Source organism: Sphingobium limneticum, assembly GCF_008710155.1.
In the GTDB taxonomy this organism is placed as follows: domain Bacteria; phylum Pseudomonadota; class Alphaproteobacteria; order Sphingomonadales; family Sphingomonadaceae; genus Sphingobium; species Sphingobium limneticum.
This window is the reverse complement of sequence record NZ_VYPZ01000002.1, coordinates 280,821-390,811: the sequence shown is the minus strand read 5'-3', so window position 1 is coordinate 390,811 and position 109,991 is coordinate 280,821. Positions and strand designations below refer to the sequence as shown.

General features: G+C 63.9%; 119 protein-coding genes, 3 tRNA genes and 1 CRISPR repeat array (2 of these 123 cut by a window edge). Of the genes, 49 read left to right on the top strand and 73 right to left on the bottom strand.

Features of this window, described 5'->3' with window-relative positions:
• From F4U94_RS04465 to F4U94_RS04435, 7 genes are all read left to right on the top strand, one after another.
• Positions 1-89: the 3' end of an amidohydrolase family protein gene (locus tag F4U94_RS04465; RefSeq protein WP_120251685.1), read on the top strand. The gene continues 1,951 nt to the left of window position 1, outside the view; only the last 89 of its 2,040 coding nucleotides appear in the window; its start codon lies off the left edge, out of view; the stop codon is at positions 87-89.
• Between the two features lie 116 nt (positions 90-205).
• On the top strand, positions 206-385 hold the full coding sequence (locus F4U94_RS04460; RefSeq protein WP_120251686.1) for a hypothetical protein: 180 nt from the start codon (positions 206-208) through the stop codon (positions 383-385).
• Positions 386-451: 66 nt separating this feature from the next.
• Positions 452-1,045, top strand: coding sequence for a nitroreductase family protein (locus F4U94_RS04455; protein WP_120251687.1), 594 nt, complete (start codon positions 452-454; stop codon positions 1,043-1,045).
• A 108-nt stretch (positions 1,046-1,153) separates the two neighbouring features.
• Entirely contained in the window at positions 1,154-1,744 is a 591-nt protein-coding gene (locus F4U94_RS04450; RefSeq protein ID WP_232015785.1) for a LuxR C-terminal-related transcriptional regulator, read from the top strand.
• 19 nt (positions 1,745-1,763) lie between these two features.
• Positions 1,764-2,438, top strand: a complete 675-nt coding sequence (locus F4U94_RS04445; protein ID WP_120251688.1) for a DUF969 domain-containing protein — start codon at positions 1,764-1,766, stop codon at positions 2,436-2,438.
• On the top strand, positions 2,438-3,373 hold the full coding sequence (locus tag F4U94_RS04440) for a DUF979 domain-containing protein (protein ID WP_120252294.1): 936 nt from the start codon (positions 2,438-2,440) through the stop codon (positions 3,371-3,373). The genes F4U94_RS04445 and F4U94_RS04440 overlap by 1 nt, the downstream gene beginning before the upstream one ends.
• A complete protein-coding gene (locus tag F4U94_RS04435) occupies positions 3,370-4,359 on the top strand; it encodes a DUF2891 domain-containing protein (RefSeq protein ID WP_120251689.1) in 990 nt (329 codons plus the stop codon). The genes F4U94_RS04440 and F4U94_RS04435 overlap by 4 nt, the downstream gene beginning before the upstream one ends.
• Before the next feature lie 4 nt (positions 4,360-4,363).
• Here F4U94_RS04435 and F4U94_RS04430 read toward each other — a convergent pair whose 3' ends face one another.
• The 6 genes from F4U94_RS04430 to F4U94_RS04405 form a co-directional block, all read right to left on the bottom strand.
• Positions 4,364-5,086, bottom strand: coding sequence for a winged helix-turn-helix domain-containing protein (locus F4U94_RS04430; protein ID WP_120251690.1), 723 nt, complete (start codon positions 5,084-5,086; stop codon positions 4,364-4,366).
• A 90-nt stretch (positions 5,087-5,176) separates the two neighbouring features.
• Positions 5,177-6,016: a 2,3,4,5-tetrahydropyridine-2,6-dicarboxylate N-succinyltransferase gene (gene dapD, locus F4U94_RS04425; RefSeq protein WP_120251691.1), complete on the bottom strand. Its 840-nt coding sequence runs from the start codon at positions 6,014-6,016 to the stop codon at positions 5,177-5,179.
• Complete coding sequence (locus F4U94_RS04420) at positions 6,013-6,684, bottom strand: pyrimidine 5'-nucleotidase (protein WP_120251692.1); 672 nt, start codon at positions 6,682-6,684, stop codon at positions 6,013-6,015. Before F4U94_RS04420 ends, dapD begins: the two co-directional genes overlap by 4 nt.
• 41 nt (positions 6,685-6,725) lie before the next feature.
• Entirely contained in the window at positions 6,726-7,214 is a 489-nt protein-coding gene (locus F4U94_RS04415; RefSeq protein ID WP_120251693.1) for a DUF3617 domain-containing protein, read from the bottom strand.
• 102 nt (positions 7,215-7,316) lie between these two features.
• Complete coding sequence (locus F4U94_RS04410; RefSeq protein ID WP_120252295.1) at positions 7,317-8,189, bottom strand: LOG family protein; 873 nt, start codon at positions 8,187-8,189, stop codon at positions 7,317-7,319.
• Between the two features lie 144 nt (positions 8,190-8,333).
• Positions 8,334-9,023, bottom strand: a complete 690-nt coding sequence (locus F4U94_RS04405) for an extensin family protein (protein ID WP_120252296.1) — start codon at positions 9,021-9,023, stop codon at positions 8,334-8,336.
• Positions 9,024-9,183: 160 nt separating this feature from the next.
• On the opposite strand from F4U94_RS04405, the gene F4U94_RS04400 reads away from it, so the two are divergent.
• From F4U94_RS04400 to F4U94_RS04375, 6 genes are all read left to right on the top strand, one after another.
• Positions 9,184-10,347 (top strand): phosphoserine transaminase, encoded by a 1,164-nt coding sequence (locus F4U94_RS04400; protein WP_120251694.1) that lies wholly within the window; start codon positions 9,184-9,186, stop codon positions 10,345-10,347.
• Positions 10,348-10,475: 128 nt separating this feature from the next.
• Entirely contained in the window at positions 10,476-12,056 is a 1,581-nt protein-coding gene (gene serA, locus F4U94_RS04395; protein ID WP_120251695.1) for a phosphoglycerate dehydrogenase, read from the top strand.
• A gap of 192 nt (positions 12,057-12,248) precedes the next feature.
• A complete protein-coding gene (locus F4U94_RS04390; protein ID WP_120251696.1) occupies positions 12,249-13,379 on the top strand; it encodes an ATP phosphoribosyltransferase regulatory subunit in 1,131 nt (376 codons plus the stop codon).
• 135 nt (positions 13,380-13,514) lie between these two features.
• Complete coding sequence (locus F4U94_RS04385; RefSeq protein ID WP_120251697.1) at positions 13,515-14,804, top strand: adenylosuccinate synthase; 1,290 nt, start codon at positions 13,515-13,517, stop codon at positions 14,802-14,804.
• A 133-nt stretch (positions 14,805-14,937) separates the two neighbouring features.
• Positions 14,938-15,120, top strand: a complete 183-nt coding sequence (locus F4U94_RS04380; RefSeq protein WP_120251698.1) for a hypothetical protein — start codon at positions 14,938-14,940, stop codon at positions 15,118-15,120.
• A gap of 61 nt (positions 15,121-15,181) precedes the next feature.
• Positions 15,182-15,751, top strand: a complete 570-nt coding sequence (locus tag F4U94_RS04375) for an NADPH-dependent FMN reductase (protein WP_120251699.1) — start codon at positions 15,182-15,184, stop codon at positions 15,749-15,751.
• Here the strand turns inward: F4U94_RS04375 and F4U94_RS04370 are convergent.
• Both F4U94_RS04370 and F4U94_RS04365 read right to left on the bottom strand, forming a co-directional pair.
• Positions 15,714-16,340 (bottom strand): Pr6Pr family membrane protein, encoded by a 627-nt coding sequence (locus F4U94_RS04370; RefSeq protein WP_232015786.1) that lies wholly within the window; start codon positions 16,338-16,340, stop codon positions 15,714-15,716. The two genes, F4U94_RS04375 and F4U94_RS04370, sit on opposite strands and share 38 nt — an antisense overlap.
• Positions 16,337-17,650: a dicarboxylate/amino acid:cation symporter gene (locus F4U94_RS04365; RefSeq protein ID WP_120251701.1), complete on the bottom strand. Its 1,314-nt coding sequence runs from the start codon at positions 17,648-17,650 to the stop codon at positions 16,337-16,339. The genes F4U94_RS04370 and F4U94_RS04365 overlap by 4 nt, the downstream gene beginning before the upstream one ends.
• A 169-nt stretch (positions 17,651-17,819) precedes the next feature.
• Between F4U94_RS04365 and F4U94_RS04360 the strand changes: the two genes are divergently transcribed.
• The gene (locus F4U94_RS04360; protein ID WP_120251702.1) at positions 17,820-18,704 is read left to right on the top strand and encodes a bestrophin family protein; all 885 of its coding nucleotides are present in this window, start codon (positions 17,820-17,822) and stop codon (positions 18,702-18,704) included.
• A gap of 66 nt (positions 18,705-18,770) precedes the next feature.
• Here F4U94_RS04360 and F4U94_RS04355 read toward each other — a convergent pair whose 3' ends face one another.
• The 3 genes from F4U94_RS04355 to F4U94_RS04345 form a co-directional block, all read right to left on the bottom strand.
• Positions 18,771-20,102, bottom strand: a complete 1,332-nt coding sequence (locus tag F4U94_RS04355; RefSeq protein WP_120252297.1) for a dicarboxylate/amino acid:cation symporter — start codon at positions 20,100-20,102, stop codon at positions 18,771-18,773.
• Between the two features lie 168 nt (positions 20,103-20,270).
• The gene (pdxH, locus tag F4U94_RS04350; RefSeq protein WP_150411845.1) at positions 20,271-20,846 is read right to left on the bottom strand and encodes a pyridoxamine 5'-phosphate oxidase; all 576 of its coding nucleotides are present in this window, start codon (positions 20,844-20,846) and stop codon (positions 20,271-20,273) included.
• A 113-nt stretch (positions 20,847-20,959) separates the two neighbouring features.
• Positions 20,960-22,318 carry a hypothetical protein gene (locus tag F4U94_RS04345; protein ID WP_120251703.1) on the bottom strand — a complete coding sequence of 453 codons (1,359 nt, stop codon included), beginning with the start codon at positions 22,316-22,318 and terminating at the stop codon, positions 20,960-20,962.
• 181 nt (positions 22,319-22,499) lie between these two features.
• On the opposite strand from F4U94_RS04345, the gene F4U94_RS04340 reads away from it, so the two are divergent.
• The 6 genes from F4U94_RS04340 (at position 22,500) to F4U94_RS04315 (ending at position 27,923) form a co-directional block, all read left to right on the top strand.
• Complete coding sequence (locus F4U94_RS04340; RefSeq protein ID WP_120251704.1) at positions 22,500-23,417, top strand: DnaJ C-terminal domain-containing protein; 918 nt, start codon at positions 22,500-22,502, stop codon at positions 23,415-23,417.
• A 17-nt stretch (positions 23,418-23,434) separates the two neighbouring features.
• Positions 23,435-24,400, top strand: coding sequence for a YihY/virulence factor BrkB family protein (locus tag F4U94_RS04335; protein WP_172598809.1), 966 nt, complete (start codon positions 23,435-23,437; stop codon positions 24,398-24,400).
• Complete coding sequence (gene fabI / locus F4U94_RS04330; protein ID WP_120251705.1) at positions 24,397-25,203, top strand: enoyl-ACP reductase FabI; 807 nt, start codon at positions 24,397-24,399, stop codon at positions 25,201-25,203. Before F4U94_RS04335 ends, fabI begins: the two co-directional genes overlap by 4 nt.
• A gap of 71 nt (positions 25,204-25,274) precedes the next feature.
• Positions 25,275-25,700, top strand: a complete 426-nt coding sequence (locus F4U94_RS04325) for an endonuclease domain-containing protein (RefSeq protein WP_282957465.1) — start codon at positions 25,275-25,277, stop codon at positions 25,698-25,700.
• Complete coding sequence (gene aroC / locus F4U94_RS04320) at positions 25,697-26,791, top strand: chorismate synthase (protein WP_120251706.1); 1,095 nt, start codon at positions 25,697-25,699, stop codon at positions 26,789-26,791. Before F4U94_RS04325 ends, aroC begins: the two co-directional genes overlap by 4 nt.
• Before the next feature lie 346 nt (positions 26,792-27,137).
• Entirely contained in the window at positions 27,138-27,923 is a 786-nt protein-coding gene (locus F4U94_RS04315; protein ID WP_120252299.1) for a PhzF family phenazine biosynthesis protein, read from the top strand.
• A 66-nt stretch (positions 27,924-27,989) separates the two neighbouring features.
• On the opposite strand, the gene F4U94_RS04310 is transcribed toward F4U94_RS04315, so the two are convergent.
• Complete coding sequence (locus tag F4U94_RS04310) at positions 27,990-29,114, bottom strand: serine hydrolase domain-containing protein (RefSeq protein WP_120251707.1); 1,125 nt, start codon at positions 29,112-29,114, stop codon at positions 27,990-27,992.
• Between the two features lie 36 nt (positions 29,115-29,150).
• Here F4U94_RS04310 and F4U94_RS04305 point away from each other — a divergent pair, with 36 nt between their 5' ends.
• From F4U94_RS04305 to F4U94_RS04295, 3 genes are all read left to right on the top strand, one after another.
• Complete coding sequence (locus F4U94_RS04305; RefSeq protein WP_120251708.1) at positions 29,151-29,471, top strand: hypothetical protein; 321 nt, start codon at positions 29,151-29,153, stop codon at positions 29,469-29,471.
• Between the two features lie 351 nt (positions 29,472-29,822).
• Positions 29,823-31,598 carry a DNA helicase RecQ gene (gene recQ, locus F4U94_RS04300; RefSeq protein ID WP_120251709.1) on the top strand — a complete coding sequence of 592 codons (1,776 nt, stop codon included), beginning with the start codon at positions 29,823-29,825 and terminating at the stop codon, positions 31,596-31,598.
• 58 nt (positions 31,599-31,656) lie between these two features.
• Positions 31,657-32,085, top strand: a complete 429-nt coding sequence (locus F4U94_RS04295) for a protein tyrosine phosphatase family protein (RefSeq protein WP_120251710.1) — start codon at positions 31,657-31,659, stop codon at positions 32,083-32,085.
• A 277-nt stretch (positions 32,086-32,362) separates the two neighbouring features.
• On the opposite strand, the gene F4U94_RS04290 is transcribed toward F4U94_RS04295, so the two are convergent.
• From F4U94_RS04290 to F4U94_RS24295, 4 genes are read right to left on the bottom strand one after another with little or no spacing between them, the layout of a single operon-like run.
• Positions 32,363-32,923, bottom strand: coding sequence for an LptA/OstA family protein (locus tag F4U94_RS04290; protein WP_120251711.1), 561 nt, complete (start codon positions 32,921-32,923; stop codon positions 32,363-32,365).
• Positions 32,923-33,570 carry an LPS export ABC transporter periplasmic protein LptC gene (locus F4U94_RS04285; RefSeq protein WP_120251712.1) on the bottom strand — a complete coding sequence of 216 codons (648 nt, stop codon included), beginning with the start codon at positions 33,568-33,570 and terminating at the stop codon, positions 32,923-32,925. The genes F4U94_RS04290 and F4U94_RS04285 overlap by 1 nt, the downstream gene beginning before the upstream one ends.
• Before the next feature lie 15 nt (positions 33,571-33,585).
• Positions 33,586-34,203, bottom strand: coding sequence for a ribonuclease D (locus F4U94_RS04280; protein WP_120251713.1), 618 nt, complete (start codon positions 34,201-34,203; stop codon positions 33,586-33,588).
• Positions 34,204-34,213: 10 nt separating this feature from the next.
• Positions 34,214-34,357, bottom strand: coding sequence for a hypothetical protein (locus F4U94_RS24295; protein ID WP_170271904.1), 144 nt, complete (start codon positions 34,355-34,357; stop codon positions 34,214-34,216).
• 125 nt (positions 34,358-34,482) lie between these two features.
• Here F4U94_RS24295 and F4U94_RS25320 point away from each other — a divergent pair, with 125 nt between their 5' ends.
• The 3 genes from F4U94_RS25320 (at position 34,483) to F4U94_RS04265 (ending at position 37,913) form a co-directional block, all read left to right on the top strand.
• Positions 34,483-35,316: a cold-shock protein gene (locus F4U94_RS25320; protein ID WP_120251714.1), complete on the top strand. Its 834-nt coding sequence runs from the start codon at positions 34,483-34,485 to the stop codon at positions 35,314-35,316.
• A gap of 676 nt (positions 35,317-35,992) precedes the next feature.
• Entirely contained in the window at positions 35,993-36,859 is an 867-nt protein-coding gene (gene lgt / locus F4U94_RS04270; protein ID WP_120251715.1) for a prolipoprotein diacylglyceryl transferase, read from the top strand.
• A 1-nt stretch (position 36,860) separates the two neighbouring features.
• Positions 36,861-37,913: a class I SAM-dependent methyltransferase gene (locus F4U94_RS04265; RefSeq protein ID WP_120251716.1), complete on the top strand. Its 1,053-nt coding sequence runs from the start codon at positions 36,861-36,863 to the stop codon at positions 37,911-37,913.
• 49 nt (positions 37,914-37,962) lie between these two features.
• On the opposite strand, the gene gmk is transcribed toward F4U94_RS04265, so the two are convergent.
• The 8 genes from gmk to F4U94_RS24290 all read right to left on the bottom strand — a co-directional run bounded on the left by gmk (position 37,963) and on the right by F4U94_RS24290 (position 45,893).
• Positions 37,963-38,628 carry a guanylate kinase gene (gmk, locus tag F4U94_RS04260; protein WP_120251717.1) on the bottom strand — a complete coding sequence of 222 codons (666 nt, stop codon included), beginning with the start codon at positions 38,626-38,628 and terminating at the stop codon, positions 37,963-37,965.
• A gap of 52 nt (positions 38,629-38,680) precedes the next feature.
• Positions 38,681-39,052 carry a hypothetical protein gene (locus F4U94_RS04255; protein WP_120251718.1) on the bottom strand — a complete coding sequence of 124 codons (372 nt, stop codon included), beginning with the start codon at positions 39,050-39,052 and terminating at the stop codon, positions 38,681-38,683.
• Positions 39,053-39,101: 49 nt separating this feature from the next.
• Entirely contained in the window at positions 39,102-40,487 is a 1,386-nt protein-coding gene (gene fumC, locus F4U94_RS04250; protein ID WP_120251719.1) for a class II fumarate hydratase, read from the bottom strand.
• A gap of 87 nt (positions 40,488-40,574) precedes the next feature.
• Complete coding sequence (locus F4U94_RS04245) at positions 40,575-41,096, bottom strand: sterol desaturase family protein (RefSeq protein WP_120252300.1); 522 nt, start codon at positions 41,094-41,096, stop codon at positions 40,575-40,577.
• Between the two features lie 249 nt (positions 41,097-41,345).
• A complete protein-coding gene (locus F4U94_RS04240; protein WP_120251720.1) occupies positions 41,346-42,107 on the bottom strand; it encodes a TorF family putative porin in 762 nt (253 codons plus the stop codon).
• 315 nt (positions 42,108-42,422) lie between these two features.
• Positions 42,423-43,643 carry a cystathionine beta-lyase gene (gene metC / locus F4U94_RS04235; protein WP_232015788.1) on the bottom strand — a complete coding sequence of 407 codons (1,221 nt, stop codon included), beginning with the start codon at positions 43,641-43,643 and terminating at the stop codon, positions 42,423-42,425.
• Complete coding sequence (locus F4U94_RS04230) at positions 43,640-44,485, bottom strand: sulfurtransferase (RefSeq protein ID WP_120251722.1); 846 nt, start codon at positions 44,483-44,485, stop codon at positions 43,640-43,642. Before F4U94_RS04230 ends, metC begins: the two co-directional genes overlap by 4 nt.
• Before the next feature lie 91 nt (positions 44,486-44,576).
• Positions 44,577-45,893, bottom strand: coding sequence for a hypothetical protein (locus tag F4U94_RS24290; protein ID WP_170271903.1), 1,317 nt, complete (start codon positions 45,891-45,893; stop codon positions 44,577-44,579).
• An 88-nt stretch (positions 45,894-45,981) separates the two neighbouring features.
• Here F4U94_RS24290 and queF point away from each other — a divergent pair, with 88 nt between their 5' ends.
• The 3 genes from queF to F4U94_RS04205 all read left to right on the top strand — a co-directional run bounded on the left by queF (position 45,982) and on the right by F4U94_RS04205 (position 49,842).
• Positions 45,982-46,443 carry a preQ(1) synthase gene (queF, locus tag F4U94_RS04215; protein WP_120251725.1) on the top strand — a complete coding sequence of 154 codons (462 nt, stop codon included), beginning with the start codon at positions 45,982-45,984 and terminating at the stop codon, positions 46,441-46,443.
• A gap of 287 nt (positions 46,444-46,730) precedes the next feature.
• Positions 46,731-49,385 carry a M1 family metallopeptidase gene (locus F4U94_RS04210; protein ID WP_120251726.1) on the top strand — a complete coding sequence of 885 codons (2,655 nt, stop codon included), beginning with the start codon at positions 46,731-46,733 and terminating at the stop codon, positions 49,383-49,385.
• A 49-nt stretch (positions 49,386-49,434) separates the two neighbouring features.
• Positions 49,435-49,842 carry an NUDIX hydrolase gene (locus F4U94_RS04205; RefSeq protein WP_346266166.1) on the top strand — a complete coding sequence of 136 codons (408 nt, stop codon included), beginning with the start codon at positions 49,435-49,437 and terminating at the stop codon, positions 49,840-49,842.
• Here F4U94_RS04205 and F4U94_RS04200 read toward each other — a convergent pair whose 3' ends face one another.
• On the bottom strand, positions 49,843-51,162 hold the full coding sequence (locus F4U94_RS04200; RefSeq protein ID WP_120251727.1) for an acetyl-CoA hydrolase/transferase family protein: 1,320 nt from the start codon (positions 51,160-51,162) through the stop codon (positions 49,843-49,845). It lies immediately after the preceding gene.
• A 71-nt stretch (positions 51,163-51,233) separates the two neighbouring features.
• Positions 51,234-52,310, bottom strand: coding sequence for a phytase (locus F4U94_RS04195; RefSeq protein WP_120252302.1), 1,077 nt, complete (start codon positions 52,308-52,310; stop codon positions 51,234-51,236).
• 180 nt (positions 52,311-52,490) lie between these two features.
• Here F4U94_RS04195 and F4U94_RS04190 point away from each other — a divergent pair, with 180 nt between their 5' ends.
• On the top strand, positions 52,491-55,259 hold the full coding sequence (locus F4U94_RS04190) for a TonB-dependent receptor (RefSeq protein ID WP_120251728.1): 2,769 nt from the start codon (positions 52,491-52,493) through the stop codon (positions 55,257-55,259).
• 66 nt (positions 55,260-55,325) lie between these two features.
• Here F4U94_RS04190 and F4U94_RS04185 read toward each other — a convergent pair whose 3' ends face one another.
• From F4U94_RS04185 to hspQ, 4 genes are all read right to left on the bottom strand, one after another.
• A complete protein-coding gene (locus F4U94_RS04185) occupies positions 55,326-55,493 on the bottom strand; it encodes a DUF3606 domain-containing protein (protein WP_120251729.1) in 168 nt (55 codons plus the stop codon).
• Positions 55,494-55,720: 227 nt separating this feature from the next.
• Entirely contained in the window at positions 55,721-57,661 is a 1,941-nt protein-coding gene (locus F4U94_RS04180; protein ID WP_120252303.1) for an OPT family oligopeptide transporter, read from the bottom strand.
• Between the two features lie 121 nt (positions 57,662-57,782).
• The gene (locus F4U94_RS04175) at positions 57,783-58,568 is read right to left on the bottom strand and encodes a GDSL-type esterase/lipase family protein (RefSeq protein ID WP_120251730.1); all 786 of its coding nucleotides are present in this window, start codon (positions 58,566-58,568) and stop codon (positions 57,783-57,785) included.
• On the bottom strand, positions 58,525-58,896 hold the full coding sequence (gene hspQ / locus F4U94_RS04170; RefSeq protein WP_120251731.1) for a heat shock protein HspQ: 372 nt from the start codon (positions 58,894-58,896) through the stop codon (positions 58,525-58,527). The genes F4U94_RS04175 and hspQ overlap by 44 nt, the downstream gene beginning before the upstream one ends.
• A gap of 136 nt (positions 58,897-59,032) precedes the next feature.
• Between hspQ and F4U94_RS04165 the strand changes: the two genes are divergently transcribed.
• Positions 59,033-59,122 (top strand) — tRNA-Ser (locus tag F4U94_RS04165).
• Positions 59,123-59,191: 69 nt separating this feature from the next.
• Here the strand turns inward: F4U94_RS04165 and F4U94_RS04160 are convergent.
• Positions 59,192-60,073, bottom strand: a complete 882-nt coding sequence (locus tag F4U94_RS04160; RefSeq protein WP_120251732.1) for a peptidylprolyl isomerase — start codon at positions 60,071-60,073, stop codon at positions 59,192-59,194.
• A 102-nt stretch (positions 60,074-60,175) separates the two neighbouring features.
• Here F4U94_RS04160 and F4U94_RS04155 point away from each other — a divergent pair.
• Positions 60,176-60,266 (top strand) — tRNA-Ser (locus tag F4U94_RS04155).
• 4 nt (positions 60,267-60,270) lie between these two features.
• Positions 60,271-61,165: a CRISPR direct-repeat array (repeat unit 36 nt; unit sequence GTTGCCGCTGGACCGCGATCTCTGAGCGGCTATGAT).
• 72 nt (positions 61,166-61,237) lie between these two features.
• Here F4U94_RS04155 and cas2 read toward each other — a convergent pair.
• From cas2 to cas9, 3 genes are read right to left on the bottom strand one after another with little or no spacing between them, the layout of a single operon-like run.
• Positions 61,238-61,576, bottom strand: coding sequence for a CRISPR-associated endonuclease Cas2 (gene cas2, locus F4U94_RS04150; RefSeq protein ID WP_120251733.1), 339 nt, complete (start codon positions 61,574-61,576; stop codon positions 61,238-61,240).
• Positions 61,573-62,496: a type II CRISPR-associated endonuclease Cas1 gene (gene cas1 / locus F4U94_RS04145; protein WP_120251734.1), complete on the bottom strand. Its 924-nt coding sequence runs from the start codon at positions 62,494-62,496 to the stop codon at positions 61,573-61,575. The genes cas2 and cas1 overlap by 4 nt, the downstream gene beginning before the upstream one ends.
• Positions 62,497-62,518: 22 nt before the next feature.
• Positions 62,519-65,818 carry a type II CRISPR RNA-guided endonuclease Cas9 gene (gene cas9, locus F4U94_RS04140; protein ID WP_120251735.1) on the bottom strand — a complete coding sequence of 1,100 codons (3,300 nt, stop codon included), beginning with the start codon at positions 65,816-65,818 and terminating at the stop codon, positions 62,519-62,521.
• Positions 65,819-66,222: 404 nt separating this feature from the next.
• On the opposite strand from cas9, the gene F4U94_RS04135 reads away from it, so the two are divergent.
• Positions 66,223-67,386, top strand: coding sequence for a sensor domain-containing diguanylate cyclase (locus tag F4U94_RS04135; RefSeq protein ID WP_120252304.1), 1,164 nt, complete (start codon positions 66,223-66,225; stop codon positions 67,384-67,386).
• Positions 67,387-67,396: 10 nt separating this feature from the next.
• On the opposite strand, the gene F4U94_RS04130 is transcribed toward F4U94_RS04135, so the two are convergent.
• Entirely contained in the window at positions 67,397-67,693 is a 297-nt protein-coding gene (locus F4U94_RS04130) for a hypothetical protein (protein ID WP_120251736.1), read from the bottom strand.
• Between the two features lie 187 nt (positions 67,694-67,880).
• Positions 67,881-68,366, bottom strand: a complete 486-nt coding sequence (locus tag F4U94_RS04125) for an Lrp/AsnC family transcriptional regulator (RefSeq protein ID WP_120251737.1) — start codon at positions 68,364-68,366, stop codon at positions 67,881-67,883.
• Positions 68,367-68,459: 93 nt separating this feature from the next.
• Here F4U94_RS04125 and F4U94_RS04120 point away from each other — a divergent pair, with 93 nt between their 5' ends.
• The 8 genes from F4U94_RS04120 (at position 68,460) to F4U94_RS04085 (ending at position 74,454) form a co-directional block, all read left to right on the top strand.
• Positions 68,460-69,419 (top strand): DMT family transporter, encoded by a 960-nt coding sequence (locus F4U94_RS04120; protein WP_120252305.1) that lies wholly within the window; start codon positions 68,460-68,462, stop codon positions 69,417-69,419.
• A gap of 125 nt (positions 69,420-69,544) precedes the next feature.
• Positions 69,545-69,931 carry a fluoride efflux transporter CrcB gene (gene crcB, locus F4U94_RS04115; RefSeq protein ID WP_120251738.1) on the top strand — a complete coding sequence of 129 codons (387 nt, stop codon included), beginning with the start codon at positions 69,545-69,547 and terminating at the stop codon, positions 69,929-69,931.
• Positions 69,928-71,328 (top strand): RluA family pseudouridine synthase, encoded by a 1,401-nt coding sequence (locus tag F4U94_RS04110; protein WP_120251739.1) that lies wholly within the window; start codon positions 69,928-69,930, stop codon positions 71,326-71,328. Before crcB ends, F4U94_RS04110 begins: the two co-directional genes overlap by 4 nt.
• 14 nt (positions 71,329-71,342) lie before the next feature.
• On the top strand, positions 71,343-71,960 hold the full coding sequence (locus F4U94_RS04105; protein WP_120251740.1) for an FMN-binding negative transcriptional regulator: 618 nt from the start codon (positions 71,343-71,345) through the stop codon (positions 71,958-71,960).
• Positions 71,961-71,970: 10 nt separating this feature from the next.
• Positions 71,971-72,630 (top strand): HAD-IA family hydrolase, encoded by a 660-nt coding sequence (locus F4U94_RS04100; RefSeq protein WP_120251741.1) that lies wholly within the window; start codon positions 71,971-71,973, stop codon positions 72,628-72,630.
• Positions 72,627-72,884 (top strand): hypothetical protein, encoded by a 258-nt coding sequence (locus F4U94_RS04095; RefSeq protein WP_120251742.1) that lies wholly within the window; start codon positions 72,627-72,629, stop codon positions 72,882-72,884. The genes F4U94_RS04100 and F4U94_RS04095 overlap by 4 nt, the downstream gene beginning before the upstream one ends.
• Positions 72,881-73,576, top strand: coding sequence for an ATP12 family chaperone protein (locus F4U94_RS04090; RefSeq protein WP_120251743.1), 696 nt, complete (start codon positions 72,881-72,883; stop codon positions 73,574-73,576). Before F4U94_RS04095 ends, F4U94_RS04090 begins: the two co-directional genes overlap by 4 nt.
• 143 nt (positions 73,577-73,719) lie before the next feature.
• A complete protein-coding gene (locus F4U94_RS04085; protein WP_120252306.1) occupies positions 73,720-74,454 on the top strand; it encodes a hypothetical protein in 735 nt (244 codons plus the stop codon).
• A 168-nt stretch (positions 74,455-74,622) separates the two neighbouring features.
• Here F4U94_RS04085 and F4U94_RS04080 read toward each other — a convergent pair whose 3' ends face one another.
• The 3 genes from F4U94_RS04080 to F4U94_RS04070 are packed head-to-tail and all read right to left on the bottom strand — an operon-like array spanning position 74,623 to position 77,119.
• Positions 74,623-75,300, bottom strand: coding sequence for a murein L,D-transpeptidase catalytic domain family protein (locus F4U94_RS04080; protein WP_120251744.1), 678 nt, complete (start codon positions 75,298-75,300; stop codon positions 74,623-74,625).
• A 52-nt stretch (positions 75,301-75,352) separates the two neighbouring features.
• Positions 75,353-75,667 carry a hypothetical protein gene (locus F4U94_RS04075; protein ID WP_120251745.1) on the bottom strand — a complete coding sequence of 105 codons (315 nt, stop codon included), beginning with the start codon at positions 75,665-75,667 and terminating at the stop codon, positions 75,353-75,355.
• Positions 75,668-75,670: 3 nt separating this feature from the next.
• Positions 75,671-77,119 carry a L,D-transpeptidase family protein gene (locus tag F4U94_RS04070; protein WP_427772267.1) on the bottom strand — a complete coding sequence of 483 codons (1,449 nt, stop codon included), beginning with the start codon at positions 77,117-77,119 and terminating at the stop codon, positions 75,671-75,673.
• A gap of 57 nt (positions 77,120-77,176) precedes the next feature.
• Between F4U94_RS04070 and F4U94_RS04065 the strand changes: the two genes are divergently transcribed.
• Positions 77,177-78,070, top strand: coding sequence for a histone deacetylase family protein (locus F4U94_RS04065; protein WP_150411842.1), 894 nt, complete (start codon positions 77,177-77,179; stop codon positions 78,068-78,070).
• A 113-nt stretch (positions 78,071-78,183) separates the two neighbouring features.
• Here the strand turns inward: F4U94_RS04065 and F4U94_RS04060 are convergent, their stop codons facing one another.
• The 8 genes from F4U94_RS04060 to hisB form a co-directional block, all read right to left on the bottom strand.
• Entirely contained in the window at positions 78,184-78,765 is a 582-nt protein-coding gene (locus F4U94_RS04060) for a hypothetical protein (RefSeq protein WP_120251747.1), read from the bottom strand.
• Positions 78,766-78,838: 73 nt separating this feature from the next.
• A complete protein-coding gene (locus F4U94_RS04055; protein WP_120251748.1) occupies positions 78,839-79,159 on the bottom strand; it encodes a phosphoribosyl-ATP diphosphatase in 321 nt (106 codons plus the stop codon).
• 40 nt (positions 79,160-79,199) lie between these two features.
• Positions 79,200-79,481 carry a PEP-CTERM sorting domain-containing protein gene (locus F4U94_RS04050; RefSeq protein ID WP_120251749.1) on the bottom strand — a complete coding sequence of 94 codons (282 nt, stop codon included), beginning with the start codon at positions 79,479-79,481 and terminating at the stop codon, positions 79,200-79,202.
• Positions 79,482-79,656: 175 nt separating this feature from the next.
• Positions 79,657-80,421, bottom strand: a complete 765-nt coding sequence (gene hisF, locus F4U94_RS04045) for an imidazole glycerol phosphate synthase subunit HisF (protein ID WP_120251750.1) — start codon at positions 80,419-80,421, stop codon at positions 79,657-79,659.
• 110 nt (positions 80,422-80,531) lie between these two features.
• The gene (gene hisA / locus F4U94_RS04040) at positions 80,532-81,269 is read right to left on the bottom strand and encodes a 1-(5-phosphoribosyl)-5-[(5-phosphoribosylamino)methylideneamino]imidazole-4-carboxamide isomerase (RefSeq protein ID WP_120251751.1); all 738 of its coding nucleotides are present in this window, start codon (positions 81,267-81,269) and stop codon (positions 80,532-80,534) included.
• Between the two features lie 96 nt (positions 81,270-81,365).
• Positions 81,366-81,980, bottom strand: a complete 615-nt coding sequence (gene hisH / locus F4U94_RS04035; protein WP_120251752.1) for an imidazole glycerol phosphate synthase subunit HisH — start codon at positions 81,978-81,980, stop codon at positions 81,366-81,368.
• Complete coding sequence (locus tag F4U94_RS04030) at positions 81,977-82,267, bottom strand: YciI family protein (protein ID WP_120251753.1); 291 nt, start codon at positions 82,265-82,267, stop codon at positions 81,977-81,979. Before F4U94_RS04030 ends, hisH begins: the two co-directional genes overlap by 4 nt.
• Before the next feature lie 21 nt (positions 82,268-82,288).
• Positions 82,289-82,876 carry an imidazoleglycerol-phosphate dehydratase HisB gene (gene hisB / locus F4U94_RS04025; protein ID WP_093018637.1) on the bottom strand — a complete coding sequence of 196 codons (588 nt, stop codon included), beginning with the start codon at positions 82,874-82,876 and terminating at the stop codon, positions 82,289-82,291.
• 85 nt (positions 82,877-82,961) lie between these two features.
• Between hisB and F4U94_RS04020 the strand changes: the two genes are divergently transcribed.
• Positions 82,962-83,438 carry an SspB family protein gene (locus F4U94_RS04020; protein ID WP_120251754.1) on the top strand — a complete coding sequence of 159 codons (477 nt, stop codon included), beginning with the start codon at positions 82,962-82,964 and terminating at the stop codon, positions 83,436-83,438.
• A gap of 56 nt (positions 83,439-83,494) precedes the next feature.
• On the opposite strand, the gene F4U94_RS04015 is transcribed toward F4U94_RS04020, so the two are convergent.
• A complete protein-coding gene (locus F4U94_RS04015) occupies positions 83,495-84,382 on the bottom strand; it encodes a bestrophin family protein (RefSeq protein ID WP_120251755.1) in 888 nt (295 codons plus the stop codon).
• 12 nt (positions 84,383-84,394) lie between these two features.
• A complete protein-coding gene (locus F4U94_RS04010; protein WP_120252308.1) occupies positions 84,395-84,631 on the bottom strand; it encodes a hypothetical protein in 237 nt (78 codons plus the stop codon).
• Positions 84,632-84,855: 224 nt separating this feature from the next.
• On the opposite strand from F4U94_RS04010, the gene F4U94_RS04005 reads away from it, so the two are divergent.
• Positions 84,856-85,752 (top strand): LysR family transcriptional regulator, encoded by an 897-nt coding sequence (locus tag F4U94_RS04005; protein WP_120251756.1) that lies wholly within the window; start codon positions 84,856-84,858, stop codon positions 85,750-85,752.
• Between the two features lie 146 nt (positions 85,753-85,898).
• Here the strand turns inward: F4U94_RS04005 and F4U94_RS04000 are convergent, their stop codons facing one another.
• Positions 85,899-87,302, bottom strand: a complete 1,404-nt coding sequence (locus F4U94_RS04000; protein ID WP_120251757.1) for a helix-turn-helix domain-containing protein — start codon at positions 87,300-87,302, stop codon at positions 85,899-85,901.
• Between the two features lie 140 nt (positions 87,303-87,442).
• Between F4U94_RS04000 and F4U94_RS24285 the strand changes: the two genes are divergently transcribed.
• A complete protein-coding gene (locus F4U94_RS24285) occupies positions 87,443-87,619 on the top strand; it encodes a hypothetical protein (protein ID WP_170267472.1) in 177 nt (58 codons plus the stop codon).
• Between the two features lie 46 nt (positions 87,620-87,665).
• Here F4U94_RS24285 and F4U94_RS03995 read toward each other — a convergent pair whose 3' ends face one another.
• The 4 genes from F4U94_RS03995 to F4U94_RS03980 all read right to left on the bottom strand — a co-directional run bounded on the left by F4U94_RS03995 (position 87,666) and on the right by F4U94_RS03980 (position 93,325).
• Positions 87,666-88,664, bottom strand: coding sequence for an inorganic phosphate transporter (locus F4U94_RS03995; protein WP_120251758.1), 999 nt, complete (start codon positions 88,662-88,664; stop codon positions 87,666-87,668).
• A 160-nt stretch (positions 88,665-88,824) separates the two neighbouring features.
• A complete protein-coding gene (locus tag F4U94_RS03990; RefSeq protein WP_120251759.1) occupies positions 88,825-89,940 on the bottom strand; it encodes a DUF47 family protein in 1,116 nt (371 codons plus the stop codon).
• A 140-nt stretch (positions 89,941-90,080) separates the two neighbouring features.
• Entirely contained in the window at positions 90,081-92,228 is a 2,148-nt protein-coding gene (locus F4U94_RS03985) for a TonB-dependent receptor (RefSeq protein WP_120252309.1), read from the bottom strand.
• A gap of 116 nt (positions 92,229-92,344) precedes the next feature.
• Positions 92,345-93,325 (bottom strand): LysR family transcriptional regulator, encoded by a 981-nt coding sequence (locus F4U94_RS03980; protein ID WP_120252310.1) that lies wholly within the window; start codon positions 93,323-93,325, stop codon positions 92,345-92,347.
• Between the two features lie 110 nt (positions 93,326-93,435).
• On the opposite strand from F4U94_RS03980, the gene F4U94_RS03975 reads away from it, so the two are divergent.
• Together F4U94_RS03975 and F4U94_RS03970 are read left to right on the top strand one after the other, a co-directional pair.
• Positions 93,436-93,509: transfer RNA gene (locus F4U94_RS03975), tRNA-Gly, on the top strand.
• Positions 93,510-93,642: 133 nt separating this feature from the next.
• Complete coding sequence (locus tag F4U94_RS03970; protein WP_120251806.1) at positions 93,643-93,969, top strand: hypothetical protein; 327 nt, start codon at positions 93,643-93,645, stop codon at positions 93,967-93,969.
• On the opposite strand, the gene F4U94_RS03965 is transcribed toward F4U94_RS03970, so the two are convergent.
• Positions 93,966-94,199 carry a helix-turn-helix domain-containing protein gene (locus tag F4U94_RS03965; protein WP_197716413.1) on the bottom strand — a complete coding sequence of 78 codons (234 nt, stop codon included), beginning with the start codon at positions 94,197-94,199 and terminating at the stop codon, positions 93,966-93,968. The two genes, F4U94_RS03970 and F4U94_RS03965, sit on opposite strands and share 4 nt — an antisense overlap.
• A gap of 147 nt (positions 94,200-94,346) precedes the next feature.
• Between F4U94_RS03965 and F4U94_RS03960 the strand changes: the two genes are divergently transcribed.
• On the top strand, positions 94,347-95,702 hold the full coding sequence (locus tag F4U94_RS03960) for a hypothetical protein (RefSeq protein WP_145986253.1): 1,356 nt from the start codon (positions 94,347-94,349) through the stop codon (positions 95,700-95,702).
• A gap of 194 nt (positions 95,703-95,896) precedes the next feature.
• Here the strand turns inward: F4U94_RS03960 and F4U94_RS03955 are convergent, their stop codons facing one another.
• The 7 genes from F4U94_RS03955 to F4U94_RS03925 form a co-directional block, all read right to left on the bottom strand.
• Positions 95,897-96,052, bottom strand: coding sequence for a helix-turn-helix domain-containing protein (locus F4U94_RS03955; protein ID WP_170271902.1), 156 nt, complete (start codon positions 96,050-96,052; stop codon positions 95,897-95,899).
• Between the two features lie 418 nt (positions 96,053-96,470).
• Positions 96,471-98,957, bottom strand: coding sequence for a hypothetical protein (locus F4U94_RS03950; RefSeq protein WP_120251810.1), 2,487 nt, complete (start codon positions 98,955-98,957; stop codon positions 96,471-96,473).
• Entirely contained in the window at positions 98,954-100,675 is a 1,722-nt protein-coding gene (locus F4U94_RS03945; protein ID WP_170271901.1) for a lytic transglycosylase domain-containing protein, read from the bottom strand. The genes F4U94_RS03950 and F4U94_RS03945 overlap by 4 nt, the downstream gene beginning before the upstream one ends.
• 1 nt (position 100,676) lies before the next feature.
• Complete coding sequence (locus F4U94_RS03940) at positions 100,677-102,773, bottom strand: hypothetical protein (protein ID WP_120251812.1); 2,097 nt, start codon at positions 102,771-102,773, stop codon at positions 100,677-100,679.
• Positions 102,773-103,336, bottom strand: a complete 564-nt coding sequence (locus tag F4U94_RS03935) for a virion core protein, T7 gp14 family (protein WP_232015792.1) — start codon at positions 103,334-103,336, stop codon at positions 102,773-102,775. Before F4U94_RS03935 ends, F4U94_RS03940 begins: the two co-directional genes overlap by 1 nt.
• Positions 103,324-103,617 (bottom strand): hypothetical protein, encoded by a 294-nt coding sequence (locus F4U94_RS03930; RefSeq protein ID WP_120251813.1) that lies wholly within the window; start codon positions 103,615-103,617, stop codon positions 103,324-103,326. The genes F4U94_RS03935 and F4U94_RS03930 overlap by 13 nt, the downstream gene beginning before the upstream one ends.
• A complete protein-coding gene (locus F4U94_RS03925; RefSeq protein ID WP_120251814.1) occupies positions 103,614-104,291 on the bottom strand; it encodes a hypothetical protein in 678 nt (225 codons plus the stop codon). The genes F4U94_RS03930 and F4U94_RS03925 overlap by 4 nt, the downstream gene beginning before the upstream one ends.
• A 90-nt stretch (positions 104,292-104,381) precedes the next feature.
• On the opposite strand from F4U94_RS03925, the gene F4U94_RS03920 reads away from it, so the two are divergent.
• Positions 104,382-104,906 (top strand): zinc finger-like domain-containing protein, encoded by a 525-nt coding sequence (locus F4U94_RS03920; RefSeq protein WP_120251815.1) that lies wholly within the window; start codon positions 104,382-104,384, stop codon positions 104,904-104,906.
• Here F4U94_RS03920 and F4U94_RS25530 read toward each other — a convergent pair.
• From F4U94_RS25530 to F4U94_RS03865, 11 genes are all read right to left on the bottom strand, one after another.
• Positions 104,889-105,056: an HGGxSTG domain-containing protein gene (locus F4U94_RS25530; protein ID WP_409994487.1), complete on the bottom strand. Its 168-nt coding sequence runs from the start codon at positions 105,054-105,056 to the stop codon at positions 104,889-104,891. The two genes, F4U94_RS03920 and F4U94_RS25530, sit on opposite strands and share 18 nt — an antisense overlap.
• A complete protein-coding gene (locus tag F4U94_RS03915) occupies positions 105,037-105,381 on the bottom strand; it encodes a hypothetical protein (protein WP_120251816.1) in 345 nt (114 codons plus the stop codon). Before F4U94_RS03915 ends, F4U94_RS25530 begins: the two co-directional genes overlap by 20 nt.
• Positions 105,382-105,384: 3 nt before the next feature.
• Positions 105,385-105,909, bottom strand: coding sequence for a terminase small subunit-like protein (locus tag F4U94_RS03910; RefSeq protein ID WP_120251817.1), 525 nt, complete (start codon positions 105,907-105,909; stop codon positions 105,385-105,387).
• Positions 105,909-106,118: a hypothetical protein gene (locus F4U94_RS03905; RefSeq protein ID WP_145202799.1), complete on the bottom strand. Its 210-nt coding sequence runs from the start codon at positions 106,116-106,118 to the stop codon at positions 105,909-105,911. Before F4U94_RS03905 ends, F4U94_RS03910 begins: the two co-directional genes overlap by 1 nt.
• Complete coding sequence (locus F4U94_RS03900; RefSeq protein WP_170271900.1) at positions 106,115-106,888, bottom strand: phage antirepressor; 774 nt, start codon at positions 106,886-106,888, stop codon at positions 106,115-106,117. The genes F4U94_RS03905 and F4U94_RS03900 overlap by 4 nt, the downstream gene beginning before the upstream one ends.
• Positions 106,881-107,393 (bottom strand): hypothetical protein, encoded by a 513-nt coding sequence (locus F4U94_RS03895; RefSeq protein WP_120251820.1) that lies wholly within the window; start codon positions 107,391-107,393, stop codon positions 106,881-106,883. Before F4U94_RS03895 ends, F4U94_RS03900 begins: the two co-directional genes overlap by 8 nt.
• Positions 107,390-108,166, bottom strand: a complete 777-nt coding sequence (locus tag F4U94_RS03890) for a helix-turn-helix domain-containing protein (protein ID WP_120251821.1) — start codon at positions 108,164-108,166, stop codon at positions 107,390-107,392. The genes F4U94_RS03895 and F4U94_RS03890 overlap by 4 nt, the downstream gene beginning before the upstream one ends.
• A 184-nt stretch (positions 108,167-108,350) precedes the next feature.
• Complete coding sequence (locus tag F4U94_RS03880; RefSeq protein WP_145202793.1) at positions 108,351-108,587, bottom strand: hypothetical protein; 237 nt, start codon at positions 108,585-108,587, stop codon at positions 108,351-108,353.
• A gap of 123 nt (positions 108,588-108,710) precedes the next feature.
• Entirely contained in the window at positions 108,711-108,926 is a 216-nt protein-coding gene (locus F4U94_RS25525; protein WP_120251824.1) for a helix-turn-helix transcriptional regulator, read from the bottom strand.
• The gene (locus tag F4U94_RS25520; protein ID WP_120251825.1) at positions 108,926-109,123 is read right to left on the bottom strand and encodes a helix-turn-helix transcriptional regulator; all 198 of its coding nucleotides are present in this window, start codon (positions 109,121-109,123) and stop codon (positions 108,926-108,928) included. The genes F4U94_RS25525 and F4U94_RS25520 overlap by 1 nt, the downstream gene beginning before the upstream one ends.
• 156 nt (positions 109,124-109,279) lie before the next feature.
• Positions 109,280-109,991 carry the 3' portion of a tyrosine-type recombinase/integrase gene (locus tag F4U94_RS03865; protein ID WP_170271899.1) on the bottom strand. The gene runs 644 nt beyond the window's last position, so 712 of the gene's 1,356 nt are visible here — the last part of the coding sequence; its start codon lies off the right edge, out of view — the gene reads right to left on this strand; its stop codon occupies positions 109,280-109,282.

Here is a 109,991-nt window from a genome sequence, read left to right as displayed (position 1 = left end):
GTCAGGTCGATACCGTCTTCCTCGACGGCTATCGGCTGGACGGCGATGCCCTGCGGCGCGCGAGTGGCCTGTCCGGCATGCCGAAATAAGCGATGGGGGCGGCCGACCCGCCCCCAAATTTTTCTGTCGCGCGGTCCAGCATTGCTTGCAGGACGATTCTCTATAGCATCAGTAGATAAGTCGCATGAGTCGGCGCGGAGTATCTATGCAGGATGGGCAGGAGCAGGATGGGGCCGATGGCCTGTTCGGGCGGTGGCGGGCGCGACTGGCGCAGGCGCTGCTTCGCGAACCTTCGGTCGTGCTGATCGACCGGGACGCCGATGCCCTGTTGGACCTGCCTGATTCTCGCGAATTGGCTGCGCCGGCGCGCGAAACGGTCAACTGACCCCTTCGCATATGCGCATGATCGCCTACATTGGCGGTCCTTCCTTCGTTTTTTCCAGGAGATAGCATGGCCACCAATCCCCGCGCCTCCACGCGCGCCGTCGACAGCCTGTTCCTCGATCGCTGGTCGCCCCGTGCGTTCGACAGCTCCGCCATCCCGCAGGCGGATCTGGACACTATTTTCGACGCCGCGCGCTGGGCGCCATCGGCCTTCAACTATCAGCCCTGGCGTTTCCTCTACGCCCATCGCGACGATGCCGACTGGCAGCGCTTCCTGGAATTGCTGCTGCCCTTCAATCAGGGCTGGGTGAAGAATGCCGGCGCGATCGTCTTCATTCTGTCCGACACGCTGATGGCTGCGCCCGGATCGGAAGATTATAAGCCGTCGCACAGCCACAGCTTCGATGCGGGTGCCGCCTGGGCACTGCTGGCGTTGCAGGCGACGCGGCTTGGCTATCACACCCATGGCATGACCGGCCTGGATTTCGACAAGGCGCGGGCTGAACTGGCCGTGCCGGAGCGTTTCCGGATCGAGGCGGCGGTCGCGATCGGGCGTCAGGGCGACAAATCGGTCCTGCCCGAAGCGCTTCAGGCGCGCGAAGAACCGAGCGATCGCAAGCCGATCGAAAGCTTCGCCCATCAGGGCAATTTTGCCGGCTGACCTTTTGAAATCATTCCCTTGCCTTGCGGTCGGGGGGTGAATTGGGCACCATGACGGGGGGCAGCGCGCTGGCGTTGCCCCCGTTTTCCTGTCGAGTGCCTGTTTTTCATGTCCCTGCCCGCAATGACCGTCGCCATGATTGCCGACAGCGCCGTCGCGGCCGTCGTCACCAATCCGCGCCTGCCCGACAATCCGATCGTCGCCTGCAACGACGCCTTCGTCGCGCTGACCGGCTATGCGCAGGATGAGGTGATCGGGCGCAATTGCCGTTTCCTGTCGGGTGCGGATACCGAGGGTGCCGCGATCGACACGATCCGCGGCGCGCTGAAGGCGCAGCGGCCGGTGCTGGTCGAACTGTTCAACTATCGCAAGGATGGGACGGGCTTTCGCAACGCGGTGATGATCGCGCCGATCTTCGGCGCCGATGGTGCGCTCGACTGGTATCTGGGGTCGCAGGTGGCGGTCGAGGATGCAGGCGTGCCGCGCAGGGATGAGGCCACGGCGCTGATCGCGACGCTCACCGATCGTCAGCGCGCCGTGCTGACCGGCATGGCGGAGGGGCAGCTCAACAAGCAGATCGCCTTTGACCTGGGCCTTACCGAACGGACGGTGAAGATGCACCGCGCCGCGATGCTGCGGGCGCTGGGCGCGCGCACGGCGGCCGACGCCATTCGCCTGGCCATCGAAGCGGGGCTGTGAGCATGAAGCGGAGGCGCGGCTGATGGTTCTGCTCGGCATCGCCATCATCGTGGCGGGCTTCCTGCTGCGCTTCCATCCGTTGCTGGTGATCCTGGCTTCCGCGATCGTCACGGGCCTTGCGGCGGGGCTGGACCCGCTGGCGATCCTCGCCGCCTTCGGCAAGGCGTTCAACGATGCCCGTTATGTCAGCATCATCTGGATCGTGCTGCCGGTCGTCGGCCTGCTGGAAGCGAACGGGTTGCAGGAGCGGGCGCGCGGCCTGATCGCGAAGATGCGCGGGGCGACGGTCGGTCGTTTCCTGACCTTCTATCTGATCCTGCGGCAGATGCTGGCCGCCGTCGGCCTGACCTCCGTTGCCGGCCATCCCCAGACGGTCCGCCCGCTGGTCGCGCCGATTGCCGAAGCGGCGGCCGAGCGTCAGGCGGGCGATCTGGACGATGCGGAGCGCGAGGAGATCAAGGCCTGGGCAGCGGCGACCGACAATATCGGACTTTTCTTCGGCGAAGATATCTTCCTCGCCATCGGCTCCATCCTGCTGATCAAGGGACTGCTGGAACAATATGGCATCGATCTGGAGCCGTTGCAGCTGTCGGTCTGGGCGATCCCGACCGCGATCGCGGCGCTGCTGATCCACGGATTCCGCCTGTGGCGGCTGGACAGGCGGCTGACGCGTCGGCGCGCGGAGGGGCAGTGATGATCACGCTGCACTGGGTCTATGCGCTGGCCGGCGCGGTGTTTGCCGCCTTCGCCCTGCTGGGCGCGCGCGATCGGGATAATCCCCGTCGCTGGACGACCGCCGCCTTCTGGGCCTTGCTCGCGACCTCCATGTGGGCGGGCGACAGGCTGGGCGATCTTGGCAATGGCGTGCTGGTGCTGGGATTGATCGCACTTGGCGCGCTGGGCCTTGGCCGGGGCGATGGCGTGGTGCCGCCGGAGCAGCGGCAGGCGCGCGCTGATCGCTTCGGCAATCGCCTCTTCGTTATCGCGCTCGTCATCCCGGTGACGGCGCTAGCCGGCACCTTCCTGTTCAAGGCCGCGCCGGACTGGTTCGATGCCAAGCAGGCGACGCTGATCGCGCTGGCGCTGGGGGTGCTGATCGCGATGACGGCCGGATGCCTGTGGCTGCGCGCCGGGGCGCTGGTGCCGTTGCAGCAGGGGCGGCGGCTGATGGACTGTATCGGCTGGGCGGCGATCCTGCCGCAGATGCTGGCCAGCCTGGGTGCGGTCTTCGCGCTGGCCGGCGTGGGCGATGTGGTGGGCGGTATCGTGCAACAGGCGATCCCGCAGGGCAGCCTGCTTGGCGCGGTGATCGCCTATGCCCTCGGCATGGCGCTCTTCACCATGATCATGGGCAATGCCTTTGCCGCCTTCCCGGTAATGACGGCGGCGATCGGCGTGCCCTTGCTCATCCGCACCTATCATGGCGATCCGGCGGTGGTGTGCGCCATCGGCATGCTGGCGGGCTTCTGCGGCACGCTGATGACCCCCATGGCCGCCAATTTCAACCTCGTCCCCGCCGCCCTGCTCGAACTCAAGGACAAGCATGGCGTGATCAAGCGGCAGGTCGGCACCGCACTGCCGCTGCTGATCGTCAACATCGCTCTTATCTACTGGCTGGCCTTTCGATGACGCTTCTGACGCAAGAGATTGGCGAAAATTTCGCCACGCTGACCCTGTCGCATCTGGGGCGGCAATATCCCTACAAGATGGACCTGGTGATGGCCGGGCCGCAGGATGCCCGGCCGCCGCAGGACCATCATCCGATCTTCCACGGCAGTTTCGACTGGCATAGCTGCGTCCATGGCTGGTGGCAGGTGATGCGCCTGAAGCGCCTTTTCCCGACGCTGGCGCAGGGGGATGCGATCCGGGCGCGGGGCGACGCAATGCTGGTGCCGGACAAGGTGGCGGGCGAACTGGCCTATCTGCATCGGCCGCTCAGCACCGGGTTCGAACGGCCCTATGGCTGGGCCTGGGCGCTGGCGCTGCATCAGGAACTGGCGTTGCATGACGCGCCCTGGGCCGATGCCTTCGCGCCGCTGGCCGACGCGTTCGCAGAGCGCTTCCATGCTTTCCTGCCCAAATTGACCTATCCGCTGCGCGTCGGCACCCATTTCAACATCGCCTTCGCGCTGATCCTGACGCTGGGTTGGGCGGAGGCGCGCGATCCCGCGCTGGTGGCGCTGATCCGCGACAGGGCGATCGGCTGGTTCGGGCAGGACCGCGCCTGTCAGGCGTGGGAGCCGGGCGGCGACGAATTTCTCTCGCCCGCCTTGTGCGAGGCGCTGCTGATGAGCCGTCTGCTGGATCGCGCGGACTTTGCCGACTGGTTCCACGCCTTCCTGCCGCATCTGTCGGCGGGCGAACCGGTGACGCTGTTCACGCCCGCCACCGTATCGGATCGCAGCGATGGCAAGATCGCGCATCTCGACGGCCTGAACCTCAGCCGCGCCTGGTGCTGGCGCGGGATCGCCGCCGCACTAGGGACCGGCGATCCGGTCGCCGATCTGGCGGAGCGGGCCGCGCGCGTCCATATCGATGCCAGCCTGCCCCATGTCGCGGGCGACTATATGGGCGAACATTGGCTCGCCACCTTCGCCCTGCTGGCGCTGGAATGATCGCTTAGTGGGTGACGCTGTGGACGAACATATAGCCTTCGTTGCGGATCGTGCGGATGACCGGGCCTTTAAGGCCGCAGGCCGACAGCTTTCGCCGCAACCGGCATAGCTGCACGTCGATCGAGCGATCATAATGGTCGCTGGTCGCGCCATAGACGCGGTCGAGCAGGCGGGTGCGGTCCAGCACCTGGCGCGGATGTTCGATGAAGGCCCGCAGCAGTTGAAATTCGCCGTCCGACAGGGCGACGGCCATGCCGACCGGGTTGAACAGCTGCCCGGTGGTCATGTCCACGCGCCAGCCCTCGAACGATGCGACGCTGCGGGCGGCGGGTGCCTGCACTTCCCGCGCCGATCCCGCGCGGCCGCGCAGGGCGGCCCGGATGCGGGCAAGCAGTTCGCGCGGATTGGCCGGTTTGCTCAGGCAATCTTCGGCGCCCATTTCCAGCGCGGCGATCCGGTCCGCATCGCCACAGGCGGCGCTGTGGACGATCACCGGCAGGCGGCGCTCGATCGCCAGTTCGCGCAGCAGCGCGGTGCCCTGACCCGGCGCGACGGTGGGGTCGAGCACCACCAGCGCATAATCCTCTTGCTCCAGCCGCTCGCGCATCTGGAGGGCAGAGGCGGCGCCGGTGACATGCAGGCCGTAGCGGGCGAAATTATCGGCCAACTGGCCGATCTGGGTGGCGTCATCGTCAACGATGAGCAGGCGATTGGGCAGGACCGTCATATCCGCAAGGACGCTGCCGCCGGCCCAGAACCGTCTCGTCCGTGCGATAGTGTCAGCGAGGTGGCGCCAGGCCACCCCGCCGGACTGCGATCAATCGCGCAGCAGCTCGTTGATGCCGGTCTTCGACCGCGTCTGCGCGTCCACGCGCTTGACGATCACGGCGCAATAGAGGCTGGGGCCGGGCGTGCCGTCGGGCAGGGGCTTGCCGGGCAGCGAACCGGGGACGACGACCGAATAGGGCGGGACTTCGCCGATGAAGACTTCGCCGGTGGCGCGATCGACGATCTTGGTCGACATGCCGATGAACACGCCCATCGACAGGACCGAACCCTTGCCGATGCGCACGCCTTCCACGACTTCGGACCGGGCGCCGATGAAGCAGTCATCCTCGATGATGACGGGGTCGGCCTGCAGCGGTTCCAGCACGCCGCCGATGCCGACGCCGCCCGACAGATGGACATTCTTGCCGATCTGGGCGCAGCTGCCGACCGTCACCCAGGTGTCGACCATCGTGCCTTCATCGACGAACGCGCCGATATTGACGAAGCTGGGCATCAGGATGACGTTCTTGGCGATGTGGCTGCCGGCGCGGGCGAAGCTGCCCGGCACGGCGCGGAAACCGGCGGCGCGGAAGGCGGCCTCGTCCCAGCCGGCGAACTTGCTCGGCACCTTGTCCCACCAATGGCCCGCGCCCGGCCCATTGTCGATCAGCACATTGTCGTTCAGGCGGAAGCTGAGCAGCACGGCCTTCTTCGCCCACTGGTTGACCTGCCAGCCGGCTTCGGTCGGCTGCGCCACGCGCAGTTCGCCCTTGTCGAGCAGGGCCAGCGCCTGATTGACGGCCGACCGCACATCGCCCTGCGTCTGGAGATTGACGTTGGCGCGGTCTTCCCATGCGGCGTCGATGGTGGTGATCAGGTCTTGGCTCATGCTGCTTCCCCAATGATTTTCGCCAGAAATGGCGTCAGATGGTCGGTTTCATAATCGATGAAATCGGGATGATGGTCGTGATTGCCCGCTTCGGAGCCATTATTGACCCAGATGGTGGTCATGCCGATCGCCTTGGCGGGCTTGAGGTTGCGGGCCATATCCTCGAAAAAGGCGGCGCGGGTCGGATCGATGGCATGGACCCGGCACAATTCCGCATAGCCCGATGGATCGGGCTTGGGGATATATTGGCAGGCATGGATGTCGTGGATCAGCTCGAACGCCTGCGCCAGGCCCAGCTTTTCCAGCACACGGCCGGCATAGGCGGCGTCGCCATTGGTGAAGATCAGGCGGCGGCCGGGCAGGGCGGCGATATGGGCGTTCAACGCCGCATCCACTTCCAGCCGGTCCATCGAGATATCGTGGACATAGTCCAGGAATGCGTGCGGTTCGATGCCATGATGGTGCATCAGGCCCGACAGCGTCGTGCCCTGCTCCATGAAATAGCGCTTCTGCGTCTGCCGCGCGATCACCGGGTCGCAGCCAAGCAACCCCTGGATATACTCGCCCATCTTCACGTCGATCAGCGCGAACAGGTCCGCCTTCGCCGGATAGAGCGTATTGTCCAGATCGAAGATCCAGGTGTCGACATGGGCGAGGTCACCGAGCATGGCCGCGCCCTAAAGCGGTCAGCGGTTCAGGGCAAGTCCGCTCACTTGGGGCAATCGCCCAGCCGCCGATAGTCGTGGCGCCATGTCGCGGCGGGCACCTTGCCGGGCACGGCGGGGGTCTTGACCGACACGACCCAATGTTCTTCCCGCCCGCTGCGCACGATCTCGCCGGGCATGCTGGCGGCCGGGGCCGTGACGCCCAGTTCGGGGATACGGATCGCCGGGCAGTTCAGGGTGAAGCTCGCCTTGCTGAACGAATCGAACCCCACGCTGATCGGACATATTTGTTCGCTCGGCCCGGCCGCGAGCGATTCCCGGATCATCGCCTGCAATTGCGCGGCGGAAATGCAGGCGCGTTCCTGCCGGTCGGGTGCTGCCGGGTTTTTGGGGATGGTGGTGAAGCTGTGCGTCCACAGGCCCGGCTTCACATCGCGCAATATCGTCAGTTTCGACAGGTCGCTGGAACCGGGCGCCGCCGCGATCAACCCGCAGGCCATGGCCGATAATATAGCGCGCTTGGTCCAGTTCATGCCATCTCCTCTGATCTTCTGAAGATCAGGGATGGCACGGACAGGTGACGTCGCCAAAGTCATGGCGTGCCGCCCGTCCGTTTTTCGGCTCGGCTGGTCGGATCAGCCGGCGGCCTGACTGTCTTGATAGAATGCCTGCACCGCGTCCCACGCCTCTTGCGCGCTTTCGACCCAGGTCAGAAGATTGAGGTCGCTGTGCGAAATCACGCCTTCGTCCGCCAGCGCCTCGAAATCGATGACGCGGGTCCAGAAATCCTTGCCGAACAGCAGGATCGGGATCGGCTTCATCTTGCCGGTCTGGATCAGCGTCAGCAGCTCGAACATTTCGTCGAACGTGCCGAACCCACCGGGGAAGACGGCGAGCGCGCGGGCGCGCAGCAGGAAGTGCATCTTGCGCAGCGCGAAATAGTGGAACTGGAAACTCAGCTCCGGCGTGACATAGGGGTTGGGCGCCTGCTCATGCGGCAGGACGATGTTCATGCCGATGGTGGTCTGGCCGACATCCTGCGCGCCCCGATTGGCCGCTTCCATGATCGACGGGCCACCGCCCGAGCAGACCACGAAGTGGCGGCCGCCCTCCGCATTGACGGGATATTGGGCCGAAATCCGTGCCAGCTTGCGCGCTTCGTCATAATAGCGGGCCTTGGCGCCCAGATTTTCGGCGATGCGCTTCTGTTCGGGCGTGGTTGCCGCGTCGATCCGCGCCTGCACCTGATCGGGCTCGGGGATGCGCGCGGAGCCATAGAAAACGAAGGTCGATTCGATCTGCGCCTCGTCCATCAGCAATTGCGGTTTCAGCAGTTCCAGCTGGAACCGCACCGGGCGCAGATCGTCACGCAGCAGGAATTCGGTATCCTGATAGGCCAGCTTATAGGCGGCGCTCTGCGTCTGGGGGGTGCCAAGCTGTTTCTTGGCGTCATGGGCCTCTTCGCGGGCCGGGCGGAATTTGCGTTCTTCGATTTCTTTTTTCGTCATTTGCACCAACTTAGTGTCGGGCGGTGACAAAACCAAGTCTGGATTGGCGGGAAATTGATAGGAACGCCCCGTCATTGCGAGCGCAGCGAAGCAATCCATGTGGTGCGATAGATTGCTTCGCTGCGCTCGCAATGACGAAATGAATTAGCGGCAAAACCCTCCACGCCCGCCCATGTCGAAATGGAAATGGTCGCGATGGGCCGCATTATAGTCGGGGCTGAGCACGGTGTTGAACCGCTTGCAGGCGCTGGCGTGGACGATTTTCAGGAACTGGCGCGTTTGGCGGTCGCCGTCCCAATCCTTTTGGATACTGATTCGCCGGCCGTCGGACAGGACGAAGGCGGATACGTCGATCGCGTTGCTGTGCGCATGTTCGGACAGCTTGCCGCTGCCCGCGATCGGGCGGCAATTATAGGTGCCGAACGTCTCGATCTTCTCGATCTCCGCGCCGAAGATGACGCGCGCGGCGGGTTGTACGCCAAACTTCGCCCAGGCCGCGAAATTGGCGGCGAGGTTGCAGGTGATCGCGCCGATGCCGGTCGTCGGCACGCCGATGTCGATCAGTTTGACGCTGTTTACCGCGCTGCATCCGCCGCCGAAATTCCGGTCGGGAAGGGGGGTGAAGGCCACCGCCTGCGACTGGAGTTTGGCGAAACATTGCCGCGTTTCCATGGCGGGTTGCGCCGGCGCGCGGACGGGCGGCGGCGGTTTGGGCGCGCTTGCCACGCGCCCGCGCGGGACCAGATCGCCGCTACAGGCGCTCAGCATGATCGCACAGGCGACGGCCAGAGCCGCGCCGCGCAGAAGTCCAGTTTCTGTCACCCGCTCTTCCATGAATCGGATGTTTACCATCCCGAATCTTTACGAAAGTTAACCGGCGATGCGGCTCGTCGCATTTCGACAAACGGCTTGACTCTTTTTTCGGCGACATTAGTGCGGCCGACGGGCCACGCGGTCCCAACGCCGCGCAGCTCTCTGTAAGGAGAAGCATTACATGACTGATTTGACTGCCGTCGACGCCACCATTGCGCCTGCTGTAAAGCCCGCCAGCCGTCCGGCCCGCCCCTTTTTCTCTTCCGGTCCCTGCGCCAAGCCTCCGGGCTGGGATGCCGCCAAGCTGGCCACTGAGTCGCTCGGCCGTTCGCACCGCGCCAAGATCGGCAAGACCCGTCTTGCTTACAGCATCGACCTGATGCGTGAGCTGCTGAACCTGCCCGACACCCACCGCATCGGCATCGTCCCCGGTTCCGACACCGGCGCGTTCGAAATGGCGATGTGGACCATGCTGGGCGCGCGTCCGGTGACGACGCTGGCCTGGGAAAGCTTCGGCGAAGGCTGGGTGACGGACGCTGCCAAGCAGCTCAAGCTCGACCCCACCGTCATCCGCGCCGACTATGGCCAGCTGCCCGACCTTTCGACGGTAGATTTCAGCACCGACGTGCTGTTCACCTGGAACGGCACCACGTCGGGCGTGCGCGTGCCGAACGCCGACTGGATTCCGGCCGACCGCGAAGGCCTGACCTTCGCCGACGCGACCAGCGCGGTGTTCGCCTATGACATCGACTGGGCGAAGATCGACGTCGCCACCTTCTCCTGGCAGAAGGTGCTGGGCGGTGAGGGTGGCCATGGCGTGCTGATCCTCGGCCCGCGCGCCGTCGAACGCCTCGAAACCCACACCCCCGCCTGGCCGCTGCCCAAGGTGTTTCGCCTGATGGCGAAGGGCAAGCTGGCCGAAGGCGTGTTCAAGGGCGAAACCATCAACACGCCGTCCATGCTTGCCGTGGAAGACGCGATCTTCGCGCTGGAATGGGGCAAGTCGCTGGGCGGTTCGGCCGGCCTGATCGCGCGCAGCGATGCCAATGCGGCTGCGCTGGGCAAGATCGTCGCGGAGCGGGATTGGCTCGGCCATCTCGCCGTCGATGAGGCGTCGCGGTCGAAGACCAGCGTCTGCCTGACCGTCGAAGGCGCCGACGAAGCCTTTATCAAGGCCTTCGCCGCCCTTCTCGAAAAGGAAGGCGCCGCCTATGACGTCGCGGGCTATCGCGATGCCCCGGCCGGCCTGCGCATCTGGTGCGGCGCGACCGTCGAAACGGCGGATATCGAAGCGCTCGGTCCCTGGCTCGACTGGGCCTATGCGACCGTGAAGGCTGCCGCTTAACTCTCATAATTGTCGTCATTCCCGCGAAAGCGGGAATCCATCTCCGGCCCTATCGACAGGTGCAATGTCGAGAGATGGATCCCCGCCTTCGCGGGGATGACGGGACTATTTTGCAAAGGATAAAATCCATGCCCAAAGTTCTTATCAGCGACAAGATGGACCCCCGCGCCGCCGCAATCTTCAAGGAACGCGGCGTCGAAGTCGACGTCATCACCGGCAAGACCCCCGAAGAACTGATCGCCATCATCGGCGACTATGATGGCCTCGCTATCCGTTCGTCCACCAAGGTGACAAAGGAAATCCTGGACGCCGCGACCAACCTCAAGGTCATCGGCCGCGCCGGCATCGGCGTCGACAATGTCGACATTCCCTATGCCTCGTCCAAGGGCGTGATCGTGATGAACACGCCGTTCGGCAACTCCATCACCACTGCCGAACATGCCATCGCGCTGATGTTCGCGCTCGCCCGCCAGCTGCCCGAGGCAAACGCTCAGACGCAGCAGGGCCTGTGGCCCAAGAACGGCTTCATGGGCGTGGAAGTCACCGGCAAGACGCTGGGCCTGATCGGCGCGGGCAATATCGGTTCGATCGTCGCGACCCGCGCGCTGGGCCTCAAGATGAAGGTCGTCGCTTTCGATCCGTTCCTGACGCCGGAACGCGCCATCGAAATGGGCGTGGAAAAGGCTGATCTGGACACGCTGCTGGCCAAGGCCGACTTCATCACGCTGCACACGCCGCTGACCGACCAGACCCGCAACATCCTGAGCCGCGAAAATCTGGCCAAGACCAAGAAGGGCGTGCGCATCATCAACTGCGCGCGTGGTGGCCTGATCGACGAAGCGGCGCTGAAGGACGCGCTGGATTCGGGCCAGGTCGCGGGCGCCGCGCTCGACGTGTTCCAGACCGAACCAGCCAAGGAATCGCCGCTGTTCGGCACCCCCAACTTCATCTGCACCCCGCATCTGGGTGCATCGACCGACGAAGCGCAGGTCAATGTCGCGCTTCAGGTCGCCGATCAGCTGTCCGACTATCTGCTGGACGGTGGCATCACCAACGCGCTGAACGTGCCCAGCCTGTCGGCCGAGGAAGCGCCCAAGCTCAAGCCCTATATGGCGCTGGCGGAAAAGCTGGGCAGCCTGATCGGTCAGCTGGAAGGCGACCAGATCAGCGGCGTCGCCGTCGAAGTGGAAGGCCATGCCGCCGAACTGAACCAGAAGCCCATCACCGCCGCCGTTCTCGCCGGTCTGATGCGCGTCTATTCGGACACGGTGAACATGGTCAACGCGCCCTTCCTGGCGAAGGAACGCGGCCTGGACGTGCGCGAAGTGCGCCATGACCGCGAAGGCGATTATCAGACCATGGTGCGCGTCACCGTGACCACCGAAAGCGGCGAGCGTTCGGTCGCCGGCACGCTGTTCGGTCATGCTCAGCCGCGTCTGGTCGAACTGTTCGGCATCAAGGTGGAAGCCGATCTGGACGGCACGATGCTCTACATCGTCAACCAGGACGCGCCCGGCTTCATCGGTCGCCTGGGGAGCAAGCTGGGCGGATCGGACGTCAATATCGGCACCTTCCATCTGGGCCGTCGAAACCAGGGTGGCGAAGCCGTGCTGCTGCTGTCGGTGGACGGCACCGTCACCGAACCGCTGCGCTGGGAAATCTGCAACCTCACCGGCGTGAAGCAGGTGAAGCTGCTGCGTTTCGCGTAACAGCTTAGAAATTCCGTTCGTGCTGAGTAGGGGCTGAGCCTGTCGAAGTCCCGTATCGAAGCATCCTTCGATACGGGACTTCGACTTCGCGCAGTGCCTGTCCTGAGCGCCTGCCTTGGCAGGCAGTCGAAGGGGCTGCTCGGGACGAACGGAGGCTGGATAATATAGCATTATCCGCTAAAGGCCTGTCCCATGACCATGATCCCGCCAAGCCTCCTGCCGGAGGGCCTCTCCGATCGCTTGCCGCCGCAGGCCGAAGCCTCCGCGCGTCTGGCGCGCCGCGTGCTCGATACGGTTGCGACCCATGGCTATGAACGGGTGATGCCGCCGCTCGCGGAGTTTGAGGATACGCTGACGCAGCGTTTGAAGTCGATGCGCGCGCAGGATCTGGTCCGCACCGTCGATCCTGTGTCGCAGCGCAGCCTGGCCTTCCGCCCGGACATGACGGCGCAGGTCGGCCGTATCGCCGCCACCCGTCTGGCGACCGCGCCTCGCCCGCTGCGCCTGTCCTATGCCGGCCCGGTGATTCGCCAGAAAGCCAGCCAGTTGCGCCCCGAACGCGAGAAATTGCAGCTCGGCGCCGAACTCATCGGCAGCGACAGTGCCGCAGCTGCCGTCGAGATCGTCAATATCGCGATCGAGGCGTTGCAGGCCGCCGGCGTCACCGGCATCACCATCGACTTCACCCTGCCCGACCTGATCGACGCGCTGGCCGCCGGGCCGTTGCCGCTCGCCCCCAATGAGATCGAAGCGGTGCGCGCCGAACTGGATGCCAAGGATGCCGGCGCGCTGGTGGCGATCAGCCCCGCCGCTGCCGCTTATCTGCCACTTATCGAAGCGACCGGCCCGTTCCACGCCGCAATGGAGCGGTTGGAGGCGTTGAGCGCGCAACTGGGCGGCGCGATCGACAGCCGCATCGCGGGCCTGCGCGCCATCGCCAAGCCGATCGGCTGGGACATCACCCTGACGCTCGATCCGACCGAACGGCATGGCTTTGAATTTCAGAACTGGTTCGGCTTCTCCATCTTTGCCGAGGGCTTCATCGGCGAAATCGGTCGCGGCGGCAGCTATGCCATCGCCCGTGCCGATGGGGCGGACGAGCCGGCCATGGGCTTTTCCCTCTATCCCGATCCGTTGATCGACGCCGGGTTCGGCGGCGAAGCGCCCAAGCGCCTGTTCCTGCCGCTCGGCCATGACGCGGCGCGTGCGGCAGAGTTGCGAGCCGAAGGCTGGCACACGGTCGCGGCCCTGTCGGAAGGCGAAGATGGCGCCGCCCAGCGTTGCTCGCACTGGCTGGATGGCGCAAAGCCCAGCGCCTATTGACTTGACTTCATCGGGGCAGCGCGGCTAACCCGCGCCCCGCATCAAGGGCGCACCATGCGCCCGATTATCCCACCGGCATGCCGAGTCCCGTCGAAGGGCATGGCCGGTCCGCGCGGCGGGCGGAGGACTGTATCTGTGGCAAATGTGACCGTGATCGGCGCTCAATGGGGCGACGAAGGCAAGGGCAAGATCGTCGACTGGCTGTCGGAACGCGCCGATGTCGTCGCCCGCTTTCAGGGCGGCCATAATGCCGGCCACACGCTGGTCGTGGGCGAAAAAGTCTATAAGCTTTCGTTGCTGCCGTCGGGCATCGTGCGCGGTACCCTGTCGGTCATCGGCAATGGCGTGGTGCTGGACCCGTGGCACTTCCGCGATGAAGTCGCCAAGCTGGCCGGGCAGGGCGTGGAAATCACGCCGGAAAACCTCCAGATCGCCGAAACCTGCCCGCTGATCCTGCCGTTCCACCGCGACCTTGACGGCCTGCGCGAAGACGCGAGCGGAGCCGGCAAGATCGGCACCACCCGTCGCGGCATCGGCCCGGCCTATGAGGATAAGGTCGGCCGCCGCGCGATCCGCGTGTGCGACCTGGCGCATCTGGACGATCTCGACCTTCAGATCGATCGCCTGACCGCCCATCACGACGCGCTTCGTGCCGGTTTCGGCGAAGCGCCGATCGACCGCGTTCAGCTGATGGCGGACCTGACCGAAATCGCGGCCTTCATCCTGCCCTTCGTCAAGCCCGTCTGGCTGACGCTGAACAAGGCGAAGGCAGCCGGCCAGCGCATCCTGTTCGAAGGGGCGCAGGGCACGCTGCTCGATATCGACCATGGCACCTATCCGTTCGTCACCTCGTCGAACACGGTGGCGGGTACGGCGGCGAGCGGCACCGGCCTTGGCCCCAACGCCGCCGGTTTCGTGCTGGGCATCGTGAAGGCCTATACCACGCGCGTCGGCTCCGGCCCGTTCCCGACCGAACTGGACGACGCCACCGGCCAGCGGCTGGGCGAGCGCGGTCATGAATTCGGCACCGTCACCGGCCGCAAGCGCCGTTGCGGCTGGTTCGACGCGGTGCTGGTGCGCCAGTCGGTCGCCGTGTCGGGCGTGACCGGCATTGCGCTCACCAAGCTGGACGTGCTGGACGGGTTCGAGACTCTCAAAATCTGCGTCGGCTATCGCATCGGCGACCAGACGTTCGATTACCTGCCCGCCCATGCGCAGGACCAGGCGAAGGCCGAGCCGATCTACGAGGATATCGAAGGCTGGCAGGATACGACGGCGGGCGCCCGCAGCTGGGCCGAATTGCCCGCGCAGGCGATCAAATATATCCGCCGTATCGAAGAGCTGATCGGTTGCCCGGTCACGCTCGTGTCCACGTCGCCGGAACGCGACGACACCATCCTCGTCCGCGACCCCTTCGCGGATTGATTTTTTGGGTTTCAGCTGAGCTGAAACCGATCGGTACCGGCCCGCTCCCCCACCCGGCCACCCAACGGCAGTATCATATGGGTGGCCGGGTGGGGGAGCGGGCCGGTGCGGTTCTCTCGACAAAGGAAATCCGATGGCAGGCGATCGTTTCGAGCGGCACAAGCAGCCCTGGACTCAGGATGAGATCCAGAAGCTGCATACGCTTGCCAAGAAGGGCATGGCGCTCAAGGCGATCGCCAAGGCGCTGACCCGCAGCGAAGAATCGACCAAGGCCCGCGCCAAGGAAGACGGGCTGAACATCGCCAAGCTGCGGTAAGAGTGGACGTTGCCGGGCGCCGGTGCGACAAGCCGTTCCATCACAACAGGAAAGGCTTCGCATGGCGCTCGACATCCTCGTTCTCTACGGTTCCTATCGGCGCGGCCGGCTCGGCATTCGGCTGGCCGACTATCTGATCCGGGGTTTCGAAGGACTGGGCCACAAGGCGGAACTGATCGACGCAAAGGCGATCGACCTGCCCATGCTCGATCTGCGCTACAGCGACTATCCGGCTGGGCAAGCGCCCGCCGCCATGGCGCAACTGGCCGATCGCCTGTCCACTGCCGATGCCTTCGTTTTCGTGGCTGGCGAATATAATCGGGGGATGCAGCCGGGCCTTAAAAATCTGGTCGATCATTATCTCAAGGAATTTGATCGCCGCCCTGCTGCCATCGCCAGTTACTCGGCGGGCCGCTTTGCCGGCGTCAACAGCCATGCCGACTGGACGGTAACGCTGTCGGCCATGGGGATGGCGATCGTGCCGGAGCGGCTGAGCGTCGGCCAGATCGGCCAGACGCTGAACGAGCAGGCGCAACCGCAGGGCGAAGGTGGCGCGGCGCTGGAGCGCGGTTTTGCCGGTTTTGCGAAAAACCTTATCTGGTGGGGCGAAGCCGCGAAGGCCGCGCGCTGAACCGCCTGTCGATCCAGACCAGCACATAACCCGCCAGCACGAAGCCGATCGCGATCAGCAGCGCGTTGATCGCGACCTGCCCCCATCCCAGCTTCGCGACATTGATGAAGGGATAGGCATAAGCTCGCTCCATCATGCCGCGGATCAGGGCATAGGGCAGATAGGCCGCCGGAAATATCGCCCAGATCCACGGATCGCGGCGGTTCAGCCGCCCCTTGCGGGCAAAGGCGATCCACCAGAGCGGCGCCAGCAGCGGCGTCACCTTGTGCAGCAGCGTGTCGGCCAGCAACGCCCCACCGCTGAGCGACAGGAGGCCGCGCAGCAGCAGGCCGTAGATGATGCCGACCAGCAGGATCGCCAGCACCGTGCCGCCCACGCGCCGAGGCGACACATGCCGCCCCAATGCGAACGGCCCGAATGTGATGACGACCAATATATTGGCCCAGATGGTGAAGAAGCGCAGTATCGTCCACAGCGTTTCGCCGACCGATCCCGTTTGCGTCAGCGTGGCGTCGAACTGGACGCAAAGGCCCGTCGATGCGGTCAGCGCGACGATGGCTGCCCCGATCCGCGCCATAGCTCCCTTCATGCCCGCGCTTCCTCCCGCCCGTCATCCTCGCCTGCGGAGATCACCGTAGCAGCGACCAGATCGCCCGTCACGTTGAGCGCGGTGCGGCACATGTCGAGGAAACGATCGACGCCCAGCACCAGCCCGATGCCTTCGGGCGGCACGCCGACCATGCCCAATATCATCGCCACCACCGGCAGCGATCCGGCCGGCACGCCCGCCGTCCCCACGCCACCCAATATGCACACCGCCATCACCATCAACTGCTGGCCGAGCGACAAATCCACGCCGAAAAACTGCGCCAGGAAGATGACGGTAATGCCTTCGAACATCGCCGTGCCATTCTGGTTGGCGGTCGCGCCGATGGTCAGGACGAAGCGGGCTATGCGGCGGGGCAGGTGCAGCTTGTCCTCTGCCACGCGGATGGCGGTGGGCAGGGTGGCGTTTGAGGAGGCGGTGGCAAAGGCCATGACGCTGGCCTCCTGCACCGCCGCGAAGAAGCGCAGCGGCGATCGGCGCGCGACAAAGGCGATCAGCAGCGAATAGACGCCGAACATCTGGAGCGCCAAGGCCAGCAACACCACGCCGACATAGGCGGACAGGCGGATGAGCAGATCCCATCCGAACTGCGCGGCAAGGTTGAACATGAAACAGGCGATGGCGATCGGCGCCAGCCGGATGACGAGGCCCATCAGCCGCATCGTCACTTCGAACAGGCCCTCCATCGCGTTCAGCAACAGTTTGGACTGGTCCGTCTGCACCATCACCAGCCCGATGCCGAAGAAGAGGGCGAAGACCATCACCGCCAATATGTCGTTGCCGGCCATGGCGGCGATGATGTTGTCGGGGATGATGGCCAGCACCGCCTCCACCCCGGTCGGCGTGTCGCCGCCCCGATTGAGGATCGCCTTCGCCCCTTGCCCGGCATCGGCCAGCAATGCCTGCGCCTGTGCAGGATCGACCCCGGCGCCCGGCCGCAACAGGTTGACCAGAACCAGGCTCAGCACCACCGCGATGCCCGACACGACCAGCGTGTAGACCAGGGTGCGCAAGCCCACCCTGCGCAGCGAGCGCAATTCGCCCATTTCGGCAATGCCCACGATCAGCGCCGACACCAGCAGCGGTATGACCAGCATGAACAGCAGCCGCAGGAAAACCTGCCCGATCGGCCCGGTGACATAGGTGGTGACAGTATCGACCCAGCGCGCGTCGGGCGCCGCCATATAGACGATCAGGCCCGCGATCAGCCCGGTCAGGAAGCCGCCCAGCATCTGCCACTGGAGCGACAGGGCCGCTTTCTTCTCGCCGGCGTCGGCTGCGTCGCTGGTCATGCCTGCCTCCTGTCGACCCGCCTCCCGCTGGCCCATATCCTGTGGATTGTTGTGTAACGACCTGCATCTGTGCAGGTTGCAGTCGCAGCAATGTTTCGTTTCGCTATGGCATCAAGGGAGCATTTCCGGGCCATTAGGCGTTGCGCCGGTTCATGATCAGGAGTTTTGCATGATAGTCGATGCCGTCCCCAGCATGCGCCGGATCGCATCCGAAATATGGAAGCCGTTGACGGCGCTGTTCATATGGGACTGCGCCGTGACGATCGCTTATTATGTCCTGCCCTTCAAGGCGCCCTCGCTGCCGCTGACCATCTTCGGTTCGGCGCTGGCGCTGTTCCTGGGCTTCCGGTCGAACAGCAGTTATCAGCGCTGGTGGGAAGGACGCATCCTGTGGGGGGCGATGATCAACGCCTCGCGCAGCCTGTCGCGCGCCACGCGCAACTTCCTGCCCGATCCGGAGGCCAAGGATCTCAAGCGCGAGATCGTCAAGCGCCAGATCGCCTATGTGAACGCGCTGCGCTGCCAGTTGCGGCGTCAGCCGATCGGCGAGGATGTGACCGGCCTGCTGCGCGAAGAGGATAAGGGCAAGGCTCTGGCCCGCGCCAATCCGGCCAACGGCCTGCTCGACAGCACCGGCCGCCGGATCGACATGGCGCGGCGCGAAGGCTGGATCGACACCATCCAGCAGAGCCAGATGGAAGCCGTACTGGTCGATATCGCCAATGCGCAGGGCGGCATGGAGCGGTTGAAGAACACGCCCTTGCCCTATCAATATCGCTTCATCCCCACCGCCTTCACCCATCTCTTCTGCATCCTGCTGCCGATCGGGCTGGTCGAATCGCTGGGCTTCGCGACCCCGCTCGGTTCGACGGTGGCGGGCTTCATGTTCATGTCGGTGCTGCGGATCGGCGACGATCTGACCGATCCTTTTGCCGACAGCGTCCATGACGTGCCGCTGACCGCCATGTGTCGCACGATCGAGATCGACCTGCTGCAATCCATCGGCGACCCGGCGCCAGACCCGATCACACCGGTGCGCGGCATTCTCTGGTAGAATGGAAAAGGCCTCCGTTCGCTGGGAACGGAGGCCTTTTTCACATCATCGAAGGCAGGGCCTGCCTCAACCCTTGCGGTCGCCGTCCACCATGTCGGGCGCCAGTTCCAGGCCCGCGCGGCCATGGGCGGCGCCATGCGCCGGCGCCTTGGGATGCGCGACGTCGATCGGTTCCTCGACCTCCAGCATGCCTTCCCATTTGGTGATGACCGACGTGGCGATGGCGTTGCCCAGCACGTTGGTCGCGGTGCGGCCCATGTCCATGAAATGATCGACCGCCAGGATGAAGGCGATACCCTCGACCGGCAGGTCGAACTGGCCCAGCGTCGCGGCGACGACGACCAGCGACGCGCGCGGCACGGCGGCGATGCCCTTGCTGGTCACCATCAGCACCAGCAAAATGGTGATCTGCGTCGCGATCGGCAGGTCGATGCCATAGGCCTGCGCGATGAAGATCGTCGCGAAGGTCGAATACATCATCGACCCATCGAGGTTGAACGAATAGCCCAGCGGCAGCACGAAGCTGTAGATGCGGCGCGGGATGCCGAACCGGTCGAGCTGCTCGAGCATCTTGGGATAGGCCGCTTCGGACGAGGCGGTGGAAAAAGCGATCAGGATCGGTTCGCGCACATAGCGGATCAGCTTGAACATCCGCTTGCCCAGGAAAATCGCGCCCGCGCAGAACAGCAGCACCCACAGGCACATCAGCGCGATGTAGAATTCGCCCACCAACGCGCCATAGGTCTTCAGCACGCCCAGGCCCTGCACCGTCACGGACGAGGCGAGCGCACCGAACACCGCGAAAGGCGCGACGCGCATCACATAGCCCGTCACCTGCAACATCAGTTCGACCATCGCCTCGATCAGGGTGATGATCGGCTTGGCCTTGTCGCCGATGGCGGTGAGCGCGACGCCCACGAACAGGGAGAAGACGACGATTTGCAGGATCTGGTTGTCCGCCATCGCCCCGATCATGGAGGTCGGGAAGACGTGCAGGATGAAGTCGCGGAAATTGAGCGCTTCGGTATTCACGCCCGCATCCGCGCCGGACCGGACCAGGTTGAGGCCGTCGCCCGGCGCGAAGAAATTGACGAAGATCAGGCCCAGGGTCAGCGAGATCAGGCTGGCGATGATGAACCAGGCGAGCGCGCGCCCGCCGATCCGCCCCAGCGCCGCGCTATCGCCCATATGGGCGATGCCCGCGACCAGCGTGGAAAAGACCAGCGGTGCGATGATCATCTTGATGAGGTGGAGAAAGATGTCGGCCAGCAGGTGGAAATAACCCGCCACATCCTTCGCCAGCGTCGCATCGCCGCCGATCATCTGATTGGCCACAAAGCCCGTTATCACCCCCAGGACCATGCCGATGAGGATGAAGGCCGTCAGTCTGTTTCGCATCAAATTCCTCTGGAGGCCCGAGAACGCGCCCCGTTTCATTATCCGTCTGTCAGGCCGACACCTAACAGGCGCATGGGGTGCCCGCAATCGGGGCCGCATCCACGCACATAGGACAAGACGAAGCAGGCGCGCCTTTCCACCCCCGCTTCCATGGCCCGCGTCAGGATATCAGGGGTAGAGCAGCCCCTGCGACCAGTCGCTTCCGGTCCGTTCGAACAGGCGACGCTCATGCAGCCGATGTTCGCGATCCTGCCAGAACTCGATCCGCTCGGGCGTCAGGCGAAAGCCCGACCAGTGCGGCGGACGCGGCACCGGGGCGCCGTCGAATCGGGCGCTGACCGCGTCGAACCGGTCCATGAAGGTGGCGCGGTCGGGCAGGGGGCGGGACTGGTCGGATGCCCAGGCGCCCAGCTGGCTGTCGCGGCTGCGCGTTGCGAAATAGGCGTCGGCGGTGGCATCGTCGACCGGGCCGACCGATCCTTCGATCCGGATCTGGCGGCGCAGCGACTTCCAGTGGAACAGCAGCGCGGCATGCGGATTGTCCAGCAGCTCGCCGGCCTTGCGCCCCTCGAAATTGGTGTAGAAGACGAAACCGTCCGGGCCATGCCCCTTGAGCAGCACCATGCGGACGGACGGCCGCCCGCGCGCATCGGCGGTGGCCAGCGCCATGGCATTGCTGTCGTTGAGTTCGGTGTCGCGCGCCTGCGCGTACCAGTCGTCGAAAAGGGCGAAGGGATCGGTCATGCCCGACCTGTAGGGCTGTGGCGTCTTCCTGTCGATAAGCGCCTGTTCTTAACGGCCTGCCGATGAAGGCTATATCCGGGACGGCTGCACCCGCCCCGGCTATGCTGTTTAGATCAGAAGCGGAAGCCCAGACCCGCCGACCAGCTGCTATAATCCTTAGCCTTGGTCAGGCCCAGGTTCAGGCGGATGAGGTCGCGGGCATTGCGCGCCGATTCCTCACGCCCACGCAGGCCCAGCGACAGGCCGAATTCGTGGAACTTGTTGAAATACAGGTCGTCGCCCGCATAGTTGGTGAAGGTATAGCTGGCGCGCATCGACGTATTGCGGCCCAGGCCCCGGAATTTGAGCGGCAGATCATAGGCCAGCCCGTTGCGGAACGCCCAGTTCTTCAGGCCCGGATTGATGTTGTAGCCGGCAAAGCCGGTACCCAGCGTCTGGGTATAGCCCACCATATTGCCGATGACGATGCGGCCACGACCGACATTGCCGACCACGAAGCGGCTGGCGACCGTGGTGGACAGCATATGGCCCAGCGATCCGATCTGGTCGGACGCGGTGATGCCATAGCCCACGCGCGGTTCCAGCGACCAACGCTGCGCGATCACGGGCACTTCCACCCCGACGCCGAACTGGGCGGTGACGGCGCGCGCGCCGTTCACTTCGGAATAGCTGACCGGCGAATCGATTTTCAGCAGTGCGCGGCCACCTTCGCCCAGGCGGAAGCTGCGGGCGACGCGCGCGTCGATCCGCTTGATGTCGTACCGGCCGCCATTGGACGAACCCCAGCCATAATTGGCGCCGACGATCCACGGGTCGCCTGCGGTATTGCTGCCGCCGCTTGCCGCATCCTGTTCGATCGCCGAATCGCCCGACGACAGATCCATGCTGGCGCGGACCAGCGATCCCTGTACCGACCCCGGATTGCCCGCCAGCGGATCGATCGGCGACGTACGCGCCAGCGCGCGCAGCATGGCGCGGACCAGCCGTTCGGCGTCCGGCCCGTCGATATCGTCCAGATAGCTGTCGAACTGCGCATAGGCTTCGTCGCGGGTCCGGCCGGTAAAGACGCTGGTATAGCGCTCGCCCGCCTCATCCAGCGCGGGGATGCGGATGGTGAAGCTGGTGCTGTTGGCGGCGTAGGCGCCCTGGATCAGAAGGCCACGGAAATCCATGACGCCGGACACCGCTGCCCGGTCATTGTACAGCGACACGCCGTTGCGGACATAGCGTTCGCGCAGCCGGACCGGGTCCATGAATTCATAGCTGCGCGATGCGATGTTCAGCCCATAGGTATCATAGAGCGGCACGCCGCCTGCGGTGGTCAGCTGGACGCTGATCCGGAACAGGCTGGACAGATGATCGATGTCCGCCTGGGTCGGTGGCGTGACCGTGGTCTGCGCCCCGGCCGCACCGGCAATGACCATCCCCATGGCCGCCGTCGCACCCAGCAAAATTCCCCTGTAAAAACGCATAAGTCGGATTCCCCCCAAAGATGTCCGGAGCCGCAGCCCCCGGCCGGCCTTTAGGAAAAGGCGGAATTCGGCGCATACCCTGTTCGGGTTATGCGGCGCCCCGAATGATCGGCAGCTTGAATGTCGGGGCCGCATCGTCCACATAGTCGCCAAGTGATGCTTTTGTGCAACAGGTAAGAAAATGGCCGATCCCTATTCCCTATTGGGTGTGACCCGCAGCGCGACCGAGGCGGAAATCAAGTCCGCCTATCGCAAGCTCGCCAAGGAGCTGCATCCGGACAAGAACAAGGACAACCCAAAGGCGGCGGACAAATTCTCCGCCGTGACCAACGCCTATGACCTGCTGTCCGACAAGGACAAGCGCGCCCGGTTCGACCGCGGCGAAATCGACGGCGAAGGCAATCCCGCCGCGCCCTTCGGCTTTGGCGGCGGCGGCGGTGGGCGGGGTCCGTCCGGCGGCGGCTTCGAATCCGGCGGCGCGGATTTCGGCGATATCTTCGAAGGCCTGTTCGGCGGCGCCGGTCGCCGCGCGGGTGGCGGCTTTGGCGGTGGCGGTTTCGGCCGGCAGGCGCCGCCGCAAAAGGGCGCCAATGTCGCCTATCGCCTGGCCGTCCAGTTCGTCGATGCCGCGACCCTGGCGCCGCAACGCATCACCTTGCAGGACGGCAAGACGATCGACCTCAAACTGTCCGCCGGCGTCGAGACGGGCACGCAGATGCGCCTGTCCGGCAAGGGGCAGGCCGGCCCCGGCGGCGCGGGCGACGCGATCGTCACGGTCGAGGTGAAATCGCATCCCTTCTTCCGGCGGGACGGCGACAATGTGCTGCTCGACCTGCCCATCACCTTGGATGAGGCGGTGAAGGGCGGCAAGGTCAAGGTGCCGACCGTCGATGGCCCGGTGATGCTGGGCGTGACGGCGGGCGCGACCTCCGGCAAGACGCTGCGCCTGCGCGGGCGGGGCTTTACCGGCAAGGATGGCCAGCGCGGCGACCAGTTGGTCACGCTCCAGATCGACGTGCCGGCGGATGATCCAGCGATCCAGGCGCTGGTCGAAAGCTGGCAGGACCAGCGGGCCGTGCGCGCCCATCTGGGCGTCTGATGCGTTAGGCGGCGCAGATGCCGATGCCTTCGCCCCTGTCGCCCGAGCAACGCCGTGAAATGGCGCAGGAGGCGCGCGCCCGTTTCCATCGGCAGATGGATCGGGTGCGGCCGGGCACGCAGCCGTTCGAAGTCGTCAAGCGCGTCGCGGTCGGCACCTATAGCGACGGCTTCATCCATGCGGGAAACCTCGCCTATCTGTCGCTGATGACGCTGTTTCCCTTCTTCATCGTCGCAGCAGCGGTGGCCAGCATCTTCGGCCGCACCGACGATGGCGTGCAGGCGGTCAACGCCTTTCTCTATACCGTGCCGCGCGGCGTGGCCGATGTGGTGCGCCAGCCGATCAACGATGTGCTGACCGCACGTAGCGGCCCCTTGCTCTGGCTGGGCGGCGTCGTGGGTCTGTGGACCGTGGGCAGCCTGATCGAAACGATCCGCGACATATTGCGCCGCGCCTACGGCACCAAAAGCACCAAGCCCTTCTGGCGCTATCGCCTGGGTGCGATCGGCATCACCTTGGTCAGCGTTTTCCTGGTCATGTTTGCCTTCTCGCTTCAGGTCGCGATCACCGGCGTCGACCAGTTCCTGCATCAGATCCTCCCCTGGGCGGACGATGCGATCGCGCTGGTCGCCTCGGCAAAGCTGGTGCCGATGGGGATATTGTGCCTCGCCCTCTGGTCGCTGTTCGTGGCCCTGACCCCCACCGCCTACAAGTCGCGCCGCTTCCCCAAATGGCCCGGCGCAGTCGCGACGTCGCTCTGGTGGTATGGTACGACCTTGCTGTTGCCGCCCACTTTGTCGCTGCTGGGCGGCTATGGCCGGACCTATGGCAGCTTGGCCGGTGTCATGATCACCCTCATTTTTTTCTTTCTCGTCGGGCTTGGCGTGGTAATTGGCGCGGAATTGAACGCGGCGCTGGCGGAATTCCCCGAAGAGGATGAGCAGCCGATCGCGCAGGACGAAGGGAACGGAATAAGATTATGACAGGCTTGATGGCAGGAAAGCGTGGGCTCATCATGGGGCTGGCGAATGACAAGTCGCTGGCTTGGGGTATCGCCCAGCAACTGCACGCACAGGGCGCGGAACTCGCCTTTTCCTATCAGGGCGATGCCCTCGCCAAGCGCGTCCGCCCGCTCGCGGAGCAGGTCGGGTCGGATTTCCTGATCGATTGCGACGTGTCCGACATGGACAAGCTGGACGCCGCCTTTGCCGAGATCGAAGCGCGCTGGGGCAAGCTGGACTTCGTGGTCCACGCCATCGGTTTCTCCGACAAGAATGAACTGCGCGGCCTCTATGCCGACACCAGCCTCGACAATTTCCTGCTGACCATGAACATTTCGGTCTACAGCCTCGTCGCCGTCACGGCGCGCGCGCGCAAGCTGATGAAGGATGGCGGCAGCCTGCTGACGCTAAGCTATTATGGCGCGGAAAAGGTCATCCCCCATTATAACGTCATGGGCGTGGCCAAGGCGGCGCTGGAAACCTCAGTCAAATATCTGGCGATGGACTTGGGGCCTGAAAATATCCGCGTCAACGCCATCTCGGCCGGCCCGATCAAGACGCTGGCCGCCAGCGGCATCGGCGACTTCCGCTATATTCTGAAATGGAACGAGCTGAACTCGCCGCTGCGCCGCAACGTGACGATCGAGGATGTCGGCGGCGCGGGCCTGTATTTGTTGTCGGATCTGGCGTCCGGCGTGACCGGCGAAATCCACCATGTCGACGCGGGCTACAACGTCATCGGCATGAAGGCCGAAGACGCACCGGATATCGCACTGGATAAGTGAGCTATAACCCCTCTCCCCTTTTGGGGGAGAGGGAGGGGCCCGCCGCGAAGCGGTGGGAGGGTGAGGGGGCTATGCGACGACCCGATCCTGATAAACCAGACTCGCTGAACCGAGTCCGCGCCATGCGACGCGATCCGACCGAGCCGGAAAAACGGCTCTGGTCGAAACTGCGCGACCGTCAGTTGGGCGGCATCAAATTTCGCCGTCAGGTATGGCTGGCTGGCTACATCGCGGATTTTTACGCCGCTGAGGTCAAGTTGGTGATCGAAGTTGACGGCGACGACCATGCCGTTAGGGAAGCCAGCGACCGACATCGCACCGGAATTCTGGAAAGAGAGGGATTCCGTATTCTGCGTTTCGGCAATGCGGATGTGATGGACACTCTGGAAGGAGTGTTGGAGGCAATTTTGATGACGGTGCGCGAAATCCCCTCACCCTCCCACTCGGCTGCGCCGAGCGGGCCCCTCCCTCTCCCCCATGGGGAGAGGGGCGCATGAGTTTCAACAGTTTCGGTCGCGTTTTCCGCTTCACCACCTGGGGCGAGAGCCATGGTCCTGCCATCGGCGCGGTGGTGGATGGCTGTCCTCCGGGGCTGGACTTGAGCGAGGCGGATATTCAGCCCTGGCTCGACCTGCGCAAGCCCGGCACCTCCAAATTCACCACCCAGCGGCGCGAGGCGGACGAGGTGCGCATCCTGTCGGGCGTTTTCGACGGGCGCACCACGGGTACGCCGATCAGCCTGATGATCGAGAATACCGACCAGCGCTCGAAGGATTATTCGGACGTTGCCAAGGCCTATCGCCCCGGCCATGCCGACTATGCCTATGACGCCAAATATGGCTTTCGCGACTATCGTGGTGGCGGGCGCTCCTCGGCGCGCGAAACCGCCAGCCGGGTTGCGGCCGGCGCGGTCGCCCGTGCGGTCATCCCCGAAGTCGATATCTTCGCCTATGTCAGCGAAATCGGTGGCGACGCCATCGACTACGCCAATTTCGACGCTTCGCAGATCGGCCAGAACCCTTTCTTCTGCCCCGATCCCGCTGCCGCTGCGCGTTGGGAAGTGTTGGTCGACGGCGCGCGCAAGGATGGATCGTCCATCGGCGCGGTCGTGGAATGCGTCGCCAGCGGAGTCCCGGCCGGCTGGGGCGCGCCGCTCTATGCCAAGCTGGATAGCGAACTCGCCGCCGCGATGATGAGCATCAATGCGGTCAAGGGCGTGGAGATCGGCGACGGTTTCGCCGCCGCCCGTCTGCGCGGCGAGCAGAATGCGGACCCGATGCGGCCCAATCCCGAACAGCCCAATGATGGCCCGGTCTTCCTCGCCAACCACGCTGGGGGCATCGCCGGCGGCATCGCCACCGGTCAGCCGATCAAGGTCCGTATCGCCTTCAAGCCGACCAGCTCCATCCTGATCCCGGTCGAAACCGTCACCCGCGAAGGCGAAGCGTCGGAGATCATCACCAAGGGGCGCCACGACCCTTGCGTCGGCATCCGCGGCGTGCCCGTGGTCGAAGCGATGATGGCGCTGGTGCTGGCCGACCAGAAGCTGCTCCACCGTGCCCAATGCGGCGAGCCGGCCGGGGACTGACACGCCGAACCGCGCCAATCGCGCGCCCAATCTCTTCCGGCGGCGAGACGACTCGCCCCTGTTACGCTATGATGACGCTCATCGCCCGCGGGAGGGCGAGCGGCAGAGCGTAAGCCTGGGGAGCGTCACCACGCGTCGCAGCGTTTTTCTTGCAGAAACGCTGTGATTTAAAAGCGCGGATTGACGGTCAAAACGTCCCCTCAAAGCCGCGACACGGGCCAGCCATGGCGACATGGCTGGCCCATTTCATATCTGGCGAAGGGGCAGGCCATTGCCACGCCTGCGGCCCTGTCTCCCTGACGACAGGCGGGGCATCACGGGGCATCACAGCCGACAGGATATGCCCATGACCAGCCTGCCCTTTACCCAGGTCGATGCTTTTGCCGACGCGCCCTTCACCGGCAATCCCGCTGCGGTCATTCCGCTGGATGCCTGGCTGGACGACGCCACGCTGCAATCCATCGCCGAAGAAAACAACCTGTCCGAAACCGCCTTCACCGTGCCGACGCCGGAAGACCCGGAGGCCGATTACGCACTGCGCTGGTTCACGCCCACGGTGGAGGTGAAGCTATGCGGCCATGCCACGCTGGCCAGCGGCCATGTCCTGATCAATGGCGATTCGATCCGCTTCCGTACCCGCCAGTCCGGCATCCTGACCGTAACCCGCGACGGGGATGGCTATGCCCTCTCGCTGCCTGCCTGGCCCATGGCGGCCAAAGCGCTGCCGGATCTTGCCGCCGGCCTTGGTGGTCAGCCGATCGAATCCCACTGGCGCGATGGCGGCTACAGCCTCTTCCTCTTCCCCGACGCCGCAGCGGTCCGCGCCCTGACGCCCGACTTCGCCGCGCTGAAACCGCTGGGCGACGTCATGCTGATCGCCACCGCGCCGGGCGACGACAGCGACATCCTCAGCCGCGTCTTCGTGCCGGGTGGGGGCGTGGATGAAGATCCCGTCACCGGCTCCGCCCACAGCCTGCTCGTCCCCTTCTGGGCGCAGCGCCTCGGCCGCACGCAGATCAGCGCCTATCAGGCCTCGGCCCGGGGCGGCCGCCTTGGCTGCACGCTGGCGGGCGACCGCGTCATCCTCACCGGCCAATGCCGCACGGTGATCGAGGGGCGCTTCTTCCTCTAACCCGGAGTATCGTGCAGGATACCATTGTTCCCCGGCGCAGGCCGGGGTCCAGTCCCGCCCGTTGACCTAACCCGGAAACAGCCCGATCAACTTCGCCAGCGCGCCCCGCACGGCGGCGCGCTGTTCCTTGTGCGGCGACATGCCGATCCGCACGACCGTCAGCCGCTGCGAGGGCGAAACTAATATATATTGCCCGTTATGCCCGACGCAGCCGAACAGGCTGGCGGGCGCCTGCCCCGGCATCAGCGCACTGTCGCTGCTATCGCGGTTCAGCCACAGATGCGCGCCATAGGCCGGATTGCGCGGGGAGGGCGCCCGCATGAAATCGACCCATTTTTCCGGCAAGATCTGATGCCCGTTGGGCGATCGCCCGTCATTGCGCAGCAATTCGCCAAAGCGCCCATAATCGCGCGCGGTCATGTGCAGCATGCTGCCGCCGATCATCGTGCCGGCCGTATCATATTCCGGCGTGAGACTGGGCAGATTGCCCGGCGCCTTCAGCCGCCCGTCGATGAACATCTGCATCGCCCGCCGCCGCACGTCCGGATCGCTGCTGTTGGTCAGCATCCGGGTCATCAGATCGGACAATATGATGCTGCTGCCGGTGGAATAGGAGAAAACGGCGCCGGGCGGATGCGCCAAAGGCTTGGATTCGGCATAGGCGCGCATGTCCTGCGCGCCCGTCGTAAACAGCATCCGCACCGTGTCGCCGTTGGTGATCGGCTCACCATCCTCGACATGGTCCAGCCCCGAGCGCATCTGAAGCAATTGCCGCAGCGTGATCTTGCCGCGCGGATCGCCCGGCTGGCTCCAGGCCGCGACCGGCACCGGCATGTCGAGCGCCAGCCGCCCGTCCGACACCATCAGGCCGACCAGCACCGCCGTCACGCTCTTGGCGATCGACCAGGACAGCAGCTTCGTGTCCGGCCCGAAACCGGGCGCATAACGCTCGGCAATCACCTTCCCGTCGCGCATCACCAGCAGGGCGCGGGTCTGCCCCATGGCATCCGCATCGAACAAGGGATCGATCGCCCCGCGCAGGGCGTTTTCGCCCACCACGGCATCGCTGGACACGCGGTAGACGGGATCGGCGATAGGCGCGGCGCGGCTGGCCAGCGTGCCCGCCACGACGACACCGGCCACCCCCAGCGCCAGCCCAAGGCGCTTTACGATTCGACTGTCGATCTGCATAAGCCGCGCCCTTACAGAAGGGATTCGAAAAGGGCCATGCTGGTTCGACGCAAATGGTGGATATTGGGCGGGCTGCTCGTTCTGGCGCTGCTGGGCGCGCTCGCTTGGCACTGGACGGCGCTGAGCGCCCGCGCCCGGCTCGGCGCCGCTTATGGTGCGCGCCTCGGCTGCTCCTGCCGCTATGTCGAAGGGCGCGCCATGGGCAGCTGCAACGCCGACAAGGAGCCGGGCATGGGTCTGGTAAGCCTCACCGACCTCCCGGATGAGCGCGCGGTACAGGCCAGCGTCCCCTTGCTGGCAAGCCGGACCGCGCGGTTCAAACCCGGCTGGGGCTGCCTGCTCGACTCTGTGGGGTGATGGATTGAGACGGCCGTGATCCTCCCCCGTCAGGGGAGTAACGATGATGGTTCGCTTGCGATCAGAAGCGGACCATCCTTCTCCCCTGGAGGGAGAAGGATACGAAGCCTTACCGCGTAGCGGTTAGGCGAAGTTGGATGAGGGGGGACTGGCGCAAGATTGGCGTATGCCCGTGATGTTGTCCCCCTTACCCAGCTCCGACTAGGCAGCAAGCTGCCAAGTCTACGCAGCCCTCTCCCCCACGGGGAAGAGGGGTAAGAAACGTCCACTTCCCACCCATCCCCACCCTTCGATCACCCTATAGTCCTCAACCCCCTAGCCCCGTCGCCCTGCACCCGCTAAGGCCGCCCGATGGCGCGCGACATCCCCACGCTTCTCCACGATATTTTCGGTTTCACCGCCTTTCGGGGCGTGCAGGAACAGGTGGTGGGCCGCGTCATGGCGGGGCGGCCGACGCTGGCGATCATGCCGACCGGCGCGGGCAAGTCGCTCTGCTATCAGCTGCCTTCCGCCGCGCTCGACGGCTGCTGCATCGTCGTGTCGCCGCTGATCGCGCTGATGCACGACCAGTTGCGCGCCGCCAATGCGGTGGGCCTGCGCGCCGCCAGCCTGACCAGCGTGGACGCCGACTGGCGCGAGACGCAGGATCGCCTGCGCAATGGCGATCTCGACCTGCTCTATGTCGCGCCCGAACGCGCCAGTCAGGAAAATTTCCGCAACCTGCTGCGCGCGACGAAGATCGCCCTCTTCGCCATCGACGAAGCCCATTGCGTGTCCGAATGGGGCCATGATTTTCGCCCCGACTATCGCCTGCTGCGCCCGCTGCTGGACGAATTTCCCGATGTCCCGCGCCTGGCGCTCACCGCCACCGCGGACGCGCACACGCGCGAGGATATCCTCGTCCAACTGGGCATCCCGCGCGACGGCCTCATCATCTCCGGCTTCGACCGGCCCAATATCCGCTATGCCGTCCATCCGCGCGACGGCCTGACCCGCCAACTGGCCGACCTCGTCGCCGCCAATCCCGGCCCGGGCGTCGTCTATGCCCAGACCCGCGCCGCGACCGAGAAGCTGGCTGAAACGCTGGGGCGGGGCGGGCGGGCCGTGCGCGCCTATCATGCCGGCATGGAGCCAGCGGTGCGCGCCGCCAATCAGGCCGCCTTCATCGCCAGCGAAGATATGGTGATGGTCGCCACCGTCGCCTTCGGCATGGGCATCGACAAGCCCGACGTGCGCTTCGTCGCCCATGCCGGCCTGCCCAAATCGATCGAGGGCTATTATCAGGAATCGGGCCGCGCCGGCCGCGATGGCGAACCGGCGGTCGCGCATCTCTTCTGGGGGGCGGAGGATTTCGCCCGCGCCCGCATGCGCATCGCCGAGCTGGAGCCGGCCCGCCAGCCGGGCGAACGCACCCGCATCGCGGCGCTGGGCGCCCTCGTCGAAACCGCCACCTGCCGTCGGGCGATCCTGCTGCGCCATTTCGGCGAGCATCCGCCTGCCACCTGCGGCAATTGCGACAATTGCCTGACGCCCCCGGCCAGCGTCGACGCGACCGAGACGGCACGCAAATATCTGTCCGCCGTCTATCGCACCGGGCAGAGTTTCGGCGCCGGCCATATCGAGGCGGTTCTGACCGGCACGCCCAACGACAAGATTCGCGAGCGCGGCCACGACCGTATCTCCGTCCACGGCATCGTCGCGGGGGAGGAGGTCGCCCTGCTGCGCCCGGTGTCGCGCGCGCTGCTGGTGCGCGATGCGCTGGAAACGACGGAACATGGCGGGCTGATGCTCGGCCCCAATGCCCGGCCGATCCTGCGCGGGGAGGAGGAGGTGCGCATCCTCATGCCGCCCAAGCGCGAGCGGCGCAGCAAGCGCAGCGCCCGCAATGGCGCCGATGCCAACCCGGTCGGTGATCCGCTGTTCGACGCCCTGCGCGCCTGCCGCCGCGAACTGGCGCAGGAGGCCGGCGTGCCGCCCTATGTAATCTTCCACGATTCGACGTTGCGTGAAATGGCGGAACAGCGTCCCTCCTCCATCCGCGAAATGAGCCATATCAGCGGCATCGGCCAGAAGAAACTGGACGCCTGGGGCGACGCCTTCCTCGCCGCGATCCGGCCCTTCCTTTGACCAAATATCTTGAAAGCTCGCCTTCCAGAGCGCATGGGGCTGGCAAAAGGAGAAGCCCATGTTCCGCAAGCTGACCGACCGCATCCTCGTATCCCCGCAGATCAGCGTCGAGCAGGTCGGTGAGGCGAAGGCGCAGGGCGTGACCCTCATCATCAACAATCGTCCCGACGATGAAGAGCCGGGTCAGGTCAACGGCGCGGAGATCGAGGCGGCGGCGCAGGCGGCTGGCATCGCCTATCTGGCCGTGCCGGTCGCCCATGGCGGCTTTGCCCCCTGGCAACTGGACGGCATGGCGCAGGCGCTGGGACAGGCCGGCGACGGCAAGCTGCTCGCCTACTGCCGTTCGGGCACGCGCAGCACGTTGCTTTGGGCGCTGACCCGCGCCCGCGCCGGCGACAATGGCGATGTGCTGGCCGCCCAAGCCGCCGCTGCCGGCTACGACATCGCCCCGGTGCGCCAGATCATGGACGCCCTGGCTGGCCAGTAACGCCGTGGGGCAGCATCGGCCCATGCCCCGAAGCGCACGGGCCACGTTTAAAGCGCGATGACGCAGTGCGTCCATCAAATCATCGCGTTCCCCGGCGCAGGCCGGGGTCCAGTCAAACGGTGTGAACTGGCCCCGGCCTGTGCCGGGGAACGCTTCCTATGGATAGGCCTCATCATGTCTTGATAGGAGACGCACGATAGACGTCATCCCGGACTTGATCCGGGATCCCGCTTTCTTTTCTTCATGAAAATGGCAGGCGCTCGTCCGGCGCCCCGCCTCAATTCTTGCGCTGCGGAACCGTGAAGGTGCCCGATACGCGCCCGCTCGGGCTGGTCGCGGTGCCGGCGCTGCCGCCGCCCGAAGAGCGGCCGTCCACCGTCGATCGACCGCTGTTCAGGTCCATCACCAGCCGCCCGCCGGTCAGCTTGTTCGACCCCTGCGTCAGCGTGACATTGCCCAACATGGTGATCAGCTTGCTGTTGAGGTCGTAGATGGCGACATTGCCGCGCGCGGTCTGGTCCGCCTTGTTCACCACGACATTGCCCGACGCATCGATCCGGTTGATCTGGATCCCGTCCGTGCCGGTGCCGCCGCCCGGCTGGTTGTTATAGGCCACGGTCATGCGCGCGGCGTTCAGCGTCATGCCGGCCTGCGTCACCACGACATTGCCCGACACGACGACGCGGTCGGCGCGATCCTGCACCTCGATCCGGTCGGCGTTGAAATTGACCGGGGCGTTGCTGTCGTGATTCTTGAACACCTGTGCGCTCGCACCGGCGAACATCAGCGCGGCGGTACCCGCAAAGGCGGACGACAGCAGGATCAGGGTGCGTTTCATCAGTTTCGCCCTTTGAGACCATTTTGCTCGATGCGCAAGCTTGCCCGGCCATTCAATGTCACGGTGCGCGCGTTCATGTCCGCTTCCAGATGGTCGCCGCTGAACGTACCGATCGGGATTCGTCCATCGACCCGGCCCGCACTCTTCATCCGCCGGGTCTTGAGGTCTACGCCGACGTCGCGCGTGGTCAGCCGATAGCCGCCCGATGCCTCGAACTGCACCGGTCCCTGGATGCCGACTCGTTCGGTTTCCATGTCGTATCGGCCCTTTTGGGCGGTCAGCATGGCCGGGCCGTCGGTCAGCAGGATGCGCGCGGACAGTGTATTGAGATCGACGATCGGCTCGCGCGAGCTTTTCTGCACGGCGGATCCGGCGCGCAGGGAGAAGGGCTGGCCCTTGCTGTCCTCGCCCCGATACAGCGCCTCGGTCAGCCTCATCCGGTCCTTCGCCACCTCGACCTTGTTCTTGTCGAGGACGAAGCTGACCTTGTCGCCGCCCGTGAAGGGCGCGGTCGCCAGCAGTGCGGCCAGCACGCCGACCGCGACCGGCAACCAGTTTTTCAGCAGCCCGACCAGACGGTCATGGGTGCCGCCCGGCCGCGCCCAGTGGCGGCGCACGTCGCGTTGCTGATCGGCCTGGACGGACACGAAGCGTCTGCTCCCTTACATATGCGCGAAAATGTCGATTTCCGGCCAGCCGGCCAGATCGAGTTCGGCCCGGTGCGGCAGGAAATCGAAACAGGCCTGGGCCAGTTCCATACGGCCTTCGCGGATCAGGCGCTTGTCCAGTTCGGCTTTTAGCGCGTGGAGGTAACGCACGTCCGACGCGGCATAATCCTTCTGCGCGTCCGACAGGACCGGGCCGCCCCAGTCGCTCGACTGCTGCTGCTTGCTGATATCCTGGCCCAGCAATTCGCGGACCAGTTCCTTCAGGCCGTGGCGGTCGGTATAGGTGCGGATCAGGCGCGACGCGATCTTGGTGCAATAGACGGGCGCTGCCACCACGCCCAGATAATGTTTGATCGCGGCGATATCGAACCGGCCGAAATGATAGAGTTTCAACCGTTCCGGATCGGCCAGCACCGCCTTCAGGTTGGGCGCGGCATAATCGCTGCCGGGATTGAAGCGGACGAGATGCTCGTCGCCCTTGCCATCGCTGATCTGGACCACGCACAGGCGGTCGCGTGGGGTGATGAGCCCCATCGTTTCGGTGTCGATGGCGATCGGGCCGGCGGCAAGGACGCCGGCGGGCAAATCTTCTTCATGGAAATACACGGTCATGGCTTCCCCTCTATGGCGAAACCGGTTCGACCGCAATCGGCCCTTTTGCCGTGACGAAAGCTGCGGCGAAACGCGGCATTCCTGCGCCGAGCGGTGGAATATTCGGCATTTTTCCGTTATTGGAACGGAACATGACCACAACAGTGAAAATCATTCGCGCTGCCCTGAAAAGTTGATATAGTGATTCCCAAACCCGCCTTTGCGGTGGATTCTGCATGTCATTCGCCCGACATGTTTGTCCGATTGTCTTTGGGGCGAAGCGAAAGTGACTAACAGGGCATGAGTTTTGATAGAGGTCGCCGCGGCGGGCGCGGCAAGGATAAGCGCGACGGTTTCGGCGACGACAACTTCTACGGTGGTGGCGATCGTGGCGGCTTCGGCGGCGGCGGTGGTGGCTTCGGCGGTGATCGCTTCGGCGGCGGCGGCGGTGGCTTCGGCGGCGACCGTGGCGGTTTCGGCGGTGGTGACCGTGGCGGCTTCGGCGGCGGCGGCGGTGGTGGTCGCGGCGGCTTCGGCGGCGGCGGCGGTGGTTTCGGCGGCGGTGGCGGCGGCGGTGGCCGGGGCATGCCTGCTCAGGTCGTCGGCGAAGGCAAGGGCGTTGTTAAGTTCTTCAACGGCCAGAAGGGTTTCGGCTTCATCGTTCGTGACGATGGCGGCGAAGACGTGTTCGTGCACATTAGCGCCGTCGAACAGGCCGGCCTGACCGGTCTGGCCGAAGGTCAGCCGCTCGGCTTCACGCTGGTCGATCGCGGTGGCAAGGTGTCGGCGACCGATCTGGTCATCGACGGCGAACCGCTCCCCGTCACCGATCGCGGCCCGCCGCGCGAAGCTCGCGAACCGCGCGCCGGTGGCTTTGGTGGTGCACCCGATCGTGGTCCGCAGCGTCAGCTGACCGGTGAACGCTCCAGCGGCACCGTGAAGTTCTTCAACGCCATGAAGGGCTTCGGCTTCATCCAGCGCGACGACGGCCAGCCCGACGCCTTCGTCCACATCAGCGCCGTCGAACGCGCCGGCATGGGCGCCCTGAATGAAGGCGACCGCCTCGACTTCGAACTGGAAGTCGATCGTCGCGGCAAATATGCTGCGGTGAACCTCCAGTCGAAGGCCGAATAAGGCTAGACGGATCATCCCTGTTTTCAGGGAGAGGATGAAAGGGGCTGCCTGAAAAGGCGGCCCCTTTTGCATTTGGGGGTGTTGGGGAGATGCGGCGGATTGGGCGGAAAGCCGGTTGGCTGTCTTATCGTGGCCCTCTCCCGTCTTCACGGGAGAGGGTTGGGTGAGGGTCTTTATTCTTGCTATCAGGAAATGATCGCCCAGGAAGAAGAAAGACCCTCACCGACATCGACTAGGCAGCAAGCTGCCAAGTCTCCGTTGCCTCTCCCGCGAAAGCGGGAGAGGGTAACAGCGTCCCTATCTTGAATGCACCCGACCCGACGGCGCGCATCCGTCCCGCTTCCAATGTAGGATTTTCTCTGATCTATCCTGCACAATGAAGCCTTCACTCTCCAACGGCCCGTCAACACTCCCCAGCCCCAAACACAGACGCATATGTGTCGCGCCGATGTGACCCTGCCGATATAGGAGGTGACGCGTCGCGAAGGCCTTGCGAGCGCTTGGCGAAAGCCTCGTGAGCGCTTCCGGCCCAAAAAGCCGTGCAACGGTGTGAACTTCGGCCAGTGACCTTTCCGCCCACCTTCTTCGCCAAATCCGCGTCCCGTTCGCAGCTTCCCCTTCATCTTGCCGCGCGCTTGTTCTATGTCCGCAATCCAATTCCCAAGAGGACGCCATTTTGATCCTGGATATCGCCGCCGCCGCTTCGGGCGCCATTCGCTTTGAAGATCTGGGGCTGAACCCCGTGGCCCTGAATCTGGGCTTCTTCACGCTGAAATGGTACAGCCTCGCCTATCTGGCCGGCATCCTGATCGGCTATTGGTATCTGCTAAAGCTGGTCGATCAGCCCGGATCGCCGATGGCGCGGCGTCACGCCGACGACATGATCTTCTACGCGACGCTGGGCATCATCATCGGCGGGCGGCTGGCCTATGTGATCTTCTACCAGCCCGAAATCCTCGCCCATCCGCTTGATATCTTCAAATTGTGGAATGGCGGCATGTCCTTCCATGGCGGCGCGATCGGCGTGTCGCTCGGCATTCTCTACATGGCGTGGAAGGAAAAGCTCAGCTGGCTGCGTATCCATGACTATGTCGCCTGCGTCGTACCCTTCGGCCTGTTCTTCGGCCGCCTCGCCAATTTCGTGAACGGCGAATTGTGGGGCAAGGAAACCGACGTACCCTGGGCGATCATCTTCCCGACCGGGGGGGCCTTTGCCCGTCACCCCAGCCAGCTGTACGAAGCCGCCCTGGAAGGCGTCGTCCTGTTCCTGATCCTCGCCTTCGCTTTCTGGAAGACGAAAGCGCGCTACAAGCCGGGCATGCTCGTGGGCATTTTCGTCTTCGGCTATGGCTGCTTCCGTTTCGCCGTGGAATATTTCCGGGAGGCCGACGCCCAGTTGATGGAGTTTGCCGCGCGCACCGGCCTGCATATGGGCCAGTGGCTCTGCCTGCCGATGATCCTGGGCGGCCTCTATCTGATCGTCACGGCCAAGGGTCGCCGTCTGCGCGTCGAACCGGTGGCCGGCAGCGCCAGTGTCGGCTGACATGCCGCCGCTGGCCCGGCGCCTCGCCGGCCAGATCGCCTCGGGCGGCCCGATCTCGGTCGCCCATTATATCGGCGAGGCGAACCAGCATTATTATGCCACCCGCGACCCGCTGGGCGCGGAAGGCGACTTCACCACCGCACCAGAAATCAGCCAGATGTTCGGCGAACTGGTGGGGCTGGCGCTGGCCGACGTCTGGATGCGATCGGGCCGCCGTGCCGATCCCGCTTATGTCGAGCTGGGGCCAGGGCGCGGCACGCTGGCGTCCGATGCGATCCGTGCCATGGATCGCGCCGCGCTGGCGCCCAAGCTGCATCTGGTCGAAACCAGTCCCACTCTGCGTGAGAGGCAACGTGCGCTGTTGCCCCATGTCATCCATCACGACACGATCGACAGCCTGCCCGATACCGGCCCGCTGCTGGTCGTCGCCAATGAATTTTTCGATGCGCTCCCGGTGCGGCAGTGCATCCGCGTCGGCGACGAATGGCGCGAACGCGTCGTCATCAGCCGGGAGGAGGAGGGGCGCTTCATCGCCGTTCCGGGCTATCGCCGCATCGAATCGGGCCTTCCGGCCTTCGCCAAGGATGCGCCGGAAGGCGCGATCATCGAATCGCCGATCGTAGGCGCGGGCATCGCCTATGCGCTCGCCCATCGTATCGCCAAGCAGGGCGGCGCCGCGATCATCATCGACTATGGCTATGAAGGCCCGGCACTGGGCGACACGTTGCAGGCGGTGAAGGCGCATCAGTTTGCCGACCCCTTCGCCGATCCGGGCGAGGTGGATTTGACCACTCATGTCGATTTCACCGTGCTCGGCAATATGGCGCGTCAGGCGGGGCTTCGCGTCCATGGGGCCGTGGGGCAGGGCGCCTTCCTGCAACAATTGGGGATAGACGCCCGCGCCGCCCAGCTTGCGACGACCGCTCCGGCGCGCGCGGCGGAGGTGGAAGCTGCCCGCCACCGCCTGACCGACGAGGCGGAAATGGGGACCTTGTTCAAGGCGATGGCCTGGACGCACCCGGATTGGGCGGACCCGGCCGGGTTCGAGAAATAGCTGTCCTATTCGTGCGTTTCAGGCGCACGAATAAAGGATGCAGCAGCCCTCAATCTTCCTGGTGGTAACGGCCCAGCTTGCGGATGAAGCCGATCAGGCCGGTCTGGCGGCTGCGCTTCATCCGTTCGGCGTGCAGGATAGTCCTGACCTGCTGGAAACAGGCCTCCGCATCGACATTGCACAGCACATAGTCATAGCCGTCCCAATGCGCGATCTCTCCGGCGGCACGCGCCATACGGCCCTCGATCACTTCGTTGCTGTCGGTCGCGCGCCCACGCAGGCGGCGTTCCAGCTCTTCCATCGACGGCGGCAGGATGAAGATGCGCACGACATCTCCACCGGCAATCTGGTGCAGCTGCTGCGCACCCTGCCAATCGATGTCGAACAAGACGTCCTTGCCCGATTTCAGCATCGCTTCCACGGGCGCGCGCGGCGTGCCGTAACGCTGGCCAAAGACATGCGCCCATTCCAGAAATTCATGGTCCGTCGTCATCCGGCGAAATTCTTCCAGATCGACGAAATGATAATCCTTGCCGTCAACTTCGCCCGGCCGCATCGGCCGCGTCGTCGCGGATACCGACATGGACAGGTCGGTTTCGGCCGCCAGCAGCTTGCGCGCGATGGTGGATTTGCCAGCGCCAGAGGGCGAGGACAGTACGAAAAGCACGCCGCGGCGCTTGAAGTCGGGAGTCTCGGTGGGGATGCTGTCGGCCATGGCCGCTAGTGCCTCCACCGACGCCTTTTTGCAAGAGGGCTATGCCCCGGCGCTATCCCTGGATCTTGCGCGCGCTTTCGATCGGAATGGGGGCTGCCGTTCTTGGTTCATGGCTCTTGTCGGGCAGCAGCTTGATCGCCTTCTTGCGCTCGGCCTCGCGCTTCGCCTCGTACAATTTGCCGGCCATATAGGCGCCGGTCACGAACAGGGCGCCGGCAGGATAGCGCATGATGATACGCTTGGCCCCGGCGCCGGCGATCAGGCCGAACACACCCTTCTTGCCCGTCGCTGCAGCAACCCGCGCGGCGACCACAGTAGCCCCCACACGCGCCGCCTTTCGCAGCAGCCCGGCCTTTTTCGGCGGACGGATCGTCACCAGCGGTGCGGCTGGCCGAGTGGCGGGGGGCGGGGCTTTCCTCTTCATAGAGGATTAATGTACCGCAGCCCCGCCGGTTCCGCCATGTTGATCTGGATCAGACCATATTTTCCGGACGCACAAGACGATCGAAGGTCGCCTCGTCCACCAAGCCAAGTTCAAGGCCGGCCTCCTTCAGCGTCTGCCCCTTCTTATGCGCATGCTTGGCGATGGCGGCGGCATTGTCATAGCCGATCTCCGGCGCCAGCGCGGTCACCAGCATCAGCGACCGATCGACCAGTTCGGCAATCCGCGCTTCATTGGCGACCAGCCCATCGACGCAGCGTTCGGCAAAGCTTTCCATGCCGACGCTGAGCAGATGGATGGAGCGCAGCACATTGGCGCCGATCAGCGGCATGAACACATTGAGTTCGAAATGGCCCTGCATGCCGCCGACCGTCACCGCCTGATGATTGCCGATCACCTGCGCGGCCACCATCGTCAGCGATTCGCACTGCGTCGGATTGACCTTGCCCGGCATGATCGAGCTGCCCGGTTCATTGGCCGGCAGATCCAGCTCGCCCAGACCGGATCGCGGCCCCGATCCCAGAAAACGGATGTCGTTGGCGATCTTGGTCAGCGACACCGCGAGCGTGTTGAGCGCGCCGGAGAAGAAGACCAGCCCATCCTTGGCCGCCAGCTGCTCGAACTTGTTGGGCGCGCTTTCGAAATCGGTGCCGGCGATATCGCTGATCGCCGCGACCATATCCTCGGCCCAGCCGTCCGGTGCGTTAAGGCCGGTGCCGACTGCCGTGCCGCCGATCGCCAGCTTGCGGATATTGCCATTGAGCGCACCTTCGACCCGCGCCCGGCCGCTGATCAGCTGTGCGGCATAGCCGGAAAATTCCTGCCCCAGCGTCAGCGGCGTGGCGTCCTGCGTATGGGTGCGGCCGATCTTGACGATATGGCTCCAGCTTTCCGCCTTCGCGGTGAGTGCGCCGGTCAGCTTTTCCAGCGCCGGGATCAGCCGGTCGCGCGTGGCGATCACGGTCGCGACATGCAGCGCGGTGGGAAAGCTGTCGTTGGACGACTGGCTCATATTCACATGATCGTTGGGATGCACCGGGCTCTTGCCACCCCGCGTGCCGGCCAGTTGATCGTTGGCGAAGCCGGCGATCACTTCATTGACGTTCATGTTGGTCTGCGTGCCCGACCCGGTCTGCCAGATGACGAGCGGGAACTGGTCGTCCAGCTTGCCCGACACGATGGTCTGCGCCGCATCCTCGATCGCGGCGACGATTGTGCCGTCCAGCCCATGTTTGCCGTTCACCCGCGCCGCCGCCTGCTTCACGATCGCCTGCGCATGGACGATGCCGATCGGCATGCGTTCCGTTTCGCCGAAGGGGAAATTCTCGATGCTACGCTGCGTCTGCGCGCCCCAATAGGCGTCGGCCGGCACGTCGATGGCGCCGATGCTGTCGGTCTCGGTACGGGTAGCGGACATTCAGAAGGACTCCCAGTTAAGAATCGGTCGCAAAACTCAATCCCATGTAAGGAGAAGCGATGGAAATCCAAGGCTTGATTGCACCGATTATCCTTCCGCCCGTGCATCCTCCCGCCCTTTGGCAGCGCGGATGCCGGCGCGGCCGCGCTCCGCCAACGTGCGTTTGAGGTCGGTGGGATGGGGCGCCACCAGAAAGCCGAAGCTGACCGTGCCTTCCTTCGTTTCGACCGCATGGTGCAGCCGGTGCGCCTGAACGATCCGCTTCATGTAGCGGGAGCGGGCGACATAGCGGTGGGCGACCCGTTGATGCACGATGATGTCATGGAAACCCAGATAGATGGCGCCATAGGCGGCGACGCCGGCGCCGATTGCGGTCGCCCAATCGCCCCAACCCCATTGCACCCCGCCCAGCAGCAGCACGATGGAGGGCATGGCGAAGATCACGAAATAAAGGTCGTTCGCTTCGAAAAAGCCGGTCCGGGGCCGATGATGGCTGGCATGCAGGAACCAGCCGGGACCGTGCATCACCCAACGGTGCATGACATAGGCGAACCCCTCCATCACAGCGACCGTGGCGATAAAGAGCAGCAGGAGAATGATGGGCGACATACGCGTCACTATAGGGCGGCCGGGGCGGAGTGGCGACCCCGTAATAGTCCGGTGCGCAATACCCACGAGAAGCGTTCCCCGGCGCAGGCCGGGGTCCAGTTGAGAGCATGGGACCGGACCCCGGCCTGCGTCGGGGAACGCTGCATTAGAGTCCGCCTCATGGCGTTTGGGTATAAGAGGCGCCGGCGCAAAAAAAGCCGCGATCCCCTGTAAGATCGCGGCCTGAGCAACTGTTGCAGGATATGGGGATCAGAAGGAAGCGGTCAGCGATCCCACTACCCCCGCTTTGCTGATATTATGACCGGCCGCCGTGTAGGAGGATTTATCGGTATCGACATAGGACACGCCGAAGGTCAGGTGATTCCAGGTATAAGTCGCGCCGATATTCCAGTCGGTATATTCGTCGCCGATGGTCAGGTAGCTGGGGCCGAAGCTGTGACCCAGGTGCGCCGACACACCGATCGGGGTGTTGGGGACGGAGGCCGACAGGTCGCCGCCGACATAGAGGCTGTCTTCCTTGCCATTGCCGACGCTCAGCGCCTTCGCCTTGGGCGCATAATTGACGGTCAGCTTGGCGGTGGCGGGGCCGAACGTGCCCTTGACCGATGCATAAGGCTCGACGAAGTCGGTGTTCTGGCCGGCATTGCCCGGATAATAATAATAGAGGACGCCGACGTCGATCGTGGCGGCGCCCACGGTGGTCGAATAGCCACCGATCAGGTCGAGTTCCTGATCCGATCCGGCCGCGACATATTCGTCGATGGAGCTGCCCCAGATCGATGCATAGAAGCCCGAAGCGTGGGCAACGGTGATGCCGCCCTGAAGCGCGAATTTCTTGTTGGTCTGCGAAATGCCGCGGAAGCGATAGTCGGTCACGACGGCGGCATTGCCGGTGACGGTGATCTCGGGCGTGGGCTCGTCCTGGGCCATGGCCGGCATGGCGACGAGCGCGCTGACGAGAGCGATGGCCGAAAAAATGGGGGCCGAAAGGCCGATGATGGACTTACGCATGGGATTCCCCTTGATGGTGGTCTGCGATCGTCCCGCCTGCGTCCAGGCGCCTGCCTCTATATTTCCCCCGCTCGGGATGGGCCGGCTGCCTCAACGCCTTTGGATGTGCCTCCCCGCGCTGCGGTGCACAAGAATTTATTGCCTAATGATGTCTTTTACTTCTTTAATGTTGCTAGAGTGCAACAAAGGCAGGCTGGGCCGGTCCGGCAATGTCTTGCCTGCCATGGACGGCATCCGTCCTACGGCCGTCGCACGGTCATAGGGCGGAGAAAGCGATGATGGTCGATCGACGATGGGGCGGCCGGCCCCATCGCTTTAGGCTGTATCGCGGATGGCGCGGAAGCGGGTGAGGCCGGCATCGAGATCGGCGATCAGGTCGGCCGTGTCTTCCAGGCCGATATGCAAGCGGACCGCCGGGCCTTCCGCTTCCCATCGGGTTGCGCTGCGATAGCGGGTGGGGTCGATAGGCAGAGCGAGGCTTTCGAAGCCGCCCCAGCTATAGCCGATGCCGAAATGGGCGAGGCCGTCGATCAGCGCAGCGCGCGCCGCTTCGTCGCCGCCCTTCAGGATGAAGCTGAACAGGCCGGTCGATCCGCTGAAATCCCGCTGCCAGAGCGCATGGCCGGGGCAGTCGGGGAGTGCGGGATGGAGGACACGGGCAACATCGGGCTGATCCTGCAACCAATGAGCGATGGCGAGCGCGCTGTCTTGATGCTGTTTCAGGCGGACGCCCAGGGTGCGCAGGCCGCGCGAGGCGAGCCAGGCATCGTCGGGGCTGGTCATCTGGCCGAACAGATAGGCGGTCTGGCGGATCTTGCCGAACCATTCTGGGGTCGCGGTCGTGCTGCCCATCATCACGTCGCTATGGCCGACGATATATTTGGTGCAGGCCAGGATGGAGATATCCACCCCGTGGCTGAGCGCGGGGAAATAGAGCGGCGTCGCCCAAGTATTGTCAGCCAAGGTGACGACCTCGTTCGCCCTGGCCCATGCGGTAATGGCCGGGATGTCCTGCACCTCGAAGGTCAGGCTGCCCGGGCTTTCGAGGAAGATGGCGCGGATCGGGCCGGCAGCCAGATGGGCGTCCAGCGCGGCGACGTCCGTGGGGTCGTAATAGATGGTGTCCACGCCATAGGGGCGCAGCATCTGCTCGCAGAAATTGCGGGTCGGATCATAGGCGCTGTCGACCATCATCAGCCGGTCGCCGGGCCTCAGCACCGCCATCAGCGCGCAGGCGATCGCCGCGACGCCCGAGGGGAAGAGCATCGTGCCCTCCGCACCCGGCTCCATTTCGGTGAGCGCATCGGCGAGGGACCAGGCGGTCGGCGTGCCCTTGCGCCCGTAAAAGAGACGCTCATGCGTGCTGCTGCCCGCCGCTTTGCGCAGATGGGCGACATCGTCATAAAGAATGGTGGAGGCGCGCCAGACCGGGGGGCTGACGATGCCGCCGGGTTGCCCCGGCATGCCGGTCCATTCTGTCTTGCGGCCGGCCTGCGCCAATTTGGTCAGCGGCTTGCGGTCGTCGGATCCGCTCATGCCGCGCCCGTCGCTTTCGGGGTGGCGGGGTCCAGGCCCCATTCCGACCAGCTTCCATCATAAAGGGCGACGTCGGTCTTCCCCAGCGATTCCAGCCCGGCGAGGATGATCGCGGCCGTCACGCCGCTGCCGCAGGTGGTGACGATCGGCTGGTCGAAATCGGTCCCGGCGTCCAGCAGCAGGCGGCGCAGTTCATCGCCCTGCTTCATGCTGTTGTCTGCGGCGAAGAAGGCCGAGGAGGGGATGTTGCGGCTGCCGGGAATATGGCCCGATGCCATACCGGGGCGGGGTTCCGCTTCTGCGCCGGTGAAACGGCCGGCGCCCCGCGCGTCGAGCAGTTGCGCTGCGTTGCTGTCGAGATTGGCGAGAATGTCGGCCTTGTTGCGGACCCGCGCGCGGTCGAGCCGGGCAATGGCATTGCCGGGGGCGGTGGCGGGAACGCCATTGTCCGTCGGGCGGCCTTCCGCGATCCATTTGGGCAGGCCGCCATCGAGGATCGCGGCTGATGCACCCAGGCCATAGACGCGCATCATGAACCAACCGCGCGCGGCGCTGTGGGTCGGGCTGTTGTCATAGACGATGATGCGGCTGTCGGCGTTGACGCCCAGAGCCTGCATCCGCTCCGTCATCAGCGCGTCGGGGGGCAGCTGGCCGGGAACCGGATCCTCGGAATCGTTGAGCGTCGGCAGGTCCAGGAAGGCGGCGCCCGGGATATGGGCGGCCTCAAATTCGGTGCGCGCGTCACGCGGGGTGCCGGGCAGGAACAGGCTGGCGTCCAGGATGACGAGGTCGGTCGCGCCCAGTTGGTCGGCAAGCCAGTCGGTGGAAACGAAGATGGTCATGCGGCTCCTTTCGGCCTTGTCCTGCCCTGTCTTTGGAGAAGGCTGGGCGTTTCGACAAGAGCGGGCAGGCCGCTGATCCTTGAGTATTGCTTCAGGCCGGCGTGAGTTCGGCAGCGGCACGGGCGGCGGGGCGGCGATATTGGCGCGGCCCCTGATCCAGGCGCAGCGGCGCGAGCCGGGCGGCCGGCGGTTCCTGTTCCTGCCCGACGATGAAGGCGCGGGCGGTGCGGCCCTGACCCACCGGATCCGCAGCCTCCGCGTCCCAGCGATAGGCCGCGTCGAACGCGGCGAGTGGGATGAGCAGGCTGCGCTGGCCCATTTCGACCGGCACGATGTCGTCGGTCGCCAGGCGCAGTTCGCCACTCAGCTGGATCGTCTCGCCGGGCTGGATCGCCACGGCGCTGTGCAGCGGCAAGCCGTCCTGCCCGGTGAAGAAGCCTTGCAGCACCGCTTGCTGCTGCGCGCCGCCATTGCCGATCATGCCGCGCACCAGCACATCCTGCGCCGGGCGATCGCCGCGATTGTGCAGGATCAACGCATAGCTGATCGTCACGCCCATCAGCGAATAGCGGGCCTGACCCACGGCCATGTCCATGTCGAGCCACGGACGGTCGGTCGCGATTGCGGCAGCAACGGAGGCTGCGGCGGGGACATGCAACGTGTCGGCGGATTCAGGTGTCGGTGGCATTGCCGGCGCAGGTGCCGTAGGGGCGGCTGGCTTAGACTGGGCGACGGGCGCGTCTGCCCGCGATGCGGCTGGTCGGCGACGACGCAGCAGGACAAGGCCCGCCAATACCACCAGCGCCGCGACCGCAGCGGCGATGATCCAGGGCAGGCTGATACCTTCCTCTTCCGGCGTGGCGGCAGCGGCGGGTGCAGGTTCCGGGCTGGCGACCGCATTGGCGGCTGGGGTCGGGAGCGGCTGGGCCGGCTGCGCAACAGGCGCGCTGCTGTTGGCGGCGGAAGCATCCGTTTCTGCCGGGGCCGGTTCGGGCGGAGTCGGGGCTGCTGCCGACGTCGCAGGCGCAGGGCGCGTCTGGGCGGGCGGCGGCGTTGGCGTGGTGCGCTCGGCCGGACGCGTGGCGCGCGGTTCGGCCGGGGTCGTGGTCTGCGTCGTGGCAGGCGCCGGGCGTGGACGGCTGGGCTGCGGCGTAGGCTGCACCGTGGCGGGCGGCGGCGTGACTGTCGGAACGACAACCGGCGGCGTGGCAGGCTGGGTGGCTCTGGGCGTTGCCGGATCGCGATAGACGTTGAGTTCTGGCCCCTGCTGGTTGCTATTGGGCGTCGGCGCGGACCCTGTCGGTGGCAACTGAAAACCACCGGCAGGCGCGTCGCTCTGCTGGGCGTGCACAGGCGCAGCCAGCATCAGCGGCGCGGCGAAAAGCAACGGACGAATATGAAACCCCATGGCCCAGCCAAGGCACAAGAATGGCTGAACCGCAAGTGAACAATGCGAAAGGCTGACATCAGCCGTGCGATGGCGTAGATGGCCGGTCATGACCGACCTTTCCACTACTCCGCTGCATCTGGGCCAGACCAGTGCGCTGCCCGCCAGCCCCGAACAGGCCGTGCTTGACTATGTGCCCAATCCGCGCCCCGGCAAGCCCTATCTGGTGCGCTTCACCGCGCCGGAATTCACCTCGCTCTGCCCGGTGACCGGCCAGCCCGACTTCGCCCATCTGGTGATCGACTATGCTCCGGCCGACACGATCGTCGAATCAAAATCGTTGAAGCTGTTCCTGGGCAGCTTCCGCAACCATGCGGCCTTCCATGAGGATTGCACCGTGGGCATCGGCCAGCGCCTGTTCGACGAGATGAAGCCGATCTGGCTGCGCATCGGCGGCTATTGGTATCCGCGCGGCGGCATCCCGATCGACGTCTTCTGGCAATCCGATGTGCCGCCGGCCGGCCTGTGGCTGCCGGCGCAGGATGTGCCGGGCTATCGCGGGCGGGGGTAAGCAGGTTCGCCAAAACAAGCGTCGTCATGCCGGACTTGATCCGGCATCCCGCTTTCTTCGGACGTAACTGACAAAGCGGGATCCCGGCTCAAGGCCGGGATGACGACGTGATATTGGGCTGGCGATATCCGCGCCTCTGCCTGACGAACGGCCGACAGGGTTCGACCAACGACATAGGCTTGCGGAGAGTTCACTTGACCCGTGCAGCCAAACGGCCGATCCGACGTTCATGTGGCGCGTGATATTATCTCATGTCGCTTTCAAGACGTGTCGGAGTCTGAAACCCTATGTCCTTCAAGAAAATCTTGCCGCTGCTGATCGCGGCCGCCCCGGTCGCACTGGCGACGCCTGCACTGGCCCAGCAGCCCGCGCCAGCCGGCCCCGCTGCCGGCATTACCACCCAGCTGCCGCGTGGTGCCGCGCCCAGCCATTATGCGATCGAAGTGACGCCCGATGCGGCGAACCTGAAGTTCAGCGGCAAGGTGACGATCGACGTCACCGTCGCGACCGCGCTGCCCGCGCTGGTGCTGAACGCTGCGGACCTGACCGTCTCCACCGTCACGCTGACGCCGGTTAAGGGCAAGGCCATCACCGGCACGGCGAAGGTCGATGCCGATGCGCAGACGGTCAGCTTCGATTTCGGCAAGCCGGTCGCACCGGGCAGCTACAAGCTGGATGTCGCCTATGCCGGGATCATCAACCAGCAGGCCAACGGTCTGTTCGCGCTCGACTATACGGACAATGCCGGCGCGGCTAAGCGGGCGCTCTTCACCCAGTTCGAGGCGCCCGATGCCCGTCGCTTCGTGCCGAGCTTCGACGAGCCGAGCTACAAGGCGACCTTCGATCTGTCGGCAATCGTCCCGGCGGACCAGCTGGCGGTCGGCAACATGCCGGTCAAGGCGAGCAAGGATGTCGGCGGTGGCAAGAAGCTGGTGACGTTCGGCACCAGCCCCAAAATGTCCTCTTACCTGCTCTTCTTCGGCCTTGGCGAGCTGGACCGCGCGACCAAGATGGCGGGCAATACCGAAGTCGGCGTCATCACCGGCAAGGGCAATACGGGCAAGGCGCAATTGGCGCTCGACGCGTCGGCGGCGATCCTGCCCTATTATAACGATTATTTCGACGTGCCTTTCCCGCTGCCCAAGCTCGACAATGTCGCCGGGCCGGGCCAGAGCCAGTTTTTCAGCGCGATGGAAAATTGGGGCGCGATCTTCACCTTCGAGCGCACCCTGCTGGTCGATCCGCGCTTCACGTCGGAAGAAACCAAGCGGACCATCTACGAAGTGGCCGCGCATGAAATGGCGCACCAGTGGTTCGGCGATCTCGTCACCATGGCCTGGTGGGACGATCTGTGGCTGAACGAAGGCTTCGCCAGCTGGATGGCGACGAAAGTCACCGACAAGCTGAACCCGGAATGGGAAACCCTGCTGTCGCGGGTCGACGGGCGCGAGCGGGCGATGAGCCTCGACGCGCTCAAGACCACCCACCCGGTGGTGCAGAAAATCCATACGGTGGATGAGGTGAATCAGGCGTTCGACGCCATCACCTACCAGAAGGGCGAGGCCGTCATCACCATGCTGGAAGGCTATGCCGGCGAGGATGTGTGGAAGGCAGGCATTCAGTCCTATATGAAGGCCCATGCCTATGGGAACACCGTGACCGACGACCTGTGGAAAGCGGTCGAGGGTGCCGGCGCCAAGGGGCTGGTCAGCATCGCGCACGACTTCACCAGCAAGCCCGGCATTCCGCTGGTCAAGGTGGAGAGCGCCATATGTCAGGGCGGGAACACGCTGCTGACGCTGAGCCAGGGCGAATATAGCCGCGATGCCAAGGACAAGGCGCCGCAAAGCTGGAACGTGCCGGTGAAGGCGCAGACGACCGGCGGGGAGGCGCAGCGCCTGATCCTGACCGGTGGCAAAGGGCAGATCACGCTGCCGGGCTGCGGCGCCTATGTCATCAATGCGGGCCAGACGGGCTATTATCGCTCGCTCTATCCGGCGGCCAATGTGAAGGCGCTGGCCAAGGGCTTTGGCCAGTTGGCAAGCATCGACCAGACCGGCCTGCTGGCGGACAATTTCCAGCTGGCGCTGGGCGGATATCAGCCGATCGGGTTGGCGCTCGATCTGGTGGATGCGGTGCCGGCCAATGGCAGCCCCGCCGTGCTGGCGGAGGTGCCGTCCTACCTCAAGAGCAGCTACGACATGCTGGAGGGCGATGCCGCCGGACGGACGAAGGTTGCGGCTTATACCAGCAAGAAGCTGAACCCGGCGCTGGCCGCGATCGGCTATGACGCCAAGGCAGGCGAAGGGCCGCAGGTGCCGGTGCTGCGCACCAGCCTGGTCGCGACGCTGGGCAGCATGGGCGACAAGGCGGTGGTGGCGGAAGCCAATAAGCGCTTCGCCGCTTTGGCGAGCAACCCTGCGGCGCTGGACGGGCCGCTGCGCAATGTCTGGCTGGGCATCATCGCGGAAAATGCCGATCAGGCGACCTGGGACAAGCTGCGGGTGATGGCGAAGGGCGCCAAGAGCGACCTGGAGAAGAGCACCGTCTACGCGCTGCTCGGCAAGGCGAAAAATGAAAAGCTGAGCGCGCAGGCGCTCGACCTCGCTTTGACCGACGAGCCGGGCAAGACGACCAGCGCGGCGATCATCAGTCAGGTGGGCGCAGCGCATCCGATGCAGGCGGTCGATTATGTGCTGGCGCACAAGGCGCAATATGAGGCGCTGATCGACGTGTCGGCGCGCAGTCAGGCGCTGGCCCGTCTTGGCGGCGGATCGGCCGATCCGGCGATGGTGACCAAGCTGGACACCTATGCGACCCAATATCTGACGCCGGACTCGCGCAAGGTGGTGGATCGCTCCATCGCCGCGATCAAGACGCGGATCGAGACGCGCAGCCGGCTGAAGGCGCCGACCGCCGCCTGGTTCGCCGGCAGGAAGTAAGAGCCAAGGGGCGGCGGCGCGATCCGCCGCCCTTTTTCTAGACGATAGGATGAAGATGCAAAGCGAACCGCGTGTCGGATGTGGGGCCGCTATCTTGCGCGACGGTAAATTACTGCTGGTCCAGCGGCGGCGAGATCCGGAAGCCGGGCATTGGGGGCTGCCGGGCGGCAAGGTCGATCTGTTCGAAACCATGGCGGCAGCGGCCGAGCGCGAGATTTTCGAGGAATTGGGACTGACGATCGTGGCGCGCGACTTATTGTGCCTGACGGACCAGGTCGACACGGCGCGTGGCACCCATTGGGTGGCGCCGGTCTATCTGGTGGAGGATGCGCAGGGCAATGCCATGGTCAAGGAACCGCAAGCGCTGGCCGCATGCGGCTGGTTTGCGCTGGACGACTTGCCCGGACCGCTCACGATATCGACCAAGGCGGCGCTGACGGCACTGAACGCGCGCTGATCAGGCCAAGATGCGCCGGTCGCGGGCGGCGCGTTCCAGATCCTCGCGAAAATCGGGATGGGCGATGGCGATGAGAGCGCGGGCACGCTCGGCAAGGCTCTTGCCCTTCATGTCGGCCCAGCCATATTCCGTGACGACGATATGCGTGTCGGTGCGCGGCGTCGTTACCGGCCCGTCGAGCCAGGGGACGATGCGCGAAATCCTGCCCTTCGCCGCTGTGGAATGGCAGGCGATGATCGACCGGCCGCCCTTCGACGCATAGGCGCCGCGCACGAAATCCAGCTGGCCACCGGTGCCGCTATATTGGCGCCCGTTCATATATTCGGAGTTGCACGCGCCGCTCAGGTCCATCTGGATCGTCGCATTGACCGAGAGCACCCGGTCGTTCTGCGCGATGATATGGGGGGCGTTCACCTGCTCGACCGGGTGGGCGGCGACCGCCACATTGTCATGGATGAAGTCGTAGAGCGACTGGTCGCCCATGGCGAAGGTGAAAACCGACTGGCCCGGATGGAGAGCCTTGGCGCTGTTATCGACCACGCCCGCCCGGATCAGGCTGACGAGGCCGGGGGTAAGCAATTCGGTATGGATCCCGAGCCGCTTGTGCCCCATCAGCGCGGCGCAAACCGCATCGGGCACCGCGCCGATCCCCATTTGCAGGCAGGCGCCATCCTCCACCATGTCCGCGATGATCGCGCCGATCGCATCGTCGGTCGCGTTGCGGGGCAAGGCGGGCACCTGGCAGAGTGGAACATGGTTTTCGATGAGGGCAGCGACGTCCGACACATGGATCATGCAGTCGCCATGGACATAGGGCATGGCCGGGTTCACCTCCACGATCAGCCGCGCCCCGCTGCGCGCGACGGCGAGCGCATAATCGGCGTCGGTACCCAGGCTGAAACAGCCATTGGCGTCCATGCTCGACACGGTGGTGACGAACGTATCGACGCCGATATGGTCGGTCAGCGTGCGGGGTATCTGGTGGAACTGGACCGGCAGCACGTCGATGAGCAGCCCGTCGCCGTCCAGTCGCGCGCCGTCCGCGGCGCGTTCTATGCCGCCATGGAACAGGCTGACCTGACGGATGCGGCCGGCCAGGTCGGGCGACAGGATCGGCGCGGCCGACGCGGCGGGCGGGAGCATGGTGTAGATGCTGGCATCATGCAGACCGCCTGCGCGGACCCGATCGGCGATCGCGGCCACAAGGGCGGGTGGGAAACTGACGGCCAGGCCAGTGGCGATCTTCGCGCCGTTCGGTATCAGGGCTACGGCCTGATCCGCCGTCATCCGCTTTGCGTCATAGGTCGCCTTGATGGTCATGCCCTCTCCATGGCTCTTTCCAGCCTTGTCGCGCGGCGACGCGGAGAGGGCAATCCACCATTAGTGGGACATTAGCGCGGCAGACCTAGAGCCTTCACGATATCGTCCCAGGCGACGAGCTTGAAATTCTGCGCCGCCGCCGCGTTATGGCCGTCCTGCGCGATGAACAGCCCGCCGGGATAGGCGGGGCCGAAATCGCCGAGCATCAATTCGATGCCATCGGTTTCTTCAGATCCGCCGATGGCCCCATCGACCACGCGGAAGCGGCCGACATAGCTATCGTCGCTGATCCGGTAGACGACATAGGCATTGTCGCCCTGGCTGGAAACGAGGACATAGCCGTCCTTCTCACCCATCGGGGCGATGGCGACGCCTTCGGCATCCATGACGATATTCTTGCCGTCGGCTGCCGCGATCTTCGTGGGCGTGGTGGCACCGGTCGCACGGGCATCGAAACGCCACAGGCCGACATCTTCTTCCGCCACATAGAGGATGCCGGTGCGGTCATCTACGGCGCAGCCTTCCGACTGGGTGCCGAGTTTCATCGTGCGCACGATCTTGCCGGTGGGCGTTGCCCCCGATGCGTCGAGCGCGACCTGATTGACCCTCCCATCCTTCAGCACGATGAAGGCGTAAGTCGCTTCGGGCGCCTGATACATGCAGATGCCATAGGCTTCGCCCTTGCCGGCATCGACCTTGCCCAGGGCGCTGATCTTGGCGGTGGCGGGGTCGAGGCGGAACAGCGCCAGCTTGGCGTTCAGCACGTCATTGCGGTCGCTGGCGACGACGAGGATGCCGTTGCTGCCGTTGATGCTGACCCCGTCGCGCAGATCGACATTATTGACCCGGCCCGCGTCCAGAAAGTCGCGGGTCTTGCCGTCCAGGCCGTAGACATAGAGGCCGGCCTTCTTGTCGGTGCCCACGATCAGGCTCTGTGCGTGATTGGCCGCGTTGCGCCAGATTGCCGGATCGTCCGCCGCGTCGGCATTGGGCGTGCCGACCGGCGTGGTTTCACCGCGCGCAGTGACGGTCACCGCTGGCGTCGCATTGGCGATGCGCTGTGCCAATGGCGGTTCGGCAGGCACGGTCGCACATCCGGCCAATATCATGGCGGCGCCCAGGCCGGCGATTGTCGAGAATTTCATCATCATCATGTCCCCCTGATTCTGATGCGCGCCTTGGACGCGGCCGGTGACAAATATGTGACGAAGAATCCCGCGCAAACACAAGGCACAGTAATAAAATTGTCACTCGATCTTCATCGTTCTGACCTTTGCGCCCTCTAGGTGGCCCTCGATCGCCTTTCGAGCGAACCACAGGGGGAAATCATGCAGATTATTTCAGCCCGGCGTCCCGCCGGCATAAAGCTTGTTCGTCTTGCGCTGACGTGCGGCATCGCGTTCGGCGCAATGGCGTCGGTCGAAGCGCTGGCACAGCAGCCGTTGGGCGAAGAGGAAAGCGAATCCATCGTCGTGACCGGCAGCCGCCCGATCGCCGAATCGGAAGCCGCCGCGCTGGATATTCAGAAGAACAGCGATTCGCTGGTCGCTGTCGCCGCGTCCGATTCCGTCGGTCGCCTGCCCGACCAGAATATCGCCCAGGCCGCCAGCCGCCTGCCGGGCATCAGCGTCGAGCGCGACCAGGGCCAGGCGCGTTACATCAACCTGCGCGGCGCGCCCAAGAGCTGGACCACCCTGTCGTTCGACGGCATCAACGTGGTCAGCCCGGAAGGCCGCGACGCACGGTTCGATTCCATTCCGTCCGCCATCGCCGGCAAGATCATCGTGTCGAAGGCGGTGACGCCCGACATGCCGGGTGAAACCGTGGCCGGCAACGTCAATGTCGTGACCCGTTCGGCCTTCGATTACAGCGGCTTCCATCTGGCGGGCAAGGGCGGCCTGGGCTTTGCCGAGTTGGGCGACCGCAAGGAATATGAAGGTTCGGCGGTGATTTCGAACCGCTTCGACACCGGCATCGGCGAATTTGGCGTGCTGCTGGCCGGCAGCTATTACGAACGCAACATGATCACGGACAATTTCGAAATTGACCGTGAACAGGTCGCCCGTGATGCCCGCCCCGGCAACGCCACCCGTTTCTGGGCGCATGAAGTCGAAAACAAACTGTACCGCCTGACCCGCAAGAACTGGTCGGTGTCCGGCCGGCTCGACTGGAAGCCCGACGAGCAGAACATGATTTCGCTGCGGTCGGTCTACACCATCTTCACCGACGACGAAGCGCGCGACAATTATCGTTTCGACCTGGACGATCGCGAATCCGACCTGTCGAACAGCAGCGCCGCCTGCACCACCAACACGGTCAATACCACGTCCAACTATGCCGACATCTGTTCGGGCAACACGCCCGAAAAGGGCACGGTCTATGGCGTGGACATCCGCCAGCGTTCGACGCTGCGCGCGTTCCGCCAGTCGATCTTCACCAACACACTGGCTGGCGATCATGAATTTGGCGACGGCGCATGGAAATTGTCGTGGGTGGGCAATTACACCGAATCGAAGGATGACCGTTCGGTCACCGGCGAAGCGACCTGGGACAGCCCCAGCACGCGTACGCTGCGCCCGACCGTCAGCTACGATTTCACCAACCCCAACCAGTCGCTTATCATACTCAACCGCACGCTTCAGCAGAGCAACCCGACCCGCTATCTGGCCGGGGCCGCGGTGACGTCGGCTGACGATTTCACCAAGCCGCTGTCGTCCTTCACCGTGCTGGACGCAGTCGATACGACCAAGGCCTATACCGGCCGCGTCGTGTTGTCGCGGGAACTGGAACATGCCACGCTCAAGGCGGGCGTGCAGTATGACCGTCGCAACAAGATCGCCAATGAAAACAACATCGTCCTGAATACGGCCGCGCAGTTTGCGGCAGTGGGCCTGCCGACCAACTATGCCGATTTTTCGCAGAACACGCCGTTCATGGGTGAACTGCCGATGGGCTACACCTTCCACTATTTCGACCGCGACAAGATGCGCGCCGCATCGGCAAAGGCGCAGGACCTCTATGCCTTCGTCCCGGTGAGCGGCAACAACTACAATGTCCGTGAAGAAGTGTTCGCCGGCTTCCTGATGGGCACGTTCCGTTACGACTGGGGTTCGGTCGTGGGCGGCGTGCGCGTCGAACATATCAAGAATGAAGGCCGCGCCATCGCCACCATCGGCGGGGTCAACGGGCTGCAGGTTGCGCAGGCCAGCCAGACGCTGGCTTTCCCCAGCATGCACATCAACTATAATGTCGATGATACCAAGAAGCTGCGCCTGTCGTTCAACAGCGGCGCGGCGCGGGCCGACTATGATCAGCTTCGCCCCAATGTCGTCATCAACGACACGAACGAAGCCATTTCCGGCGGCAACCCGGCGATCCGTCCTGAGCGCGCCTATGGCGTGGACGCCTATTTCGAATGGTATATGCGTCCGCAGGGCTATCTGATGATCGGCACCTTCTACAAGAAGATCGAGGACGTGCTGTACACCTCCGCGCGCCGGTTCAACTCGGGCGCGCTCAACAGCAATGGCGTCGATCGGTCGAACTATATCTTCAGCGGTCTGGTCAATGGCGGTTCGGGTCGAATCTACGGCTTGGAAGCGGCGGCGCAGTTGCAGCTGGAGCCATGGACCGAAAATCTGGGCCTGCCCGACTTCCTGGGTGGTTTCGGCGTTTCGGCCAATATCACGCTGAACAACAGCAAGGTCGATATCGCCGGTCGCAAAATGCGTCTGCCTGGCACGTCCGATTTCGTCTACAATCTCGGCGGCTATTACGAAAAATATGGCCTGTCGCTGCGTCTGCAATATCAGAACCGCAGCAAATGGCTGGATACGGTCGGCGCTACCGGCGATGGCGGCGACACCTATTGGGCCTCGGATGACGAACTCGATTTCTCGGCCCGCTATGCGATCACCAAGAATTTCGAGATTTATTTCGACGCGTCGAACCTGCTGAACAATCCGGGCCGCCGCTTCGCAGACCCGGCCAGCCTGCTGACTGCATCCGGCACGCCGACCAAGAGCATCACCAGCCAGACGATGGAATGGGAACGCTTTGGTCGCCGCTATACCGGGGGCTTCCGCTTCAATTTCTGATCCGGCGTCCTCGCCAAAAGAAAAGGGCCGTGCATTGCGCGGCCCTTTTTCGTTGCGGCCTGTCCGTCAGGCAGGGTGGTTGAGATAAGCCGCCACGGCAGCCACATCGTCGCCGACGGCGTCGACCGCTTCGGTCAACTCCTCGACCGACAGGTCGAAGCGAGTTGTCCAGTATCGCATGGCCTGCGGTTTATTCAGCACGACCCGGCTCACATCCTGTGGCGCATCACCCATGGATGACCGCCCCGGCCCGCCATGGGTTGGAGCCGCGAGGGGGATTTGGTCCCCCCGCTTTTCATCCTCTCTCTCAGGTGCATGGGGGTGTGCGTCGGGCGAAGTCATGCCGGAGCGCAGCTCTGTACGTTGCCCGCACGAAGGTGCCTGGTCTTCCTCAGGCATGCGATAGTCCCGTTCCTGATGAACAGGCCTAACGCGCCGCCGGTCGAACCTATCCCTGCCCTTTAGGTCAGGGGATCGGACGACCAGCGCTTCAGCCGGGCATAGAGGCCCGCGATCACGCCGGCGAAGACCAGGATGGCGAGCGGTACCGACCAGTGATTTTCCGCCACCAGCGCCAGCGGCGCATCGCTGTCGGTGCTGGCGACGATGCCGGCGAAGGCGACGCCGAACAGGCTTTCGCCCACGATGAAGCCGGTCGCCATCAGCACGCCCATGCGCTCGGCAAATTCCGGGTTCGCCTGACGCAAGGCCCAGCGATTATAGAGATGGCCGACCAGTGCGCCGACCGGTATCAGCAGGGTCAGCGCCATCGGCAGATAGATGCCCATGCCGACCGCGAGCGGGGGCAGGCGCAGCTTGCCGGACTTGCCCAGCAGTTCGTCGATCGCAATCACCACCACGCCGATGCCGGCGCCGATGCCGATCAGCTTCCAGTCGAGGTCGCCGCCCAGCACACCCTTGGCCAGAGCGGAGATCAGTGCGGCCTGCGGCGCGGGCAGGGCGTTGGGACCGGCACCCGGTGCGCCGGCAAAACCGAAGGCGCTGTTCAGCAGATCCAGCACTGGCGGGATCACCAGCGCGCCGAACAACACGCCAAGGATCAGGGCGATCTGCTGCTTCCAGGGGGTCGCGCCGACCAACTGGCCGGTCTTGAGATCCTGCAAATTGTCGTTCGAGATGGTCGCGATGCCGAAGATGATCGCGGTGGTGAACAGCGCATAGGCGATCAGCGCCTGCGTCTGCGACGGATCGCTGTTACCCGATCCGTAGATCGCCGCCAGCAGCAGCGACGCGCCCAGCACGGCAAGGATGCCTACGCCCGAAATCGGGCTGTTCGACGCGCCGATCAGGCCCGCCATATAGCCGCAGACCGAAGCGATGACGATGCCGGCGACCAGCACATAGGCCAGTGTCAGGCCGATCACCGGGACAGGATTGGCGGCGATCGGGCCACCTTGCGCAAAGACCCAGAGCAGGATGCCGATGGGCAGCAGCGCGGCGACGATGGTGCCGCCGACGATACCGATCGGCAGGTCGCGTTCGGTAATGTCGAGGCTGGCGGCATTGCCGGACTTGCGCGCGGCATTGGCGACCAAAGCGGAACGGATGCCGCTGACGATGGGGCCAAGGATCTTGAGCAGGGTCCAGATCGCCGCGATGCCGATCGTGCCGGCACCGATGAAGCGGGCCTTCATGCGGAAAGCGGTGCCGACGATGTCGGACAGTTCCGCACCAGCAGGCAGCGGCGAGGTGAGATAGGGGACGAGGCCGACCCAACTGATCAGCAGGCCGATGAACATGGCGACGCCCACCGACAGGCCGACCAGATGGCCGACGCCGATCAGCGCCATGGAGAAGCTGGTGGAGACGGAGGTCGCACCCGCGCCGAACTTAAAGAAAGTGGCGGCCTCTTCGGCCAGGATGCGGGTCTTGGCGATGATCGAGAAGCTGGCGGCGGACACCGCGCTGGCGACGATGGCGGCGAGGCCCCGCTTATTTTCCTCGAGCCCCTCGCGCGAACCGGCACCGACCTTCAACACTTCGGCAGCGGCAACGCCTTCGGGATAGGGGAGGTCGGACCCGGTGACGAGCGCCCGGCGCAGCGGCACCGAATACATCACGCCCAATATGCCGCCCAGCGCGATGGTGCAGGCGGAGAGCCAATAAGGGAAACCCTGCCACCAGCCGATGATGACCAGGCCCGGCAGCACGAAAATGATGGCCGACAGCGTGCCGGCGGCGGACGCGATCGTCTGGACTATGTTGTTTTCCAGGATCGTGCCGGTCGCAAACAGACGCAGCACCGCCATGGAGATGACCGCGGCCGGGATCGACGTCGCGAAGGTCAGGCCGATTTTCAGCCCCAGATAGACGTTGGCCGCCGTGAAGACGAGGGTGATGAGCGCGCCGAGTATGACCCCGCGCAGCGTCAGTTCGGCCATGGCGTGGGTTTGCGCGCCCTGGCCCTTTACGTCCGTCATCACCTTATTTCCCTTGGCTTGGCAGCTTGATCAATCGGGTGGTAATAATCTTGCTTGGGCGTGGATCAATCGGAAAGTGGAATCAGGAGGCGTTTCGGGCCGACGCGACCGGTGGCAAATGATCCAGCCAATTGTCGACCAGGCCGGTCCAGCGCTGATAGCCGCGCGCGTTCATATGCAGTCCGTCCGGTCTGAAGAGCGATGCGTCGGGCAGGCCGTCGCGGGCCAGCAGCACCGTGCCGACATCCAGATAGTCGAACCCCTCCGCCTTGGCCCGTGCGGCAACGGCGGCGTTGACCTGCGCCATCTTGGGCCGCAATGTCCAGCGGATCGGGCTGGGCTTCAGCGACAGCCAGGCAATGGAAGCACGCGGATAGTCGGCCCGCAATTTCTTGAGCAGCGTCAATATGTCGCGCGATACGGCCTCGGGCGACGTACCGGCGGCCAGATCATTCTCGCCGACATAGACGACCACCGACCGGGGCGGCACGGGGGGCAGCAGCCGCTTGTAATAATGCAGCACATGGGCCGTGGTCGCGCCGCCAAAGCCGCGATTGACCGTACCGATATCGTGGAAGCTGCCGGCTATGTCCCACAGGCGGATGCTGGAACTGCCCAGGAACAGCGTGGCGTCACGCACCGGTAGTCCGGCGCTGTTCGCCCTGGCGAAAGCGTCTATCTCCCTGGAAAAGGGGAAGGCCGGATCGGCATTGGGCGCCAGCGAAGCGGCCGGACCGGGCGGCGGAGCGGCAACGGCGCTCGCCGACGCCGCGCAGGCGATCAGCAGCGCAGCCAGCGCCTTCCGCCCGTCAAGCGCGGTCGCCTTAATGGCGGTGGAGCGGGCGCAGATTATATTTGCCGTCCGCATAGCTGCCGAACATGCCGGTGATGGCGGGGTGATCGACCGGTTCGTCGCTGTCGTCCGCCGCCAGATTTTGCTGGCTGACATAGGCGACATAGCTGGATTCACCATTTTCGGCGAGCAGGTGATAGAAGGGCTGCTGCTTGTCGGGCCGGGCCTGTTCGGGGATCGCCTCATACCATTCCTCGCTATTGGCGAAGACCGGATCGATATCGAACACGACCCCGCGAAAGCCGAACATGCGGTGTTTGACCACATCGCCGATGCTGAAACGGGCATGGACGATCGGCGGAGCGGTGATGCCGGTGCCGAAAATCTGAATCGTGTCTCTCATATGACCAATTTAGGAGGCTATTGCGCGGACACAAGAAAAATACCCGAAAGAGCGCTTGGCAAGTGCGAATTCATTCGCTAATGGCCGCCCCTCGACCGGGAATGCGGCGCCTTGAACGGCCTGTTGAACCTTCTGCGGAGAGGTGGCAGAGTGGTCGAATGTACCGCACTCGAAATGCGGCGTGCCCTAGCGGGTACCGTGGGTTCGAATCCCACCCTCTCCGCCATTTACCTTCCACGATCCGTTCAAATTCAACATTGTACCCGGTCGTGGAGGCCGTGCGACGGTCCCTTGGCTAGGGCGCTGCCCTGACAGGTACCGGTGCATTGCACAGGTCCACGCCGCCCGCCGGCCGCTCGTAGAAATCATCCTTTCGGTTCGCGCGCAGGCGCAGATAGTCGGCGAAGCTTTGCGAGCCGGTGTCCATCATCTCAAAACGAGGCTGTTCGGCCTGCGGCAACTCGCTGGCCAAACGTACGGTCAGGATCGGCACGGGATGCTCCTGCGGCGTGTAGAAACCCAGTTCACCCGATCCGCGCGGCAGGCTGGACAGCGTCGCCATCCCATCGATCACGCGCCCCACGACTGCGATGTTGCGATCCAGCTGGCGGGGCGCCTGCCCGATCACCGCATAAAGCTCTGCCCCCGTCCCCGCGTCGGGCGACAGATTGCGCCCTACGCCGACATAGCCATAGCAGTGCGGCAGCCATGCGGCGCTGCCGTCCATCGCCACCGGCCATCCTCCGACATAGCCGGTCGAGGGCGCATAGGGGTCTGCATAGGGCAGGGGCGTGATCGCCAGCCGCCGGTTCGCCAGCGGCAGTCCATAATCGTCCGCACTGGTGGCGGACAGGCCGGGCGGCATCGGCTTCTTCTCGGTCGCGTCGCCCCATTGCGCGACATAATTATCCTGCACCCGGTTGATGCTGGTTCCGTCCCACCAATGGGCCTTGGCCAGCTTCACGATATTGGCGACATGGCGCGGCGACAGGCCGGGTGCCAACTGGATGACGACGCGCTTGCCGCCTTCCAGCGTCATGACCAGCAGTTCGTCGGCGGCAATGGGCCGCCAGGCGGCGGCGGGGGCCTGCGCCACCACGGCAGCAGGCGTGGCGGCGGCTGCCATCGGCGCCATAAAGCAGATGGCGGATAGCGCGAGTGGGAGAAGGCGGTTCATAACCCGATCAGACAGCGGCCGAAAGATAAAGTAAAGCGCCTTGCCATCCCCCCTTGCCTAGCCGCGCGCCGCGCGATAGGGAGCCGCCTCCAGTGCAAATGCGGAGCGGTGGCCGAGTGGTCGAAGGCGCTCGCCTGGAAAGTGAGTATACGTCAAAAGCGTATCGAGGGTTCGAATCCCTCCCGCTCCGCCACCTTGTTGCCGCTGGACCGCGATCTCTGAGCGGCTATGATTGCGGCGCGTCGGTGTGCTGCACCAGCTGGGTTGCCGCTGGACCGCGATCTCTGAGCGGCTATGATCCAGCCAAGCCGGGGCAATACAACGCGGCGGTTGCCGCTGGACCGCGATCTCTGAGCGGCTATGATGCTTGGCGAGCCGCTGGCGCGCGGTGAGCAGTTGCCGCTGGACCGCGATCTCTGAGCGGCTATGATTGTCAGGCTGGCGTCGAAGGCGCGCTCGCAGTTGCCGCTGGACCGCGATCTCTGAGCGGCTATGATCGCTTTGACCGGCCCCCGTCTGCGCCGCCGGTTGCCGCTGGACCGCGATCTCTGAGCGGCTATGATCAAGTGCTGATCCGGCGGATAGCGGCCGATGTTGCCGCTGGACCGCGATCTCTGAGCGGCTATGATCAAGCATTGGAGGCGCAGGCATGAGCGAGGGTTGCCGCTGGACCGCGATCTCTGAGCGGCTATGATCTCTACAGCTACGAGACTGACCCGCTGACCGTTGCCGCTGGACCGCGATCTCTGAGCGGCTATGATTGGGTCATGGGCTTCATGCGGCGGCCTCCAGTTGCCGCTGGACCGCGATCTCTGAGCGGCTATGATCCATCACCTCGTCATAGCTGGCGGCCGACCGTTGCCGCTGGACCGCGATCTCTGAGCGGCTATGATGGTCCTTCCGGCACTCAGCAGCTGCGTCGCGTTGCCGCTGGACCGCGATCTCTGAGCGGCTATGATCGCCGTCGAAGATCCCTTGTGGCTTTTACCGGTTGCCGCTGGACCGCGATCTCTGAGCGGCTATGATTGAAAACGCCGCTTGGTAATTGTTGGGGCAGTTGCCGCTGGACCGCGATCTCTGAGCGGCTATGATGGATCGGTGGATATTGCATTGAAACGCAATGCGAATATCCGCCGATCCGCCAGGATAAAATCGCGCGAATCATCAGAATAGCGCCAGCTGATCCGGATTTTTTCGCTGCCGGCGTCGCTTCTGTCCTGAAAATCGCACGATATTTTCATATTGGCGGTCCGTGAAGCTGAGGATGTGGATGTCGCCGCGATCCGGCAGGCTTGCTTCCACCCGCCGCATATAGGCTTCGAACTGTTCCTTGCCGTTGCAGAAGCGAGCATAGACCGAAAACTGGCTTTTTTCAAAACCCTCATCCAGCAGAAATTCGCGGAATTTGGTCGCTGCACGGGCCTGTTCCCGGGTGGTCACCGGCAAGTCGAACATGACGAATATCCACATCAGCCGGTATCCGCTCAGTTGGGTGGCGCTCATGCGAGCAACGAATCGAGACCGGCCAGTGCCACGGCGGATGGCGGGGCGGGCAGGAGGATGTCGGCGGCCTGCCCGCTCTGAAACGCGCGGGCCAGGCTTTGCGCCGCGCGATTGGCGGCGCCCGCCACGGTGGTGGTGCCCTCCGTCCCCGGCAGGTCGAGCGCGATCAGGCCAGCGAAGGCGCGCTTGGCCTCGGGCGTGACCTCTGCCGTTCCGCGCGCTACGATGCGGATGGCGAGCGCGTCCACCAGCGGCCGGAACGGCTCGATCAAATCGTCGGCCAGGGCAAAGGCGTTGGTGCGGTTGGCATGATGCACGCCGATCGAGGGATGCAGGCCGGATGCGACGACGGCCCGCGCGCAGAGCGACCGCAATACCGTATAGCCATAGTTGAGCAGGGCGTTGATCCCTTCCGCATCGCGATCGCGCCGGAAATCCTTCCCCATCAGCAGCGGCCAGTAGCGCCGCGCCGCCTGTGCCTCGACATTGTCGGGATCGCCCGATCCCACCCGCCGCGCCAGCAGGTCGAAGGCGGAGGCGGATACGCCATTGGCCTCCAGCACCGCCGCCTGCCAGCGTATCTTGGCGATGATGATACGCCGCCAAAGCTGTTTGGACAGCGGCTTGCCCGCGTCCCATTGCGCTCGCATCCGGCTGTTCTGCGCATGATGGCCGTCCAGCGGCAGGCACACCGCCACCGGCGCATGATTGCTGCCGCATAGCAGCATCACCGCCCCCCGTTTTGCCAGCGCGACGATCAGGTTGGTCGACCAGGTAACGCCATGCGCGTGGACGATCACGGCGGCGACATCGTCCAGCGGCACCCGGCCGACTTCCACGCGTTCCTCCGACACGATCAGGAAGCCGCGATAGGCGGACAAATGGCGGCCGTCCGTGGCGATGTCGACGATCCGATCCATTGCCCGCCCCCGCTACCTGTCGTCAGCCGGGTTTGCGCGTCTTGCGACGGGCCTTGCGCGGCGGGAATCCGGGATCGAGCACGCGCCCGATCTCATCGATGCGCACCTGCCGCGCGTGCCAGGCCTTCAACGTGTTGGGCGAAGGATAGCTATATTTGAACGGATCTTCCTTATCCGCGTCTCTGCCCTTCAGCGCGCCGCCCTCGTTGGGTGGCGCAACGGCGAACTGCTTTTCGGAAAATTTGACGACGCGCACCAATTCGCGGTCCCCGCCATTGCGCTCGATCGCCAGCACATCGTCGCGATGCAGGCTCAATATCTTGCGCGCCGTCGGATTGGCCGCACGGATGCCGGACAGCCAGCCGGGCTGATGCGCATCGAACATGGAAACGACTTCGTTCACCCACTTCCCATCCGGTAATTCCCAAACATCGTAACGATAATTGGAATCCCCTTTATATCCCTTATAGATACGTCCATTCCGGTCACGTATCGGGATCACGGTCAGCGGTTCGACCACGCGGACGCGGCGGACATTGCGATAGGCATGCCATTCGCGATCGCCAAATTCCCCGATCGCCTTCTCGAACGCCTTGCCCTCCAGCCCATCGAGATGCTGGTAGAGCGCGGCCTTCAGATCGGGGTCGCGCACGCGCTCCAGGTCGGCCAGTTTCTTGAAGCTGCTTAACGGTACGCGGCGCACGACGATGCTGTTGCCCTTGGCGTCCGTTTCGCCGGTAAAGCCATAGGCGGTGTCGTTGTGCAGCCGCCCGGCGGTCGCGTCCTGACCCTTGGGAAGGCCGGCCTTCGACGCCGTGCCATGATCGGTGCGATGGCTGACGGTGATGGCGTTGACGGCGGTGCGCAGGTCGTCGCGGAACCCATCCCACGGATCGGGGATGATGATCCGCTCGCGCCCCTCGGCGCCTTCCTGGCCGGACACCCTCGCGATTTCGTTCAGCATCCGCCGATCGACGATGGCGACCACGACGGCGTCGATCGCATGGTGGCGATGATCCAGCCGGTTCTTCGCCTGATCCGCGCCACCGCCGAAATTATGGTCGGGCAGCAGGTCGTTGAGGCCAAGCTTGCGTCGGACCATTTCGGTCAGCCGACCCGGCGAGACCCAGATATGGCCGCTGCCTTCGCCCTTTTCGGGATAGAGCGTCGCCAGATATTCGCGCGACAGCCGGGCCAGATATTGCGTATCGACCAGATGCCGGGCCTGAAAGCCGCTTTCGTCCCGGAATTTTTCCATCGCATCCGGCTCGAAGCGCCAGCGTTTGTTGCGCGGTAATTGCGCGGCGCGGGCGGCGATGTCGTCCCAGCGACCAGTATGGCCCCAGGCTTCATAAGGGGACCGCTTGCGCTTCTCGCGATTGGTTTCGCGCAGGCAGACGATCTTGTTGCCGTTGCTGTCGTCCAGCGTCGCGGTGAACGGCAGGATATGATCGACCTCGACCGCTGCGGAAAACAGCATGTCGATCGAAATCTGCTGGCCGCTATAGATGCAACGACGGTCCAGCACATTGGCGGGATTGAGCTCTTCCCAGAGTTTCAGCAACGCGCGGTTGGCGCCCGTGTCAGCCTGGCCGATGGCGATTAGCTTTTCCGACCGCCGCTCCGCATTCAAACGATTATCATTATTCTCCCGGTTGATCCGCTTCTTGTCTTCGTCGGTCAGCTTCAGTTCGCGCGCCAGTTCGATCGCGATCTCGGCGGGCGGGCCATAGGCGCGGATCAGGCGATTGACGATGCGGCGCAACTGGTTGAGGCCGATATGCACGGTGGGGTTGGTCAGGCGCCCGACCCGCATTTCCTCCGGATCGGACGGATTTCCCGTGCCCGGCATGATGTGCCGCTCCAGCGCCACGCCATAATAGGGCAGTTGCTGGCGACCTTCTTCGTCCGTGAATATTTCTCCGGTGCGCCGATCGCTATGATGGCCAAGGTCCGCCAGCACGACCGCCTCGCTATAGACGATCACCCGCCCGTCCTTCTCGCCATCGCGCAGCGCGTCGATCAGCCGCCTCGTCGCCGTCTCGCCGAAACGGCCATAGCCCTGCGGCAGCGGCGCATTCAGGACGGCGCGGGCCTGCTGCGGCGTCAGGTCGTATAGTTCGGTGAGCCATTGGCGAAACGCACTATCCTCCGCCTCGCTCTCGACTTCGCTCAGGCGCGCGATCACATCCCATTGCTCTTCGACCGACAGATGCGCCCAGCGATTGCTAAAGCGCGTCTTGGCGCCCATCGCCGCTGCGACCTCGTCTCCTTTCAGGTCGGTGCGGTTCTCGCTTTCCTTGTTGAACCGCGCATCGGGATCGAGCTTCAGCGTCTTGCGCAAGCTCGCGAAACTGACCTTGCCCTTGTCCTTCAGTTTCAGGAACAGGATGTCGCGCTCCTCGCGCGTCAGCCTCTGCGCCACTTCGCCGGGCCGCACGATCATCAGCGCGTTGAGTTCTTCCAGCAGGCGGCGGCGCTGAAATAGCGGGTGCGCCTTGGGCAGGCGCTCGTCGCCGGCGATCAGCGTGCACATGCCGATGCGGGGCGCCTTCAATGGCCGCTGATAGAAGATGATTTCATGGAGCCTGTCATGCACTTCGTCGGTCAGGACGGTGGGATGATGCGGCGCCTGTGCTTGCCAGATGGCGTCGAATTCCTCCTCCATCAGCTTGCGGCCGGGATAGAAATCATAGCCGTCGCCCTTGGCGCCTTCATCGCTTTCGGGGCGCAGGCGCGTGCGGACACTCTTGCCGGCCAGGCGCCGTTCGTACAGCCATTTGCCATAGGTCCAGCTGCCCGGCTCCGCGCCAGCCGCCGCTTCGTCGTCGCGGATGGCGTCGCACGTCCGGTCGATGCCGGTCGCGATCTTGCCGGCATCGTCGTCGGCGCCGCGATCGGCCTTGCGGTTGGACTTGAACCCGCGCCGCTGGTTGAGGTGGAAGAGGGCACGGCCCAGTTCCGGCAAGGTCAGCACTTCGTCCAGCGCCCGCGCGCGTGCGGCATAGGGGTCGATCGCCGCCATCGCCTTGCGCGCCGCCTCGTCCGCCGGGAAAAGCCCGTCCGCGATCAGATATTTGATGAGGGCGCGTTGCCGCTGCTGAAACCGGTCCCGCCGCCGCCGCATCGCCCGCGCATCGCGCCGATCCACCGCCAGCGATGCGCCGGATTTCGGGTCGCGCCCGTCGCTGAATATCCGCGAGCCTGCGGCAAGAATGGAGACAGGCTCGCCATTGATCGGCGCGCTCAACTCGATCGCAGCCCATCCCAACGAATTGGTCCCAAGGTCGGCGCCCAAGCGCCAGATTTTATGCTGTGTCATAAATCTGCCATCCCCCTGATATCCAAGACATTGAAAATGAAGACGGGAAGGTCAAGTCCAATGTGAAGGCAATGCCTAGTCATCCGAGAAAGTTACTTGACCTATTCATAAGCGGCGATAGACTAGGCACCTCAGAGATCGCGGTCTGGCAGTTAACAAGTGTCAGTACGCACCAGATAAGGGCGACGCTCCGGCGTCGCCTTTTTTGTGTCGGGCGGCCTTCGGCTTGGCATCTTTGATTTCTCCTTGCCCTCGTTCCGGCCGCCGCTGCGCGAACGCGACGGCGCGTCGCATGCCATTGCGGATCAAAGCCTTTGTTAAGCATCCGCGCCTAAGACGCTGCCGATCGGACGGTCGCGCCATGCATGCCCGTCGCCGCATCGCATGAAGGATTCGACCGCCGCGTGGGTGAGAATTTCGCCTTTTTCCTGCCTATCATGATGGCCAGTTTCGGAGTCGCCTTCCTCATCGTCTGGGGCTGGGGCGCGCGTGGTGCGGGCTGGTGGAGCGGCGGCTTCTTCAGCGTCGCGGGCGGCTTTGCCGTGCCGGTCGCGTTTCAGGCGCTGCCGACCGATCTGTGGGGCATCGTCGCGGACCTTTTCTTCGCCACCGGCTTCCTGTTGTTCAGCCAGGCGCTGCTCGACCGCTGGCGCGCCAACTGGATCCTGCGCCTGCGCCTGGTCATATGGGCCGGGTCTGTGGCGCTGTGCGGTTTTGCCATGATGATCGGCCATGTCCCGCTGGAACTGGTGTCGTCCGATTTCGGTTGCTTCCTTCTGATTGCCCTGCCGCTGGTGGTCGCACGCGGGCAAATGCGCGGCTGGCCGGACCGGGCGCTCTATGCCGCAGCGGTTCTCGTCGCGCTCGACAATCTGATGCGCGGCAGCACCGTGTCCTTCACCTTGCCCAGCGGCGTGTCCTTCCGCGACAGCGACTATGCCTTCCTGATGCAGGCGCTGGCCTGCATGTTCGGCCTGTTTCTCGCCCTATCCGCGCTGGCCGCCTGCGTGCTCGACCTTATCGCCCGCTATCGTCACGACGCCCATGTCGATCCGCTGTCGGGGCTGCTCAACCGGCGGGGCTTCGACGAAGCGGTGGCACGGCTGCGTCGCAAGGGCGGCATCCTGATCGCCTGCGACATCGACCATTTCAAAGCGGTCAATGATGCCCATGGCCATGCGACCGGCGACCGGGTGATCGTCACGCTGGGCGACATGCTCCGCACGCTTGCCCCGCCCGGCGCCGTCGCCGCGCGTTTCGGTGGTGAAGAGTTTCTGCTGTTCCTGCCCGCCACCGATGCCGCCACCGCGGCCAGTATCGCCGAGGCCGTGCGCCTCCATTTCGCCGAGCAGGCGGCCTCGCGGCTGGGCCTGGCGCAATCGCTCACGGCCAGTTTCGGCCTGACCACATTGCATCGGGTCGATCCGTCGATCCATGAAGCGATCGCCCGCGCCGACAGCGCCCTGTACGAAGCGAAGGAAAAAGGGCGCAACCGGGTCTGTGTTCGCCGCGCACTGGCCATGCCGGCCGTCGTTCCGGCGGCGGACGGCCAATTGCGGCGGGCCTGATCCTCGGCTGTTACCGGCTCTTTTGCGTGCCGCCCAGGCGGCGCTGATTCCTGCGCACCGCCTTGCGATAATGGGCGACCGACGCGTCCAGCATGGCGGGGCCGGACGTGCCGAGCTGGCCGGTCATCATCTTCCACTGCAACCGGGCGACCGCGTCCAGCTTTTCGCTGACCATCAGCTGGGCTTCGGCCATGGCGGCGGCGTTGCCGGTCATCAATCGGGGCAGGCGCATGCCGATGACCGAGCAAGCCTCCAGCCCGAGATTCCAGCAGTCGAAGGTGAGGGAGAGGGAGGTAGGCTCGCGCATAAGCTGTAAAGTCACCTTGCTGCCAGTGGTTGCCCGGCATTTTTATCCGGCATAGTCATTGAACCTTCATTCTATCGTCCTATGTTGGCCCTGTCACTCTTCCCCCTTTGGAGTGACTCCCTGAACCTTGGCCCCGCCGTTGAGTTATCTCCGGCGGGGTTGTTTTTGCCCATGGCATGCCGCCCGATCAGGGGATCACCAATTCCATCCCTGCCTTCACGCGGCTGAGCGCCAGATAGCTGTGATAGCTTGCCACCGCTTCATTCTCCGCGAACAGGCGGCGGGTGGTCGCTTCATAGCTGCGCATGTCGGGCGCGACGATGATCATGATGAAACTGCGGCCGCCGGTGACATAATAGCATTGCTGTACGTCGGGATCGTTACGGAACAGCGTCTTGGCCCGATCGACGGTCGCCGCCTTCTCATCGACCAGATTGACCTCCACGATCGATGTGACGCCCAGGCCCACCGCATCGGGATCGACGATCGCGGCATTGGCGGCGATCACGCCCTGTCTTTCCATCGCGGCGATCCGGCGTTGCACGGCGGCGGTGGACAGGTTCACCGCCTCGGCGATGGCGCGCTGCGGGGTGCGATTGTCACGCTGGATGATTCGCAAAATCGCCCGGTCGAACGGGTCGAGGGAGCGGGCAGGGGGCGTCGGGATGGGCATGATCGAGTAATTGTTGCAATCACATGCCCAATCAAGAGCATTTTTCCCGCTGCAATGATGATAATTCTCGTCATCATGATCGAAGGGCAGGGCATGGACGGGACATCCAGAGAGAGTGGGCATCTGACCGGCATCCTGTGCGGCATGGGGGCGGGCGCCTTATGGGGGCTGGTCTTCCTTGCCCCGGCGCTGGTGCGCGATTTCCGCCCGCTCGACCTCGCTATCGGCCGTTACCTTGCCTATGGTTTGATGTCCGGCCTGTTGATCGCGCCGCGCTGGCGCAGCCTGGTCGCGCAGATGCGTTCGGGTGCCTGGTGGGCGCTTGGTTGGCTCGCGCTGGCCGGCAATCTCTTTTATTATGTGCTGCTGGCGACCGCCGTGCAGATGGGCGGCATCGCCATGACCTCGCTGGTGATCGGCTTCCTGCCGGTGGCGGTCACGATCATCGGCAGCCGCGAGCGCGGCGCGGTATCGCTGCGCCGGCTGGCGCCCTCCCTGCTGTTCTGCGGTGCGGGCGCATTGTGCATCGGCTGGCAGGCGATCGCGGTGCCGGGCACGGCATCGCTCGGCCCCCGGATCATCGGCTTTCTCTGTGCGGTGGGTGCCCTTATTTCCTGGAGCGCCTTTGCGGTCGGCAACAGTCGCTGGCTCGGCCGTCTGGGCGGCATATCGGCGCAGGACTGGAATCTGGCGATCGGCCTGATGACCGGTGCGCAGGCGTTTCTGTTGCTGCCGGTCGCGCTGGCCATGGGCATCGGCCACCATGATGCGGCGGCCTGGACCAAATTTTTATCTGTCTCACTCGCTGTCGCACTCTTCGCATCGATCGTCGGCAACATGCTCTGGAACCGCATGAGCCGCCTGCTGCCGCTCACCATGGTGGGGCAGATGATCCTGTTCGAAACCGGCTTCGCGCTGATCTACGGCTTTCTGTGGGAACAACGCCTGCCGACCCTGCTGGAAAGCGCCGCCTTCGCGCTGGTGGTGGCCAGCGTCATCAGCTGCATCGCCGTCCATCGGCGCCCAGCTACAGATGTGACGGCGACCATCTAAGCCCAGATCCGTTCGGTTCGAGCTTGTCGAGAACGGGGCGCCTGGTTCTCGACAGGCTCGAACCGAACGGAAAGAGGGGTATTGCAGCCTTTCCCCTTTGGCGGAATCGCTATAGGGCGGGTTTCATGACCAATATGTTTCTTGTGATGGGCGGCGGTGCGCTAGGCACGCTGGCGCGCTATCTGACCGGTCGGCTGGCGGGGCAAATGATGCCCGGCGCGGCCTGGCCCTGGGGTACCTTTGCCGTAAACCTGATCGGCGGCTTCGCCATGGGGCTGCTCGCCGGCTGGCTGGCGCGCGGCAGCGCCGCATCGGGCGAACCGATCCGCCTGTTGCTGGGTGTCGGCGTGCTGGGTGGCTTCACCACTTTCTCCGCCTTCAGCCTGGAAACCATGTTGATGATCGAACGCGGCCAGGCTGCGATGGCCATGGGCTATGCGGTGGCATCGGTGATCGGCGCGGTCGGCGCGCTGGCGCTGGGCCTGACCGTCATGCGGAGTGCTGCGGCATGAAGGGGCGTCCTCCAGCCAAGACCGGCGGCGCAGGTCCGCGCGGCGGCAAGCCTGCGGGCAAAGCGCCCTTCGCCAAGGGGCCTTCGGGCGGCCGGCCTTCGGACCGCAAGCCCGGCGATCGCAAAGCCGGCCCTCCGTCCGGCCGCGGCAAGCCCGCCGGCCCGCGCAAGGACGGTAAACCCGCATTCAAGGACGGTAAGCCAGCCTTCAAGCCCAAGGCGCCAGCCGCCGCAAAATCGGCTGCGGCCAAGCTCGTAGTGGCCGCGCCCACAAAGCCTGCCAAGCCCAACCCGGCCAAGGGTGTCTCGCTCGACGTGCGGCAATATCGCGTGCAGCCCGACGATGACGGCATCCGCCTCGACCGCTGGTTCCAGCGGCACCTGCCCGATGTCGGCTTCAACTTGGTGTCGCGCTGGTCGCGTACCGGCCAGCTGCGCGTCGATGGCGCGCGCGCCGCGCCGGGCGACCGCATCGTCGAAGGTCAGATGATCCGCGTGCCCCCGGCCGAAGCCAAGCCGGAAGCGGCCCAGCGTCCCAAGCGCGTCCGCGTCATCGACCTGACTCCGGACGAGATCGCCTATGTGCAGGACATGGTGATCCATCGCGACGAACAGGCGATCGTCATCAACAAACCGCCGGGCCTCGCCACGCAGGGCGGCACGAAGACCGACGAGCATGTCGACAAGCTGCTCGACGGCCTGCTGTTCGACGCCGAATCGCGGCCCAAGCTGGTCCATCGGCTGGACAAGGATACGTCGGGCGCGCTGCTGCTCGCCCGCTCCAGCCGCTCCGCCGCCCATTTCGCCAAGGCTTTTTCCAGCCGCACCGCGCGCAAAGTCTATTGGGCGCTGGTCATCGGCGTGCCGTCGATCAACGACGGCATGATCGAGCTGCCGATCGGCAAGCAGCCGGGCACTGGCGGCGAAAAGATGCATGTGGATGAGGAAGAGGGCCTGCCCGCCCGCACCCGCTATCGGGTGATCGAGCGCGCCGGCAACCGCGCCGCCTGGGTCGAACTGCAACCCTATACCGGCCGCACCCATCAGTTGCGCGTGCATCTGGCGGCGATCGGCTTCCCGATCGTGGGCGACGGCAAATATGGCGGCAAGGATGCATTCCTGTCCGGCACGATCAGCCGCAAGATGCATCTGCATGCGCGCCGTATCCGGGTGGATCATCCCGATGGCGGGCGTGTGGACGTGATGGCGGACCTGCCGACCCATTTCGCCAACAGCCTGACCGAACTGGGCTTCGATCTGAAGCTGGGCGACATGCCGCTGGACGATGAGATCGACCGGACCCCGACCCGCGAAGATGAAAAGAAATTCGCGCGCCAACATGCCAAGCAGGTCCGCAAGGATCGCAAGGGCGAACGGCGGTCGCGCGGATCGCGCTGACGGGAGAGGCGAGGGTGCATCCCGATCCTACATTCGGCTGGCGCGATCAGCAGGCATTGCGGGCCTTTGTCGGCGCGCAGCGATTCGGCATGCTGTTCGCGCAGACGCCGGACGGCCCGGCCGTCGCCCATATCCCTGTGGTGTGGCTGGATGATCGGCGGATCGGCTTTCACCTGTCGCGCGGCAATCGTCTCGCGAAGCATGTCGATGGCGCGCGGGCTTTGTTCGTGGTGAACGGCCCGCATGCCTATGTCAGTCCCGACTGGTATGGGCTGGCCGATCAGGTGCCGACCTGGAATTATGTCGCCGCCGAACTGGAAGGCGATGTCCGGGCTTTGCCGGCGGACGCGCTGCCGGACCTGATCGATGCCCTCTCGCTGGACAGCGAAACCCGTCTCGCGCCCAAGCCGGTCTGGACCCGCGACAAAATGACGCCCGGCCTGTTCGACAGGATGGCCGGTGCCATCATCGGCTATGAAATGCAGGTGACCGACTGGCGCGGCACACGCAAGTTGGGCCAGAATAAGGTTCCGGCCGCCCGCAGCGGCGCGGCGGACGGCATGGCGGCGGCGGGCGATGGCGCCATGGCCGCTTTGATGCGCGAGACGTTGACGCGAGCCGATGCCGTATGAGGGAGCGCGCATGAGCAACAGACTTGCCGTCTTCGATTGCGACGGTACGCTGGTCGATAGCCAGCACAGCCTCTGCACCGCCATGGTCCGCGCCTTCGAGGATGTGAAGCTGCCCCCGCCCGACCGGCTGGCGATCCTGGCGGCGGTGGGCCTGTCGTTACCGGTCGCGATGGCGCGGCTGCTGCCGGACGCAGAGGCGGACTTCCACGATCACCTCGCCGACCGCTACAAGCTGGCGTTCCAGGCGATGCGGCGCGAACAGGGCGTGCAGGAACCGCTCTATCCCGGCATCGTGGACCTGGTTCTGGAACTGGACGCGGCCGGATGGCTGCTCGGCGTGGCGACCGGCAAGTCGGACCGGGGTCTCAACCTCTGCCTTACCCATCATGGCATCATCGACCGGTTCGTGACGCTCCAGACCGCCGATCGCCATCCGTCCAAGCCGCATCCTTCGATGCTGCTGACCGCCATGGCCGAAGCGGGCGCCGCGCCGGACACGACGGTCATGATCGGCGACACCAGTTTCGACATCGACATGGGCCGGGCTGCGGGCGTGCGCAGCATCGGCGTCGCCTGGGGCTATCATCTGCCCGACGAGCTGATCGCGGCGGGCGCCCATGCGGTGGCGATGGACAGCGCGCAATTGCGCGGCCATATCGGCGCGCCATGACCGATCTTCCGCCACCGCCTCCACCCAATCCCGATTCCGTCGCGCGTCAGCGCCACTTTGCGATCGGCCTGTTCCGCCTGTCGGGCGCCTTCATCGTGATGTTCGGCTTCCTCGCCATCATGCAGCGCTTCACCTGGGTTCAGGGGGACAAGGCGAAGGCGTTCGGCGCGATCATGGTCGTCACCGGCCTGTTCCAGTTCGTCGTCGTCCCCCGCCTGCTGCTGGCGCTGTTCCGCAAGAGGCCGCCGCAATGAAGCGTTTCTACACCGATGTGACCGTGTTGGCCGAAGAGGGCGGCCATGCCATCCGGCTGGATGGCCGCCCGGTCCGCACCCCGGCGCGCGCGTCGCTGACCCTGCCCACCGCCGTGCTGGCCGACGCGATTGCGCAGGAATGGCGCGCGCAGGGTGAAGAGGTCGATCCTGCCTCCATGCCGATGACCGGCCTTGCCAATGCGGCGATCGACCATGTTGCGCCCAACCGCGCCAGCTTTGCCGAGGGCGTGGCCCGCTATGCGCAGTCCGACCTGCTCTGCTATCGTGCCAATGGCCCCGACACGCTGGTCGCGCGGCAGGCCGCGGCCTGGGAACCTTTGCTCGACTGGGCGCGGGGTCGCTATGACGTGACCTTCGCCGTGACGCAGGGGATCATCCCCGTGCCCCAGCCCGACGAGACGCTGGACCGGCTGGGCGCGGCGGTGGTCGCGCTCGACCCCTTCATCCTCACCGGCCTGTCGACGCTGGTGACGCTCAGCGGATCGCTGGTCTGCGCCCTTGCGGTGGTGGAGGGCGGCCATGAGATCGGCGCCATATGGGAGGCGGCGGAGATCGACGAAGCCTGGCAGGTCGAACAATGGGGGGAAGATGCGGAGGCCGCCGCGCGCAGCGTCCGCCGCGCCGATGACTTCGCCACCGCCGGCGCTTTTTGCGCATTAAGCCGGGTATAAGAACAAGCACTGGAACCGGGGCACCGCTTCGTTCATTCTGCCGCCAGCACGGACAGCCTATGTCCGGCATCCATCCCGCTGCAACGCTATAGGAGACTTCGACGTTGGCCTCGACGTTCGCAAAATCCATCCTGACGGCCCTGATGGCCGTTTCCGCCCCGGTCCTTGCCCAGCAGGTGCCTGACGCTCCCCCGCCAGAGGCGCCCCCTGTGGAGGAGGCCGCACCTGCGGCGGAAGTCCCCGTCGCGCGGGAACTGACATCGGCGGAAATCGCGGCTTTCAACAAGGCCGTGACCGATTTCACCGCCGGCCAGACCGCGCAGCAAAAGGGCGACAATGCCACCGCGGTCGCCAAATATGACGCGGCATTGCCGGCCATCCGCGTGGCGGCGCAGGCCGATCCGGCGAAAATCGACAATCTCAACTTCCTCGCCAACGCCCTCTATGCGCAGGCTGCCGCTTATGGTGCGCTGGGCCAGATGGAACGGGTTATCCCCATCTACGACGAATCGGTGCCCTATTGGCGCAAGGTCGTGGAGGCCAAGCCGACCGATATCGCCAGTCGCAACATCCTGGCCGGCATCCTCATCCAGTTGGGCAACCAGAATCTGCGCGATCATGATCGTGGCGGTGCCGATCCCTTCTTCGCCGAAGCGTTGAAACTGGCGCGCCAGACGGTCACGGATCAGCCCGGCGACGCGGCGTCGAAGAATATCCTGCTGGCCGCCTTGGTCGGTGCCAGCCAGACCGGCACGGAAGAGGGCATTCGAGACGAAGCGATCAGCATGGGCCAGGCGATGATCGCAGACGGATCGATCGACGCGACCAACAAGCCGCAGATCGAAACGATGACCGGCGCCCCCGCGACCGAGGGCTGACTCGGAATCAAGTCAGACCTTCTCGGAAATTCCTCCGTTCGTTTCGAGCGTAGTCGAGAAACCCAAAGCACGGCATCAGCCGCATCTCGACTTCGCTCGAAGCGAACGGATCAGGAAAAAAAGGCTGCTTTCCAGACTGGCAATATATGGACCAGCCGGTCCAGCTATTCAGCCATTGCCAATCTTGTCGGCATAGAGCATCCGCCCCGGCCCCAGCAGGCCCAGTACCTGCGGCACGATATGCGGCGCGACGGCAAAGCAGCCTTCCGATCGCCCGCATTTGCCCCAGGCGGCGACATGGTCCTCGCTCACATAATCTGCGCCATGGACCACGATCGCGCGAGATTCGGCATTGCTGTTCTGCGCGTCCAGGCCGAGCAGACGCATGGAGCGGCCATGCTGGCCGAAATACATGTCGCCCGTCTTAAACGCGCCGGACGAACTGGCCAGCGAGTTGAACTCGTTGGAAAAGCTGTGCAGCCAGCCCGAATGGGCCGGGTCGGACCCGCGGCCATGGGACACCAGATAGCTGCTGGTCTGCCCGCCGATCAGATCGACGATATGCATGCGCGGATTCTTCGACGGCGCGTCGAAATCGACGATCGCCAGCCGATCGCGCAATTCGAAATGATGGGCATGATTGTCCAGCGCCGCCCTGGCGCGCTCCAGCAGCGCGGCATATGGCTGCTGCGCAACCGCGCGCGGCGTGGCCGGCACCGTGGGAACCGAAGCCGGTGTCACGGGTTCAGGGCCTGTCACGGGAAGCGCGGCACGGCCCATGCTGTCCGACAGAAACGAAAAGGCGAGTCCGCTTAAAGCGAACTTCGTAAAATTGCGGCGATCCATGACCGCAATATAGCAAAGGCGACGCCCCGGTCCAAGACCGGGGCGCGGGGTATCACTCGCCCGTCTTGCTCGCTTCGTCCGCAGGCTGGCTCTGTTCGCCGCCTTCGGGCAGGCGCGCGGTCATCCCGCTGGCTTCGGCGTCATCCAGAATCTGCTGATGTTCCGATACTTTGGGCGGCGCGGCGGCCGGAGTCGCGGCGGCATTGTTCTGCACTTCGGGCAGCGGCGCTTCCGGTTCCTCGACGATCACATTTTCGACCGGCGGTTCGACAAGATTGTTGGTGGCGTCGGGCGCCGGCTCTTCCTTTTTGCCGCAAGCGGCCAGGGTCAGGGCGCCGGCAAGGGCGAAAAGGGCGATTTTGCGCATGGGTCAGTCCTTCGATGCGATAGCGGGAGAGGGGGCGGCGGTGGGATCGACGCGGCGGCTCGATGCCTCGATCTTCTGCGCGAGCAGCTTGTCCCAGCCATAGGGGTCGGCGCGGAAACTGACCGTGCCATTATTGCCGGCAAAGGCGGTCCAGTAGAGCAGATAGACCGCGACCTGGCTGGGCAGCGACACGCGCTGCGTCTTGCCTTCGTCGATCAACGTCTGGATCTGGCCGTTCAGGTTCGGGTCGGCCGCGACCATCTGCTCGGCCAGCGCGACGGGCTTTTCCAGGCGGATGCAGCCATGGCTGGCCAGCCGATCATAGCTGGAAAATTTCCCGCGCGACGGGGTATCGTGCAGATACACGGCAAAGGGATTGTTGAAGTCGAACTTCAACCGGCCGAGCGCGCTGCCCGGCCCCGCCGGCTGCACGATCCGCTCGCCGCCTTCGGGCGTCTTGACGATCTTGTAACCCTGCTTGGCCAAAGTCGCGCGGCCCTTGGGGAACAGCTCCCGCTTGGCGATCGACATCGGCACGTTCCATGGCGGATTGACGACGATCGAATGGATGCTGGACGTCAGCATCGGCGTCTGATTGTCCGGGCTGCCTGTGACGGCGCGCATCGAACTGACCGGCTGGTCGCCCTCGAACACGGTCAGCACGGCGGCGGCGATGTTCACCTGCACGCGATTGACCGGCAGGCTGCGCGGCATCCAGCGCCAGCGCTCCATATTGGCCATGATCGCGGCGATCCGATCGTCCACGCCGACATTGAGCGCTTCCAGCGTACGCGCGCCGAGCGAACCGGTGGGTTCGAGGCCATAGCGGCGCTGGGCGCGCTGGATCACATCGACCAGCTTCTCGTCCTGCGTGACGGCGGGGTCTTCCAGCGCGATGCGCGCGCGCACCACATCGGGAGACGTACCTGCGGTCAGCGTCGGCCAGCCGCCCTTGTCCCGGATCGCCTCATATTTGGCGAGGCCCTTGCGCAGCGTGTCATAGCCTGCCCAGGGCGGCGTCAGCCCGGCGGACCATTGCGCCAGTCGATCCTCGCCCACCGCCTTGGCCAGGCCCGGACGCGGATCGAAGGCGGCGGGGCGAAGCGCCCAGATATTGAGGAAGTCGGCCGTATCCACGCGCCCGGTGCTCAGCGCCTTGGCCCGATCGAGCAAGGCATTGACCAGAGCATCGCCCTTCAGCGCGCCGCTGGCCTTCTGCCGGGCCATCAGCCCCTGCGCCGCGCCGCTCTTCAGCCAGTCATTGGCCCAGGCTTCCTGCGTCGGCGACAAGGCCGGAATCGGCACCGGCGGCGGGGGCGCGGGGATGGACTGCACCGTCGGCACCGGCAAAGTCGGCGCCACGACAGGCGGCGGCGTCTGCGCGGCGATCGGCAGTGCGGTGAAGCCGGCAATTGCCAGCAGCGGGAAACGGATCATCTTGGGACGGTTCATGCTGGACCAGATAGCGCAAAGCCGCCACGGTTCAAATCGCGATAGCGGGAAAAGATCATGCTGCACGTTGTTCACCATCCCGCCTATGTCTCCCCTGCAACACCGGGCAGCCGATTTCGTTTCGACAAATATGGATTGGTGATGGACGCGTTGCGTGAAACCGCCGTGCCGTTCCAGCTAGTTGAACCCGAACCCATGGACCGCATCTGGATCGATGCGGTCCATGATCCGGCCTATGTCGACGAAGTGCTGACCCTGACCGTCCCGCCGGAAAAAGCGCGCCGGATCGGCTTTCCGGTGACGGAGCGGGTCATGCGCCGATCTCTGTTGTCGCCGGGCGGCACATGGTTGGCGGCGAAATTGGCCATGATCCATGGCTATGCCGCCAATGCGGCGGGCGGCAGCCATCATGCACTGGCCGATACGGGCGCTGGCTACTGCGTCTTCAACGACCTCGCCATCGCCGCCAACCGCCTGATCGCGGAGGGAGAGGCCGCACGCATCCTGATCCTCGACCTCGACGTGCATCAGGGGGATGGCACCGCGTCGCTGCTGGCTGGGCGTGGCGACATATTCACGCTTTCGATCCATGCGGAAAAGAATTTCCCGGTGCGCAAGGCGCGCTCGACGCTCGATATCGGGTTGGAGGATGGCACTGGCGACGACGCCTATCTGGCGATATTGGCCGACACGCTACCGCGCGTGCTGGCCGATTTCGCACCCAACCTCATCCTCTATCAGGCGGGCGTCGATCCGCATGGGCAGGATCGGCTGGGCCGACTGGCACTGACCGATGCCGGGCTGGACGCGCGCGACCGCTATGTCATGCGACAGGCGCAGGCGCGGGGCATCCCGGTCGCCAGCACCATGGGCGGCGGCTATGGCGAAGACCGCATGGCCGTCGCCCACCGCCATGCAGCCTGCATGATCCGGATGGCGCAGGAAATTTGAACTTATGGCCTCATGTTACCCGGCGCAGGCCGGGGTCCAGTCCGACATTGTGAAGTGAACCCGGCTTGCGCCAGTGAACGCCGCATATGAGCCAGCCTCATCACGGCGCGATATTAATGCAGAGTGCCCGCGTCCGCCGTCGCCATGCCCGTGTCCGCTTTGCTGTTCATCAGCTTGGCGGCGATCAGGCCCGCTACGGCCAACGCCACGAAATCGCTAAAGGCCAGATAGATGATATAGCCCCAGGGGGCATGGTTGAACACGGCCTGGCCGATATGCAGCCACAACACGGCCGCCAGCGCGAACAGGATCGTGACGCGCGCCCGGCTGGCGAAATCGCTCAGGGCAAACCGCAGGGCCAGGGCAATGATGACGCCCACGACCAGCGACAGGATCAGCCCGCCGATCAGCGCGCCGCTATCCATCACCGGAAAACCGCCCTCATTATAGAAGACCTGCGCGACCGGGCCGCGACCGTAGAGAATGGTACCCTGCGCGGTCGCCGGATCGGGGATCACATAGACGCCGGTGCCGGTCGGGCTGAGCGCTTGTGCCATCGCCGCCTGCAAATTGGCGCTCGCCTGATCGCCGACGCGGCTCAGCGCCAGCGCCGATAACGGCGTCCCCCAGAAGATAAAGCCTGTAATGAACATGGCAAGGCCGCCCAGCAGCCCCCCGATCAATGTGCGAACCATATGCCACCCCCTTGTTGCCGTGACGATTGCCACATCAACGCAGGTGGGATGATATATGTCCCTGCCGGACCATTCAGTCCTTGGGACGCGCGGCCTTTTCGGCGATGCCCGACACGCCTTCGCGTCGGTCCAGCTCGTCCAGAACGGCGTCGAACGGCACGTCCATGTCGGCCAGCAACATCATCAGGTGAAAGATGAGGTCGGCGCTTTCGCCGACAATTTCGGCGCGATCTTCCGCCATGGCGGCGATCACCGTCTCGACAGCTTCCTCGCCGACCTTCTGCGCAATCTTGGCGCGGCCTCTGGCGGCCAGCTTGGCGACATAGGATGTCGACGGGTCGGCACTCCGCCGTTGGCGGATGGTCTGTTCGAGAGTGTGAAGGGTCGCGCGCATGGAAGCGCATGAAGCGCCGTGCGCGCGACCCGTCAATCGATTATTTGCGCTTGCGGCCCGCGAAGAACATGCGACCAGCCAGAACAGCCGCGCCCATGCCGAACAGCGCCATCTGTTCCGGCTCGGGCACCGGGGTCGGCGTGCCGCCCGACGAGCTGTTGCCGCCGGTGCTGCTGTTGCCACCCGTGCTGCTATTTCCGCCGCTGGACGAACCACCGCACTTGCCGAACCAGCACCAGAAGGTGGCGTTGGCGGGCGCCGGCGTCGCCAGGCCCATCAGGCTGGCAGAGCCAGCGACGAGAAGAAGTTTGCTGATTTTCATAATTGTAACCCCTGTTTCGAAAAGAACGCATCGTTCTGAAACGACCCGTCCTCAACTTCGCAGGTTGCATGCCAAATCCCCGAAAAGACGCTTTTTCGCGATTGTCCGATGAGGCGATCGGCGGGGAAACAGGGTTAATGTCAATTAACCCGACATGTTCAGATCATGTTAGGCCTCAATGGCTACGCACCGGGATATTGGCGGCCGCCAAAGCTTGATGCGCCTCAGCAATAGTGTGTTGACCGAAGTGAAATATGGAGGCGGCCAGCACCGCGCTGGCATGGCCCTCGACCACCCCTTCGACCAGATGGTCGAGCGTCCCGACACCCCCGCTGGCGATCACCGGCACCGATACTGCATCGGCGATGGCGCGGGTCAGCACCAGATCATAGCCTTGGCGTGTGCCGTCCCCGTCCATCGACGTGACCAGCAATTCGCCAGCCCCCAGTTCCGCCAGACGCAGCGCATGTTCCAGCGCGTCGATGCCGGTCGGCTTGCGCCCGCCATGGGTGAAGATTTCCCAGCGATTGTCGCCTACGCGCCGGGCATCGACCGATCCGACGATGCACTGTGCGCCGAAACGGTCGGCAATATCCGCAACCAGTTCGGGCCGGGCGACCGCCGCGCTGTTCACCGCGACTTTGTCCGCACCCGCAAGCAGCAACGCGCGCGCATCTTCGGGCGTGCGGACTCCGCCGCCGACGGTCACAGGCATGAAGCAGACTTCGGCGGTGCGGCGCACCACGTCCAATATCGTGCCGCGCGCCTCATGAGTGGCGGTGATGTCGAGGAAGCAAAGTTCGTCCGCCCCCGCCGCATCATAGAGCTTGGCCTGCTCCACCGGATCGCCGGCATCCTTCAAGTCGACGAAATTGACGCCCTTGACCACGCGCCCATTGGCGACGTCGAGGCAGGGGATGACACGGGTGCGGACGGTCATGGGATTAACTTCCAGTTTCCGTTCGCTTCGAGCGTAGTCGAGAAGCGGCTATAGCCGTGTTTCCTGTTTCTCGACTTCGCTCGAAACGAACGGAGGTTGTGAGATTTCGATCAAGCCGCCGCCTGCGCCACGGCCAGCGCGGTCTTCAGGTCCAGCCGCCCGTCATAGAGCGCGCGGCCGGTGATGACGCCTTCGATCCCGTCGTCAGCATGCAGGCTCAATATGCGGATGTCCGCGATCCCTGCCACGCCGCCGCTGGCGATCACCGGCATGTCGGTGGCCCGGGCAAGGTCGACGGTCGCGTCGATATTCACGCCTTTCAGCAGCCCGTCGCGCCCCACATCGGTGAAGAGCAGGCTGGCGACGCCTGCATCCTCGAACCGGCGGGCCAGGTCGATGACCGGCATGTCGCTCTTTTCCGCCCAGCCGTCGGTTGCGACGAAGCCGTCGCGCGCATCGACCGCGACGACGATGCCCCCGGGAAAGTCGCGCGCTGCCGCCTTGACGAAGGCCGGGTCTTTCAGTGCCGCCGTGCCGATTACGATACGCGATACGCCAAGGTCGAACCAGCGCTCCACCGCTTCGCGGTTACGGATGCCGCCGCCCAGCTGCACATGGCCGGGGAAGGCCTCGACGATCGCCTCGACCGCGTCGGCATTGACCGCATGGCCCGCAAAGCTGCCATCCAGATCGACGACATGCAGATGCTGCGCGCCGCTTTCCGCGAACAATAGCGCCTGGGCGGCGGGATTGTCGCCATAGACGGTGGCGCGATCCATATCGCCTTCGGCAAGGCGGACGACCTGGCCGCCTTTAAGGTCGATGGCGGGAAAGACGATCAGGGACATAATCCGATTTCCAAAAATCCGTTCGGTTCGAGCGTGTCGAGAACCTGTTGCATGATGGTTCTCGACACGCTCGAACCGAACGGAGGTTACATTATTTCACGGTTTCCAGCCCAGGAAACGGGACAGGAAGGACAGGCCGTAGCGCTGGCTCTTTTCCGGGTGGAATTGGCAGCCGATGATGGTGTCGCGCGCGACCGCGGCGACCAGCGGCCCGCCATGGTCGGTCACCGCGGCGACATGGGCCGGATCGGCGGCCTCATAATGATAGCTGTGCAGGAAATAGGCCTCGCCCGCCTCGATCAGCGGCGGCGCGCCGTTCAGCACGACATCGTTCCAGCCCATATGCGGCACCTTCACGGTGGGATCGGTCGGCTCTACCAGCCGCACCGTGCCGGGAATCCAGCACAACCCTTCATGCCGGCCGAATTCCTCGCCCGCATCGGCCAGCAATTGCATGCCCACGCATACGCCCAGAAAGGGGATGCCGCGCCCGTTCACCGCTTCGTTCATGGCATCGACCATGCCGGGGATCGCCACCAATGCGTCGCGGCAGGCGCGAAAGGCGCCCACGCCCGGCAGCACGATCCGGTCGGCTCGTCGCACCAGATCGGCATCGGCGGTGATGACGACATTATCCGCGCCCGCCTTGCGCAGGGCATTATGCACCGAATGGAGATTGCCCGCGCCATAGTCGATCAGGGCGATGGTCATGCCAGCAGGCTGTCCAGGCTAACGCCGGCGGTCGCGCGCACCGGATGGAATTCGATCACCTCGACCGTGGCGGCGCCGTTCAGCACGAAGGGGTCGGTCGCGGCCAGCCGCTCGACCTCGGCCCGCTCGCCCCGCGCCAGCAATATGCCGCCGGTACGCGGTTCGCGCCGCCCGGCCAGCAACAGCCAGCCATCGGCAATCCCCTGGTCCAGCCACGCCCGATGATCCGCCAGATGCCCGTCCAGCACTTCGATCGAAGCGGTATAGGTGAGCGCGATGACGAACATGGAATGACCCTTCGGTAAGATTTACAGGATGCCCTTGGTCGACGGGATCGCATCCGCCTTGCGCGGGTCGATCTCCACCGCCTGCCGCAGCGCGCGGGCTAGGCCCTTGAACGCGCTTTCGACGATATGGTGATTGTTGCTGCCGTAGAGCAGCTCGATATGCAGCGTGATGCCGGCCGCCTGCGCGAAGCTGTGGAAGAAATGCTCCACCATCTCCGTATCCCATTCGCCGATCTTGGTGACGGTGAAGGGCAGTTTGCACACCAGCCAGGGGCGGCCCGAAATATCGAGCGCCACGCGGCTCAACGTCTCGTCCATCGGCGAATAGACGCTGCCGTAGCGACTGATGCCGCGCTTGTCGGCCAGCGCCTTGGCCACCGCTTCGCCGATGGCGATCGCGGTATCCTCGGTCGTGTGATGCTGGTCCACATGCAGGTCGCCGACCGTCTTCACATCCATGTCGATCAGCGAATGGCGCGACAGCTGTTCGATCATATGATCGAAAAAGCCGATGCCCGTCGACACCGTATAGAGGCCAGTCCCGTCGAGGTTGACGGTGACGTCGATCTGGGTTTCCGCCGTGTTGCGGTGAATCTCGGCCGTGCGCATGGCCGCCCTATAGCGCCTGTCGCCATTCATGCAATCTGTCAGGACGGGGTTGACCGTCGGTTTCGTGCCGTTAGGACATTGGCGCATGAGTGAAGACCTGCCCGATAGCCTGATTCCCTATGACGAAATCGTGCAGGAGGCCCTGCGCGCAGTCGTCGGCCGCGTGCTGGGCGAAGTGCAGCAGTCCGGCGGCCTGCCGGGCGCGCATCATTTCTACATCACCTTCAAGACGAGTGCGCCGGGCGTCGATATCCCCAAGCATCTGGTGGAACGCTTCCCGGACGAAATGACCATCGTCCTTCAGAATAAATATTGGGATCTGAAGGTTCAGAGCGATCTGTTCCAGGTGAGCCTGACCTTCAATCAGGTCGCGGCCCAGCTGACCATTCCCTTTTCGGCGATTACCGCCTTCGTCGATCCGGCGGTCAATTTCGCCCTTCAGTTCCAAGTGGCCGCAGACGAATTGCCCGAACTGCATGAAGAGGCCGAAAATGACGGCCCGCAGGTGACGAGCGAAGATGGCTCCAATGTCGTGACCGTGGACTTCGGCAAAAAGAAATAAGAAAAAAGCGCGCTCCCTTCGGACCGCGCTTTTCTTTTCCCTCCTATCGTTCGCTCTTACCAGAGCACCCCATCGACCGGTTGCAAGGGCGGCGGGGCGGGCAGGCCGATCGCCTGATTGAGGTCGCCCTCGATCGTGGTGGTGATGCTCGTCAGCGGCAGGTCGTGGACGTCATTGCCGAACGGATCGACCAGATCGTCGCCAATCTGCAAGACCGCCAGGAACATGAAACCCGCCACCGCCGACCCCACAGGCGTCGCCATGCCCAGCGTTTCGACCAGTCCGATCGGCAGCAATATGCAGAACAGCCGGGTGAAATATTTGGGGAAGGCGCGATATTGCGCGGGCAGCGGCGTGTTCTTGATCCGCTCCATGCCGCCCTGCGCGTTGGACATATCGACCAGCATGCCTTCGATCCGCGTCTGCTGGATGGTGTCGATCCAGCCATGATGCACCGCTTCCATCAACCGCCGGTCGGACCCGTCCAGCACGCCATTGGCGGGATTGCGCCGCTCCAGCTCAGGCAGCGCTCCATCCTCGCCCAGCACGCGCTGCATATCGGGCGCCGGGTCTTCCCGTCGCAACTGGCAACGCAGCGCATGGACATAGGCGATATGGCGCTTCACCAGCGTCACGCCCATGGCGCGCGCATCGGGCGTGTCGGGCAGATAGGCCAGCACCGCGCGGCTGAAACTGCGCGACACATTGACCATCGCGCCCCATAATATGCGGCCCTCCCACCAGCGTGAATAAGCGCTGTTGACGCGGAAACCCAGTACCAGCGCCAACGCGGTGCCGAAGATGGTCAGCGGCAGCGCCGGCGCCTTGAAGGGCGAGATATAATAAAAGATGGTGACGGCCAGATCCCAGAAGAACAGCGCGATCAGCGCGCTCCATGCCTTCTGGAAGCTCTGGCGGATACGGGGGGACCGTCCGACGATCATATAATATGTCTCTTAAAGGGCGTCGCCGCCCTCATCGTCCAGTTTCAACCAGGCATGGCGCAGTGCCAGGCCGCCGACGATGCCCACCAGTTTCAACATGGTGGCGTGGATGGTGGGGGTGGAATCCATCAGCGCCAGACCCAGGCAGATCAGGCACAGCGCCATCGCGGCATAGATGGGCAGGGCTTCGATATCGTTCCAGGCGATCGGCGGATCGACCTTGGCGCGGCGGGCGCTCAGCATCGGCATGGGCGAAAACTCCGTGGTGAAATTGGGGGCTCGCCTATGAAAATGATGCGGCGCAAAAGCCGCCGTCAACGCCATGCGTCAGACGCAAGGCTGGGTTGCGTCTTGTGAGATCCGGCAAGAAAAGCTTACAAAAACGTCGGTCTGGAGAGACGCAGCAACGAAACCATACCGTATCGCAACAGCCGATCTATTGCGTTGCAGCATCGAGTGCCTAGCTTGGACGGATGCCCGATCGCTTTGCCGAAATCGAATCCTTCGTGAAGATTGCCGAATCGGGCACTCTGTCCGAAGCGGCGCGTCGCCTCGGTCTGTCGCTCGCGGCAACCAGTCGCCGCCTGTCGCAACTGGAGGCGCGGCTGGGGGTCATGCTGATCCGCCGCAACAGCCGCCACCTGTCGCTGACGGAAGAAGGCTCGTTGCTTTATGACAAGGCGGGCCGGGCATTGAGCGCCATCGATGATGTCGAAACCGACGTCATGCGCCGCGCGACCGAAGCGACCGGCCTGCTGCGGGTGGTGACGACCATCAACGCCGCGCGCATGCGCCTTGCGCCGCTATTTCGCGAATATGCGACGCTGCATCCCGACGTCGCCATCCATCTCGAAACCGCCGAACAGGCGACCAATATCGTCGAGACGGGGCATGACATCGCCATCTGCTTCGATCCGCCGCCTGACAGTATGCTGACGATGAAGCGGCTGACCGACAATCCCCGTCTTTTCTGCGCTTCGCCGGACTATCTCGCCCGTCGCGGCCGGCCGACCAGCATCGCCGACCTTGCGCTCCACGACAATATCGTCGTGGGCGAAGCGCAGCAGGACATCTGGCGCTCGGTCGTGGGGAGCGGTAATAGTCCGCGCGTAACGCTCAGCACCAATGACGGCGAAATGGCGCGCGCCTGGGCGCTGGATGGTGCCGGTATCGTCATCAAATCGCTCTGGGAAGTGGCGGACGATCTGGATACCGGCCGGCTCCAGCCGCTGCTGCCCGAAATCGCCCTGCCGGCCTCCTCCATCGTGGCGCTTTATGTGCCGGGGCAGGGGGAAATGGCCAAGGTCCGTTCCTGCCTCGACTTCCTTGCCCGCCACCTCAAGCGCGACTGGGTGGCCAAGGCGGCCTGAACCCCGACGAACCTTCCTTTATTGGTTCCCCGGCGCAGGCCGAGGCCCAGTTCTGACCGTGAGACTGGCCCCCGGCCTACGCCGGGGAACGCTTTATATGGATCAGCCTTGTGGCGTCTTGCTACCAGCCACAGGCTCATCCGCCGCTAAACCCGCCGGAACGGAAAGGGCGCGATCGTCCGTTCATAACTGTGCAGGTCCAGCGCGCGCGTGACGGGTGGCAAGGCGCGATCCGGACAGTCCCGGCGCTCGCACAAATGACAGGTCGGCCCAACCTCGGTGGCGTCACCCTTGTCCAGGTCGATCCCGTCCGCATGGACGATCCGCCCGCCATGTTTCGCCTCGCATCCCAGCGCGATCACGCCCCGCCCGCGCGCGGCACCCTGCGGAAGGCCGATCGCCAGCGTCAGAAACCGCTTCCCGTCCAGCGTCTCGATCAGTTGCGGCACGACCCGGTCGGCATCCTGCGTACCATGCGCGTCCCAGCGCGGGCAGGTGCCGCCGAACCGCGCAAAGGGCCAGGCTTCGCCATCGAAGCGCTTGGAAACGATTCCCGCCCGGTCGATCCGCGCCATGAAGAAGGGGATGCCGCGCGCGCCGGTACGATTGAGGCTGGTCAGCCGATGCGCCAGTTGCTCGGTCGATACGCCGAACCGGTCGCGCAGCAATGGCAGGTCGTGCCGGCTCTGCTCCGTCGCCTGCCGGAATCGGTCATAGGGCATGATCAGCGCGGCGGCGGCATAGTTGGTCAGCGCCATGACCGCGAGCCTGCGACTATCCTCATCGGGCGGCGCGACGCGGGCGATCTGCGCGGCGATGGCGTCGGCCAGTTCCTGCGCGCATAGATGATAGGCGATGGCGAACAACCGCCCGGATGGCGGCAATCGCTCGCTCAGCAACAGCCGCCGCCGGTGCATGTCATAATGGCGCAGCGTCCCGGCCAGCACATCGCCGCGCACCACCTGCACGCTCATGCCGTGCCGCTCCTTCAGCCGGGCGCGCAACTCTGCTTGCAACAAGGCAGGATCGTCCGGCAGATCGGCGGCGATAGCCTCCGCCCCCGCATCAATCTCCGCAAAATAATTGCCCGCCCGCGATATCGTCTCACGCAGCCAGTCGATCGGCGCGACCAGCGGCGCGGGGCCGCTGCGATCCGCTGCCTCACCCGGTAGCCGGCGCAAGTCGCTCAATGCACGATAGAATCGGGCAATCGCCTCGCTAACGCCGGGATAATTTTCCGCCACCTCCAGCACTTCGTCGCGCGCGATGCCGATGTCGCGCACCAGTGCATCGGACAGGATTTCGCTCAGTTCGCCGGGGCCGCCCTCCTGCGTCTGCGCCGTGAAATCGCGAATGTCGATGTCATAGGTATTGGCCAGCCGCAGCAGCATCTGCGCCGTCAAGGGGCGCTGGTTGCGCTCCAGATGATTGAGGTAGCTGGGTGATACGCCCAGTTCCTCGGCCATCTGCGTCTGGTTAAGGCCCAGTTCGCGGCGCAAGACGCGCAGCTTCGGTCCCAGATAGAGTTTGCGATCGGTCAGTTCTGCCATAAGGTCATAATGTCATAGAATGACAAAATGACCAAATAAGATCATGACTTGCGGCCACTCATAGGCCTTACCGCACGCTAATTACCTGTCTATCTCGGTGTTCATCAGCCCGAACGGGCACAGCCGCGAAGGACCAAGACATGACCACCGACACGATCGACCAGACCCGCGAGCCGAGCCGTTCGCGCGCCGTCTTCTCCCAGCAGGATTTCGGCCTGATCCGCACGGCCATCGCGCACTATCTCAAGGAAGTGCAGGATCAGCCGGAATCGATCAAATATGCCAATCTCTACCACCGCCTCGGCCGGGTGGCCTGATATTGCTGTTCCCCGGCCTGCGCCGGGGAACAGGCTGCTTGCTCCCTCAGAACAGTCGCGTCAGCCAATAGAAGAGCGCACCGATCGCCGCCGACGCAGGCAGGGTCACGACCCAGGCTACGATGATGCTCGACGCCACGTTCCACCGCACTGCCGACAGCCGCCGCGAAGCGCCCACGCCGACGATGGCGCCGGTGATGGTGTGGGTGGTGGACACGGGAATGCCCAGATGGGTCGCCATGAACAGGGTGATGGCCCCGCCGGTTTCTGCGCAGAAACCCTGCGCCGGGGTCAGCCGGGTGATCTTCGATCCCATCGTATGGACGATCTTCCATCCGCCCAGCAATGTGCCCAGACCCATTGCCGCCTGACAGCTCAGCACCACCCACAGCGGCACATGGAAGCCGCCGGTCAACATGCCCTGCGAATAGAGCAATACGGCGATGATGCCCATCGTCTTCTGCGCGTCATTGCCGCCATGGCCCAGCGAATAGAGCGATGCGGAGACGAGTTGCAGCTTGCGGAACACCCGGTCCGCACCCTGCGGCGTGAACTTGCGGAAGATCCAGCTGATGATCAGCACCAGCATCAGCGCCAGGAACAGGCCGACGGCGGGGGAAATGACGATCGCCGCGCTGGTCTTGAACACCCCGCTCCACACGACCGCGCCCAGCCCGGCCTTGGCCGTGCCCGCGCCCAGCAGGCCGCCGATCAGCGCATGGCTGGAGGAGGACGGGATGCCCAACCCCCAGGTGATGAGGTTCCAGGCTATGGCGCCCATCAGCGCACCGAAAATGACCTGCGGGTCGATGATGCTGGCGTCGACGATGCCCTTGCCCACCGTTTCGGCCACATGCAGGCCGAAGAAGAGGAAGGCGATAAAGTTGAAGAAGGCGGCCCAGGCGACCGCATATTGCGGTTTCAACACGCGGGTCGACACGATGGTCGCGATCGAATTGGCGGCGTCATGCAGGCCGTTCAGGAAATCGAACAGCAAGGCGACACCGATCAACGCGATCAGCAGGGGGAGGGCGATGGGGTCCATGGGATTGACATCTGTCCTTCAATATTCCGTTCGTCCTGAGTAGCCGCTGAGCGAAGTCGAAGCGGCGTATGGAAGGATCGGAGCGATGCGCGACCCTTCGATATGGGACTTCGACTTCGCTCAGTCCCTACTCAGGGCGAACGGGTAAGGGCAAAGCCCATCAGGCGTGGTCGATGACCAGGCCGGAAATCTCGTTGGCGACATCTTCGAACCGGTCGGTGACCTTTTCCAGATGGCTGTAAATCTCGTTGCCGACGATGAAGTCCATCGGATTGCCGGCCCGCGCCTGTTCGTACAGCGCCTTCAGGCCCGCCTCGTGCAGGATATCGGCATGCCCCTCCAGCTTGACCAGCCGTTCGGTCAGGTCGTGCAACCGGGTCGCGTTCAGGTTCAGCGACCGCAGCAGCGGCATCGCCTCGGCGGTGATGCGCGCGCATTCCACGATCAGCGCGCTCATATCCTGCATCTGCGGCGCGAATTCCTTGACCTCGTATAGCGCGATCGCCTTGGCCGTTTGGTTCATCTGGTCGATCGCGTCGTCCATGACGCCGATCAGGCCGGTGATGGCACTGCGGTCGAACGGGGTGACGAAGATGCGGCGGACGTCCTGCAACACGTCGCGGATTATATCGTCCGCCTCATGCTCGCGGTCGGATATTTCCTTGATATGCTCGGCCATGTCCGGGCCGCCCTTGAGCAGCTTGGCCAGCGCATCCGCGCCGACGACCAAAGTGGCGGCGTGATCCTCGAACTGCTCGAAGAAGCGCCCCTGCTTGGGCATCAACGCATGAAACCAGCGCAGCATTCCAGTCCTTTCACTTTGCTTTTCGCGGATCGCCAGCAACAGGCGCAGGAACCAGCCGGGATTGGCCGGCGGTTCGCGGAAGGCCGCGATGATCGACTGCAAATCCGGTTCGTCCACCGCCTTTGCAGCGTCGGCCACGGGGAACCAGCGCAGCTCCCTTTGACCCTGTTCGGGCCATTGCGTCAGGTGGCCGGTGACCGCAAGCGGAAAAACCTCGACCGTCGCCTCGCGCGAGTTGCCATTGCGCTTGCGCTTGTCATAGCGATAGCGGCCGAGCGGCGCGGGACAGGCGATGCCGTGAATCCCTGCTTCTTCATAGGCTTCCAGTTCGGCGGCGCGGTGGCCGGCCATGCCCTTGATCCTGTTCCCCTTGGGAATCACCCATCGCCGCGTCTCGCGCGATGTGATCAGCAGGATCTGCATCGCGCCGTTCGCATCGGTCGTATAGGGAAGGGCGGCGATCTGACGCATGGACCGCCTGTAACGAAATTGTCACAAAATGCAATGATCTGTCGCGGAAACCGCGCATGTCGGGATGGCCGACGGAGTTGGGCTTCAATGTTCCCCGGCCTGCGCCGGGGAACAAGTAAGGCCGTGCGGCGACGAACGCTCTACAGCGAAAAGCGCGCCGTCACGCGGATGTCGCGGCCGGCGAGCGGTGCGAAATCCTTCAACACGCTGGCGTGGCGACGGGCTTCCACGTCGAAGATATTGTTCGCCGACAGCATTAGCGTCGTGCGATCATTATCCTTGAACGGCTTGAAGGAAAGCGATGCGTTGACCAGCGTGAAGCCGTCGGTCGGCGTTTCGGTCGCGGCGATGCGGTTCTGTTCGAACACATGCTCCACCTCGGCCCGTGCGCTGATCCGGTCGCCCTGTGCCTCGATGCCGCTCAGCAGGCGCAGCGGGGGAATGCGGGGCGCCGGGCCGCTGCCCTTAATGGTCGCACGGACATAGTCGGCCACGCCGTCCAGATTGATGGCATAGCCGCCCAGCTGCGCCAGCTTTACCGATCCTTCGGCCTCGAAACCATAATAGCGGGCGTCGGCCTGGCTATAGGCATAGCAGGGGAATTCCAGTTCCGCGCCGCCATTGGCCGCCTGGCACACGCTGTCGTCCACGATCGAATCGTAGATGAAGCCGCTGAACCAGTTATGATAGGCCGACAGGCTGACGCTATAGCCCTCGCCCTTGCCGCGCAGCGTGCCTTCGATACCCCAGCTCTTTTCCTTGCCGAAGGTCGGGTCGCCCAGTTCGAACGCCTGCGTGCCAGCATGATTGCCACGCGCGAACAATTCTTCGGCCGACGGTGCGCGCTCGCTGCGCGACAGGTTCAAGCCTGCGCGCCAGCCGGGCGTCACTTCCTGGCTGATGCCCAGCGATCCGGACAGCGCGTTGAAGCTGCGGCGATAGGCGCCGACGAACAGGTCCGCGTCGGCCACGGAATTGAGGTCGGTATGCTCGAACCGGCCGCCCGCTTCGATGCGCGTGCTGCCAAGGTCCAGCGATTGCAGCGTGAACAGGCCGAGCTGGTTCGTTTCGTTGCGCGGCAGGAATTTTTCATCGCCGATCGCTTCGAACCGGCGGGTGAAGAATTGCGCGCCGAACGCGCCGTCCCAGCCGCCATGGCGGGCCTGCACGAATTCCAGCCGGCTTTCCATCGACTGGTTCTTGAACGTCGTGCCGACTTCGCCGGTCGGTTCGATTTCCTGATGCTGATAATCGGCAAAGCCCGCGCGCAGGCGGATGGAATCGAGGAAGCCGCCGCCGGTCGACACTTCGCCGCGCAGGTCGGCGCGGGTCTGCTTCATCGACAATGTCACATCTTCATGGGTGTGCCCCGGCTCCTCGTCATGATCATGGTCGTGATCATGATCTTCGGCCACGTCGATCCGCGACGGCACGCCATAGCGATTTTCGCTGTGCGACACCGACACGCCCAGATTGCCACCGGTGCCGACATAGGCGAAGCCGCCGGCCACTTCCCATGTTTCGGCCGCGGTGTTGGGCAGCTTGCCCTTCCACTGACCGTCCTCGCGGATTTCCGCATCGTCCGACTGGGCGGCCAGTGCCCGCATCGGCTTGGACAATATATAGCCGCCGGTGCGCAGGTCGTCGGTCTTGGTCCAGCTGCCATCGACATGGACGACGAAATTCTCCGCGATCGGCGCTTCGACCTCGCCGCTCAGCGTGCGCTCATTGGCGGCGCTGCCATAGGTGGCGATGCCATCGACATGGATCGCCTCGTCCGGCACGCGGCGCGGAATGCGGCTGTCGATCACATTGACCACGCCGCCGATCGCCGACGATCCGTACAGCAGGGCGGCAGGGCCACGCAGCACTTCGATCCGGTCGGCGGTCAGCGGGTTGATCGCGACGGCATGGTCGACCGATGTGTTGGATACGTCGAAGCTGCCGATGCCGTCGGTCAGGATGCGCACGCGCTCCCCCTGGAAACCGCGCAGGATCGGCCGCGACGCGTTGGGGCCAAAGCTGGTGGACGACACGCCCGGCTGGCGCGCCAGCGTCTCGCCGATGCTGGGGCGCAGGTCGCGAGTCAGCTTGTCGCCGGTCAGCACCGACGTGCCCGATAGAATGTCGCCCTGCCGGCGGGGGATCAGCGCGGTGACGACGATGTCGGACTTGGCACCGTCATGATAGGCCTGGTCGGGGGCGGGGGCCTCCTCGGCAAGGGCGGGGAGGGCAAAGCACAGCGCGGACAATGCGCAGCCGGCGCGCAGCAGGGGAAAGCGGGACATGAAGATCAACCCTTTTGGTTCTGGTCTGATGTGACCCTGTATCTAGGATGATACATCATATCAAGTTCAACCTGCCGTATTTTCGCTGCGGCGCGGCATTAAATCTTCGTCATGTTTCAGAGGAATAGAAATTCCGCCAAGGCCTCGACCGCCGGCTTGTCGGTCGATCGCGGCGCGATCGCCTGGCGAATCTCGATCGAGGGCAGGGGCATGTCGAGCGCCAGCCGTTGCACGCCGCTCATTCGCCCGATGTCGCGCGCCAGCGGACCGAACGCCGCGAAACAGCCCGCGCCCTCGCGCAGCGCGGCGATGATCTCGAACATATTGTCGCTTTCCAGCAGCGGCATCATGTTGCGGAACCGCCCCTTGGCCAGCGCTGCCTCGATAATGTCGCGCATGCCGCTGCGCGTCTCCAGCGCCAGCATCGGTGTCAGCGCCAGATCGTCGCGGCTGACGCTATCGGCGCGCGCCAACGCATGGTCGCTGCCGGCATAGAGGTTCAACTGCTCCGACCAGCCATAGCGCGAACCGAAACCGCCCGGTTCCTCCAGCGCATAGAAATAGGCGATGTCCGCCCGCCCATTGGCCAGCGCGCTCGCGGCATCCTGCGCCGTATGGACATGCAGGTCCAACGTGATGGCGATATCCTCGTTCGCGGCCTCGAACGCGGTCAGGCCATCCTGAATCTGGCCGAACACCGGCGCCGGGGCGGCCAGCGTAATGACCTGTCGCGGTGGCCCGGCCGGGACAGCCGGCGTCGGCGAAACGAGCGGGACGAACACCGGCGCGACGGGCTGGACTGGCGCTGCTTCCGGCACAGGCTCGGGGGCGGGGGCGGGCGGCGCTTCCTCCACCGGCGTGGGTGCGTCCTGCGTCAGCAGCGTCATCGCCTGCGCCGTCTTGCGCCCTGCCGACGTCAGCCGCGCCATGCCATCCAGATTGTCGAACAATCGATAGCCCAGTCGCATCTCCAGCGACGCCAGATCCTGCAAGACCTGTTCGACGCCGACGCCCAGATCGGCGGCGCAGCGCGCCACGCTCCCCACCGCCACCATCTGCGCGAATATATCCAACTGGCGCAGGGAAGGACTGTTCATGTCCGGGATGTAGAACAAATGTTGCAGGGGGTTAAGGGGCGATCTGCGCTTTATGGCGCAATCATGGTTGACGAGCGCCATCCGATAATGGCAGGGCGCTCTCCTGCCGGGCGGGTATAGCTCAATGGTAGAGCACTAGCCTTCCAAGCTTGTGATGCGGGTTCGATCCCCGCTACCCGCTCCACGGTTTTCAGCCATTTTTAGGCTGATCCAACTCCCGGCCTGATTTTCGGATAAGCACTGGATAAGCACGCCGTTTGCGCCTGTTTCGGCGCGAAACTGTGCTATTGCGACACCATGCTTTTGGGGGAACAGGCATGAAAATCAGCGTCGCCGTCATTCTGGCAGCAGGTGTTGCCTTCGGATCTGGTCTGACAGCGGCACCACTTATGGGGCCAAAGGGCGGGTTCTCCACGCTGTTCTTCAGGCTCGAATATGACCCGTCTAAAAACTGCTCCAAGCCGATACGCCCCTATGGCAACGATCGATTCGCCTGGGAAAGCTACAAGTCCGATGCGGCGCGCTATGTTCGCTGTATGCAAGACGCGGCCGAAGCGGACATGGGATATGCGTCCGAAGTAATTGCGGAAGGCTACAAGGAAAAGCTGGCTGAATTCCGTCGCGAGGTGGAAAGCGGTTTTTAAGTCCGCCGACGGACACCTTCGCCACCGGTTGTAGCGCTCTCGCCAGCCGCAATGAACATCAATCCCGCTTCCTCCAGCGCGGCCCTGATAGCGCCGACGCTGGTATCCCGCACGCTGTCACCCGCCTCGAATCGTTTGACCGTCGCCTGACCGACTTTGGCGGCTTCGGCGAGCTGGGCGGACGACCAGCCGAGGAGGGAGCGCGCGGCGCTGCACTGTCTTCCTGACATCAACATATGATCCTTTTAGTATCAATATCGGGTTGATGCCAAGATCGTTAATTGATACCAATTGGATCAGTTCCATAATGGAACAGCCGAGGCGGAAGCTACCAACGACCGCCCCGGCCTGACCAATATCGTCATGAGGAGACGGTCATGGCTAAGGCCACGATACCCCACTGGAAAATTACCGCCAATCCTTCACAGCTCGTTGACTGTCCTCCGGCAAGTGAGCGCACCCGCCTCGCGGCGCCTCACAAAATTGAAGAAGGACAGTCAGATATGCAGATGATGCAACCCAGCCAATTCCAGCCGGCATATGAGTTTGATGCAGCAGACGCGCTATCGCTGATAGTCCCAAAGCGCCGGCTGGCGCCGACTCAGGCATGGGATGATGCCGTGGAAACATGGCGGCAGACGGACGCGGCGCGCAGAGCGTATGGCGAAGAGATTTTCGATCCGGCGTGGGACGCAGCTCAACAGCAGCGCCAGACGGAGGAGCGTGAATTGCAGCGTCAGATCGATGAGATCCCGCACTACACCACCGTACTATCTTATAAGGCTGCGTCTGGCACGCGCCATATGTCGACTGGCAATCCGGTCGATGTGCGCGCGGCTATGGTATTTCATGGATATGACGACGAAGAGGATTTTAGTCTGTGTTGTCGTGAGCTGGTGCGCGGAATCGGGCATAGGTTCGCAGCAGAGCAGGAAATCCGAGACCGCTTCGAATTCAGTCACGATGGGCCGTTTGATCCAGCGATAGACGCCGAGATGAAGCGGCTTGAGCAACTCGATCAACCGGCTTGGGATGCTGTCATCAGATTTCCAGCCGTTACGCTCGGCGACTTGGTTGCGAAGGTTGAATTCTTGCAATCGCAGGAATGCGACGTCGACCATGCTGAATTGCTGACCGATCTCACGCGAATCTGGAATGTCGGCCAACCTGTCAAAGACATCAACGATGTAGCAAATTGGCAGGAAGCAATGGGGGCCTACACCGCCGCGAAAGACGCCTACGAACGAGATCGTTCGGATGAGCTTTGTAACGCAATGATCGATGCTGAGTATCGCCTTCGCCGGATGCGGGCGCCTGACCTTGACGCAATCGAATGGAAAATCCTTTCTTTGCAGGTCGAGGCGGAAGACGCCACGCTCGGCCAGGCTGAATTTGATGTCATTTTGGGTGACCTGCGGAAACTTCGCACGGCCGAAGCGCCTGGCGCTGCCGTGTCGGAGATTTCGGTGGCGACGTTGGGCGATACACCCTTCATGTCTATCTGCCGGCAGTTCATGGCAGCGTACGAGGCGCTCAACGCGGCTGGCGGCGATGATGAAGGCCGCCTTGGAGAGGCTTACCACGCAGTTTTTCGCGTGCTGATAGAAACCCGGCCGTCAAACGATCGAGAATTCCGCCTGAAATTTCTCGCCCTATGGGGGGATGGCGGTGCGCCAAATGAGGAAATCGTCGCGAGCATGGTCAAGGACGCTGGCGATCTCTCCGCATTGTGACGGTGACGCGCGCATAAGAAAGCGGGCCGGAGTTACCGGCCCACTTTTTCGTTGATAGGGTTATTCGTCGCGCTTCGGCTTGCGCGGGGTAGTGGCGCGAAAGCGAAAGGCCTGTCCCTTCGGCTTACACAATCGGCTGCCATTGCGCAGCGTTATACACTGCACAATTACCCATTCGCCGTCGTTGCTGCCCATCAGAAAGGAAAGGAGCCTTGGGCAGCCTGAACGTCGGGATACCTGTATCCCCGCATGATTTCGGAGACCCGCCCCTGATTAACGCCGACGAGGGCGGCAACCTGATGCTGATAAAGCCCCTGGCTTTGCACCAGGAACTTAATATGGGCCGCCATTTCAGGCGATATGGGAGGAGATGAAGTGCGTTTCATAGCATTGGCTTTCTACCAAATGCGATGAACCGGGTTGACAATTGCCCGGTAGAACGTCAGTTTCTACCGGCTTTCAGCAAAAATCGACCGCGGTTCACTCGCGGTTAGCGGCCTGGAATCGTTGGAGCGATTCTGGGCCGCATTCGTTATGCAACGACTTGTTATTGCGCACAAGCAAAAATCCTCCTCAGAAGCTCGCAGGGCGCAATTCGCCAAGAAGTGGGGCATGACGCCATCGAGTCCCATTTTGTCACTGTGGTGGCGTCCTGGGTGGCAAATCGAGGGGGTTAAGAGGTGGCCCTCTCCCCACTTGCGCACCGCGCAGGTAGAGAATTGTTAACCATTCATACGCGTTCCGCTTTGGTACCCGTCTTGTTTCGGTTCAGTTCGGCGCCGCTTCTCCCGGCCGCCACCAGTATTCCTGATCCATCTCGCGCCGGGCGCGGGCTTCCATTGATCTGAATCGCTCTTGGTAGTCCGGGTCCAACTCCTTCTGGAGCTGGTCGAGCAAGATGCGTTCATAGGCCAGCCGCGCATACCAAAGCGAACCGCCGGGCGTGTAGTTGCGCGCGAACTGGACGGCTTCTTTACCGATCTTCGTGTCTTCCGTCGGCCGTCCGCGCGCCGCCTCCCAGGCATTGGAAGTCCCCTCAATGGCATTGCCGATCGTCAGCTTGCGTATATCGTTGGCCGCGGCGACGGTCGGACCGGCCAGTGTTTCCGCCATCCCGCGATCATAGCGATTGACGTCGGAGAAGAGAAAATCGCCGTAAATGCCAAGGCCGCCACCCTGGAGTATTGCGGCGCCCCAAAATTCGCCAGCATGTTCGCCCGTCATGTCGATCGGCTCTTTGCCTTTGGCGATCTGCTTCAGCTGATAGGCGAGGGCGCCCATGGCGGTCGCGCCGATGAACAGGTTCGCAGCGTATCCGACCTTGGCCATCCTTCCCTTTTGCATCAGCGCCCGCTGGCCATGGGTGAACATCATCGTCACCCCGAAATTCTTGTATTGCGCAACGGAACGGACCAACTCGCCAACGAACGTGCCGGGCGGCGCGTCGGAAAAGAGCAGTGCCTTGCCGCGCACGCTTGCGCTGGGGACGGCAAACTCGGTCTCGGTTTGCACCATTTCGAGCAGGCGTGTCGCGAGATCGTTCGCTATGCCTTCCGGAATGTCACGGCGGCCGGCCAAGTCGTCGGGCCGCAGGAATGTCGCTCGCTGGTGAGAATAGACGGGAGTCTTGCGGACGATGTCCCATTCTTCTGCGCTAATGCCATAGCGTCCCAGCGTGTTCCGAAGCGGCAGGGGCAATGCCGAGAAGCCATTCCCGCGGTTATCAGCCATGAAGCCCATGAACTCCATGCCGAACGCCCATCGACCTGCCTGCGTCCAAGGTGAAAGCATTGATGCCCGCATCGTGAAGTCGGACAGCCGTCGCGCGATCTCCGGGCCCGCCACTTCATCGGTGTAGCGCTGCTGGGCCGACGCGATCGTCGACCAGTTTTCTGCGATCAGGCCCAGCCGCACCGCCAGTTTCTGATCTTCGGTTACGGTAGGCCGGAAGAGTTTGACGTAATTGCGGAGAACCCCGGTGATAGGCAAGCCGCTGAATTTCGCTGCCATGCGCTGAAAGGCAAGGTCAGATACCGCCGTTAGGGACGCGCTTCCCAACTGCGCAGATACCAGCATGGATCGAGTGCCAGCGAGTGCATTACCCCAGTTGCTGTTGATTGGAGCATTTGAACGGCCTGACAGGTGCGACCACATATCGCGCATCTGCTTGACTGCCGATCGAGCTCGCTGACTGCGCATGCCCTTGCCCGTCTTGGCATCCGCTTCGGCCGCCTGCTTCGTGATCATTTGCTCCATCCAGCGCATCGTAGCGCTCGGGTTGGGGCCGAGTACCTCCAGCGCTGCAATGTCGCGAGCCATGCCATCGATGTAACCCAGCATCACGTCGAACGGCGTGCCTTTGGAGAAGCGCCCCTGATACTCCAGCCAGGCGTCGGCATCCTTGAACGCGAGATAGCGCGGATCGGCTCGGCGATTGCCGAGCTTGCCGTTGATGGGGACGCCGGACGGCTCGACGCTGTTCCATCCCTGCGTCGAGATCGTGTCGAACACCTCCCGCAGCGTCCGCTCCACCTGCGCCGGCGTCATCGGTCGACCGGTCAGATCGTCATACATGCGCGATGGGTCCAGCCGCGGTAACACAAAGGCGCGCCACTCGTCGAAGCCTGCCTTGCGCACCGCCACCATGTAATGGGTCTGGGGCAGGCCCCAATCCGCGCGCTTCGGGATATGGCCCCCAGCCTGGTTGAACCGCTGGCGAAGATATTCATGCGTCTCGGTCCATGCCGTGGTCAGCTCGCGCGCGCTGGCATTGTCGATCTTCTGCCCGAACGAGGCGCGCGCCAGATCATCCATCTCAGCGTCGTTGCGGACGCGGCCGAGGAGATCGCGTCGGAAGGTGGCGAGAACCTCCGTCATGCGGCCATGGGCTTGGCCGAGGATCGATTTGCGCCGGGCCTCCATGTTGGAAAAGGTGGCTGCTTCATCGCGATCGAAATGCGCAGTCGCGGCGGCTGCCCAGTCCTCCCGGCCCTTGGCGTCGCGATAGCCACGGAGATTGCCCATGATCTCACGCTGGCGGGATGCCTGAAGGAGGGTCTGCCTCCGCTTTTCCGCTGCCTCCCGCTTCATGCGCTCCAGCGCCCGATGCGTGGCCTGAGCCGCTGCCTCGTCGGCGCCCAGCTCGTCGCCGATGGCGGCCCGGATCTCCTCGAAGATCTTGCGGGCCTGCTCTTCACGGCCGGGATCGATCGCGCCGGTTGCCGCGAGGGTGGATAGGCATTTGTCGAGGCTCATAGCAGGCAGGCTTCCACGGCTGAAATAAATGCGTCGTCCGCGTCATGCTCGGCGAACAGTTCCTGGAGCGGGCGCATGACCGGCACGGCCTGGCCGTCGGTCACAGCTTCCTCGATGGCGATCGCCGGCATGTCGTCCGCCACGACGCCAGCGCGCTCCAGCACGCTCGGCACATATTCGCGAGTTTCCTTGATCGGGATGCGCCGCGCCCATTCGGCATCGGTAATAGCGCCCGTGCGGGGGTCGCCGATCTTTTTGATCCACTGGTCCACGCGGCCTGGTCCGGCGTTGTAGGCCGCGAGTGCCATCGAGACATTGCCGTCATAGCGCGTCATCATGGCGTCGAGATAATCACGGCCGACGCGCGCACGCTCTGCCTCGCTGCTATCGGCCGCTGGCCGGACGCCGAAACCGGGATCAGCATTTGTGCCCGGCATGACCTGCATCCGGCCGCGCGCGCCTTTGGGACTGACCGCGTTGGGATTGCCACGGGATTCCTGCCCTATCACGGCGTTGATGAGCCGGTCGCGGGGGATCGCTTGCGCCGGCGCGGCGCCAGCCTGCGGAGCGGCGGCGGCTGGAAGCCCGGGCGGCGGCGCTGCCATCGCTGCGCGGATGTCGTGGGTCAAAGCTGCGATTTGGTCAGCCTGGCCGGGACCGGCTGGTTCTGAGAATGTGGCGAGCCGCTCCTGCACCGAAGGAGTAACAGGCGGGAGCGGCTCGCGGCCGGTAAATCCGTCATCAAGGGCTTGAGCCGTGGCAGCCTCAAGCGCTTCACGATGGCGGACCTGCCCGGATGGCGTATCTTCGAATGGGTTGAGGCGATCGATCTCCAGATTTTCGGCGACGACGTCACGAGCAGCCTGAATTTCTGGATCGGGCATGTCCTTGGTGGCGGCCAGCAACTCCTCATCGGACAGGGTGCGTACCCGGCCGGGCTGGAATTCCTTACCAAGGCGCCGGAATCCTTCCACGCTGCCCCCGACCACACCGCCCAATACGCCGGCGGCAGTCACCGAAATGGCGGCCTCCTTCGCGGTCATGGGTACGCTGATCTCTTCCCGACGCTGCGCTATGATGGGAAGCGTCACGGCTTCAGTCGCGGCATTTATCCCCGCCTCGCGAAGGGCGGTATTCAGGATTGAGCGCGAAGGCCCGCCGCCAAGCACTAGCGTCGCAAGGTTGACCGGGTCGGAGAAGCCTCCAGACAATGCGCCGGCGAACCCGCCGATCGTCCCCATTGTCGTGGCACGGTCGCCGACGTCGCCCTCTCGCTCCAGCTGCGCTTTCGCCCGCGCATTGATTTGCTGGATGAAAGCTGCACGATCCGCACCCAGCTCGGCGAGAAACTTCGGGTCGGAACGGCGACGGCGCCCGATCTCGTCCCAGATCCGTTGCTCCTGTGCCGGGATGCCCCTGTCCCCTACGACCCATGGACTGTTGCTCTCCCCGCGATAGGGGTTGGTGAACATCCGGTCGCGATCGGGGGAAACCAGCGTCCAGCCGCCAGCTTTGCGAAAGCCCTGATTGAGACTTTCGATAACCGGCTCGTAGGCATCGGCCAATGTGAGATCCCGGCTGTCGGTGCGTCCAGCCATGCTGGTGGATCGATATGCCTCTCGAAAGTTGTCGAGGAAACCGGTGGCGGGACCGGTGGCGAAATCGGCTGGAGCTTGGCCTGTCTCGCCATCCTCCCCGAAGAAATAATCCTGCGGCATCTCAGAACCCCAGCCAATCACCGACTTGTTCAAGTACACCCTGTGGCGCCCGGCCGCGAAGGCGTGGGACGAGGGCATTCATATCAAGAATGAATTGCCCCTTTGGACCGCGCAGAAATTGCGTCCCGCGCTTGTCGAGCGCCACGGAGTAGCGGCCGCTGCCGGCATCAAAGAGGTAGCCGGAGCGCAGCGTTTCCAGATTCACAGGCTTGCCATTGCCATATGTCGGCCTCGCACCGATCGCCTTCAGATCATCGGCATTGATCCTGCCCATGAGGGTGCCGAATTCTTCAGGCGCGACGCCGGGCGGGAGGATGATATTGTTTCCACGATAGCTGCCTAGCCCGCCGACGCGGCTGCCATCCTGTCTGTAGGTTGCTCCAGCCGCGCGATTGAGGGCCTTACCCCATGTGTCGGGATCTACGAACTTCGGGTCGAGACCAGCCGCGACTGCTTCACTCGCATATATGGCCTGCGCCGATTTGAAGAGCGCGCCCCGCGTTTTCGGCGTGAATGCTAATGCCGATCCAAGCCCGGGCGCCGCCTGGAAAGCATCGAGTGAAGGGATGGCGACAGCCTTATCTTTCCACGCCTGCTGCCCTGCGAAAATCCGTTCGGCCGTATCCTTGCCCCCTGGCACGGTGGCCGCCAGCCCGCCGGCATGGGCGAAGATCGGATCTGCGCCCGAAATGCTGCCCAGCACATCCCGGCCATAGCGACCGAAGCCCGTGACGATGTTTTCGGCGATCTTGCTTTTTTGCTGAGTGTTGGCCTTCGCGATCTGCCCCGCCATCAGCGTTGCTTCTTCATCAGTCAGGAAGGTCGGGGGCGTTCCATATCGCTCCGATACAGCTAGGCTCGTCTTGATCCGGGCCTGCATACTGCGGGCGTCCCTATAATCCACCGGTGCCAGTTGAGCCACACCAGCCTCCGCGGCCCATGATAGCGGGTCCGATTTCAGCCGGGCGCGCATCTTGCCCAGCAGCTGCTCGCCAGCATCGATGCGGGCAGCCTGCACCGGTGTGCGCTGGCCCTTCTCTCCACGCTGCTGGTTGAGCCAGCCCTGCAATTGGTCCGGCCGCCACTGGCGGGCCTCGCTGGTAAATGTCTGGACCTCACCAGCCGAACGCAGACGCAATGCCAAGACCGGCTTGTCGAGCTGATCGAGACGAGAGGCGAGCTTGCCCAGCGAGGTGGCGTCGACCTCATGGCCATTGTCGATCATGTCGAGCACATCGCGGGCCTGCTCGGAAACAAGGGCAGCCTCTTCCCGCTGTTCCTGCCGCGCCTGCGCCTGCATTCGGCGCAGCTCGGCCGCTTCAGCGCTCCGGCGGGTGCGGATCTGATCCTGCACGGCATCAACATCACCTGGCTCCATCCGCGCGCCGTAGACCTTCAGATATTGCTCACCCAAATCAGGGGCGACGTCCGAGAGGCGATTGCCGGCCAGCCGTCGGGCAGCCGATTCGGTCTTAAGGCTCTCGATTGCCACCATCTCCGGCGACCATCCCTTGCGCTCGCCCATCTTGCGGACCTCGCCCAAGGCGGTGGCGATATGCTTGTCGGCGACGGCTGGATCGTCATACGCGGTACCAGCGTCCGACACCGATAGGGCGATGCGTGCAGCCTGCGTATCGTCCTGCCAACTATCGAATTCCTGTGCGACATGGCGTGATACGAGAGACTGGGCTGACAGCATACGCTGGTCGGCGACGCTATCGAAGGCACGCTGCGCGATCGGTGTGCTGAGGGTGCCGCGCAGTTCGGATCGTCTTCGCTCGATCTCTTTCATTGTCGGCTCAAACGCATCTTTGGCATCCTTGCCATGCTTGTTGCGGAGGCCGGTTTCAGGATCATCCATGGCGCTCTGGATGAAGGATGCAAACTGGTTATCGGCCTCCTTGGCGCTGGTTTCCTCTTCCTCGGCGACGATGCGTGCGCGCACCTGAGCATAGTCGCCGATCGCTGCGCCGGTTTTCATGAGCCCAGTCGCGACGGCGCCGAACAAGCCGCCGTTATTGTCGGCCGGGCGGAAGCGCGCCTGTACCGGGGCGATTGGGCCTACGGTAGGGGCTCCGTATTGGGGGATGCGCGGCATTAGTAGATGCTCCCGGCTTTAATGCCATATGCGTTGCGGCCGACGCTCCCGAACTGAGCCTTCAAAGTGCCGTACTGTTGCGCACCGCTGAGCGCGGTTGTTGCTACACCGAACGCGCCATCCACCAGTGCGCCGGACGCTGACTGTCGGGATGCCTGCGCCTGCGCACGGTAATTGGCGGATTCGATGTCAAAGCCCTTCACGGCATTGGCGCCTTGGTCGATAATCCGCTGGGCATCCTCACGGCCGAGCATCGCCGTATCGGCCGAAAGGTCCGCCGCGTTGCCAAAGCCCAAGTCGAGCCCGCCGGCCGCCATCGCGACACGCTGCTGCCCCTGAAGCTGCGCCTGTCGTCGCCAGTGTGTCTGCAATTCCTGGCGCGTGGCGTCCTGCTGGGTGCGGGCGGCCTCGGCAGACAGGCGGGCGTTCTGGTCCGAAACTTGGGCTTGGTATCGGGACTGTGCGCTGGACTGCAGGGCGGCAAAGCCGGTCCCAGCCGCAGAGATCGCCGTTCCGATGAGCGCGAGGGTTGCGACTGGGGCGCACACGGTCAGCGGGTCCACTTCATATCAGGCGTCCATCCACTGGTTGGACGACGGATCGCCTCCGGTGGCGTGTAGACCCCAGCCGGTGGCGGCACATCCGGCAACTGGCCAGTCCGCCGGCACTCATTGGCAACACGTTCATCGTTGCGATGGTTAGCGTTCCAAACCGCCCATTCTGCAGGATCGACCGGCTCGAACTTCCAGTCCAACCCCTCTCGCTCGACGGTCTCGCCGATTTCGGCGATGCGATCGTCAGGTTGGGGTAGCTGAACGCGAACGAGGGCGCGTTGCTGGCTCATGAAAGTTTCTCCCCCTGGGGGCAAAGGGAAGCGGCACGCGCTCGTATCTTCGCATTGACCTTTGCGACAAACGAGGTGAGCCCGCCAACCCGTTCATACTCTGTACGCGCGTTGGCGCTGGGAACAGTGGAGAAGGTGACGCCTTCTTTCGCGAGCAGACCGGACAGTAACGCCATATCGCGGCCGTCGAAGAGATCCTCCTGCAAGGCTGACACAGCGTGCGAGTGCCGCGCCTTGTCGCCTGGCGTTACAGATGCCATCGAATATAGCTGCTTGGCATTCTCTTTGATTGTCGAGCCAGCCGCGTCATAATCGACGACAAGCCGTGCGAGCAGCTTGGCGGCATCCTGAATCTTGGCGGCGATTGCCAGCCGGTTGACAAGTTGCCGGTCAATTTCGGTAATGCGGGCAGCCTGTGCAGCCTGGGAACGGCTAAGCGCATCGCCTGCCGCACGCCGACGGGCTTCCTGCCATGCAGCCTCCAAACTGCGACGTCGGTTCTTGAGCGCATCCAGCGTCACCAGTGTCTTGTCGACATCATCCTGGGTCGTTTCGCCGAGAACCTGCTGATAGCCGGCACGGTGATGATCATCCTCGGCAACGCGGATCTGCTGATCCAGCGCATCCCGCTGCGCGATATAATCCTGTTCGGTGAAAGTCGGTTTGTCTGCCACGGTCGAAACTCCTCCTTGTCGATCGTCGCTGCGACGATAGGGTTCGACATCGAGCGGTTGAATCGACCGATCGAAGGCAGGAGGTGACCAATGGATTTGATCGCGGCGTTATCATCGCTCAAGACGGCGAGCGAGGTCGTGAAGGCCATCAGGGCTGCCGAGAAATCACTCGATGAGGCAACACTGAAGCAGCGCTTGGCTGATGTCACCGTCGCGCTCGCCGACGGCCGGGTGGCGCTGGCGGAGGTGCAGGAAGTGCTGGCGGGCAAGGACAAAGAGATATCGGAGCTCAAGGCGGCCATCCAGCAGATAGGTGAACTGGTGGAAGGGCCTGGGGGATACTATTATCTCCCAAATGAAGATGGCACCCCGAAGGGCGCTCCCGTATGCCCGAAATGCAAAGCGGAAGGTCGCGTGATGCAGACCGTGCAGTCGCGGTTGGCGAACAAAGCTCAATGCCCAACTTGCAAAAACGAATATCAGCCCGTTTCGATCTACTTGCCATCCGGCGTCACGGCCGCTGAAGAGACCAGCCGCCGACGCAAAGAAATTGCCGATCAAAGCCGAGCGGTGAACCGCAACCCATTCGGGCGGGATTCATGGATGCGAAGGTAAGGATACTACGTCAGACATGAGCCTTTTGCGGCTGGGCGTCTTTCCACCGTGTAGATGGCAGCGTCCGTTGCGCATCGGCATCTTCTGACAAGGCTCTCCATCTCGCCGCACTGCGCCGCAAACTTGGCGGTCAGTCGCGGTAATGCGCATCGCTATGCACCCCGCCGATATCGTCACGATACTGCTCAAACGTCCGCGTGTCGCCACGTCGTTTCAACTCGGCTTCGATGAGCGCCTGATGATCCATGCCATCGGCGCGCATCCCATTTGAAAGGGCGCGCACGCGATTGCGCCCCCGCTCAATCGCAGCAGCCATATCCTGATCTTCCGGCGGCATCATGCTCCGGATCAAGATCATCTGTTCTTGCATCTTCTGCCCGCGAGGAATTTCCGCATACTCCAGCAGCAAATTCCCCAGTTCTCGACACTGCTCTTGGGTTGACCGTTCCAGGAAGCTGATGATGTCAAATGCCATGTCTTATCCCTTCTGTTTGCTTACGCTTTGCGCGAGAGCCGCCAAGCGGACCGCTATTTCGTTCTGGCTCAACCCATTTGCGGCGGAAGGAGCCGCCTCAGCTTCACCAATTTTCAGCATTGCTGAATCGCCGTACCGTTTGGGTGACAGTCGGGCAGCGAGCCATTTGCGGCTATCAACGCGAAGACGAGAGCGCTGCACATGCTCATAATCCAGCTCTTTGCCATTCTCGCCCTCCACCCAGTCATACTTGGCGTCGTCGGCAATCTCGATAATCTCTTCTGCCAGCACCTCAGCATATAGCGCTTTGGCGGCGACATAACCCGCGCGGAATTCCGGATCGGCGGCAATCCAGTTCATGACGGTGGATTTGCACGGCATCCCTTCACGATCGCAGATGCTGCGAATGCTTTCGCCGGCGACGATGAACTGCAGGATTTCCTGGCGGATTTTCTCCGTCTTTCGGCTCGCGCGTGCGCGCGTGCGTACTGGTCCAACTGTGAGGGCACGCCCATCGTTTTTTGCCATCAATGAAGCTCGTCATAGCGGTCGTTTGAAGGTGCTGGCGGCGGAGATGGCGAGCAAAAGATGGGAGCCTCTTTCCCATAAGCCTTGGCGAGCGAAACGTAATTCCGGCGCACCCAGTCCCAATCCGGCTCCTGCCCGCCGTTGCGCTGTTTCAGCCATGCGCGAAACTCGGCAGCATCGATGTTCATTTGGATGTGCCCGTCCATCATGATGGTTCCGCGCCTTTCCAAGTATCGGCCTTTTCAGATGCCATCATTTCCGCGATCTTCGCGATGCCTTTGGGCGTCAGCAATACCTGTTCTACGAACTTCGCCGGCTGGCCCGGCCGCTCCAGCCGCGTGACTTTGTGGGTGATGAGCCCAGCCGAGATCTTTGCTTGGTAGCCCAGCCACCGCGAACCGCCCGATCGACGGTAGATCCACAGTCGTTGCTCCATCCAGCCGAACAGCGCGCGCGGGCCGGTATTAAGAGCTTTCGCCGCATCGGTAATGGATAGCGCGCCCTCTGCATGGGTCAACTGCGCGAGCGCCGCCGCTTGGGTGGCCAACTCGTTGTTGCGATTTTCAAGTGCCAGTGCTCTGCCAGTATGTTCGAGCAACAGGCGCTGTAGGACAGCCGGGTCACTCAGGTTAAGCGGCGCGGCTGCAGCGCCGTAATGTCCGGAGCGCCGGATCGATGGCAGCACTTCCGACGTCACCCACTTGGTAAAGCGTTTCGCGGCTGGTTTCCTGCTCCTCAACATGAGCTTGAACAGCCCGCTTTCATTGACGACGAGCAGGTCGGGGTTGCCGCGACCGCGATTAACATCCGGATTGCGGATGCTATCGCGCTCGTCGTCATCGAGCCGAGCGGCTGCGTTGCCTACGTTCTGAAGCTCGAGGACCGCACAAACGTCTGCCAGCGCGAACCAAGGCTGGCCATCTCGATCAGTGATCCGCACGGGGCGGCTCTCGAATTTGAACGGGGTAAGGTCAGTCATTTCCATCTCCGGTATCACGGAGCGGCTGTTGCCATTCTCTATCGTGCTTCATCACCAGCATCTCTGCGCGGTTGGCGCGGGCCATGCGTCTGGCGCGAATTGGAGCGCTGATCTGCTCAATTTCGGCGACGGTCGGGAAAAAGCGACAGGTGCGCAGGATCGCATCGAACACGGCTTTGAGATCGGTCGCTGCTAAGCTGCGAAGAGCATGGCGCATCATCGTCATCCGCTCGGCAGCTTCTTCGTCCGTCATCCCGCGAGGACACGGCATCATGTTGGCCACGTGCGCAATCATTCGATTGATTTGCAGGGGAGTGGCGGCTGTGGCTTGGCACGCGAGGACGTAATCTCGCAGTTTCTGTGCGCTAATCGGCCCTATCACCGGCAGATCATTGAATGCGGCACTTTCGTCGAGCAGCTTGCTTAACTTAGGTGGCAACAATCGATGCGCCTCACGGGCAAGCACGTTGCCCGACTGATCAGCGATCGCGATATGGGCGTTCATCCGCTTTTTCCTGCGTGGAATTGGTGATCATGAAGTTCGCGAGCCAGATGCTCGGCCTCAAAGCGCATTGCGGCCCTCACCAGTGGGTTGCTGTATTCCTGCGGTGCGGTAGCCGCGCTGGTTGTGCGCAATACGCGGTCATGCACATCCCGAATCCTGTTGTGCCACGTTCTATCCCAGTCGAGCTTTGTCGCATTGCGAGCTGCCGACCGCCAGAAATCACGAAAGCTATCAAGCTCACGTTCCTCACGTTTCGCTGGCCATTGCGCGACCAGCTGGGCCACAGATCCCGGCAATGGACCAGGGCACCAGCCGTCGGGAAGTCGAGTGCCGCGCGCGCCGATCTTTTCTGAAGAAATCGCGGCTCTCTGAGGAAGGGTATCCTTGATTGGTTCCTTGACTGTATCCGTCACCCGTTTTCGGGAGGCTTCAACCTCCCGTTTTAGGTCGGCTTGAGTAGAAGAAACGGGCGGCTTCCTTTTTAGGGAGGCTACCTTTTCCGGCCCCCTTTCAAGGTGCAGTCGATATACCTTGATCTGGCCCGACTTACCCTGTCGGCGGCCGGTGTCAGAGATCAGTTGAATCTCCTCCAGCCGATCAAGGGCTGTGGTAGCGGTCTTATGGTTCATGTCGCCGAAGGCTGCGATCGCAGCCGTTGAGGGATAGGCTTCGCCATCTTCGTTGGCGTAATTGGCCAGGCACAGCAAAACCATCTTCGCTGCCATTTTTCCGGGCTGCTGCTTGCTAGCCCAAGCGAGCGCGTCGAAGCTCATATCGCTTCCCCTGATCTGTCGATGATCCGCGAGCCGCGCGTGCGGCGAAGACCATCTGCCCAGGCGCGTGCTCTGTCATAGTCCGGAAGCTCGGCGTCGAGGGGCTCGTCCGGTATCGGAGGCTGGACTATCACGCTGAACCCGTCGCGATTGGGCAGCGGGGCGACCTCGATGACACGAGAAGTCATGCCGCGCCTCCGAGGGCCGTCGCCAACGGATTGACGATTATCGGCAAGCCCATGCGCACGTCATGCTCGCGAATGATCGACATGATGCAGCCGAACGTGACAAGCGCTTCGGATGGTGGGTACGCTTCTGCTTCACCGCCAAAGCCAATCTTCCGGGCGCCCCACAATTCTCCATCCGGGAACACGAGCCAGCCGCGGAGAGGCCTTCCGGGAAATGCGATCACTTCACCCACGGCCCACCTCCGCGCTTGCGATGGTGATTCGGCTGAGGTACGATCGGGCGTTATCGAAAATCACGATGGAGATGGCCCCTTGCTTGCCGGCGGGGGCCATTTCTTTTGGTGAAGCCCGCGCGGTCACTGGGGCGCCTCCTGGAAGGTCGATAGGCGTGTCCGTTCGGCCATCCAAGCATCGACATCGCTACGCCGATACCGAACTACGCGCGCAGAGATTTTCACGTAGCGGGGGCCGCCTCCTTCACACCGCAACTTGTTCCAGAAATCGCGGGTCAGAGAGGTGTACGAAGCGAGATTCTCAACGGTCAGATATTCGTCACCAGCGTCCGCGACCATTACGCGGCCTCCCGCGCGCGGAGGCGAGCGTCCAGCCACTCGTCTATCTCGTGCTCCACCCACCCGAGCGCGCGCGAACCAAGTTTAACCGGCTGAGGAAAGTCGCCAGCATTGCGCATTATCCAGATCGTCGAATGAGACAGCCCGGTCCGGCGGCGCACCTCCGGTTCACGAATGAAACACAACTTTCCGTCCATACGTCACTCCATCGTCAATGAGTGACAGGGACAGTTAAAGCGATTTTAGAAAAGTTGTATCGACTAGAAAATTCATTATTATCAATGAGATAATTGCAATTTTCTTTGTTTTTAAGCGTTTGTAGCGATGGTAACGGATACAATACGTCGCTCTTTTTACTCGCTTTGTCGCAGCCTGAATTCCACTTTGCGCGCTAGGTCGGCGTATCGCTGATCATCGTCCAGCACGCCGCAAAGATATTCGCCATAGCGCTCGGCAGCCTCACATTTTTCCTCGAAGAAGTCCCAATGCTGATAGTGCAGCGCCGTTTTCGACAAATCCCGGTCCCTGTGATCCTGAAGCCGGTCGATGATGTTGGAGGCAATGCCCAACGCTTGCATCACAGTTGCCATCGTCCGACGGAAATCATGGCTGGTCCAATGGGGCAGGGGAGAGTCATGTATTTCCTCAATCATGGCATCCAGGTCGGCCTTCGCTGCGCTAAACCCCGCAACAGGCTTGATGCCTTTCGATGTGAACATCGGCCGATCCTTTTCCGCGATCGTGATGCCAGCGGGAGGGGCGATACGGGGAAGAATCTCCACTACCCTCATGGCATATTCGTTCAGCGGAACGAGAAAGTCGCCGCGCTTGTCTGATTTCGGCCGCTTCATCTCGGCGGCAGGGATAAGGATTGCCTCATTGTCCAGTTGAAACTGGCCCCACTTACGGTTGGCCACGTCACGAATTCGCAGCCCAGTGGCGAGCTGAAGTTGAAACATGGTGCCGAAGGGATAGCCCATGGCAAGGGCGGCCTTCCAAATGATCTTCATCTCGGGCCCGCTCAAAACTCGATCGCGCACAGTGGTCTCTGCCGGCGCAGGCATG

Excerpts from the sequence above, each read along its gene's own strand:
- F4U94_RS04460 (WP_120251686.1), top strand. The coding sequence starts at position 206 with ATGCAGGATGGGCAGGAGCAGGATGGGGCCGATGGCCTGTTCGGGCGG.
- F4U94_RS04455 (WP_120251687.1), top strand. The coding sequence starts at position 452 with ATGGCCACCAATCCCCGCGCCTCCACGCGCGCCGTCGACAGCCTGTTC.
- F4U94_RS04450 (WP_232015785.1), top strand. The coding sequence starts at position 1,154 with ATGTCCCTGCCCGCAATGACCGTCGCCATGATTGCCGACAGCGCCGTC.
- F4U94_RS04440 (WP_120252294.1), top strand. The coding sequence starts at position 2,438 with ATGATCACGCTGCACTGGGTCTATGCGCTGGCCGGCGCGGTGTTTGCC.
- F4U94_RS04435 (WP_120251689.1), top strand. The coding sequence starts at position 3,370 with ATGACGCTTCTGACGCAAGAGATTGGCGAAAATTTCGCCACGCTGACC.
- F4U94_RS04430 (WP_120251690.1), bottom strand. The coding sequence starts at position 5,086 with ATGACGGTCCTGCCCAATCGCCTGCTCATCGTTGACGATGACGCCACC.
- dapD (WP_120251691.1), bottom strand. The coding sequence starts at position 6,016 with ATGAGCCAAGACCTGATCACCACCATCGACGCCGCATGGGAAGACCGC.
- F4U94_RS04420 (WP_120251692.1), bottom strand. The coding sequence starts at position 6,684 with ATGCTCGGTGACCTCGCCCATGTCGACACCTGGATCTTCGATCTGGAC.
- F4U94_RS04415 (WP_120251693.1), bottom strand. The coding sequence starts at position 7,214 with ATGAACTGGACCAAGCGCGCTATATTATCGGCCATGGCCTGCGGGTTG.
- F4U94_RS04410 (WP_120252295.1), bottom strand. The coding sequence starts at position 8,189 with ATGACGAAAAAAGAAATCGAAGAACGCAAATTCCGCCCGGCCCGCGAA.
- F4U94_RS04405 (WP_120252296.1), bottom strand. The coding sequence starts at position 9,023 with ATGGAAGAGCGGGTGACAGAAACTGGACTTCTGCGCGGCGCGGCTCTG.
- F4U94_RS04400 (WP_120251694.1), top strand. The coding sequence starts at position 9,184 with ATGACTGATTTGACTGCCGTCGACGCCACCATTGCGCCTGCTGTAAAG.
- serA (WP_120251695.1), top strand. The coding sequence starts at position 10,476 with ATGCCCAAAGTTCTTATCAGCGACAAGATGGACCCCCGCGCCGCCGCA.
- F4U94_RS04390 (WP_120251696.1), top strand. The coding sequence starts at position 12,249 with ATGACCATGATCCCGCCAAGCCTCCTGCCGGAGGGCCTCTCCGATCGC.
- F4U94_RS04380 (WP_120251698.1), top strand. The coding sequence starts at position 14,938 with ATGGCAGGCGATCGTTTCGAGCGGCACAAGCAGCCCTGGACTCAGGAT.
- F4U94_RS04375 (WP_120251699.1), top strand. The coding sequence starts at position 15,182 with ATGGCGCTCGACATCCTCGTTCTCTACGGTTCCTATCGGCGCGGCCGG.
- F4U94_RS04370 (WP_232015786.1), bottom strand. The coding sequence starts at position 16,340 with ATGAAGGGAGCTATGGCGCGGATCGGGGCAGCCATCGTCGCGCTGACC.
- F4U94_RS04365 (WP_120251701.1), bottom strand. The coding sequence starts at position 17,650 with ATGACCAGCGACGCAGCCGACGCCGGCGAGAAGAAAGCGGCCCTGTCG.
- F4U94_RS04360 (WP_120251702.1), top strand. The coding sequence starts at position 17,820 with ATGATAGTCGATGCCGTCCCCAGCATGCGCCGGATCGCATCCGAAATA.
- F4U94_RS04355 (WP_120252297.1), bottom strand. The coding sequence starts at position 20,102 with ATGCGAAACAGACTGACGGCCTTCATCCTCATCGGCATGGTCCTGGGG.
- pdxH (WP_150411845.1), bottom strand. The coding sequence starts at position 20,846 with ATGACCGATCCCTTCGCCCTTTTCGACGACTGGTACGCGCAGGCGCGC.
- F4U94_RS04345 (WP_120251703.1), bottom strand. The coding sequence starts at position 22,318 with ATGCGTTTTTACAGGGGAATTTTGCTGGGTGCGACGGCGGCCATGGGG.
- F4U94_RS04340 (WP_120251704.1), top strand. The coding sequence starts at position 22,500 with ATGGCCGATCCCTATTCCCTATTGGGTGTGACCCGCAGCGCGACCGAG.
- F4U94_RS04335 (WP_172598809.1), top strand. The coding sequence starts at position 23,435 with ATGCCGATGCCTTCGCCCCTGTCGCCCGAGCAACGCCGTGAAATGGCG.
- fabI (WP_120251705.1), top strand. The coding sequence starts at position 24,397 with ATGACAGGCTTGATGGCAGGAAAGCGTGGGCTCATCATGGGGCTGGCG.
- F4U94_RS04325 (WP_282957465.1), top strand. The coding sequence starts at position 25,275 with ATGCGACGACCCGATCCTGATAAACCAGACTCGCTGAACCGAGTCCGC.
- aroC (WP_120251706.1), top strand. The coding sequence starts at position 25,697 with ATGAGTTTCAACAGTTTCGGTCGCGTTTTCCGCTTCACCACCTGGGGC.
- F4U94_RS04315 (WP_120252299.1), top strand. The coding sequence starts at position 27,138 with ATGACCAGCCTGCCCTTTACCCAGGTCGATGCTTTTGCCGACGCGCCC.
- F4U94_RS04310 (WP_120251707.1), bottom strand. The coding sequence starts at position 29,114 with ATGCAGATCGACAGTCGAATCGTAAAGCGCCTTGGGCTGGCGCTGGGG.
- F4U94_RS04305 (WP_120251708.1), top strand. The coding sequence starts at position 29,151 with ATGCTGGTTCGACGCAAATGGTGGATATTGGGCGGGCTGCTCGTTCTG.
- recQ (WP_120251709.1), top strand. The coding sequence starts at position 29,823 with ATGGCGCGCGACATCCCCACGCTTCTCCACGATATTTTCGGTTTCACC.
- F4U94_RS04295 (WP_120251710.1), top strand. The coding sequence starts at position 31,657 with ATGTTCCGCAAGCTGACCGACCGCATCCTCGTATCCCCGCAGATCAGC.
- F4U94_RS04290 (WP_120251711.1), bottom strand. The coding sequence starts at position 32,923 with ATGAAACGCACCCTGATCCTGCTGTCGTCCGCCTTTGCGGGTACCGCC.
- F4U94_RS04280 (WP_120251713.1), bottom strand. The coding sequence starts at position 34,203 with ATGACCGTGTATTTCCATGAAGAAGATTTGCCCGCCGGCGTCCTTGCC.
- F4U94_RS24295 (WP_170271904.1), bottom strand. The coding sequence starts at position 34,357 with ATGATTTTCACTGTTGTGGTCATGTTCCGTTCCAATAACGGAAAAATG.
- F4U94_RS25320 (WP_120251714.1), top strand. The coding sequence starts at position 34,483 with ATGAGTTTTGATAGAGGTCGCCGCGGCGGGCGCGGCAAGGATAAGCGC.
- F4U94_RS04265 (WP_120251716.1), top strand. The coding sequence starts at position 36,861 with ATGCCGCCGCTGGCCCGGCGCCTCGCCGGCCAGATCGCCTCGGGCGGC.
- gmk (WP_120251717.1), bottom strand. The coding sequence starts at position 38,628 with ATGGCCGACAGCATCCCCACCGAGACTCCCGACTTCAAGCGCCGCGGC.
- F4U94_RS04255 (WP_120251718.1), bottom strand. The coding sequence starts at position 39,052 with ATGAAGAGGAAAGCCCCGCCCCCCGCCACTCGGCCAGCCGCACCGCTG.
- fumC (WP_120251719.1), bottom strand. The coding sequence starts at position 40,487 with ATGTCCGCTACCCGTACCGAGACCGACAGCATCGGCGCCATCGACGTG.
- F4U94_RS04245 (WP_120252300.1), bottom strand. The coding sequence starts at position 41,096 with ATGTCGCCCATCATTCTCCTGCTGCTCTTTATCGCCACGGTCGCTGTG.
- F4U94_RS04240 (WP_120251720.1), bottom strand. The coding sequence starts at position 42,107 with ATGCGTAAGTCCATCATCGGCCTTTCGGCCCCCATTTTTTCGGCCATC.
- metC (WP_232015788.1), bottom strand. The coding sequence starts at position 43,643 with ATGAGCGGATCCGACGACCGCAAGCCGCTGACCAAATTGGCGCAGGCC.
- F4U94_RS04230 (WP_120251722.1), bottom strand. The coding sequence starts at position 44,485 with ATGACCATCTTCGTTTCCACCGACTGGCTTGCCGACCAACTGGGCGCG.
- F4U94_RS24290 (WP_170271903.1), bottom strand. The coding sequence starts at position 45,893 with ATGGGGTTTCATATTCGTCCGTTGCTTTTCGCCGCGCCGCTGATGCTG.
- queF (WP_120251725.1), top strand. The coding sequence starts at position 45,982 with ATGACCGACCTTTCCACTACTCCGCTGCATCTGGGCCAGACCAGTGCG.
- F4U94_RS04210 (WP_120251726.1), top strand. The coding sequence starts at position 46,731 with ATGTCCTTCAAGAAAATCTTGCCGCTGCTGATCGCGGCCGCCCCGGTC.
- F4U94_RS04205 (WP_346266166.1), top strand. The coding sequence starts at position 49,435 with ATGAAGATGCAAAGCGAACCGCGTGTCGGATGTGGGGCCGCTATCTTG.
- F4U94_RS04200 (WP_120251727.1), bottom strand. The coding sequence starts at position 51,162 with ATGACCATCAAGGCGACCTATGACGCAAAGCGGATGACGGCGGATCAG.
- F4U94_RS04195 (WP_120252302.1), bottom strand. The coding sequence starts at position 52,310 with ATGATGAAATTCTCGACAATCGCCGGCCTGGGCGCCGCCATGATATTG.
- F4U94_RS04190 (WP_120251728.1), top strand. The coding sequence starts at position 52,491 with ATGCAGATTATTTCAGCCCGGCGTCCCGCCGGCATAAAGCTTGTTCGT.
- F4U94_RS04185 (WP_120251729.1), bottom strand. The coding sequence starts at position 55,493 with ATGGGTGATGCGCCACAGGATGTGAGCCGGGTCGTGCTGAATAAACCG.
- F4U94_RS04180 (WP_120252303.1), bottom strand. The coding sequence starts at position 57,661 with ATGGCCGAACTGACGCTGCGCGGGGTCATACTCGGCGCGCTCATCACC.
- F4U94_RS04175 (WP_120251730.1), bottom strand. The coding sequence starts at position 58,568 with ATGCGGACGGCAAATATAATCTGCGCCCGCTCCACCGCCATTAAGGCG.
- hspQ (WP_120251731.1), bottom strand. The coding sequence starts at position 58,896 with ATGAGAGACACGATTCAGATTTTCGGCACCGGCATCACCGCTCCGCCG.
- F4U94_RS04160 (WP_120251732.1), bottom strand. The coding sequence starts at position 60,073 with ATGAACCGCCTTCTCCCACTCGCGCTATCCGCCATCTGCTTTATGGCG.
- cas2 (WP_120251733.1), bottom strand. The coding sequence starts at position 61,576 with ATGAGCGCCACCCAACTGAGCGGATACCGGCTGATGTGGATATTCGTC.
- cas1 (WP_120251734.1), bottom strand. The coding sequence starts at position 62,496 with ATGGATCGGATCGTCGACATCGCCACGGACGGCCGCCATTTGTCCGCC.
- cas9 (WP_120251735.1), bottom strand. The coding sequence starts at position 65,818 with ATGACACAGCATAAAATCTGGCGCTTGGGCGCCGACCTTGGGACCAAT.
- F4U94_RS04130 (WP_120251736.1), bottom strand. The coding sequence starts at position 67,693 with ATGCGCGAGCCTACCTCCCTCTCCCTCACCTTCGACTGCTGGAATCTC.
- F4U94_RS04125 (WP_120251737.1), bottom strand. The coding sequence starts at position 68,366 with ATGCCCATCCCGACGCCCCCTGCCCGCTCCCTCGACCCGTTCGACCGG.
- F4U94_RS04120 (WP_120252305.1), top strand. The coding sequence starts at position 68,460 with ATGGACGGGACATCCAGAGAGAGTGGGCATCTGACCGGCATCCTGTGC.
- crcB (WP_120251738.1), top strand. The coding sequence starts at position 69,545 with ATGACCAATATGTTTCTTGTGATGGGCGGCGGTGCGCTAGGCACGCTG.
- F4U94_RS04110 (WP_120251739.1), top strand. The coding sequence starts at position 69,928 with ATGAAGGGGCGTCCTCCAGCCAAGACCGGCGGCGCAGGTCCGCGCGGC.
- F4U94_RS04100 (WP_120251741.1), top strand. The coding sequence starts at position 71,971 with ATGAGCAACAGACTTGCCGTCTTCGATTGCGACGGTACGCTGGTCGAT.
- F4U94_RS04095 (WP_120251742.1), top strand. The coding sequence starts at position 72,627 with ATGACCGATCTTCCGCCACCGCCTCCACCCAATCCCGATTCCGTCGCG.
- F4U94_RS04090 (WP_120251743.1), top strand. The coding sequence starts at position 72,881 with ATGAAGCGTTTCTACACCGATGTGACCGTGTTGGCCGAAGAGGGCGGC.
- F4U94_RS04085 (WP_120252306.1), top strand. The coding sequence starts at position 73,720 with ATGGCCGTTTCCGCCCCGGTCCTTGCCCAGCAGGTGCCTGACGCTCCC.
- F4U94_RS04080 (WP_120251744.1), bottom strand. The coding sequence starts at position 75,300 with ATGGATCGCCGCAATTTTACGAAGTTCGCTTTAAGCGGACTCGCCTTT.
- F4U94_RS04075 (WP_120251745.1), bottom strand. The coding sequence starts at position 75,667 with ATGCGCAAAATCGCCCTTTTCGCCCTTGCCGGCGCCCTGACCCTGGCC.
- F4U94_RS04070 (WP_427772267.1), bottom strand. The coding sequence starts at position 77,119 with ATGAACCGTCCCAAGATGATCCGTTTCCCGCTGCTGGCAATTGCCGGC.
- F4U94_RS04065 (WP_150411842.1), top strand. The coding sequence starts at position 77,177 with ATGCTGCACGTTGTTCACCATCCCGCCTATGTCTCCCCTGCAACACCG.
- F4U94_RS04060 (WP_120251747.1), bottom strand. The coding sequence starts at position 78,765 with ATGGTTCGCACATTGATCGGGGGGCTGCTGGGCGGCCTTGCCATGTTC.
- F4U94_RS04055 (WP_120251748.1), bottom strand. The coding sequence starts at position 79,159 with ATGCGCGCGACCCTTCACACTCTCGAACAGACCATCCGCCAACGGCGG.
- F4U94_RS04050 (WP_120251749.1), bottom strand. The coding sequence starts at position 79,481 with ATGAAAATCAGCAAACTTCTTCTCGTCGCTGGCTCTGCCAGCCTGATG.
- hisF (WP_120251750.1), bottom strand. The coding sequence starts at position 80,421 with ATGACCGTCCGCACCCGTGTCATCCCCTGCCTCGACGTCGCCAATGGG.
- hisA (WP_120251751.1), bottom strand. The coding sequence starts at position 81,269 with ATGTCCCTGATCGTCTTTCCCGCCATCGACCTTAAAGGCGGCCAGGTC.
- hisH (WP_120251752.1), bottom strand. The coding sequence starts at position 81,980 with ATGACCATCGCCCTGATCGACTATGGCGCGGGCAATCTCCATTCGGTG.
- F4U94_RS04030 (WP_120251753.1), bottom strand. The coding sequence starts at position 82,267 with ATGTTCGTCATCGCGCTCACCTATACCGCTTCGATCGAAGTGCTGGAC.
- hisB (WP_093018637.1), bottom strand. The coding sequence starts at position 82,876 with ATGCGCACGGCCGAGATTCACCGCAACACGGCGGAAACCCAGATCGAC.
- F4U94_RS04020 (WP_120251754.1), top strand. The coding sequence starts at position 82,962 with ATGAGTGAAGACCTGCCCGATAGCCTGATTCCCTATGACGAAATCGTG.
- F4U94_RS04015 (WP_120251755.1), bottom strand. The coding sequence starts at position 84,382 with ATGATCGTCGGACGGTCCCCCCGTATCCGCCAGAGCTTCCAGAAGGCA.
- F4U94_RS04010 (WP_120252308.1), bottom strand. The coding sequence starts at position 84,631 with ATGCCGATGCTGAGCGCCCGCCGCGCCAAGGTCGATCCGCCGATCGCC.
- F4U94_RS04005 (WP_120251756.1), top strand. The coding sequence starts at position 84,856 with ATGCCCGATCGCTTTGCCGAAATCGAATCCTTCGTGAAGATTGCCGAA.
- F4U94_RS04000 (WP_120251757.1), bottom strand. The coding sequence starts at position 87,302 with ATGGCAGAACTGACCGATCGCAAACTCTATCTGGGACCGAAGCTGCGC.
- F4U94_RS24285 (WP_170267472.1), top strand. The coding sequence starts at position 87,443 with ATGACCACCGACACGATCGACCAGACCCGCGAGCCGAGCCGTTCGCGC.
- F4U94_RS03995 (WP_120251758.1), bottom strand. The coding sequence starts at position 88,664 with ATGGACCCCATCGCCCTCCCCCTGCTGATCGCGTTGATCGGTGTCGCC.
- F4U94_RS03990 (WP_120251759.1), bottom strand. The coding sequence starts at position 89,940 with ATGCGTCAGATCGCCGCCCTTCCCTATACGACCGATGCGAACGGCGCG.
- F4U94_RS03985 (WP_120252309.1), bottom strand. The coding sequence starts at position 92,228 with ATGTCCCGCTTTCCCCTGCTGCGCGCCGGCTGCGCATTGTCCGCGCTG.
- F4U94_RS03980 (WP_120252310.1), bottom strand. The coding sequence starts at position 93,325 with ATGAACAGTCCTTCCCTGCGCCAGTTGGATATATTCGCGCAGATGGTG.
- F4U94_RS03970 (WP_120251806.1), top strand. The coding sequence starts at position 93,643 with ATGAAAATCAGCGTCGCCGTCATTCTGGCAGCAGGTGTTGCCTTCGGA.
- F4U94_RS03965 (WP_197716413.1), bottom strand. The coding sequence starts at position 94,199 with ATGTCAGGAAGACAGTGCAGCGCCGCGCGCTCCCTCCTCGGCTGGTCG.
- F4U94_RS03960 (WP_145986253.1), top strand. The coding sequence starts at position 94,347 with ATGGCTAAGGCCACGATACCCCACTGGAAAATTACCGCCAATCCTTCA.
- F4U94_RS03955 (WP_170271902.1), bottom strand. The coding sequence starts at position 96,052 with ATGGCGGCCCATATTAAGTTCCTGGTGCAAAGCCAGGGGCTTTATCAG.
- F4U94_RS03950 (WP_120251810.1), bottom strand. The coding sequence starts at position 98,957 with ATGAGCCTCGACAAATGCCTATCCACCCTCGCGGCAACCGGCGCGATC.
- F4U94_RS03945 (WP_170271901.1), bottom strand. The coding sequence starts at position 100,675 with ATGCCGCAGGATTATTTCTTCGGGGAGGATGGCGAGACAGGCCAAGCT.
- F4U94_RS03940 (WP_120251812.1), bottom strand. The coding sequence starts at position 102,773 with ATGCCGCGCATCCCCCAATACGGAGCCCCTACCGTAGGCCCAATCGCC.
- F4U94_RS03930 (WP_120251813.1), bottom strand. The coding sequence starts at position 103,617 with ATGAGCCAGCAACGCGCCCTCGTTCGCGTTCAGCTACCCCAACCTGAC.
- F4U94_RS03920 (WP_120251815.1), top strand. The coding sequence starts at position 104,382 with ATGGATTTGATCGCGGCGTTATCATCGCTCAAGACGGCGAGCGAGGTC.
- F4U94_RS25530 (WP_409994487.1), bottom strand. The coding sequence starts at position 105,056 with ATGCGCATTACCGCGACTGACCGCCAAGTTTGCGGCGCAGTGCGGCGA.
- F4U94_RS03915 (WP_120251816.1), bottom strand. The coding sequence starts at position 105,381 with ATGGCATTTGACATCATCAGCTTCCTGGAACGGTCAACCCAAGAGCAG.
- F4U94_RS03910 (WP_120251817.1), bottom strand. The coding sequence starts at position 105,909 with ATGGCAAAAAACGATGGGCGTGCCCTCACAGTTGGACCAGTACGCACG.
- F4U94_RS03905 (WP_145202799.1), bottom strand. The coding sequence starts at position 106,118 with ATGATGGACGGGCACATCCAAATGAACATCGATGCTGCCGAGTTTCGC.
- F4U94_RS03900 (WP_170271900.1), bottom strand. The coding sequence starts at position 106,888 with ATGACTGACCTTACCCCGTTCAAATTCGAGAGCCGCCCCGTGCGGATC.
- F4U94_RS03895 (WP_120251820.1), bottom strand. The coding sequence starts at position 107,393 with ATGAACGCCCATATCGCGATCGCTGATCAGTCGGGCAACGTGCTTGCC.
- F4U94_RS03890 (WP_120251821.1), bottom strand. The coding sequence starts at position 108,166 with ATGAGCTTCGACGCGCTCGCTTGGGCTAGCAAGCAGCAGCCCGGAAAA.
- F4U94_RS25525 (WP_120251824.1), bottom strand. The coding sequence starts at position 108,926 with ATGGTCGCGGACGCTGGTGACGAATATCTGACCGTTGAGAATCTCGCT.
- F4U94_RS25520 (WP_120251825.1), bottom strand. The coding sequence starts at position 109,123 with ATGGACGGAAAGTTGTGTTTCATTCGTGAACCGGAGGTGCGCCGCCGG.